This is a genomic window from Thalassospira sp. ER-Se-21-Dark, from assembly GCF_017922435.1.
In the GTDB taxonomy this organism is placed as follows: Bacteria; Pseudomonadota; Alphaproteobacteria; order Rhodospirillales; family Thalassospiraceae; genus Thalassospira.
In genome coordinates this window covers 230288-345630 of the sequence record NZ_VDEZ01000003.1, presented here as the reverse complement: position 1 = coordinate 345630, position 115343 = coordinate 230288, and the positions used below count along the sequence as shown (strand labels likewise).

The 115343-nt window shown below is 55.9% G+C and carries 101 protein-coding genes (2 of these 101 running past the window's edge); 42 read left to right on the top strand and 59 right to left on the bottom strand.

What is annotated here, in order from left to right; genetic code table 11:
- Positions 1-682, bottom strand: the beginning of a protein-coding gene (gene hutH, locus FHI25_RS14240) for a histidine ammonia-lyase (protein WP_210518831.1). 860 nt of this gene lie to the left of the window's left edge; the window shows 682 of its 1542 coding nt (coding positions 1-682); the start codon lies at positions 680-682; its stop codon lies off the left edge, out of view.
- A gap of 51 nt (positions 683-733) precedes the next feature.
- Entirely contained in the window at positions 734-1936 is a 1203-nt protein-coding gene (hutI, locus tag FHI25_RS14235) for an imidazolonepropionase (RefSeq protein WP_210518829.1), read from the bottom strand.
- A gap of 82 nt (positions 1937-2018) precedes the next feature.
- Here hutI and FHI25_RS14230 point away from each other — a divergent pair, with 82 nt between their 5' ends.
- Entirely contained in the window at positions 2019-3392 is a 1374-nt protein-coding gene (locus FHI25_RS14230) for a formimidoylglutamate deiminase (protein WP_210518827.1), read from the top strand.
- Positions 3389-4090: a GntR family transcriptional regulator gene (locus FHI25_RS14225; RefSeq protein ID WP_210518825.1), complete on the top strand. Its 702-nt coding sequence runs from the start codon at positions 3389-3391 to the stop codon at positions 4088-4090. The genes FHI25_RS14230 and FHI25_RS14225 overlap by 4 nt, the downstream gene beginning before the upstream one ends.
- 11 nt (positions 4091-4101) lie before the next feature.
- Here the strand turns inward: FHI25_RS14225 and FHI25_RS14220 are convergent, their stop codons facing one another.
- On the bottom strand, positions 4102-5019 hold the full coding sequence (locus FHI25_RS14220) for a LysR family transcriptional regulator (protein ID WP_210518823.1): 918 nt from the start codon (positions 5017-5019) through the stop codon (positions 4102-4104).
- Positions 5020-5150: 131 nt separating this feature from the next.
- Here FHI25_RS14220 and FHI25_RS14215 point away from each other — a divergent pair, with 131 nt between their 5' ends.
- Genes FHI25_RS14215 through atzF form a run of 5 tightly spaced genes read left to right on the top strand, consistent with a single transcriptional unit; the run spans position 5151 to position 12179 of the window.
- Positions 5151-6755 (top strand): ABC transporter substrate-binding protein, encoded by a 1605-nt coding sequence (locus FHI25_RS14215; RefSeq protein ID WP_210518822.1) that lies wholly within the window; start codon positions 5151-5153, stop codon positions 6753-6755.
- Positions 6756-6759: 4 nt separating this feature from the next.
- A complete protein-coding gene (locus tag FHI25_RS14210) occupies positions 6760-7785 on the top strand; it encodes an ABC transporter permease (RefSeq protein WP_210518820.1) in 1026 nt (341 codons plus the stop codon).
- Positions 7782-8705, top strand: a complete 924-nt coding sequence (locus FHI25_RS14205; protein WP_246879111.1) for an ABC transporter permease — start codon at positions 7782-7784, stop codon at positions 8703-8705. The genes FHI25_RS14210 and FHI25_RS14205 overlap by 4 nt, the downstream gene beginning before the upstream one ends.
- Positions 8706-8708: 3 nt before the next feature.
- Positions 8709-10337: an ABC transporter ATP-binding protein gene (locus FHI25_RS14200; RefSeq protein WP_210518818.1), complete on the top strand. Its 1629-nt coding sequence runs from the start codon at positions 8709-8711 to the stop codon at positions 10335-10337.
- 51 nt (positions 10338-10388) lie between these two features.
- A complete protein-coding gene (gene atzF / locus FHI25_RS14195) occupies positions 10389-12179 on the top strand; it encodes an allophanate hydrolase (RefSeq protein WP_246879110.1) in 1791 nt (596 codons plus the stop codon).
- Positions 12180-12235: 56 nt separating this feature from the next.
- Here the strand turns inward: atzF and FHI25_RS14190 are convergent, their stop codons facing one another.
- On the bottom strand, positions 12236-13192 hold the full coding sequence (locus FHI25_RS14190) for a D-2-hydroxyacid dehydrogenase family protein (protein WP_210518814.1): 957 nt from the start codon (positions 13190-13192) through the stop codon (positions 12236-12238).
- A 44-nt stretch (positions 13193-13236) separates the two neighbouring features.
- Entirely contained in the window at positions 13237-13899 is a 663-nt protein-coding gene (locus tag FHI25_RS14185) for a dienelactone hydrolase family protein (protein WP_210518812.1), read from the bottom strand.
- Between the two features lie 492 nt (positions 13900-14391).
- Here FHI25_RS14185 and FHI25_RS14180 point away from each other — a divergent pair, with 492 nt between their 5' ends.
- Positions 14392-15234, top strand: a complete 843-nt coding sequence (locus FHI25_RS14180) for a fumarylacetoacetate hydrolase family protein (RefSeq protein WP_210518810.1) — start codon at positions 14392-14394, stop codon at positions 15232-15234.
- Between the two features lie 337 nt (positions 15235-15571).
- Positions 15572-15979 (top strand): DUF2218 domain-containing protein, encoded by a 408-nt coding sequence (locus tag FHI25_RS14175; protein ID WP_210518808.1) that lies wholly within the window; start codon positions 15572-15574, stop codon positions 15977-15979.
- Between the two features lie 140 nt (positions 15980-16119).
- Here the strand turns inward: FHI25_RS14175 and FHI25_RS14170 are convergent, their stop codons facing one another.
- On the bottom strand, positions 16120-17007 hold the full coding sequence (locus FHI25_RS14170) for a LysR family transcriptional regulator (protein WP_210518806.1): 888 nt from the start codon (positions 17005-17007) through the stop codon (positions 16120-16122).
- A 170-nt stretch (positions 17008-17177) separates the two neighbouring features.
- Between FHI25_RS14170 and FHI25_RS14165 the strand changes: the two genes are divergently transcribed.
- Positions 17178-18677, top strand: a complete 1500-nt coding sequence (locus tag FHI25_RS14165; RefSeq protein WP_210518804.1) for a CoA-acylating methylmalonate-semialdehyde dehydrogenase — start codon at positions 17178-17180, stop codon at positions 18675-18677.
- A gap of 82 nt (positions 18678-18759) precedes the next feature.
- Here FHI25_RS14165 and FHI25_RS14160 read toward each other — a convergent pair whose 3' ends face one another.
- From FHI25_RS14160 to FHI25_RS14145, 4 genes are all read right to left on the bottom strand, one after another.
- Positions 18760-21525: a sensor histidine kinase gene (locus FHI25_RS14160; protein ID WP_064790731.1), complete on the bottom strand. Its 2766-nt coding sequence runs from the start codon at positions 21523-21525 to the stop codon at positions 18760-18762.
- A 3-nt stretch (positions 21526-21528) separates the two neighbouring features.
- Entirely contained in the window at positions 21529-21708 is a 180-nt protein-coding gene (locus tag FHI25_RS14155) for a hypothetical protein (RefSeq protein ID WP_063089075.1), read from the bottom strand.
- Between the two features lie 83 nt (positions 21709-21791).
- Entirely contained in the window at positions 21792-22175 is a 384-nt protein-coding gene (locus FHI25_RS14150) for a response regulator (RefSeq protein WP_040823096.1), read from the bottom strand.
- Between the two features lie 118 nt (positions 22176-22293).
- Complete coding sequence (locus FHI25_RS14145; RefSeq protein ID WP_210518802.1) at positions 22294-23871, bottom strand: helix-turn-helix transcriptional regulator; 1578 nt, start codon at positions 23869-23871, stop codon at positions 22294-22296.
- 202 nt (positions 23872-24073) lie between these two features.
- Here FHI25_RS14145 and FHI25_RS14140 point away from each other — a divergent pair, with 202 nt between their 5' ends.
- The 5 genes from FHI25_RS14140 (at position 24074) to FHI25_RS14120 (ending at position 29265) form a co-directional block, all read left to right on the top strand.
- Entirely contained in the window at positions 24074-25435 is a 1362-nt protein-coding gene (locus tag FHI25_RS14140; protein ID WP_210518800.1) for an ABC transporter substrate-binding protein, read from the top strand.
- 118 nt (positions 25436-25553) lie between these two features.
- Positions 25554-26570: a branched-chain amino acid ABC transporter permease gene (locus FHI25_RS14135; protein ID WP_008889976.1), complete on the top strand. Its 1017-nt coding sequence runs from the start codon at positions 25554-25556 to the stop codon at positions 26568-26570.
- 2 nt (positions 26571-26572) lie between these two features.
- Positions 26573-27751 carry a branched-chain amino acid ABC transporter permease gene (locus FHI25_RS14130; protein WP_210518798.1) on the top strand — a complete coding sequence of 393 codons (1179 nt, stop codon included), beginning with the start codon at positions 26573-26575 and terminating at the stop codon, positions 27749-27751.
- A gap of 3 nt (positions 27752-27754) precedes the next feature.
- Positions 27755-28516 carry an ABC transporter ATP-binding protein gene (locus tag FHI25_RS14125; RefSeq protein WP_063089072.1) on the top strand — a complete coding sequence of 254 codons (762 nt, stop codon included), beginning with the start codon at positions 27755-27757 and terminating at the stop codon, positions 28514-28516.
- Positions 28513-29265, top strand: coding sequence for an ABC transporter ATP-binding protein (locus FHI25_RS14120; protein WP_008889979.1), 753 nt, complete (start codon positions 28513-28515; stop codon positions 29263-29265). The genes FHI25_RS14125 and FHI25_RS14120 overlap by 4 nt, the downstream gene beginning before the upstream one ends.
- 366 nt (positions 29266-29631) lie before the next feature.
- Here FHI25_RS14120 and FHI25_RS14115 read toward each other — a convergent pair whose 3' ends face one another.
- Positions 29632-30102, bottom strand: coding sequence for an Lrp/AsnC family transcriptional regulator (locus tag FHI25_RS14115; RefSeq protein WP_210518796.1), 471 nt, complete (start codon positions 30100-30102; stop codon positions 29632-29634).
- A 163-nt stretch (positions 30103-30265) separates the two neighbouring features.
- Between FHI25_RS14115 and hppD the strand changes: the two genes are divergently transcribed.
- Entirely contained in the window at positions 30266-31378 is a 1113-nt protein-coding gene (gene hppD / locus FHI25_RS14110; protein WP_210518794.1) for a 4-hydroxyphenylpyruvate dioxygenase, read from the top strand.
- 79 nt (positions 31379-31457) lie between these two features.
- Here hppD and FHI25_RS14105 read toward each other — a convergent pair whose 3' ends face one another.
- The 3 genes from FHI25_RS14105 to FHI25_RS14095 are packed head-to-tail and all read right to left on the bottom strand — an operon-like array spanning position 31458 to position 34362.
- The gene (locus FHI25_RS14105) at positions 31458-32771 is read right to left on the bottom strand and encodes a TRAP transporter large permease (protein ID WP_210518792.1); all 1314 of its coding nucleotides are present in this window, start codon (positions 32769-32771) and stop codon (positions 31458-31460) included.
- Positions 32771-33307 (bottom strand): TRAP transporter small permease, encoded by a 537-nt coding sequence (locus tag FHI25_RS14100; protein ID WP_008889984.1) that lies wholly within the window; start codon positions 33305-33307, stop codon positions 32771-32773. The genes FHI25_RS14105 and FHI25_RS14100 overlap by 1 nt, the downstream gene beginning before the upstream one ends.
- Entirely contained in the window at positions 33304-34362 is a 1059-nt protein-coding gene (locus FHI25_RS14095) for a TRAP transporter substrate-binding protein (protein WP_210518790.1), read from the bottom strand. Before FHI25_RS14095 ends, FHI25_RS14100 begins: the two co-directional genes overlap by 4 nt.
- A gap of 203 nt (positions 34363-34565) precedes the next feature.
- On the opposite strand from FHI25_RS14095, the gene FHI25_RS14090 reads away from it, so the two are divergent.
- Entirely contained in the window at positions 34566-35408 is an 843-nt protein-coding gene (locus tag FHI25_RS14090; RefSeq protein WP_210518788.1) for an IclR family transcriptional regulator, read from the top strand.
- Between the two features lie 11 nt (positions 35409-35419).
- On the opposite strand, the gene FHI25_RS14085 is transcribed toward FHI25_RS14090, so the two are convergent.
- Positions 35420-35848, bottom strand: coding sequence for a MarR family winged helix-turn-helix transcriptional regulator (locus FHI25_RS14085; protein WP_210518786.1), 429 nt, complete (start codon positions 35846-35848; stop codon positions 35420-35422).
- An 80-nt stretch (positions 35849-35928) separates the two neighbouring features.
- Between FHI25_RS14085 and hmgA the strand changes: the two genes are divergently transcribed.
- From hmgA to maiA, 3 genes are all read left to right on the top strand, one after another.
- On the top strand, positions 35929-37299 hold the full coding sequence (hmgA, locus tag FHI25_RS14080; protein ID WP_210518784.1) for a homogentisate 1,2-dioxygenase: 1371 nt from the start codon (positions 35929-35931) through the stop codon (positions 37297-37299).
- Between the two features lie 66 nt (positions 37300-37365).
- The gene (locus tag FHI25_RS14075; protein ID WP_210518782.1) at positions 37366-38385 is read left to right on the top strand and encodes a fumarylacetoacetate hydrolase family protein; all 1020 of its coding nucleotides are present in this window, start codon (positions 37366-37368) and stop codon (positions 38383-38385) included.
- Between the two features lie 11 nt (positions 38386-38396).
- On the top strand, positions 38397-39056 hold the full coding sequence (gene maiA, locus FHI25_RS14070; protein WP_210518780.1) for a maleylacetoacetate isomerase: 660 nt from the start codon (positions 38397-38399) through the stop codon (positions 39054-39056).
- An 18-nt stretch (positions 39057-39074) separates the two neighbouring features.
- Here maiA and FHI25_RS14065 read toward each other — a convergent pair whose 3' ends face one another.
- On the bottom strand, positions 39075-40667 hold the full coding sequence (locus tag FHI25_RS14065; protein WP_210518778.1) for a gamma-glutamyltransferase: 1593 nt from the start codon (positions 40665-40667) through the stop codon (positions 39075-39077).
- A gap of 140 nt (positions 40668-40807) precedes the next feature.
- On the opposite strand from FHI25_RS14065, the gene FHI25_RS14060 reads away from it, so the two are divergent.
- Positions 40808-41521 carry a GntR family transcriptional regulator gene (locus FHI25_RS14060; protein ID WP_008889992.1) on the top strand — a complete coding sequence of 238 codons (714 nt, stop codon included), beginning with the start codon at positions 40808-40810 and terminating at the stop codon, positions 41519-41521.
- A gap of 107 nt (positions 41522-41628) precedes the next feature.
- Here the strand turns inward: FHI25_RS14060 and FHI25_RS14055 are convergent, their stop codons facing one another.
- Complete coding sequence (locus FHI25_RS14055; protein WP_210518776.1) at positions 41629-42054, bottom strand: nuclear transport factor 2 family protein; 426 nt, start codon at positions 42052-42054, stop codon at positions 41629-41631.
- A gap of 270 nt (positions 42055-42324) precedes the next feature.
- Between FHI25_RS14055 and FHI25_RS14050 the strand changes: the two genes are divergently transcribed.
- The 4 genes from FHI25_RS14050 (at position 42325) to FHI25_RS14035 (ending at position 48277) form a co-directional block, all read left to right on the top strand.
- Positions 42325-43512: an ABC transporter substrate-binding protein gene (locus FHI25_RS14050; RefSeq protein WP_210518774.1), complete on the top strand. Its 1188-nt coding sequence runs from the start codon at positions 42325-42327 to the stop codon at positions 43510-43512.
- A gap of 112 nt (positions 43513-43624) precedes the next feature.
- Positions 43625-44500 carry a branched-chain amino acid ABC transporter permease gene (locus tag FHI25_RS14045; protein ID WP_210518771.1) on the top strand — a complete coding sequence of 292 codons (876 nt, stop codon included), beginning with the start codon at positions 43625-43627 and terminating at the stop codon, positions 44498-44500.
- Entirely contained in the window at positions 44500-47064 is a 2565-nt protein-coding gene (locus FHI25_RS14040) for a branched-chain amino acid ABC transporter ATP-binding protein/permease (RefSeq protein ID WP_210518769.1), read from the top strand. The genes FHI25_RS14045 and FHI25_RS14040 overlap by 1 nt, the downstream gene beginning before the upstream one ends.
- Entirely contained in the window at positions 47057-48277 is a 1221-nt protein-coding gene (locus tag FHI25_RS14035) for an amidohydrolase family protein (protein WP_210518766.1), read from the top strand. Before FHI25_RS14040 ends, FHI25_RS14035 begins: the two co-directional genes overlap by 8 nt.
- Positions 48278-48341: 64 nt before the next feature.
- On the opposite strand, the gene FHI25_RS14030 is transcribed toward FHI25_RS14035, so the two are convergent.
- The 13 genes from FHI25_RS14030 to FHI25_RS13970 form a co-directional block, all read right to left on the bottom strand.
- On the bottom strand, positions 48342-49769 hold the full coding sequence (locus FHI25_RS14030; protein WP_210518764.1) for a gamma-aminobutyraldehyde dehydrogenase: 1428 nt from the start codon (positions 49767-49769) through the stop codon (positions 48342-48344).
- A 36-nt stretch (positions 49770-49805) separates the two neighbouring features.
- Positions 49806-50621, bottom strand: coding sequence for an ABC transporter permease (locus tag FHI25_RS14025; RefSeq protein ID WP_210518762.1), 816 nt, complete (start codon positions 50619-50621; stop codon positions 49806-49808).
- Positions 50611-51597: an ABC transporter permease gene (locus tag FHI25_RS14020; protein WP_210518759.1), complete on the bottom strand. Its 987-nt coding sequence runs from the start codon at positions 51595-51597 to the stop codon at positions 50611-50613. The genes FHI25_RS14025 and FHI25_RS14020 overlap by 11 nt, the downstream gene beginning before the upstream one ends.
- Positions 51594-52583: an ABC transporter ATP-binding protein gene (locus tag FHI25_RS14015; RefSeq protein WP_210518757.1), complete on the bottom strand. Its 990-nt coding sequence runs from the start codon at positions 52581-52583 to the stop codon at positions 51594-51596. The genes FHI25_RS14020 and FHI25_RS14015 overlap by 4 nt, the downstream gene beginning before the upstream one ends.
- Positions 52584-52838: 255 nt before the next feature.
- Complete coding sequence (locus FHI25_RS14010) at positions 52839-53999, bottom strand: ABC transporter substrate-binding protein (RefSeq protein ID WP_210518754.1); 1161 nt, start codon at positions 53997-53999, stop codon at positions 52839-52841.
- Between the two features lie 195 nt (positions 54000-54194).
- Positions 54195-55103 carry a LysR substrate-binding domain-containing protein gene (locus FHI25_RS14005; RefSeq protein ID WP_197146717.1) on the bottom strand — a complete coding sequence of 303 codons (909 nt, stop codon included), beginning with the start codon at positions 55101-55103 and terminating at the stop codon, positions 54195-54197.
- Positions 55104-55179: 76 nt separating this feature from the next.
- The gene (locus tag FHI25_RS14000) at positions 55180-56511 is read right to left on the bottom strand and encodes a HAMP domain-containing sensor histidine kinase (protein ID WP_210518752.1); all 1332 of its coding nucleotides are present in this window, start codon (positions 56509-56511) and stop codon (positions 55180-55182) included.
- A gap of 5 nt (positions 56512-56516) precedes the next feature.
- Positions 56517-57197, bottom strand: a complete 681-nt coding sequence (locus FHI25_RS13995) for a response regulator transcription factor (protein WP_210518750.1) — start codon at positions 57195-57197, stop codon at positions 56517-56519.
- Positions 57198-57290: 93 nt separating this feature from the next.
- Positions 57291-57893, bottom strand: a complete 603-nt coding sequence (locus FHI25_RS13990; protein WP_210518747.1) for a nucleotidyltransferase family protein — start codon at positions 57891-57893, stop codon at positions 57291-57293.
- 10 nt (positions 57894-57903) lie between these two features.
- Positions 57904-58899 (bottom strand): XdhC/CoxI family protein, encoded by a 996-nt coding sequence (locus tag FHI25_RS13985; RefSeq protein ID WP_210518745.1) that lies wholly within the window; start codon positions 58897-58899, stop codon positions 57904-57906.
- An 88-nt stretch (positions 58900-58987) separates the two neighbouring features.
- Entirely contained in the window at positions 58988-61162 is a 2175-nt protein-coding gene (locus FHI25_RS13980; RefSeq protein WP_210518743.1) for a xanthine dehydrogenase family protein molybdopterin-binding subunit, read from the bottom strand.
- Positions 61163-61165: 3 nt separating this feature from the next.
- A complete protein-coding gene (locus FHI25_RS13975) occupies positions 61166-61669 on the bottom strand; it encodes a (2Fe-2S)-binding protein (RefSeq protein ID WP_282597589.1) in 504 nt (167 codons plus the stop codon).
- Positions 61670-61917: 248 nt separating this feature from the next.
- Positions 61918-62151: a hypothetical protein gene (locus FHI25_RS13970; protein ID WP_064781061.1), complete on the bottom strand. Its 234-nt coding sequence runs from the start codon at positions 62149-62151 to the stop codon at positions 61918-61920.
- A gap of 212 nt (positions 62152-62363) precedes the next feature.
- Here FHI25_RS13970 and FHI25_RS13965 point away from each other — a divergent pair, with 212 nt between their 5' ends.
- A complete protein-coding gene (locus FHI25_RS13965; protein ID WP_246879108.1) occupies positions 62364-62801 on the top strand; it encodes an Lrp/AsnC family transcriptional regulator in 438 nt (145 codons plus the stop codon).
- Between the two features lie 177 nt (positions 62802-62978).
- Here FHI25_RS13965 and ugpC read toward each other — a convergent pair whose 3' ends face one another.
- From ugpC to FHI25_RS13935, 6 genes are all read right to left on the bottom strand, one after another.
- Positions 62979-64052, bottom strand: a complete 1074-nt coding sequence (gene ugpC / locus FHI25_RS13960; protein WP_210518734.1) for a sn-glycerol-3-phosphate ABC transporter ATP-binding protein UgpC — start codon at positions 64050-64052, stop codon at positions 62979-62981.
- A 1-nt stretch (position 64053) separates the two neighbouring features.
- The gene (locus tag FHI25_RS13955; RefSeq protein WP_246879107.1) at positions 64054-65424 is read right to left on the bottom strand and encodes a trehalase family glycosidase; all 1371 of its coding nucleotides are present in this window, start codon (positions 65422-65424) and stop codon (positions 64054-64056) included.
- 5 nt (positions 65425-65429) lie between these two features.
- Positions 65430-66659, bottom strand: a complete 1230-nt coding sequence (locus FHI25_RS13950) for a carbohydrate ABC transporter permease (RefSeq protein ID WP_210518730.1) — start codon at positions 66657-66659, stop codon at positions 65430-65432.
- Complete coding sequence (locus FHI25_RS13945) at positions 66659-67972, bottom strand: sugar ABC transporter permease (protein ID WP_210518728.1); 1314 nt, start codon at positions 67970-67972, stop codon at positions 66659-66661. The genes FHI25_RS13950 and FHI25_RS13945 overlap by 1 nt, the downstream gene beginning before the upstream one ends.
- A 71-nt stretch (positions 67973-68043) precedes the next feature.
- A complete protein-coding gene (locus tag FHI25_RS13940; protein ID WP_197146724.1) occupies positions 68044-69390 on the bottom strand; it encodes an extracellular solute-binding protein in 1347 nt (448 codons plus the stop codon).
- Positions 69387-70481, bottom strand: a complete 1095-nt coding sequence (locus FHI25_RS13935) for a substrate-binding domain-containing protein (protein ID WP_210518726.1) — start codon at positions 70479-70481, stop codon at positions 69387-69389. The genes FHI25_RS13940 and FHI25_RS13935 overlap by 4 nt, the downstream gene beginning before the upstream one ends.
- 467 nt (positions 70482-70948) lie before the next feature.
- Between FHI25_RS13935 and FHI25_RS13930 the strand changes: the two genes are divergently transcribed.
- Positions 70949-72112, top strand: a complete 1164-nt coding sequence (locus FHI25_RS13930) for an MFS transporter (protein ID WP_210518719.1) — start codon at positions 70949-70951, stop codon at positions 72110-72112.
- 159 nt (positions 72113-72271) lie between these two features.
- Here FHI25_RS13930 and FHI25_RS13925 read toward each other — a convergent pair whose 3' ends face one another.
- Positions 72272-73513: a saccharopine dehydrogenase family protein gene (locus FHI25_RS13925; protein ID WP_210518717.1), complete on the bottom strand. Its 1242-nt coding sequence runs from the start codon at positions 73511-73513 to the stop codon at positions 72272-72274.
- Between the two features lie 78 nt (positions 73514-73591).
- Positions 73592-74689, bottom strand: coding sequence for a carboxynorspermidine decarboxylase (gene nspC, locus FHI25_RS13920; RefSeq protein ID WP_210518715.1), 1098 nt, complete (start codon positions 74687-74689; stop codon positions 73592-73594).
- Between the two features lie 445 nt (positions 74690-75134).
- Between nspC and FHI25_RS13915 the strand changes: the two genes are divergently transcribed.
- Positions 75135-75623, top strand: coding sequence for a VOC family protein (locus tag FHI25_RS13915; protein WP_210518713.1), 489 nt, complete (start codon positions 75135-75137; stop codon positions 75621-75623).
- A 41-nt stretch (positions 75624-75664) separates the two neighbouring features.
- On the opposite strand, the gene FHI25_RS13910 is transcribed toward FHI25_RS13915, so the two are convergent.
- Positions 75665-76696: a LacI family DNA-binding transcriptional regulator gene (locus tag FHI25_RS13910; protein ID WP_210518712.1), complete on the bottom strand. Its 1032-nt coding sequence runs from the start codon at positions 76694-76696 to the stop codon at positions 75665-75667.
- A gap of 439 nt (positions 76697-77135) precedes the next feature.
- Between FHI25_RS13910 and FHI25_RS13905 the strand changes: the two genes are divergently transcribed.
- The 11 genes from FHI25_RS13905 (at position 77136) to FHI25_RS13855 (ending at position 89808) form a co-directional block, all read left to right on the top strand.
- Positions 77136-78689, top strand: coding sequence for a sugar ABC transporter ATP-binding protein (locus tag FHI25_RS13905; protein ID WP_210518710.1), 1554 nt, complete (start codon positions 77136-77138; stop codon positions 78687-78689).
- Entirely contained in the window at positions 78682-79695 is a 1014-nt protein-coding gene (locus FHI25_RS13900) for an ABC transporter permease (protein WP_008890019.1), read from the top strand. The genes FHI25_RS13905 and FHI25_RS13900 overlap by 8 nt, the downstream gene beginning before the upstream one ends.
- 64 nt (positions 79696-79759) lie before the next feature.
- Positions 79760-80716 (top strand): ABC transporter substrate-binding protein, encoded by a 957-nt coding sequence (locus tag FHI25_RS13895; protein ID WP_210518708.1) that lies wholly within the window; start codon positions 79760-79762, stop codon positions 80714-80716.
- Between the two features lie 102 nt (positions 80717-80818).
- Entirely contained in the window at positions 80819-81874 is a 1056-nt protein-coding gene (locus tag FHI25_RS13890) for a sugar phosphate isomerase/epimerase (protein ID WP_210518706.1), read from the top strand.
- Positions 81875-81919: 45 nt separating this feature from the next.
- On the top strand, positions 81920-83083 hold the full coding sequence (locus FHI25_RS13885) for a Gfo/Idh/MocA family oxidoreductase (RefSeq protein WP_210518704.1): 1164 nt from the start codon (positions 81920-81922) through the stop codon (positions 83081-83083).
- 681 nt (positions 83084-83764) lie between these two features.
- The gene (locus tag FHI25_RS13880; RefSeq protein ID WP_210518702.1) at positions 83765-84730 is read left to right on the top strand and encodes a D-glycerate dehydrogenase; all 966 of its coding nucleotides are present in this window, start codon (positions 83765-83767) and stop codon (positions 84728-84730) included.
- 206 nt (positions 84731-84936) lie between these two features.
- Positions 84937-86094 (top strand): TRAP transporter substrate-binding protein, encoded by a 1158-nt coding sequence (locus FHI25_RS13875; protein WP_246879106.1) that lies wholly within the window; start codon positions 84937-84939, stop codon positions 86092-86094.
- Positions 86095-86192: 98 nt separating this feature from the next.
- A complete protein-coding gene (locus tag FHI25_RS13870) occupies positions 86193-86765 on the top strand; it encodes a TRAP transporter small permease subunit (RefSeq protein WP_008890025.1) in 573 nt (190 codons plus the stop codon).
- 71 nt (positions 86766-86836) lie between these two features.
- Positions 86837-88258 (top strand): TRAP transporter large permease subunit, encoded by a 1422-nt coding sequence (locus tag FHI25_RS13865; protein WP_008890026.1) that lies wholly within the window; start codon positions 86837-86839, stop codon positions 88256-88258.
- Between the two features lie 12 nt (positions 88259-88270).
- A complete protein-coding gene (locus FHI25_RS13860) occupies positions 88271-89623 on the top strand; it encodes an amidase (protein WP_210518698.1) in 1353 nt (450 codons plus the stop codon).
- Positions 89623-89808, top strand: a complete 186-nt coding sequence (locus tag FHI25_RS13855; RefSeq protein WP_167722585.1) for a hypothetical protein — start codon at positions 89623-89625, stop codon at positions 89806-89808. Before FHI25_RS13860 ends, FHI25_RS13855 begins: the two co-directional genes overlap by 1 nt.
- Positions 89809-89918: 110 nt before the next feature.
- On the opposite strand, the gene FHI25_RS13850 is transcribed toward FHI25_RS13855, so the two are convergent.
- The 14 genes from FHI25_RS13850 to FHI25_RS13785 form a co-directional block, all read right to left on the bottom strand.
- Positions 89919-91058, bottom strand: a complete 1140-nt coding sequence (locus tag FHI25_RS13850) for a sulfotransferase (protein WP_210518696.1) — start codon at positions 91056-91058, stop codon at positions 89919-89921.
- Positions 91055-91795, bottom strand: a complete 741-nt coding sequence (locus tag FHI25_RS13845) for a hypothetical protein (RefSeq protein ID WP_210518694.1) — start codon at positions 91793-91795, stop codon at positions 91055-91057. Before FHI25_RS13845 ends, FHI25_RS13850 begins: the two co-directional genes overlap by 4 nt.
- Before the next feature lie 67 nt (positions 91796-91862).
- Positions 91863-92168 carry a hypothetical protein gene (locus tag FHI25_RS13840; protein ID WP_210518692.1) on the bottom strand — a complete coding sequence of 102 codons (306 nt, stop codon included), beginning with the start codon at positions 92166-92168 and terminating at the stop codon, positions 91863-91865.
- Positions 92165-93571: an arylsulfotransferase family protein gene (locus FHI25_RS13835; RefSeq protein ID WP_210518689.1), complete on the bottom strand. Its 1407-nt coding sequence runs from the start codon at positions 93569-93571 to the stop codon at positions 92165-92167. Before FHI25_RS13835 ends, FHI25_RS13840 begins: the two co-directional genes overlap by 4 nt.
- A gap of 156 nt (positions 93572-93727) precedes the next feature.
- Positions 93728-95179 carry a hypothetical protein gene (locus FHI25_RS13830; protein ID WP_210518687.1) on the bottom strand — a complete coding sequence of 484 codons (1452 nt, stop codon included), beginning with the start codon at positions 95177-95179 and terminating at the stop codon, positions 93728-93730.
- Positions 95180-95336: 157 nt separating this feature from the next.
- Complete coding sequence (locus tag FHI25_RS13825; protein ID WP_008890033.1) at positions 95337-95828, bottom strand: Lrp/AsnC family transcriptional regulator; 492 nt, start codon at positions 95826-95828, stop codon at positions 95337-95339.
- A gap of 2 nt (positions 95829-95830) precedes the next feature.
- Positions 95831-96829, bottom strand: a complete 999-nt coding sequence (gene doeB / locus FHI25_RS13820; RefSeq protein WP_210518685.1) for a N(2)-acetyl-L-2,4-diaminobutanoate deacetylase DoeB — start codon at positions 96827-96829, stop codon at positions 95831-95833.
- Positions 96830-96950: 121 nt separating this feature from the next.
- Positions 96951-98132, bottom strand: coding sequence for an ectoine hydrolase DoeA (gene doeA / locus FHI25_RS13815; RefSeq protein WP_008890035.1), 1182 nt, complete (start codon positions 98130-98132; stop codon positions 96951-96953).
- 319 nt (positions 98133-98451) lie between these two features.
- Positions 98452-99444 carry an ectoine utilization protein EutC gene (eutC, locus tag FHI25_RS13810; RefSeq protein ID WP_210518675.1) on the bottom strand — a complete coding sequence of 331 codons (993 nt, stop codon included), beginning with the start codon at positions 99442-99444 and terminating at the stop codon, positions 98452-98454.
- 6 nt (positions 99445-99450) lie between these two features.
- Entirely contained in the window at positions 99451-100440 is a 990-nt protein-coding gene (gene eutB, locus FHI25_RS13805; RefSeq protein WP_210518672.1) for a hydroxyectoine utilization dehydratase EutB, read from the bottom strand.
- The gene (locus tag FHI25_RS13800; RefSeq protein WP_210518670.1) at positions 100437-101240 is read right to left on the bottom strand and encodes an Asp/Glu racemase; all 804 of its coding nucleotides are present in this window, start codon (positions 101238-101240) and stop codon (positions 100437-100439) included. The genes eutB and FHI25_RS13800 overlap by 4 nt, the downstream gene beginning before the upstream one ends.
- A gap of 105 nt (positions 101241-101345) precedes the next feature.
- The gene (locus tag FHI25_RS13795) at positions 101346-102629 is read right to left on the bottom strand and encodes a TRAP transporter large permease (protein WP_210518668.1); all 1284 of its coding nucleotides are present in this window, start codon (positions 102627-102629) and stop codon (positions 101346-101348) included.
- A gap of 14 nt (positions 102630-102643) precedes the next feature.
- Positions 102644-103228 carry a TRAP transporter small permease gene (locus FHI25_RS13790; RefSeq protein WP_246879105.1) on the bottom strand — a complete coding sequence of 195 codons (585 nt, stop codon included), beginning with the start codon at positions 103226-103228 and terminating at the stop codon, positions 102644-102646.
- A 154-nt stretch (positions 103229-103382) separates the two neighbouring features.
- Positions 103383-104780, bottom strand: coding sequence for a PLP-dependent aminotransferase family protein (locus FHI25_RS13785; RefSeq protein WP_210518666.1), 1398 nt, complete (start codon positions 104778-104780; stop codon positions 103383-103385).
- A 228-nt stretch (positions 104781-105008) separates the two neighbouring features.
- Between FHI25_RS13785 and dctP the strand changes: the two genes are divergently transcribed.
- On the top strand, positions 105009-106028 hold the full coding sequence (dctP, locus tag FHI25_RS13780; protein ID WP_008890042.1) for a TRAP transporter substrate-binding protein DctP: 1020 nt from the start codon (positions 105009-105011) through the stop codon (positions 106026-106028).
- A gap of 86 nt (positions 106029-106114) precedes the next feature.
- On the opposite strand, the gene FHI25_RS13775 is transcribed toward dctP, so the two are convergent.
- Positions 106115-106495 carry a hypothetical protein gene (locus FHI25_RS13775; RefSeq protein WP_210518664.1) on the bottom strand — a complete coding sequence of 127 codons (381 nt, stop codon included), beginning with the start codon at positions 106493-106495 and terminating at the stop codon, positions 106115-106117.
- A 226-nt stretch (positions 106496-106721) separates the two neighbouring features.
- On the opposite strand from FHI25_RS13775, the gene FHI25_RS13770 reads away from it, so the two are divergent.
- Complete coding sequence (locus tag FHI25_RS13770) at positions 106722-107339, top strand: TetR/AcrR family transcriptional regulator (protein WP_210518662.1); 618 nt, start codon at positions 106722-106724, stop codon at positions 107337-107339.
- Between the two features lie 131 nt (positions 107340-107470).
- On the top strand, positions 107471-107857 hold the full coding sequence (locus FHI25_RS13765) for a hypothetical protein (RefSeq protein ID WP_210518660.1): 387 nt from the start codon (positions 107471-107473) through the stop codon (positions 107855-107857).
- 129 nt (positions 107858-107986) lie between these two features.
- On the opposite strand, the gene FHI25_RS13760 is transcribed toward FHI25_RS13765, so the two are convergent.
- The 5 genes from FHI25_RS13760 to FHI25_RS13740 form a co-directional block, all read right to left on the bottom strand.
- The gene (locus FHI25_RS13760) at positions 107987-109387 is read right to left on the bottom strand and encodes an aspartate aminotransferase family protein (protein ID WP_210518658.1); all 1401 of its coding nucleotides are present in this window, start codon (positions 109385-109387) and stop codon (positions 107987-107989) included.
- Positions 109388-109443: 56 nt separating this feature from the next.
- Complete coding sequence (locus FHI25_RS13755; protein ID WP_210518649.1) at positions 109444-110931, bottom strand: NAD-dependent succinate-semialdehyde dehydrogenase; 1488 nt, start codon at positions 110929-110931, stop codon at positions 109444-109446.
- 180 nt (positions 110932-111111) lie between these two features.
- The gene (locus tag FHI25_RS13750) at positions 111112-111357 is read right to left on the bottom strand and encodes a hypothetical protein (protein ID WP_210518647.1); all 246 of its coding nucleotides are present in this window, start codon (positions 111355-111357) and stop codon (positions 111112-111114) included.
- A gap of 78 nt (positions 111358-111435) precedes the next feature.
- Positions 111436-114627, bottom strand: a complete 3192-nt coding sequence (locus tag FHI25_RS13745; RefSeq protein ID WP_210518645.1) for an ABC transporter transmembrane domain-containing protein — start codon at positions 114625-114627, stop codon at positions 111436-111438.
- A 121-nt stretch (positions 114628-114748) separates the two neighbouring features.
- Positions 114749-115343 carry the 3' portion of an MBL fold metallo-hydrolase gene (locus FHI25_RS13740; RefSeq protein ID WP_064789008.1) on the bottom strand. The gene runs 185 nt beyond the window's last position, so the window shows 595 of its 780 coding nt (coding positions 186-780); the start codon falls outside the window, past its right edge; it ends in the stop codon at positions 114749-114751.

The following is a 115343-nucleotide window of genomic DNA, read 5'->3' as shown; positions in this document are numbered from 1 at the left end:
CATCGGTCGATAGCGACGATGTCACAATTGAACTCGCCGCATTGCGCCAGGCTGAAAACAGCCCGACCAGCGCGCAGGCGGTTGAAAACTGCGTACCATTAATCAGCGCCAAGCCCTCTTTCGGGCCCAGCACCACCGGTGTCAGACCCGCCTTGGCAAGTGCCTCGCCACCCGGAACGGTTTTACCTTCGTAGATGGCTTCGCCCGCACCAATCATGACCGCTGCCATATGGGCCAGCGGGGCCAGATCGCCCGAAGCGCCAACCGATCCCTGCGACGGGACGACGGGGGTAACACCCTTGGCCAGCATGCCTTCGATCAGCTCGATTAGATCCCAACGCACACCGGATGCACCGCGCCCAAGCGACAGCAATTTCAACGCCATCATCAAACGGGTGGTCGCGATATCAAGTGGCTCACCCACGCCGCAGCAATGGCTGAGGATCAGGTTGCGTTGCAGGGTTTCGGTATCTTCCGGGGCAATCTTGACCGAGGCCAGTTTGCCAAAGCCGGTATTCACGCCATAGACCGCGTCGCTGCCGTCTGCCGCCTTGCGCACCATTGCGTGCGCCGCTTCAACACCGTCGCGGGCTGCGGGGTCGAGTTTGACTGCGACCTGATCACGCCAGATGCGTTCAAGCTCTGCCAGTTTGACCGATGCGGGGATAAGGGTGACAGTCATAATCTATCCTTAAGGTCACATGTTGATGCGGTGGCGCGGTTATCTTTGGGCTCAGGCGGCGGTGCTTTCACCGCCAATAATGCGTTCGAACAGCGGGTTGAACCCGATGCGGTATGCAAGCTCGGCCGGGTGTTTGGCATTCCAGATGGCAAGATCCGCCCGCAGTCCCGGCTTGATCCGACCGGTATCCGACAGGCCAAGGGCGCGCGCCGCATGGGCAGTCGCGCCAACAAGCGCTTCTTCCGGCGTCAGGCGGAACAGCGTGCAGGACATGTTCATGGTCAAAAGGATCGATGCCAGCGGCGATGAGCCGGGGTTGCAATCGGTTGCAATTGCCATCGGCACGCCGTGCTTGCGGAATGCGTCAATCGGCGGCAACTGGGTTTCATGCAGGGTGTAAAACGCACCGGGCAGAAGTACCGCAACCGAGCCTGCCTTGGCCATCGCCATCGCGTCTTCTTCGGTAGCGTATTCAATATGATCGACCGAAATCGCCCCATATTCGGCGGCCAGTTTGGTGCCGCCGATATTCGATAGCTGTTCGGCATGCAGTTTGACCGGAATGCCAAGCTCGCGGGCAACGTCAAACACGCGTTTGATCTGATCGGTGTTAAAGGCAATGCCTTCGCAGAAACCATCAACCGCGTCGACCAGCTCTTCAGCGTCGGCGGCTTTCAGGGCCGGAATGCAGACATCATCAATATAGCCGTCCGGGTTGTCTTTATATTCAACCGGCACCGCATGGGCGCCAAGGAAGGTGGTTTTGATCCGCACATTGCGATGATCGGCAATTTTCCGGGCTGCGCGCAGCATATTAAGCTCGGTCTCGCGATCAAGGCCATAGCCCGACTTGACCTCGATCACCGACACGCCCTCTGCCAGCAACGCATCGACGCGCGGCAGGGCGGATGTCAGAAGCTCCTCAATTGATGCTTCGCGGGTCGCCTTCACGGTCGAAACAATGCCGCCGCCGGCACGCGCAACTTCTTCATAGCTTGCACCCTTCAGGCGCATCTCGAATTCAACTGCGCGGTCGCCGCCATGGACAACATGGGTGTGGCAATCAATCAGGGCCGGGGTGATCAGGCGACCTTCAAGGTCACGCACTGGACCGTCAAGATATTCGGCCGGGATGGCGTCATCGGCACCGACCCAATCAATCAGGCCGTCCTTGATGGCAATCGCGCCGCACTCGATCAGGCCATAGCTGTCCTGATCCTCAATCGTGACGATTTTTGCGTTTCGAAGCAGCATCGCGAAGCATCACCCCTTGATAAGTTTGTTATTAAAGATAATATGTACGTACATAATATTTCTGTCAAGACGGGTAGAGGCAATGAAGGTTCTTTGGGCAAATCAGGCACTTACGACAGCAGGCTGGCAAGGCAATGTCCGGATCGAGATTGATGAGAATGGCAGAATTGCTGCGATTCAGGCCGATTCTGCTGCGCCGTCGGATGCCTCAAGCAAAACCGATATTCTTCTTCCGGCGATTGCAAACCTGCACAGCCACGCGTTTCAGCGCTCCATGGCGGGCCTGACGGAAAGGCGCGGGCCCGATCCGCGCGATACCTTCTGGACCTGGCGGCAATTGATGTTCCGCTTCCTTGATCAGCTCACCCCGGACCATGTCGAAGCCATCGCTGCTTTCGTGCAGATGGAAATGCTGGAGGCCGGTTACGCCAACAACACCGAATTCCATTACCTGCATCATCGGCCCGGCGGGCATTTGTATGACAATATCGCCGAGATGGCCGAACGCATTGCTGCCGCAACCGAAATCACCGGCATCGGCCTGACCCTTTTGCCGGTGCATTATCAATATGGCGGCTGTGACAAGCGCCCGCTTGGCCCCGGCCAGATCCGGTTTGGCAACGATCCCGATCAGTTTGCTAAATTGTATGAGGAATCAGTTCGGGCGATTAAAAATCTGCCCGCCGATACGGTGATGGGGGTTGCGCCACATTCCCTGCGTGCCGTTGGCCGTGAAGACCTGCTTGCGACCAGTCTTCTTTCCAAGGACGGACCGATCCACATGCATCTGGCCGAACAACTGGCCGAGGTGGATGAAGTGCGCGAAAGCTGGGGCAAGCGCCCGACAGAATGGCTGCTTGAAAATGCCGATGTGAATGCGAACTGGTGTTTGATCCACTGCACCCAGATGGAAGAACACGAAACGCTTGAACTGGCTAAAACCGGCGCGGTGGCGGGCCTGTGCCCGATCACCGAAAGCAGTCTGGGCGATGGGATCTTTGATGGCGTGCGCTATCTCAATGCCGGTGGCGTGATTGGTGTGGGATCGGATTCCAATATCCGCATTTCGCTCTCGGAAGAATTGCGAACTCTGGAATACAGCCAGCGCCTGCGCGATAATTCCCGCGCGGCTTTGGCAACCGAACAAAAATCGACCGCACGTCGTATCTATGACGCAGCGGCCAAGGGCGGCGCACAGGCCGCCGGGCGTGATTCAGGCCGGATCGAGGTCGGTGCACTGGCCGATTTGATGGCGCTGGATGGTTCGGCGGTTGACCTGATCGGTCGGACAGGCGATACGATCCTCGATACATATATCTTTGCCGGAGATGATCGCATGGTGCGTGATGTCTGGTCGGCCGGTCGCCATGTCGTGACCGAGGGCCGCCACATCGCCCATGACGCGATCACCAACCGGTATCGCAAGGTGATGGAACAACTCAAGGAAGCAGTGTGAACAGCCTGGAACAGCAAAGCTGGCAATCCGTCCATGACGAGGTTTTGCGCCGCATTCATACCCGTGAGTGGAAACCCGGCGACCTGATCCCCAAGGAAGTCGAACTTGCCGAGCAACTTGGCTGTGCGCGTGCCACGGTAAACCGTGCGCTGCGTGAACTGGCATCTGAGGGCTTCCTCGATCGCAGGCGCAAGGCGGGCACGCGCGTGGCAGCTCACCCGGTGCGGCGCGCCAAGCTTGATATTCCGGTCATCCGACTTGAGATCGAAGGGCGCGGGCAGAAATATGCCTATGGCCTGCTGTTTAGCGAACGGCGCACACCGCCGCCTGAAATCTGCGCCAATCTGGGTGTCACGGCCGATAGCGATATGCTGCATATCACCTCGCTCCATCTGGCCGATGGCAAGCCGTTCATGTTCGAAGATCGCTGGGTGTCGATTGCCGCAACGCCGACGATCCTTGATGCCGATCTTGAGAAAATCAGTGCCAATGAATGGCTGGTTTTGCATGCGCCCTATACGCGCGGCGATATCTATTTTTCCGCCGTCAGCGCCAGCGCGGCCGAGGCCAAGGTGCTGCGCACCGATCCCGGCACATCGCTTTTCCTTATGGAACGTACCACTTGGGAAAATAACACCGGCATCACATCGGCCAGGCTTCTGTTTGCCCCAGGCTATCGCAAACATTCTGCGATCTGATTTTGGCAAGGTTAGCGCCATGCTTCGCGGCTGGTCTGATAGTCCTTAAGCGCATTGGCAAGCTGCATGGCGAAGCGTGCTGATGCAACAGGCAAAGTCCGCCCGCGCATCTGGCCCAGGATCAAGCTACCAGCCGGTACATCTCGCTCCGAAATCGGGCGGAATACAAGTTTTCCGTCATCTGGTTCGCGCAAGCCAATGGGAATTTGAAAGCCAACGGCATTCTCGTGAATGACGTAGTGGCGGATCAACTCGAAGCTTTCTGTTTCGACAACCGGTGAAACGTGGCGGGAGCCGCGACGCGCTGCAAAATCCAGCAAATGACGAACCCCGAAACGATGGGTCGGTGCGACATGTGGCACATCAAGGCAGTCGCGCAAGCGTATTTCATCGCGGATCGCCAACGGGTGATCAGCACGCATCACCACATCAACGGTCTGCGGAATGGTATGGATTACTTCGAAATCGACGAGATAGATCGGCTCGAATACCAGTGCCAGATCGCTCGAATATGTCGCCAGTTCCTGTTCGGCCTGTGCACGATCACGCACATTGACGCTAAAGGTCACCCCGGGGTGTTCTGCGCGATATTTTGCAATCTGTTCGGGCAGGAAATAGGGCAACAAAGCCTGTGAACAGGCAATGGAAACATGGCCGCGACGCTCGCCCGACAGATCGGCAACCTGCCCTTGGACCCGCTCAAGGTCGGATGCCATGGCACGATAGTGATGAAGCAGAAGTTCCCCGGCGGGGTTTAGACGCACACCACTGGGCAAACGTTCAAACAGCTCTGCGCCAAATTCTTCCTCAAACCCGTTGATACGGCGATTCAGGGCAGATGCCGTCAGGTTCATATCTTCGGCGGCCTTACGCATTGATCCCGCGCGCGCCACAGCTTCGATCAGGCGAAAAGTCTGCAAATACCTCATGAATCTCTCATTTCCATGGGTGGTGCATTTTTTGCACCGCATTGGTGAATTCATAGCAGTTTTCGCGAACGCAAAAAACTGCAAACTGAAATCAATGGATTCACAGAAGCTGTTAATGGGGGTTTTCGAAGATGCTTACGAGACGTAATTTCCTAAAGGGTAGTGCGCTGGTTGCGGGTACCCTTCCATTTGCCAAGACGTTTTCCGCAATGGCCGCAAGTAGCGATACCTTGGTCGCGGTATCTGCTCAGACGGTTAACAGCCTTGATCTGCATCGGACCGGCACGAACCGGGCCAGCTATCAGATCGCAGTAAACTGTTATGATCGTCTGGTGTCATTCGGCACCAAACCGGCAGAAGGCGGTGGATTGTCTTACGACTATTCGGAAATCGTACCGGAACTGGCCGAAAGCTGGACTTTCTCGGATGACGGCCTGACGATGACCTTCAAGCTGAAATCCGATGCAGTTTTCAACGATGGCAGCAAGGTCACCGCCGCCGACGTCAAATGGTCATTTGACCGCGCCGTCAGTGTTGGTGGTTTCCCGACAGTACAGATGAAGGCCGGTGGTTTTTCGCGCCCGGACCAGTTCGAAGCCGTTGACGACGAAACCTTTGTTATCAAGCTCGATCAGCCATCCAAACTGTCTCTGCCTGATCTTGCCGTCCCCGTTCCCTTTATCATCAATTCCAAAGTCGCTATGGAACATGCCACCACGGATGATCCCTGGGCGATGGAATACCTGCACCTCAATACGATCGGTTCAGGTGCCTACACGGTTTCGCGTTGGGATGCCGGCCAACAGGTTGTCTTTGAACGCAATGACAACTGGGTTGGTGGCCCGACCCCGCCGGTCCGTCGTGTGATCATGCGCGAAGTTCCATCAGCAGCAACCAGCCGTGCACTGATTGAACGCGGCGACGTTCAGGTTGCTTTCAACATTCCGGACAAGGATGCCGCCGAACTCGCCGATAAGGTCACGGTCTACTCGACCCCGATTGAAAACTGCATTCATGCGCTGTGCCTGAACACCAAGTTCGAGCCATTCCAGGACCCGGATGTGCGAAAGGCAATTGCCTACGTTGTCCCATATGAAGCGATCTTTAACGCTGCTGCTTATGGTCGTGGTGCGCCGCTTTGGGGAGGTGAGGAAAAGGCAACCGATATCGCTTGGCCCCGCAAATCGCCCTACGACACCAATATGGAAAAAGCCCAGGAGCATATGGCGAAGTCGGGCTTTGCCAATGGCTTCGAGACCAAGCTTTCCATCTCGACTGACCTTTCATCCTGGATGGAGCCAGCAGCTCTTTTGATCCAGGAAGCGGTTGGCAAACTTGGCATCAAGGTTGAGATCGAAAAAATCCCGGGGGCAAACTGGCGTACGGCCGCATTGGTTGAAAAGCGCCTTGATTTCCATCTGGAAAACTTTGGTGGCTGGCTCAATACACCGGATTACTATTTCTTCTGGGCCTATCAGGAAGGTCATCTGTTCAACTCGTCGAACTATTCCAACCCTGAAGTCGAACAGCTCACGAACGAAACCCTGCATATGGCGATGGATGATCCCGAATATGCGCCAAAAATCATGCGTATGATCGATATCGTTCACGAAGACCTGCCGCGTATCCCGCTTTGGCAGCCGGCCCTGAACGTCGCGCTGAACGGGGCAGGGGGCTACGAATTCTGGTTCCATCGTCAGCTCGATATTCGCGGCCTGACCACGGTTGAAAGCTAAGATCATGGCAGTCCGGGGAACCAGTATTCTGACACGTATCGCACAGGCCATACCCGTCCTGTTCGGGGTCATTGTCATCAGCTTTGTCCTCACACGTGCCTTGCCTGGTGACCCGGCTGTCCAGTTTGCCGGGATCATGGCAACGCCCGAAACCATCGAGGAAACACGGGCGAAGCTTGGTCTCGACAAACCCTTGCCTGAACAGTTTGTCATCTATCTGGGACAATTGTTTCAGGGTGATCTGGGCCAGTCTGTCTCTACCGGGCGACCGGTTCTGACCGAACTGGCCAGCCGCCTGCCGGCATCACTTGAACTGACATTGAGCGCATTGATCCTGTCCTGCCTTGTGGCCGTTCCCCTGGGGGTTCTGGCCGCAACCCGCCCAGGCAGCTGGATTGATCAGATTTGTCGTTTGCTGGTGACAATGGGTGTGTCACTGCCGACCTTCTTTACCGGCGTGATGCTGATTTACATCTTCTACTACCTGCTGGGCATTTCGCCTTCACCGCTGGGGCGGCTTGATTTCGTCTATCTTGATCCACCGCATGTAACGGGTTTCTTCCTGATTGATGCCGCACTGGTCGGCGATTGGGAAACCTGGTTTGGTGCGCTCAAACAGCTCATTCTGCCTGCCGTCACCCTTGCGTTATTTACCCTTGCTCCAATTGCGCGCATGACCCGTGCGGCAATGCTTTCGGCCCTGTCATCGGATTATATCCGTACCGCGCGTGCAGCCGGGCTCGGATCGGGGCGCATTCTTTATGGCTATGCCTTCCGCAACGCTCTTCTGCCCGTGGTGACAACGCTTGGCATGGTGTTTTCTTTCGTCCTTGGCGCGAATGTTCTTGTCGAAAAAGTCTTCGCCTGGCCGGGCATCGGCTCCTACGCAGTCGAAGCCCTGATCGTCTCCGACTACGCCGCTGTCCAGGGCTTTGTTCTGGCGATGGCGTTTCTTTTCGTCTTCCTCAACCTTGTGATCGATCTGGCCTACTCGCTGATTGATCCGCGTTTCGGGACTTCCGGGAAATGAACAAGATGGTGTCATCAGCGACCGATACAGCCATTGCGGCAACGAACGATCCGTCGGCCAGCACACAGCAATCAAAGTCCGGGTCATTGGCGCACATCATCTATGTGTTACGCGAAAACCCGGTAACCGCAGTTGCCTTTGCCATGTTTGGCCTTTTGATCTTCGCCGCAGTCTTCGGACCTTTGATCGTGCCTTACGATCCGTTGGCAACCGATGCGGCAAGCGTCTTGCAACCGCCGTCCCTGACGCACTGGTTCGGGACAGACAATCTTGGCCGTGATGTCTTTAGCCGTGTGGTTGTCGCTACCCGTCTTGATCTGGTGATCTCGGTCGCGGCTGTCGCACTGTCATTTGTGATCGGATCGTTTTTGGGCGCAATTGCCGGCTATCGCGGCGGATGGACGGATATCACGCTGAACCGCGTCCTTGATACGATCATGGCATTTCCGTTGTTTGTTCTGGCGATGGGGGTGGTTGCAGCCCTTGGCAATTCGGTTGCCAATATCATTTACGCAACGGCGATCATCAATATCCCGTTCTATGCCCGCCTTGTCCGGGCCGAGGTCAATATTCGCCGCAATGCAGGCTTTACCCTCGCTGCCAAACTGTCGGGCAATAGCGATGCACGTATCTTGGCCTTTCATATCTTTCCCAATGCCTTGCCGCCAATGATGGTTCAGGTATCGCTCAACCTTGGCTGGGCGATCCTGAATGCTGCGGGCCTTAGCTTCATTGGTCTGGGTGTAAGGCCACCGACCCCGGAATGGGGGATCATGGTGGCCGAGGGGGCGAACTTCATCGTGTCAGGTGAATGGTGGTTGGCACTGTTCCCGGGTCTTTCACTGATGATTGCGGTTTTGACGTTTAACCTGATGGGCGATGGTCTGCGCGATATCGTCGATCCGCGCCGGAGAACTTAAGCCATGCTTTCCATCAAGGGGCTCAGCGTTGCCTTCCGCACACGAAATGGCGAAGTCAATGCGGTAAAGGGGATCGATTTTGAACTGGCAAAAGGCGAACGCTTTGGGATTGTTGGTGAAAGTGGATCGGGCAAGTCGGTTACATCCTATGCGCTGATGCGTATTCTTGATGCAGGTGGACAGATCAAGGCTGGCGACGCGGTTTATAGCGGTGTTGATCTGCGCAACGCATCCGAACGCGACATGCGTGACATCCGCGGGCGCGAGATCAGCATGATTTTCCAGAACCCGCGTGCGGCCCTTAATCCGATCCGAAAAGTCGGCCATCAGATCGAAGATGTCTTGCGCCGCCATAGCCGCGCGACCCGCCACAATGCCAAAGCAAAGGCAATTGAAGCACTCGAAGCGGTTAAAATTCGTGACGCTGCCGCGCGCTATGAAGCCTACCCGTTCGAACTTTCCGGCGGCATGTGTCAGCGTGTTGTCATTGCCCTTGCACTTGCCTGTGATCCCAAACTGATCATCGCGGACGAGCCGACAACAGGGCTTGATATCACCACCCAGAAAGCTGTGATGGACCTCGTTGATGATTTGGTTCGCGCGCGCGGCATGTCATCCATCCTGATCACGCACGATCTGGGGCTGGCATCACAATATTGCGACCGGATTGTCGTGATGAAGGACGGTCTGATTGTTGAAGCAGGCGATCCGGTCAGGCTGTTTACCGATCCTCAGCATCCCTACACGCAAAAGCTGGTTCACGCGACGCCAAGACGGACGGGCAGCATTCGGTCCCTGTTGCCCGAGGGTGAGCGCCCCGAACTTGAACCCCATGTGATTGGTGAAAAGCCTCTGATCGATGTCGTCAATCTTTCAAAGACATACCAGGGCAAAAGCGGACCGGTTCATGCTGTAAAGAAACTCAGTTTTACCGTCCACGAAGGTGAAAGTGTCGGTCTGGTCGGCGAGTCCGGCTGCGGCAAATCAACCACGTCCTCGATGCTCGTACGCCTGCTTGATTCGACATCAGGCAGCATCTTTTATCGCGGCGAAGATATCGCTTCTCTCCCGGCAGCGACCTTTGCCAAGCACCCGTTGCGTTCGAAAATACAAATGGTATTCCAAGATGCAACGGACAGCTTGAACCCCCGCTTTACGGCGCGTCAGGCGATTGCCGACCCGCTACAAAGACTGATGGGGATGCGCGGTCTTGAAATGAACAAGCGCACAGAAGAACTGGCCGAAATGACAGGTTTTCCAAACCATCTTCTCGACCGGTTCCCCCATCAGCTTTCCGGTGGTCAAAAAGCGCGTGTCGGAGTTGCGCGGGCACTTGCAACCGACCCGGACTTTCTGATTCTGGATGAACCGACAGCTGCACTCGATGTTTCAATTCAGGCACTTGTTCTCAATCTGCTGGCGGATCTTCGTGCACGACTTGGCATCAGTTACCTGTTTGTCAGCCATGATCTGAACGTTGTCCGACTGCTGTGTGACCACGTGATTGTCATGCAGAACGGCAGCATCGTTGAGTCCGGCCCGGTTGCGACAGTCATGGAAAACCCGAGCCATCCTTATACCCGCGAACTGCTTTCGGCGGCACCTCAGGCCCCGGAACGTGAGATCGCCTGACCTCAGATTCACTCCGAAATTTTAAACAACGCCACACACGGAATGCCAAACATGATTGCTGATCTTCCCTTTACTCTTGCCGCCTTGCGGCAGGCATATGCATCCGGTTTGTCTCCTGTTGATGTCATCAAAGAAGCATTTCGCCGACTGGATGGGACCAATGACCCGGGCATCTTTATTCATGCGGCCCGTGATGCTGCCCTTGCCGCGGCAAAGGAACTGGGCAGCTATGACGGGCGCCCCTTGTGGGGAATTCCCTTTGTCGCCAAGGACAATATTGATGTGGCGGGAATGCCCACAACTGCGGCCTGCCCCGATTTCGCCTATGACGCGACCGAAGATGCATTTGTCATTGCCGAACTTAAGGCCGCCGGTGCAATTTGCCTGGGCAAGGCCAACCTCGACCAATTCGCCACAGGGCTGGTTGGTGTCAGAAGCCCGTATCCTGTTCCGAAAAATGCCATTGATCCGGCAATTGTACCAGGCGGATCATCATCGGGGTCGGCCGTCGCTGTTGCACAGGGTATTGCGACCTTTTCACTTGGAACCGATACCGCCGGGTCGGGCCGCGTGCCCGCAGCACTCAATAGCATTGTCGGCCTGAAACCAACCCTTGGCGCACTGTCTGCAACCGGTGTGGTCCCGGCCTGTAGAACGCTTGATACGATTTCCATCTTCGCCCTGACAGTGTCGGATGCCTGGAATGTGTTTGAGGTTGCCTCGAAATACGATCCAAAGGACGCCTATTCGAGAAAGATGCCTGACAGTGGCGGACTTCGGGCAGTTTCCCCTATGCGAATTGCGGTTCCCAATGCCAAAACGCTCGAGACATTTGGGGATGCCGTCCAGCGGGATCACTTCCATCAGGATGTCAGAAAGCTCTCAGAGCTGGGCTGTGAGGTCACCGAGATTGACTTCACGCCGTTCTATAATGTCGCGAAGATGCTTTATGAGGGGGCTTGGGTTGCTGAACGTGTTGCTGCTGTTGGCGCGCGGCTGATTGATGCGCCCGAAACCCTGCACGCGACCACGCTGGCTATTCTTGAACCGGGGTTGAAGCTATCTGCTGCTGATGCCTTTAACGGAATGTACCGGCTGAAGGATCTGGCACGCGAATGCGAATTTGCACTGGCCGGGATTGATGCGATCTGTGTCCCGACCATTCCGCACTTTGTTAGTGTCGAAGATATTGCAGCGGACCCGATTGGACCGAATTCAAGGCTTGGCACCTATACCAACTTCGTCAATTTGCTTGATATGTGCGGTATCGCCGTCCCGACTGGCGCGCGCAGTGATGGGCGACCAGGCAGCCTGACCATCCTCGCGCGCAAAGGTGAAGACGTGCTCGTCGCATCACTTGCATCTGCAATCGAAGATGGCGTTGTCGGGGCTACCGGATGGGAACGCACAAAAATCGCCTTGCCGGCCGACCAGGTCAGAAAAGACGAAATCGGCATGGTGGTCTGTGGCGCGCACATGTCCGGTTTACCGCTCAATAGCGAACTCACCAGTCGTGGGGCGCGCATGCTGCGCAAAACCAAAACAGCTGCGAAATATGGTTTCTACGCTCTTGCTGGTGGGCCACCGAAACGTCCGGGCATGGTCGCCTTGGCCGATGGTGGCGGCGGCGCTATCGAGGTGGAAGTCTGGGCATTACCAAAGTCCGAGGTTGGCAGCTTCCTTGCCGGAATTCCGTCTCCTCTATGTCTGGGCTCGGTGGAGCTTGAAGATGGGACCTTCGAAAAAGGTTTTCTGTGTGAAAGTGCCGGCCTTGCCGGGGCAACCGAAATCACCGGGCTTGGTAGCTGGCGGGCGTATATTGATCAGATAAACAATCAGTAGACCGAGGGCGGCTAGCAGGATCGGAACCCAATCCTTTTTGGGCAGACCAGTCGCAATCAGCTTGGATTGATCACCCGGACTGGTTTGCCGTTTTGCCAGGCCAAAATGGCCTCGACCGTCTGGCTGTAAAACACGTTCCAGGTATTGCGGGTGACATAGCCAAGATGCGGGCTTAGCAACAGGCCATCACAATGGCGCAGGGGATGCGACACAGGTAGCGGTTCGTGGTCATAGACATCGAGTGCAGCACCCGCAATCTCTCCGTTGTTGAGCGCGTCAATCAGGGCAGTATCATCAATGATCGGGCCGCGTGATGTGTTGATCAGATAGGCGGTTGGCTTCATCTGATTGAGCTCATTCGTACCAATCAGGCCATGGGTGCGATCAGACAGGCGTTGATGGATGGTGACGAAATCCGACGCGCGTAGCAAATCCTCCTTGGTTGTCATATGGGTCACGCCCAACTCGTCGCAGCGTTCCTGCGTCAGATTGGCGCTCCAGGCGCAGACATGCATGTCAAAGGCCTGCGCCATTTTCGTGACCTTTGCGCCCAACCGTCCAAGCCCGATAATCCCCAAGGTCGAACCTGCAAGATCCTGACCGATCCCGACCTGCCAGCCGCCAGCGCGCATCGATGCGTTTTCCGCGATGAGATTGCGGGCAAGTGCCAGCATCAGGGCAAAGGTCAGTTCCGGCGTTGCCGTGGATGGGGATTCTGTGCCGCAAACCGTGATGCCCAGTTCACTTGCGGTCGCGACATCAATTGCGTCATTGCGCTTGCCGGTGGTTACGATCAGCCGCAGGTTCGGAAGCGCGCGCAAAATGTCGCCCGCAAGAGCTGTGCGTTCACGCATGACACACAGAACGTCAAACGGCTCAAGGCGGCTGATCAGATCGCCTGTATTGCAAACATGATCGTCAAATACGGTAATCTCGCCGTGATTTTGGACCTCAGTCCAGTCGGCCGACTGCAGGGCGATGTTTTGATAGTCATCAAGAATGGCAATACGCATCAGGGCTGTGTTTCCAATGGGTCAGGGCTGGGGTTCTGGTCACGTCAGTCTGCGATATGAAGGGCAAGAAATTCGGCTGTGCGGGCATGCGCAACTTCGGCGGCCGCTTCGACATAGGCGGATGGACGTGCTTCGTTGGCAAAGGCATGACCGGCTTCATACATATGTACTTCCATGTCGGGTAGCGCCGCCTTGGCGTCTTCGATCATCTCCATCGGGACGTGCCCATCAGACAGGCCGAAATGTGCCAGAAATGGCGTGTGCAGGGGCTTGTCAAGGTATTGGTCGATACGTGTGCCATAGAATGAAACACCCGCCGCGATACCAAGACATTGGGCACCGCGCAGCGCCAACCCGCCGCCCCAGCAAAAGCCGATCACGCCAACCTTGCCACCCTTGGCAGACAGTGCGCGGGCGGCGGCATCGATGTCGGTCAGGGTGTTTGACAACTCGGACGCCATCATCAACGCACGCGCCCGATCAAAATCGTTGAAGTCCACAACCGCGCCACGCTCCACCCGGTCAAACAGGGCAGGGATGGCAACCTCGTAACCCAGGGCGGCATATTTGCGCGCAACCCCCTTGAGCTGTTCGGTGACGCCAAAGATTTCCTGCAGGATTACAATCGCGCCGCGTCTTGCACCAACGGGTGGCTCAAACCAACAATCAAGCTCGTGCCCGTCAGCTGCGGTAAGGGTCTCCATCATGTCCTGTCGTTTCCTTTCTCGGCGCAGAGGTCTTTTCGGTGATGATATCGAATTGCGGGCCGAGAACAATCATCATGGTCACTGCGGATAATGTATTCTCAATTGGCTTGCCCTTTGGGATCATGATGTGACATCACTAAGGTATGAGGAATAAATCGTTCTTTTTGTGGGACTTGGCTTGTGCAGGACCCAGAAAGAACCCTCGTGACGATATAGGGTCCAAACTCATTCAAATGACGGACCCGGCAATTGATATGAGAGAAATGACAAGGAAAAGCCCGCAGATCGGTGTGATCCCCGGTCAAGGGCTTTGACGCAGAGGCTTTCTCTCATATCAATTGTCCTTTGGATCACCCGGATTTGCACGGGCCACTTTGTCGCAAAACCTTGAAAGATACATATCTTCCTGCGGTTTTGCTTCGCGTATCCGCACAAATCCGGGTGACCGGGACGATTATTTGAATGAGTTTGGACCCTAAGGAGAGAGAATTCATGAAGCTTTTGCGCTATGGCCCGGTCTGGGCGGAGAAACCGGGGCTTTGTGATGCGGATGGCGTAATCCGCGATCTTTCCAGCGTGATTGATGATCTTGATCCGACCACGATTTCCGATGAAACCTTTGCACGTATTGCCGCACTTGACCCGGAAAGCCTGCCGGTCGTGTCGGGTGATCCGCGCATTGGCGCCTGTGTCGGGCGGCCCGGCAAATTTATCTGCATCGGTTTGAACTATTCTGACCATGCGCAAGAAGCAGGTATGGAACTGCCGCCAGAACCGATCATTTTCCTGAAGGCAACTTCGGCCGTTTGTGGTCCGAATGATACGATCGAAATTCCACGCGGTTCGACCAAAACCGATTGGGAAGTCGAACTGGGCGTGGTGATCGGCAAGCACACCAAATATGTCGACGAGGCCGATGCGCTTGATCATGTCGCAGGTTACTGCTTGATCAATGATGTTTCCGAGCGCGCGTTTCAGCTCGAACATTCCGGCCAGTGGGTGAAGGGCAAAAGTGCCGATACCTTCGGCCCGATTGGTCCGTGGCTTGTCACCCGCGATCAGATTGCCGATCCACAAAACCTCTCCATGTGGCTCGATGTGAATGGCAAGCGTTATCAGGACGGCAGCACCAAAACCATGGCCTATGGTGTCGCGTTCGTCGTCAGCTATCTGTCGCGTTTCATGAGTCTGCAACCCGGTGACATCATCTCGACCGGCACCCCGCCGGGTGTGGGTATGGGGCAAAACCCGCCGGTGTACCTCAAACCCGGTGACGTGATGGAACTGGGAATCGATGGTTTGGGCGCGCAGCGTCAGGAAGTCGTTCAGGGCTAGGTAACGCTGCCACGCAAATATCGGGATGCAGCAATCGAGATCACGTCACAGCAATGTGATCTCGAACGCATTCCTTTGTTAGATCACGGTTTTCTGCGATGATCTGCGTGATCTGGCGGATCATCGCGCAAATATTTCAGAAATTTTTGCCGACAGACTTGCGCTTTGCCCGATTCAGGACATTTTTGTCAGGACAAAGTGCATTGACGTTCTTCTGTGATGTGCGATAAATGACTAGTAGTCATTATTGTTCAGTGCTTAAGCAATGTGAAATGCGTGTCCAAGGGGTATGGGGATACCGTGCGCATAAAGCGCCCTTACAGGATTGGTGATGCACATGTCTAATCTGGCGATCAAAGTGAACGAGTCTTGGCCGGTTTCGGTCAATCCGATGGATGTTTCAGTTGATGAGGCTGGCCCTGTGTCTCGGACTTCAAAGGCACAGGATGGTGTCGGTAGCTTTGCGTTTGCAGATATCTATTTGCGCGGCGCGCCTTGCTTTCTCAAGGGGATGATGCTGCAAGCCCGTGGCGAAGACGTCAAGGGCACCCTGCGCAAACCCGATGCTGGTGTACTGGCATTTGAAAATGGTGCGTGCGAACTGACGGCGACGCCGCTGTTTCTGACAGTTGCGATGTCTGCGGCCGATGAACACAGCCTTGCAGATATGCAGGCTTATTTCGAAGACAAGCTGCGGACCCTGTCGCCGCAGACCAAAATCGAAATTGACTGGCGAAATAAATGACCAGACGTCACTTTTTGGTGATCAAAAAGCCCGTTCAGGATTGAGCGGGCTTTTGTTTTGTCTGCCTGGTCGCAACGGGTATGTGATCGCGATCCGCTGTGCGCATTCAGGCCGGTGCCGTTGACGGCAATTGTGTGTTCTCAGCTCATGATAAACCGATCACGAGCCCCACGTACTACGCGCGTTATATGATCGACAATGGCTGCGACACTGCGCGTATCCTTGGTGTCCGGGTGCTGGAGCATCCAGTAGTTGCGGGTGAAACGGATTTCAGGCAGCAGGCGGACGAGGTCGGGAATGCCTTCGGTGGCGTAGTCGTGCAGGATACCGATGCCGTATCCGTTCCGCACCGCCTCCATCTGGGCCACCACACTGCCGCATTCAAATCGGCGTTTCATCAGTTTGCCAAGGCGGGCGGCGTAATCCAGTGCGCGACTGTAAATCAGATCCTCGATATGGGTGACAAACAGGCGGTCTGTCAGATCGGCCTCGGTTTTGACCGGACCAAAACGTTCGATATAGGATTTGCTGGCATAGACACTGAGTGTGTAGTCGGTGAGTTTACTGATCACCAGGCACCCTTGCTTGGGGCGATCCAGCGTGATCGCGATATCGGCTTCGCGTTGGGATAGTGAGAATGTGCGTGGCAGCGGCACCAGTTGGATCACAAGATCCGGGTGGTTTGATGCAAAGTGAGCCAACTCACTTGCCAGAAAATAGTTGCCTAGTCCATCGGGGACGCCGACGCGGACCGTGCCGCTGATCAGCTCTGACTGGTTGGAAACGGCGGTGCCAGCACGCAAAAAAGCCGACTCTGCGGCCTCTGCTGCCTGCATCAATTCCCTTCCCGCCGGGGTCAGGTCCGATCCGGTGGTGCGCCGTTCAATCAGTTTGGTGCCAAGTTCCTGTTCAAGCGCGGTCAGCTGGCGGCCCACCGTCGCGTGGTTCAGGCCAAGCTGCCGGGCGGCGGCAAGGATCTGACCTTGGCGGGCAACAGCCAGAAAGATGCGGAAGCGATCCCAATCCATGATGGGTGTGATCCTGTCATGACTTTAATTTTTGCACATCAAATTTGCGGAAATGATAATTGATGTGCATCCCTGTGCATAGTCATAATGGGTACAGGTTATTAAGGGGGAAGACCCCCACTTATATTAAGATCGTCCCAGTGATCATCAGGTTTATCGGGAGAAACCCAATGGCAAACCAACTTACCCATTATATCAACGGCAAACGCGTTGCCGGTAACTCCGGCCGTTCGGCACCGGTTTTCAATCCGGCAACAGGCGCACAGAGTGCGACGGTTGATCTGGCATCCAAGGCCGAGGTCCGTGCCGCTGTTGAATCCGCGTCCGCCGTTGCCGCCGAATGGGCCGCAACCACGCCGCTGCGTCGTGCACGTATTCTGAACAAATTCCTCGGTATCCTCGAAGATCGCTCCGAAGAACTGGCCGCCGCCATCACGGCTGAGCATGGCAAGGTTCTGTCCGATGCGCTGGGTGAAGTCACCCGCGGGATCGAGGTTGTTGAGTTTGCCACCGGTGCGCCGCAGCTGCTGAAAGGTGAGTTCACCGAAAATGTCGGCACCAAGGTCGATAGTCATTCCATCCGTCAGCCGCTGGGCATCGTTGCCGGCATCACGCCGTTCAACTTCCCGGCCATGGTGCCGATGTGGATGTTCCCGGTCGCCCTTGCCTGCGGTAACTGCTTTATCCTCAAGCCATCAGAGCGTGATCCGTCTGCATCCCTTCTGCTGGCCGAATGGCTGACCGAAGCCGGTCTTCCCGATGGCGTGTTCAACGTTGTTCAGGGTGACAAGGAAGCGGTGGATGCGCTTTTGTTTGATCCGGATGTTTCGGCCATCAGCTTTGTCGGCTCCACCCCGATTGCCAAATACATCTATGAAACCGCGACCGCACAGGGCAAACGTTGCCAGGCCCTTGGTGGTGCGAAAAACCACATGATCATCATGCCCGATGCCGATATGGATCAGGCGGTCGATGCCCTGATGGGCGCTGCGTACGGATCGGCTGGCGAACGTTGCATGGCAATCTCGGTAGCGGTGCCGGTTGGCAAGAAAACCGCCGATACCCTGATCGAAAAGCTGGTTCCGCGCATCAATGAACTGCGCGTGGCACCGGGTATTGATCCGGCGGCCGAAATGGGCCCGCTTGTGACCGCCGCCCACCGCGACAAGGTTGTCGGCTATATCAACAAGGGTGTCGAAGAAGGTGCCAAGCTGGTGGTCGATGGCCGTGACATCAAACTGCAGGGCTATGAAGACGGTTACTTCGTCGGTGGTACCCTGTTTGATGACGTCACCCCGGATATGAGCATCTACAAGGAAGAGATCTTTGGCCCGGTTTTGTCGGTTGTGCGTACCGATGACTTCGAAACCGCTGCCAACCTTGTTGATGACCATGAATATGGCAATGGCACCGCGATCTTCACCCGCGATGGTGATACCGCCCGTGAATTTGCCGCACGCACCCAGACCGGCATGGTTGGCATCAACGTGCCGATCCCTGTCCCGATGGCTTTCCATTCGTTTGGTGGCTGGAAAGCATCGCTGTTTGGCGACCATCACATGCATGGCCCGGAAGGTGTACGGTTCTATACCAAGCTTAAAACCATCACCACGCGTTGGCCGACCGGCATTCGCAAGGGTGCTGAGTTCGTCATGCCGACCATGAAATAAGCGATGAAATAAGCATTGCACTCATTGCAGTATCAAAGGGCGCGCAAAGCCAAATTTGCGCGCCCTTATTTGTTCGGCGGTGTTAGCTGCCAAAGGATGCCGGTTTGGCGGGCTTGATGGCTTCCATGATGGTGCCGGGAATGAAAACGCGGAAGGTTGCCCCACGTCCCGCAGGGCTTTCAGCCCATATCTTGCCCTGACAATGTTCGACAACATGCTTGGCAATCGCAAGGCCAAGGCCTGAACCGGATGGTTTGGGTTTGTCATCGGCGTATTTGCCGCCGCGCGAAAACTTGTCAAAGATGATCTCAAGCTCGTTCGGGGCAACGCCCTTGCCGTTATCGGTGATCGAAACCAGATAGCCGCCATCCATGGCTTCCCCGCGCACCGATACTTCGGGGTGATCTGGGGCAGAGAACTTGGCAGCGTTCGATAGCAGATTGATGAAGACCTGCGTCAGGCGATCGCGGTCAACATGCAACAGCGCCGAATTACGCGAATATTCCTTGGTCAGAACAACACCCTTGGCATCAAACAGGCCTTTAACCGCATCGATACTTTCATCAAGTACCGTGCGCGGATCGACTTCGACCGCGCGCCAGTCAGAATGACCGGCTTCAAGACGGGCAAGGTCAAGATGATCATCAATCAGGCGGGTCAGGCGTTCGCTTTCGCGGACAATGATTTCAAGGAAGTGATCGGCTTGTTTCGGGTCCAGGTTCGGGGAGTCGACCAGAATTTCTGAAAACGACCGGATCGAGGTCAGCGGCGTTCTGAATTCGTGGCTGACCATGGTCAGGAATTCATCCTTAAGCCGGTCCAGTTCCTTGAGCCGTTCGTTGGCGGCACGCAGTTCGGCGGCGGCTTTTTCAAGTTCGCGCGACTTGGTTTCAAGGCGCTGGGAATATTCGATAACGTGAGAGGTTTCTTCCAAAATCTCAAGCACTTCATCAAGGCTGACCATTTCGCCCTTGGCAACAGATGACACCATCACACGGGCCGATGCCGCGCCGATGGAGCCCGCCAGAAGCCGTTCGGTAAAGGCAATCATGTCGGCATCGGCTTCGCCCTTGCCGCGCCAGGATGGATCGATGCTTTGATCAAACTGGCGGAAAGACTGATAGGCGCGATCCCGGCCCAAAAACCGTTCGACCAGTTCATAAAGATCATTGGCCGAGGCTGAGGATCGCCAGATCACGGTGTCCTGCCCCTTGCGGGAAAAGGCATCAACAAACAGGGTAGCCTGAATACGTTCAAGCGCGCTTGGCTCGGTAAACAGACTGATCAGAACATAGGCGGCGGTATTGAGTGAAATCGACCAGATCAGCGCATGGGTCAGGGGGGCAAAATCCGTCAAACCAAACAGGCTTTCGGGGCGCAACCACGGATGGCCAAACGCGCCATTGAGAATAAGGGACGGATCCATCCAGCCGCTATCGGCAAGCGATGGCAGCAACAGGGTATAGCCCCAAACGGCAAAGCCGATGGTAAGGGCCACCTGCGCGCCGGTGCGCGTGCCACCCTTCCAGTAAAGCCCGCCAATCATGATCGGAATGAACTGGGCAATGGCGGCAAAGGAAATCAGCCCGATTTCGGCCAGCGCATCACTGGCCCCGGCAGACCGGTAATAGGCAAAGCCCATAAACACCACGACGACGATAGAGGCCCGCCGGATAAAGATCAAAAGCCCGGTCAGATCATCACGTTCGGTCAGACGCAGCGGGCGAATGCGCAAAAGTGCCGGCACAATCAGGTCGTTACATACCATGGTCGAAAGCGCGATGGTCGCAACAATCACCATGCTGGTGCTGGCCGACAGGCCGCCAACATAGGCGAGTAACGCCAGCATTGATTGATCTTCAAACAGCGGCACGGAAATCACAAAGAAGTCCGGGTCCGACCAGACCGGAAGGGCACCAAGCCCCGCCAGTGCAATCGGCAGAACAAACAGGTTCATCGCCAGCAGATAAAGCGGGAAGGCCCAGCTTGCGGTGGCAAGGTGACGCTCATCGACATTTTCAACAATGATCACCTGAAACTGGCGCGGCAGACAAAGGATGGCCGCCATCGAAAGCATCATCAGCGTCAGCCAGCGCGAACTGCCCCCTTCGGGCAGCATCAGAAGCTTTGCCGTATCGGCGTTTTCGGCTGATTGGGCAAACAGGTCGCCAAGCCCGTCATACATCACAAACGAGACAAAGAAGCCAACGGCCAGAAGAGCAAACAGCTTGACCAGACTTTCAAAGGCGATGGCGGCAACCATGCCTTCGTGATGTTCATCAGCATCAATGAAACGCGTGCCAAACAGAATGCCAAACAGGGTCAGGCCAACCGCGGCCCAAAACCCGCTATCGGAAAAGATGCTGACCGTTTCGCGGACCGGTTCGACCATGCCGAATTCCCAGCCGGTCAGCACGGTGTAACTGGTGGCAATCGCCTTGAGCTGAAGCGCGATATAGGGCGTGGTGCCGATCACCGCGATCAGGGTTACAAGGACTGAAAGCTGCGTGCTTTTGCCATAACGTGACGAGATAAAGTCAGCAATCGAGGTAATGCGATGGGCCTTGGAAATGCGCAACATCTTGCGCAGCAAAAACCACCAGCCGAGAAAGATCACGGTCGGGCCCAGATAGATCGTCAGATATTCAAGCCCGTTGCGCGCGGCTGTTCCGACCGCGCCATAAAACGTCCATGACGTGCAATATACCGCGATGGATAAGGTATAGACCGTCGGGTTGCGGACCCAGGAATGGCCATCGCGCGCACGCTTGTCGCCCCACCATGCAATCGCATACAGCAGGCCGACATAAATCAGCGACACAAGGATGACCAGTTCCGAGGATAGCATGGGCTATTTCCTCTCGATCTGGGCGGCACTGCGCAGCGCACGGGTCAGAACGGCGCACAGCGCAATCAGGATAGCCCATCCGGCAAAGAAATAGACAAACAGGATCGGCAGGCCAAGGATCGTGCCATCAAGCGAAAACATCCCCACAATCGGCGGCAGCCAGATGAACAGCGCCACCAGCATCAGAACAAGGGCGCGTTCGGTAAGTTTGCGTGGTGGTGTGATGGGGGCCTCCTGCGCATTGATGGGGAACGCAAATGTACGCGTCAGTTTTCCGCACGTTCCAGCAGGGCTTTGACCCGGGACACAACATCGCGTGTGGAAAACGGCTTGGTGACAAAGTCATCCACGCCAAGTTCAAGCCCCTTGCGGCGGTCCACTTCGCGGGTTTTGGCAGTCAGCATCATGATGGGCATTTGTCGGGTGTTGGGATCGTTACGCGCTGCGCGCACGACTTCAAACCCGTCGCAAACGGGCATCATGACATCAAGTAAAACCATGTCCGGAATATCGCGCGCAATCATCGAAATCGCCGTACGGCCATCCGTTGCGACACTGACGTCATAGCCTTCCTTTTCCATCAGAAAGCTGAGTGATTCGACAATGGTTTCCTCGTCTTCGGCAATCAAGACCTTTGGTCTCTCATTCAAGGACGTTCTCCCCGATTTTTTGGATTTTTATATTCCCAATCCTAACGACTTACGGGCTGAATGATAATGCTACTTTGGGGTGGTATACATAAGACGTTGCTTGAAAGCCCTCATCAGATCATTTTTTGGCGGTTTTCGGCGTGCCATCGGCCATTTCATAGGCTCGCTGTGCGCAATCGTCGCGCGGGCACTGGCGGCATGAAATCCCGACCGGCACCGCCGATTCAGGACGATCAAGCGACAATCGGTCGCCATAAACCACATCATTTGAAAAGGCCGTGTCGCAGCCGATCATCACCGAATGAACCGAGCGCGGAACGCCATATCCGCCGGCCCCGGACCGCAAGGCGCGCGCAACAAACAGAAATTCACTGCCATCGGGCAGGCGGACAAATTGCGGAATGACGCGTTCGGGCGCGGTATAGGCTTCATGCACGACCCAGCGCGGGCAGGCCCCACCATAACGCGGCAATTGCAGGCCCGATGCCGAGAACCGTTTGGAAATGTTTCCGGCGATGTCGGTGCGCACCAAGTGGAACGGAATGCCTTCGGCCCCCGGGCGACGAAGCGTCGTCAGGCGGTGGCAGATCTGTTCCCAACTCGCGGCGTAGCGTTGCTGTAAAAGTTCGATGTCATGGCGCATCCTGCGCGCATCATCCAAAAACAGGTCATAGGGGAACAGCAGTGCGGCGGCGGTATAGGATATCAATGCCTCGGATGCGCGAACCCGTCCGGCTTTGCTGCCAATCTGGGCGCGGTCCAATATCTCGTTGATCGGGTCTGCGGCCTCAAGCCGGCAAATGGTGCGTGCCGCCTGAAAGCGCGCCGAGGTGATCGGAAGGGCGCGGGAAATGCGCAGGGTATTATCCTTGGCATCCCACTGATAGCCGCTTGTCAGGAAGTCCTCGGACGGGCGGCGTTCGATCCGGGTGTTGTGGGTGTCTTCCAGATAATTGATCAGATCGGTCAGATAGAGCCCGCCATCGGGATCAATCACCGGGCGCATCTTGTTGGCGTGGTCTTCAAGGGCGGGGAAGTGGTTGGCATTGTCATACAGCAGATCATCAACTTCCTCGGCCGGGCTGGCAGCCGGGCGGCCGGCCTCGCCGCGTTCAAGGAAGTTGAAAATTTCGGTCGCGGATTCGGCAAGGCGCTGGGATTCGCGCACCAGTGTCGCGTTAAAGCGTGCGCGCTGGTCGCGTGACAGATCATCATAATCATCGAAAATCTCGGCCACTGTCCGGATCGAGGTAATCCGGGTCAGGATCGAATGGCTGGCCTCGGTCAGGAACGGGTCGTGGCTGAGCCGTTCGGACAGCGCGTCAATATCATCAAGACCGCTGCGATAGGCGCGATACAGCGACAAGAACGCAGTGATCATGCCCGGTGAGGCGGCAATCATCGCCGGGAATTCGCGGCTTTCGACCGGGGTGGTGCGAAAGACCGGGTCGGATGCAACTTCGGCCAGATCCGAAAGTAACCGGCTTTCCTCGGAGCCTGACAGGCTATGGGGATGAATTTCCAGTGCCTCGGCAATCCGCATCAACAATCCACCGCCGATCGAGCGGCGGTTATGTTCGATCAGATTAAGGTAGGACGCCGAGATACCCGCAGCCTTCGCCAGGGCATTCTGGGTCATCCCGATGTCTTTTCGCCGTCCGCGAATGCGGTGTCCGATGGGGGCCTGACGCGCCATACTAAAGTCTTACCTGTTGACAGAATTTACTAATTTTCACAAAGCTCATCTATATATTTACAAAAAAGTTCTTTTATATCAACTAGGTGTTGATTCATTTTCAGATGATCCTCATTGTTTTGTCAGGTCGATAAAAAAACGAACCAAAAAACAGGCCTCAGATTTCTCTGAAACAGATCCCAAGACATTGGGGAGGAAAACCATGTCGGAGACTAAGCTTATCGGAAATGTATCTCGTCGTACGATCCTGAAGGGATCCGCGGCAACCACGGGTGCAGCCCTCATCGGCGGCACTTTCCCGATGCATTTCATCAAGAACGCGCATGCCCAGACCTTCCGGGGTGATCCGGGCAGTGCTGCCAGCGTCAAACTCGGTTTCAACGTGCCGCAGACCGGCCCGTATGCCGATGAGGGTGCTGACGAATTGCGTGCCTATCAGCTTGCGGTCAAGCACATCAACGGCGAAGGCGACGGCGGTATGCTCAATACCATCAAGCCGCTTGAGCTCAAGGGTAACGGCATCCTCGGCAAGAAAGTCGAGTTCGTGACCGGTGATACCCAGACCAAGTCCGATGCTGCGCGTGCTTCTGCCAAGCGTATGATTGAAAAAGACAATGTGGCGATGGTCACCGGTGGTTCGTCCTCTGGTGTGGCAATTGCCGTGCAGGGTCTTTGCCAGGAAATGGGCGTCATCTTCATGGCGGGTCTGACCCACTCGAACGACACTACCGGCAAAGACAAAAAGCGTTATGGCTTCCGCCACTTCTTCAACGCTTACATGTCCGGTCAGGCGATCGCGCCGGTTCTGCTCGACGAGTATGGCGCAGAACGCCGCGCTTATCACCTGACGGCCGATTACACCTGGGGCTGGACCCAGGAAGAATCGATCAAGGCCGCAACCGAGAATATCGGTTGGGAAACCGTCAACACGGTACGTACCCCGGTTGGTGCGGGTGACTTCTCCCAGTACATCACCCCGGTTCTGAACTCTGGCGCAGATGTCCTGATCCTGAACCACTATGGTAAGGACATGGTCAACTCCCTGACCCAGGCCGTTCAGTTCGGTCTGCGTGACAAGCAGGTGAATGGCAAGAACTTCGAAATCGTTGTTCCGCTCTATTCCCGACTGATGGCACAGGGTGCTGGCGAAGCTGCAAAAGGTATCCTTGGGACCACCAACTGGCACTGGTCGCTTCAGGATGCCGGTTCGCAGGCCTTCGTGAAATCGTTCGGTCAGGAATACGGCTTCCCGCCGTCCCAGGCTGCACATACCTGCTACGTCCAGACGCTGCTTTATGCAAACGCCTGCGAACTGGCCGGTACCTTCGCACCTTGGGAAGTCATCAAGCAGCTCGAAGGTTTCGAGTTCGATGGCGCGGGCAATGGCCCGACCCTGTACCGTGCAGAAGACCATCAGTGCTTCAAGGATGTTCTGGTCGTGCGTGGTAAAGAAAACCCGCAGTCCAACTTCGACCTTCTTGAAGTCGTCAAGGAAGTGCCGCGGTCACAGGTCGAATATCCGGCCGACATGTTCGGCGGTGAACTGGGTCCGTATCAAGTCTGATGCACCCAAATTGATGCAAGCAGGGCCGGCCATCTCCCAATGGTCGGCCCGTTTGCCCTCTGGCCTCGGCCTGTACGACTTTTGACTAAGTCCCTTACGAATACGCGGCGGATATCTGATGGACGCTATATTTCTTCAAATCCTGAATGGTCTGGACAAGGGCGGTGCCTATGCACTGATTGCGCTTGGCCTGACCCTGGTGTTCGGCACGCTTGGCGTGGTGAACTTCGCGCATGGTGCCATCTTTATGATGGGCGCATTTTGCGCGGTAACTCTCGAAAAACTTTTGACCCTTTCGGTCAAGGTCAAGGATGAGTCGGTTACCTTCTTTGACGCCTACAAGGAAACGCCCTACCTCGAACTGTGGTTTGGCGATACCGGCACGGCGATCATTGATTGGTCGGTGCCGTTATCGATCATTCTGGCAATACCGGTGATGTTGCTCATCGGCATTGTCATGGAACGCTCCCTCATCCGGCATTTCTACAAGCGTCCTCACGCCGAACAGATTCTTGTGACCTTTGGTCTGGCCATCGTGCTTCAGGAACTGGTCAAGGCCGCCTTTGGCGCAAACCCGATCCCGCAGGGCGCACCGGATATCGTTTCCGGGTCTGCTGCCGTTGGTGCGATCTTTGGTCTGGGCGAAGCGGTGGTTTATCCGTGGTGGCGTCTGATTTATCTGGCGTTCTCGCTGATCACCATCGGTCTTGTGTTCTCCTTCCTGCATTTCACCACCTACGGGATGGTGGTGCGCGCCGGGATGGCCGACCGCGAAACGGTCGAACTTCTGGGCATCAATATTGAACGTCGCTTTACGATTGTGTTTGGCATCGCGGCCGTGGTCGCGGGTCTGGCAGGCGTGATGTACACGCCGGTTCTGCCCCCGGATTACCATCTGGGCATGGACTTCCTGGTGCTGTCATTTGTCGTGGTTGTTGTGGGTGGCATGGGCTCCTTGCCCGGTGCGGTGGCCGCTGGCTTCCTGCTGGGGATCTTGCAGTCCTTCTCGTCCATGACCGAGGTAAAAGACATCTTCCCGGGCATTGACCAGATCATCATCTACCTTGTTGCCGTCGTCATTCTGCTGACCCGTCCGCGCGGTCTGTTGGGACGCCGGGGCGTGATGGAGAGCTAATAATGTCAAATACAAAAATCGTCTCGCCCAAGAAGGATCTGATCTTCATGGCCATCCTGTCGGCCGTGGTCCTGACCATGCCGCTGTGGTTGCAGCCCTTCGGGGCGGCCTATCCCGACCTGATGCAGAAGTTCATGATCTTTGGCATCTTTGCCATCGGCTATAACATTCTGTTTGGTCTGACCGGTTATCTGTCCTTTGGCCACGCAGCCTTCCTGGGTGTGGGGTCCTACACCGCCGTCTGGTCGTTCAAGCTTTTGTCGATGAACGTTATTCCGGCCATGATCTTTGGTACGGTTCTCTCGGGGCTGTTTGCGCTCGCGATCGGCTTTGTGTCCTTGCGTCGTTCAGGGATTTACTTCTCGATCCTGACACTGGCCTTTGCGCAGATGTCCTATAACCTCGCCTATTCGGTTCTGACCCCGATCACCAATGGTGAAACCGGGCTTCAGCTTGAACAGGCCGACCCGCGTGTTCTGGATCGGATGTCGGGCATCGTCGATGACGGATCGCTTCCGACCCCGAACCTGTTCGGGATCGAAGGCATCGGCTATTCGGGCTTCTATATCTGTGCCGCCCTGATGCTGATTTCGTTCTTCATTTACTTGCGCATCTTCCGCTCGCCGTTCGGGCTTAAGCTGCGCGCGATCAAGTCGAACCAGAACCGCATGGGTTATACCGGGTTCAGCACTCGTCCATATCTGATGACCGCCTTTGTCATCTCGGGCATGTATGCCGGTCTTGCCGGTTCGCTTCTGGCGGTAACCGATCCGCTGGCCGGGGCCGAGCGCATGCAATGGACCGCGTCGGGCGAGGTCGTCCTGATCACGATCCTTGGTGGTGTTGGTACGTTGATTGGTCCGCTTCTGGGCGCTGGTATCATCAAGTATTTCGAGAACATCTTCTCGGCCTTTAACGATACCGTGTTGCTCAATGCGTTTTCCTTCCTGCCCGATTGGCTGGCCCATCCTGTGGCATCGGTGGTTGGCCTGTTTGTCGGCGAAGGTTGGCACCTGACCCTTGGTCTTGTCTTCATGCTGATCGTGATTTTCCTGCCCGGTGGCATCATGGAAGGTATCACGCGCCTGACGCGCCTGGTTACCAGACGTGACAAGGCCGAGCCGAAGTCCGAAGCCCACGAAACCAAAGAAAAAGAACAAACATCGGCGGGGGAGGTCTGATCCATGTCCGAATACATTCTTGACGTCACCGACGTCGACAAGAACTTTGGCGGTCTGCAGGCGCTTTCCGATATCAACCTTCGAGTCAAGGAAGGCACCGTGCACGCGATCATCGGGCCAAACGGGGCAGGCAAATCGACATTGCTGAACGTGATTGTCGGACGCTTGGCACCAAGCCGCGGTCGTGTGTTGCTTGGCGATCAGGTCCTGACCGGCAAGGAACCGCACGAGATCAACCAACTTGGTGTCGCGCGTGTTTTCCAGACGCCGGAAATCTTCCCGGAACTGTCGCTTTTGCAAAATGTGATGGTTCCGGCCTTTGCCAAGCGCGAAGGCATTTTCAAGATGAACTTCCTCAGCAGCCTGTTTGCGGAAAAAGAAGTCCGCGAACATGCTGAACACCTTCTTGAAGATGTCGGCTTGCTTCAGCACAAGGATCATCTTGCCGGTTCGATGTCGCGTGGTGACAAACGTCGTCTTGAACTTGCCATGTGCCTTGGCCAGCAGCCGAAACTGTTCCTGCTGGATGAACCGACTGCTGGCATGTCGCGTCATGACACCAACCGCACGATTGATCTGCTCAAACGGATCAAGGAACGCGGCATGACCAAGGTGATCATTGAACACGATATGCATGTTGTGTTCAGTCTTGCCGATCGCATCAGCGTCTTGGCCCAGGGTGCCATCATTTGTGAAGGCACGCCGGAAGAAGTACGTAACGACCCACGGGTCAAGGAAGCCTATCTCGGAGGGGAAACGGTATGAACGCTTTGCCAAAACAGGAACCCGTCCGTAAACAGGGTGGAGATCCGGCGTTTTTCTCGGTCTATGACATCCATGCCTATTACGGCGAAAGCTATATCGTTCAGGGGCTGTCCTTTGACGTCCGCGAGGGCGAAATTCTGGCCCTTCTCGGGCGTAACGGCGCGGGCAAGACATCAACGCTCCGCACGCTCGCCCGCATGGGCGACCCGGAACTCAAGCATGGTGAAATCTGGCTTGATCACCAGCCATTGCACGAAATGAAGGCCTGGCAGGCGGCCCGTCTGGGTCTGCAACTTGTGCCCGAAGATCGGCGCATCATTCCAGGCATGACGGTTCAGCAGAACCTTGAGCTGGCCCAGATTGCCGAGCCGCATGGCTGGTCGATCCAGCGCATCTATGAACTGTTCCCGCGTCTTGGTGAAAGGGCGGAACAGGAAGCCATCACCCTTTCCGGTGGCGAACAACAGATGCTGGCGATCGGGCGTGCCTTGGCCCGTGACATCAAGCTTTTGCTGCTTGATGAACCGTATGAAGGTCTGGCACCGGTCATTGTTCAGGAAATTGAAAAGACCCTGCAAAACGTCAAGAAGCTCGGCATTACGACGATTATTGTCGAGCAGAACGCAATTGCAGCCCTGAAACTGGCCGACCGCGCGATTATCATGGATAGCGGCGAGATCGTCTTTGACGGGACCGCGCAGGCTGTTCTGGATAACGAGGAACTGCGCGATCAGTACCTTGCCATCTAGTGATTAGGGTCAGGACCCATCAATTTGGTTTTAATGGTTGACCGGATTTGTGCGGATACGCGGAGCAAAGCCGCCGAAAGATATTTATCTTTCAAGGTTTTACGACAAAGTAGCCCGTGCAAATCCGGTTAATCCGAAGGACAGACGTTATATTTGCAAACTCCGGCGTCAAATCCCTTGTGCGGGATACCGACCCGCCCTGCGGGCTTTTCCTTGGATTTCACAAATATAACGTCTGCCATTTAAATCAAATTGATGGGTCCTGACCCTCAATACAGGGGGGCGTCACCGAAACTTTTTTGTAAGGGGAGTTTCGGGACAGGTAAGGCCGTGCCTTACGGGCGCGGCCTTTTCCCTTGTTATGGCTCAAAGATCCGGATCGACGGCAAGTCCCTCGAAATCCTTAAGCACATTCAGCACAATCGATGTCTTCACATGCTGGACCGAGTCATGGGGCAACAGCACCTCATTGACGAAATGCGAAAGTGCGGCCAGGTCCTTGGTCGCGACCTTAAGGTGGTAATCCATCTCCCCGGTCAGCGAAAACGCCTCCAACACTTCGGGCAAATCCGCCAACAGTCTGGCAAACCGTTTGGCATTGTCGCGGTTATGGGTGGCAAGTGTCACCGAAATCACCACCAGCAAGCCCATGCCCATCTTTTGCCGGTCAATATCGGCCCTGTACCCGCGAATGACCTTGTCGTCTTCAAGGCGGGCACGGCGGCGCGAACATTGTGACGCTGAAAGGCCGATGCGTTCGGACAAATCGTTGTTTGTCAGACGGCCGTCGCGTTGCAATTCCGCCAGTATCTTAAGGTCCAGTCGATCAAGTTGCATATTTCACGCGCCAAATGATTGTTTAATGCATGATGTATGCAAAGAATCCCGAAACGCAAGCGTAAATGCACGCACGTTGCACGCGGTTTGGCGCACGATTGGAACATAACAAGAATTCGAATAATTCCAATCATTCGAATGTGCCAATCAAAGGAGACTTCCGATGGGTCCGTTCCCGCATGATGCCCCGCGCGCAACCATTAGCGATGAAAACCCGGCCGGAACCGACGGGTTCGAGTTCGTTGAATTCGCCCATGAAGACGCCGACAAACTCGAAACCCTGTTTACTCGCATGGGATACAGCCCGGTTGCCAAACATAAAACCAAAAACATCACCGTCTGGCGTCAGGGCGATATCAACTACATCCTCAATGCCGAGCCATCCTCCCACGGCATGAAGTTCGTTGAGAAACATGGCCCCTGTGCGCCGTCGATGGCATGGCGCGTGGTCGATGCCAAGCATGCCTTTGATCATGCGGTGTCAAAGGGGGCGGAACCCTATACCGGGGATGACAAGACGCTTGATGTCCCGGCCATCGTCGGCATTGGCGGGTCGTTGCTGTACTTCGTCGATAAATATGGTGAAACCGGTTCGGCCTATGACGCGGAATTTGACTGGCTGGGCGAACGCGATCCGAAGCCAGAAGGTGTTGGTTTCTATTACCTCGATCACCTGACCCATAACGTCTATCGCGGCAATATGGATAAATGGTGGGACTTCTATCGCGATCTGTTTGGTTTCAAGCAAATCCACTTCTTTGACATTGCCGGTAAAATCACCGGTCTGGTCAGCCGCGCGATCACATCCCCCTGTGGCAAGATCCGCATTCCGCTTAATGAATCGACCGATGATAAAAGCCAGATCGAAGAATACCTGCGCAAATACAAGGGCGAAGGCATTCAGCATATCGCAGTCGGCACGGACGGCATCTATGACGCCACCGACAAGCTTGCCGCCAATGATCTGAAATTCATGCCCGGCCCGCCGGAAACCTATTACGAGAAATCGCATGAACGCGTGCACGGCCATGACGAGCCGATTGAACGCATGAAAACCCACGGCATCCTGATTGACGGCGAAGGTGTGGTTGATGGTGGCACGACCAAGATTTTGCTTCAGATCTTCTCGAAAACCGTGATCGGCCCGATCTTCTTTGAGTTTATTCAGCGCAAAGGCGACGAAGGCTTTGGCGAGGGGAACTTCCGCGCCCTGTTTGAAAGCATCGAAGAAGACCAGATCCGCCGTGGCGTGATCAAGGTGGATGCCGCCGAATAAACGGTCTTAACGTCTGAAAATCAAAAGCCCCGGAACAGGTTCTGTCTGTTCCGGGGCTTTGTTTAAAACGCTGTGCCAATCAATAGGCGCCAAATCCCAGCAAATGCGGCAACCACAGAACCAGACCCGGGATTGCAATCATCAGGATCACCCGCACAAAGTCAGCCGCCAGAAATGGCAGGATGCCGCGCGCAAGGGTGGTGATCTTCATGTCCGGTGAAACGCCCTGAATGATAAACAGGTTCATGCCAATCGGCGGGGTAATCAGGCCGATTTCAACAACCGATACCAGAACAACGCCAAACCAGATCGGGTTATATCCAACCCCGGTAATCACGCCATAGGCCGGAACAACGGTCAGAAGGATCATGGACAGGCTATCCATGAAGCACCCGAGAACGACATAAAACACCAGAAGGGCGATCAAAACGACAAGCGGTGAATAGCCCTGTGTGGTGATCCAGTCGACCAAGGTCTGGGTCAGTCCGCTGGTTTCAATGAAGAAATTAAAAAGTGCTGCCCCCACCAGAATAAGGAAAATCATCCCGGTCATGCCGGCTGTTTCGCGAATACCGGTGCGCAAAACGCTCCAGGTCAGGCGCTTGCGCATAAAGGCAAACAGCAACGCCGCCCCCGCACCAACGGCCGCGGCCTCGGTCGGGGAAAACAGGCCAGCATAAATGCCGCCAATCACCAAGGCGATCAAAAGGACCGCATCCCACATTTGCAACAACGCGCCCCATCGCTGCGGCCAGGGCACATAAGTGCTGACTGGCGCAAGCGATGGATCGTGCATCACCTGAATACGGATGGAGGCGATATAAAGAACCGTCGCCAAAAGACCGGGGATCATCGCACCGGCAAACAGCGCGCCAATCGATTGTTCGGTCATCAGCGCGTAAATCACCAGCAGGATCGATGGCGGAATGAGAACGCCAAGCGTGCCACCCGCCGCAATCGATGCCCCGGCAAGGCTCTTGGCATAGCCGCGCTGACGCATTTCAGGCAGTGCTACCCGCCCCATGGTCGCACAGGTCGCAAGCGACGATCCGCAAATTGCGCCAAACACCGCACTGGCCCCGATGCTCGATGCGGCAAGTCCGCCCGGACGATGTCCGGAGAACGCCGTGATGCCACGAAACAGGTTGCTTGAAAGGCCGGAGTGTGAGGCGAACACGCCCATAAAAATGAACAGTGGCACCACCGAAAGGCCATAGGGGAAAATCGCCTCAAACGGCAGGCTTGCCATCACATAGCTTGCCGACATCCAGTCGGTCAAAAGCAGCGTTCCGATAATACCAACCACCGCCATCGCGACAGCAACCGGTACGCGCAACAGGGCCAGTGCAAGTGCTGCAACAAACCCGATCAATCCCGCCCATTCCGTCGCCATCAGTTATTCTCGTTCGTTAAAAGCATTTTCAGAAAATGGACAAGACAGACCACGGTCGATATCGCCATGCCGCTGAGAAGGAAGCCCCAGAACAGGATCATCGGGATCTCAAGGTTCTGCGACACGTCGCCATAGCTCCATTGTTCCATCGCGCGTCCCCATGACAGATAAAACAGGAACGCCATCAACCCGGCACACAGAAGCGGTATCAGGGTGTCGATGATGCGAAACAGGAAGCGAAGATGGTTCTTGCCGACCAGATCGACCGTGACATGGGCATGGGCGCTAAACGCATAGGGGATCGCCCAGGATGCCGCCGCCATGACGCAAAACTGGGTCAGGTCAACCGCGCCCACCATCGATTGGCCGCCAATGCGGCGCCAGATGATATCGACAACCACAATGGCAATCGCACCGATCAGTGCGGCCATGCCGACAAAAGCCAGAATGTCGGTCAGTCTGTTCATAAAGCGGTCAGTGCGGTGAACCGCGGCATAAAGCCGCGATCCACCGAAGTTTTCAGTCGGCTGGGTCATTTGTCGCCAGCGTGATATTTGGCATCAAATTCCGCGATAAGTTCCTGCGCGCGCGCATAGATCGCCTCAGGATCTGAAACGCCTTTTTCCTTCAGGCTGGCAAGGTATTCCTTGATCATCGGCTGGGATGCTTCCTGCCATTCGGCACGGGTGGCGTCATCAATCGTGATGATTTCATTGCCGTGTTTTTCCGCATCAGCCCTGCCAACGGCTTCCCATTTGTCCCACCAGTCGCCGAATTTCCCGACAAGGACATCGCCGGAAATTTCGTCAATTGCGGCCCGCACGTCGTCGGGCAGGCTGTCATATTTTTTCTGATTCATGACGAAATAGAAGCCGGCGGTATAGGCCGCGGCATCGGTGTGATATTTCAAAAGTTCATTGGCCTTGACCGCATTGACCAGATCCCAGGTGGCAACCAGACCTTCGATATTGCCTTTTTCAAGGTTTTCGTAAATTGCCGAGGGCGGCAGTCCGACCGGGGATGCCCCAAAGGATTCCAGCATTGCTGAAATCGCCGGGCTTGGCGTGCGAAGACGCAGGCCCTTAAGGTCATCAAGCGATCTGACCGGTGTATCAAGGGTGTGGATCAGGCCACCCGGATGGGTAAACAGGCCAAGGACCTTGAAGTCCTGATAGTCACTGCCAAGAAGGCCTTCCTTGTAAAGCTGCCACAGGGTTTCCGACCCGGAATCGGCATATTTCACCAAAAACGGCAGTTCAATCACCGAGGCAGCCGGATAACGGTCACGCGGAATGCCATTCAGGCCCACGGCCATATCCATAACGCCCGCGCGGACCTGATCGGCCTGACGGTCGATTTTGCCAAAGGCCGACGTGGCGTCATAGATCTCGACTTCGACTTTGCCGCCGGTTTTTTCCGACAGTTGCTGTCCCCAGCTTTCAAGGAAGTCTTTCTGGAAGCCGTGGCTTGGCGGCAGATAGTGACTGACTTTAAGGGTGATGTCGGCCGCGTGCGCGATACCGGCACCGGCCAGAATGGTTGCGCCGGTCATAAGACCAAGCAGCGTTTTACGAAGATTAGGATGTTTCACGGATGTCTCCCTATTTTTTTAAGTCGTTCATTTGGTCTTGCGTCTGACCAGCTTCGGGCCAAGCGATTGCTGTGCAGTTGCCATCAGCCTGTGCATGTCTGGGATGGCAGTCTGGGATCGCGCCTGGAATGCTGTTTTTTCTTTGAATTGGAATTATGATATATATAATCAATTACGCAATATGAAATTTATGCAGGTAAATTTTGACCAAAGCCTCGCCCAAAAATATCCCGGATAGCGAAACCGAACATGACATCGCCGACGTGGTTGATGCCGCTGACAAGCGCAAAGGCATTCAGTCGGTCGAGGTCAGTGGCGTCATTATTGCCGCCTTGTGCGATTTCAAATTCCCGGTTCCGCTAAAGGACCTTGCAGACGCGGTTTCTATGCCCGCGGCAAAGGTGCATCGCTATCTTGCCAGTCTGGTGCGCATCGGCCTTGCCTGGCAGGATGATCAGACGGGGCTGTATGGCCTTGGCCCGATGGCGTTGCGCATGGGTGTTTCGGCGATTGAACGCAATGATGTGGTGATGCGCGCCGGTCGGCTGTTGCGCAATCTGGCGATTGAGTTGCGATCATCTGGGCATCTTGCGATCTGGGGGGAACGTGGCCCGGTTTTGATCCGCACCGAACATGGTGGCCCGCCGATCATATCGACCATGGGACTTGGCACCGTCATGCCGCTTTTGCGCTCTGCGACCGGGCAGGCCTTTTTGGCCAGTATGCCGCGCAGCGCAATCGAACATGTCATTTCGGCCGAACAGGAAATCCTGCATTGGGATGATGCCACTGTGGACCGGCTGATTGCCGACACCAAGCAACGCGGGGCGGCTGTGATCGAAGGCGATATCGTGCCCGGTTTATCGGCAATCAGTGCGCCGGTTTATAATCTCGACGGGGCGGTGGCCTGTTGCGTCACGCTGATGAACCCCAATGCCAATTACTTTCAGCCCGACCAGGCGGCCTTTGACGTGTTTACCCGTGCCATTGCCGATTTCACGCAAAGTTGGGGTGGCACGCCGCGCGCGGACTCTGATCAGGCTTAAGGGGGCTAAGGTCACAGGTCGTTAAACCGTTTCAGGAGGTCTGAAAGACGTTTGAATTCATCTTCGCCCAGAAAGTTGCGCACTTTCCGGTCATAGGCGACACCCGCCTCACACAGTGACGTGAAGGCCGATTTTCCCTGCGCTGTCAGGTCAAGGCGATGCACCCGGCGATCATTTTCATCCTGAAACCGTTTCAACCAACGCCGTTTCTCGATGGAAAAGACAGCCCGCGAAACCTTGGTTTTATGCAGTCCGGTATGGGTCACGATTTCGGTCGCGGTTAAGGCACCATACTGGCCGAGTGTCGCCAGAACCCGCCATTCGGACCGCGTCATCCGGTATCGGTCGCGATAGATATCGCGAAAGCCAAGGCTGAGCTTTTCGCTGGCGTGATGCATCAGAAATGGCAGGAAACTGTGAAGATCGAATTCGGATTTCATTGGCTTCAAAAGGCTGTTTGATAGTTACAAAAATTACAGTTACGAATGTAACTATATCAAAGATTGGGAGGAAAAAGGCAATGACGGATCACATTGAGCCGACCAAAAATGCCGAAAAAGGCGGTGCCAACGATCTGCGTTACATGCCCGGTTTCGGCAATGATTTTGAAACCGAAAGTCTTCCGGGTGCGTTGCCCCAAGGGCAAAACAGCCCGCAAAAATGCGCCTATGGCCTTTATGCCGAACAGCTTTCAGGATCGCCTTTCACCGCCCCGCGCGGCACCAATGAACGGTCCTGGCTGTATCGCATTCGCCCCAGTGTCAAACATAACGGGCGCTTTGCCGCCCTTGATCGGCCGTTCTGGAAAACCGCCCCGTGCCTGAATGATCACAGCCTTGCGCTGGGGCAGTTGCGCTGGGATCCGGTGCCGATGCCCAAGGACGCGGTTGATTTCATTTCGGGCATGCGCACCGTCACGACCGCGGGCGATGCCATGACCCAGACCGGCATGGCAAGCCATGTCTATGTCTGTAACACCGATATGGTCGATGACTATTTCTTCAATGCCGATGGTGAACTGCTGATCGTGCCGGAAAGTGGTACGCTTCGCATCTTCACCGAACTTGGCATGATGGATGTCGCCCCGCTTGAAATCGCACTTATTCCGCGCGGCATGCTGTTTAAGGTCAGCATCCTTGAGGCCGGGATTGATGGCGGCGCGCGCGGTTATGTCTGTGAAAACTATGGCGCCAAATTCACCCTGCCCGAACGCGGGCCGATCGGGGCCAACTGCCTTGCCAATCCGCGTGATTTCAAAACACCCGTGGCCGCTTACGAGGACAAGGAAACCCCATGCCGGGTGTTGGTCAAATGGTGTGGGCAGTTCCATGTCACTGAAATTGGCCATTCGCCGCTGGATGTCGTGGCATGGCACGGCAACTACACGCCGTTCAAATATGATCTTCGGACCTTCTCGCCAGTCGGCGCGATCCTGTTTGATCATCCCGATCCGTCGATCTTTACCGTGCTGACCGCGCCAACCGATGAGGCCGGCACCGCCAATGTTGATTTCGTGATCTTCCCGCCGCGCTGGATGGTGGCTGAAAATACCTTCCGCCCGCCCTGGTATCATCGCAACATCATGTCGGAATTCATGGGCCTGATTTGCGGCCAGTATGATGCCAAGGAGGAGGGCTTTGTCCCCGGCGGCATGAGCCTGCATAACATGATGCTGGCCCATGGGCCGGATGCCCACGGGTTTGACAAGGCATCGAACGCCAAGCTCGGGCCCCAGAAACTCGATGGCACCATGGCATTCATGTTTGAGACCCGCTATCCGCAGCAGCTGACGAAATTCGCCGCCGAACTGGAAACGCTTCAGGACGATTATCTTGATTGCTGGTCGGGGCTGGAACGCAAGTTCGATGGCACGCCAGAAGGTCGTCCGTAAGTCACCGCGACCCCAAAAAACAATCACTCAGGACTTAACGAAAAGAATGCCGGAGGCACAAAAACAATGAAACTCGCCACCCTTAAAAATGGTACCCGCGATGGCCAGCTTGTGCTGGTTTCCAAGGACCTGTCGGAATATGTCGATGCCAGCGCGATTGCACCAACCCTTCAGGCAGCCCTTGATAACTGGGCTGATATTGCCCCGCGCCTCAAGGATCTGGCAGGCGATGTCGAAGCCGGATCAGGTCCGGCCAAACGCGTTGCATTTGATCAGACCAGGGCGCATTCACCCTTGCCGCGCGCGTTCCAGTGGGCCGATGGATCGGCCTATGTCAATCACGTCGAACTGGTCCGAAAGGCCCGTGGTGCCGAAATGCCGCAAAGCTTCTGGACCGATCCGCTGATGTATCAGGGCGGGTCGGACAGCTTCCTTGGTCCGCGGGATGACATCCTGATGGGTGACACCGCCTGGGGCATCGACATGGAAGGCGAAATTGCCGTCATCACCGATGATGTCCCGATGGGCGCCAGCCTTGATCAGGCGCGCGATGCCATCCGCTTGATTATGCTGGTCAATGATGTTTCGCTGCGTGGTCTTATCCCCGGCGAACTGGCCAAGGGATTTGGTTTCTTCCAGTCCAAACCATCTTCGGCCTTCTCCCCGGTTGCAGTGACCCCGGATGAATTGGGCGATGCGTGGGACGGTGGCAAGCTTCACCTGCCGCTTTGTGTCGATCTCAATGGCAAGCCGTTCGGGCGCGCCAATGCCGGGATCGACATGACCTTTGATTTTGCCCAGCTTGTGGCCCACGCCGCACGCACCCGTCCGCTCTGTGCCGGGTCGATCATCGGGTCGGGCACGGTATCGAACAAGCTTGATGGTGGGCCGGGCAAACCGGTTGCCGCGGGCGGTGCGGGCTATTCCTGCATTGCTGAAATCCGCATGATCGAAACCATCGAAAATGGTTCGGCGGCAACGCCGTTCCTGCAATTTGGCGACAGCGTCAAAATCGAAATGCGCGATGCCAACGGCCAATCAATCTTTGGCGCGATTGAACAAACTGTGCGCGAATACAAACCATAAAGCCCCCCACTATGAGCGAGATCGTTTTATATGACTATTGGCGATCCTCGGCGAGTTATCGCGTGCGGATTGCGCTGGGGTTGCTCGACCTTCCGTACCGGACGGTGCCGGTTGATCTGCTGGCTGGCAGTCACAAAATCACAGAACATTTGACCCGCAATCCGCAAGGCCTTGTCCCCGCCCTTGAAATCGACGGGGTCATGATGACCCAGTCGGTGTCGATCATTGAATATCTTGATGAAACCCGGCCTGGGCAGGGGCTTTTGCCGACCGAAACGCTGGCGCGCCAACGGGTGCGTGCGCTGTCGCACGCCATTTCCATGGATACCCACCCGGTCTGTAATCTGGGGGTGGTGCGCCATGTCATGGATATCGCCGAGGCCCATGGTGATGACGCCGATGCCGCACGACAGGAATGGATGACGAAATATATCGGATCGGGCTTGGCTGGGTTTGAAGCCATGCTGGCCGGTGACGGGGACGGCACCAACGGCGATTTCTGCCACGGTGCCCGACCATCCATGGCCGATATCTGCCTGATCCCGCAGCTTTATAACGCGCGTCGCTGGAATGTGAGCTTTGCTCACCTTCCGCGAATTTGCGCGATAGAACAACGCTGTAACGCGATCGCGGCCTTTGCCAGCGCCCACCCGGACCAGTGCCCGCGCTAGGCCAAGCGAACGAAGATTCTAAACGCCAATCGCCCTGCCATCGCTGCGCGGATCATGCGCGCCATCGACAAAGCCGTCTTCGTCGATGCGAATGATCCCCGCCTGACCGGCAAGGGCACTTTGCGGTTCAATCGCACGCAGGACATGACCGCGTGCGGCCAGTTCGTCAAACACTTCATCCCCGGCATCGACTTCAAGTTTCAGGCTGTCATTGGTGTCTGAAAACGTCTTACCGAGCAGGAAGCGCGGTTTGGCGAGTGCGTCCGTCGGCGACAGGCCGAAATCAAGCAGTCGGGTCAATAGCATGGCAAGGGTTTGCGGCTGCCCATCGGCCCCTTGCGTGCCATACAGCAGATGCGGCTTGCCCCCCTTAAGCGCCATGCCGGGATTAAGCGTATAGAACGGACGCTTGCCCGCTGCGAAGGCATTCGGGTGGTTCGGATCGGTGCTGAATGCCGCCCCGCGGTTTTGCCAGACAATGCCGGTATCGCCCGCGACAACCCCGCTGCCCCAATCGAAATAGGTGCTTTGCAAAACGCTGGCGCAATTGCCATTGGCATCCTTGGCTGCCAGAAACACCGTATCGCCATGGCGGAACGGATGTGGCCAATCAAGCGCCTTGGTGGTCGAGATATCCTTGGCATCTGCGGCCAGACCGGCGTGATCCAGAAGGGCTGTAAAATCGGTGCTGGTGAAAGCAGGATCGGCGATCTGATCGCGCTTCAGGAATGCGCGTTTGATCGCCTCGACCACCAGATGGTAATGATCCGCCGTTCCGTCAGTCCAGTCCTTTTGACCCAGTTCGCGCAACACCCCCATGGTCATAAGCGTCGCCAATCCTTGCGTCGGCGCGGGCGGGGCAAACAGGGTGACGTCACCATAATCAAGGGACACGGCATCGACCGTGCGGGTGCGGGTTTTCACAAGGTCCGCCTTGGTGATCGGCGATCCGACGGCTGACAGGCCTTTGACAATCTGATCGGCAAGCCCGCCTTCATAGAAATCACGCGCGCCAAATTCGGCAATGCGTTTCAGGCTTTGCGCCAAGTGCGGCTGATGAAATTTCTCGCCAACATGGGGCATCCGCGCATTCGGGGTGAAGACATCCAAAAAGCCCGGCCAGTTGGCGATTTCCTCTTTACGGAAATCAAGCCAGAAACATTGCGACGGACTGATCGCAAAACCGTTTTCCGCAAGCGCAATTGCAGGCGCGATCAATTCCGACAGGCTTTTGGTCCCGCCCCAGTTCTTTGCCGAATGATCTAGCGCGTGTTGCCAGGAATCCACCGTGCACGCCGTGGTCAGGGTCGATCCCGGACCGCGCAGCGGAATTGGGGTGCCGGGCGTGATTGTATCGCCGCCTTTTTCAGCGGCCTGACCAATACCCAGGAAAGACTGCACCTTGCCCGTGTTGTCTGAAACCATCCAGACTGCATCGCCGCCAATGCCACAGAAATGCGGATATGTTACCGCCAACACTGCCGCGGTGGCGACGACGGCCTCAATCGCGGTGCCGCCATCGCGCAAGACTTGCGCACCGGCTTCGCTGGCCGCCGTGCTGGGACTTGTGACCATGGCGCGATGTTCAGGGGCAGTTTGATGGTCGGTCATGGGCTTGGTTCTTTCAGCCAAAAGGATTGATTTCAAACAGGTTAGCGTTATGCGTGCATCGGTTGTGGCGAAATTGCATGCAATCCTTTATACAGGCGCAGGCAATAAAGTGATCGAAACAAGAAACTTGGCGGTTCGGGATGAAAGCTGCGGACAAGGCAAAGCATCGCACAGACATGATCAGTTCGGCATTGCGCTCGGCAATTCTTGAACGCGTGTTGATGCCTGGCATGAAGCTGCCTGAAGATTCCCTTGGCGAACGGTTCGGCGTCAGCCGCACGCTTATTCGGCAGTCGCTTGAACGGCTTGCCGCCGAAGGTCTGGTCGAGCTTCGCCGCAACAAGGGTGCTGCGGTTGCCAAGCCCAGCCTTGAAGAGGCGCGTGATTTGTTTGAACTGCGCACCCAGATCGAAGACCTTGTCATCAGCCGGGTGATTAAGAATATGAGCCCGGAAATTCTCGGCGAACTTGAAGCCCATCTTGCCAAGGAAGTCGAAGCCGAGAACGCGTCCGAGCCGATTTCGATCCGGCTTGCCACCGAATTCCACATCCTGCTCGCCCGCCTTGCCGGAAGCCCGGTCTTGCTGCGCTATGTCGAGGAAATCGGATATCGCTGTGGCCTGACATTGTCGCTTTATGCCCGCCCGCATTCGACCGATTGTGGCATTCAGGAACACCGCCAGATTATCGAGGCCCTTGCCAAGGGCGACGAAGATGCGGCGCGCAAACTGATGCGCCATCATCTGACGGCGGTTGCCGACCGCGCCCTGTTTACGACCAAGGAAAGCGGGCCGCTTTTGTATCTTGATGCGCTGGAACCCTATGCCAAAAAGGTGCGTGACGGCACCAGCTAAGTCTGCTCGCACCACTGCCATATCAACAGCCGAATGCGGGACTTCGCGCGTGACGTGCGGATGGCAAATGGTTGGTGCGGGCTGCATCATTCGGGTTCCCGTCTGGCTCAGGCCTTGATGCCCTTGCGGATCAGGATGCGTTCCGCACTTTCATTCCAGACATCCATTTTGATGATCTTGCCGTTTTCAATCACGAAACGGTCGACATAACGGTTGCCTTCAAACGGGGTGCCGTCCGGCCATTCGCCGTAAAGCCAGCCGGTGCTGTAAACAACAGTCTGGCCGTTGGTATGGGCGACATCAAACTGACCGAACTTCTTTTTCACCCATTTATAACGCGCGGTGTTAAACGCCGTGGTGCCCGACGGATGATCGTACTTCTGACCATCGGTAAAGGTGATGACGACATCATCTGACATGAATGTCGCCGCCAGTTCCGGGTCGGGTTTCATGGATGCATCAAGAAAATCACGTACCGTCTGCGCCTCTGGTGGCAGGGTATCGAGCACATTTTCCGCGGTTTGGTCACTCATTTGGAAGGCCTCTGTTTTCGGGAATTGATCTGGCATCAGCATAAACGCTGTGCAGAAATTTTGCATGCACTAATTTTATGCAAAAATTGCATGCAATCTGCGTATACATGAGGCAATTCTGTTTTCTGCCCGGATCGAAAAACGCCTAAGTCACTGATTTTGAATGATTGTGATTCTTGGCATGTCGCTTGCTGCAGTGCGGTGACGATTTGGTGCGCATGCCGAATTTGCGACGCCGGACGACGCAGACACATAATCAGGGAGTCTCACATGCCTATTTCTTCGCCTTTCCGGAAAATAACGCGGCGTGCCGCCCTTCTCGGGGCTGCTGCTGCGCTGATGTTCGCCACTACCTTGCCTTCCCATGATGCCCGTGCAGAAGACACTGTGAAGCTTGGCCTTGTTGCCGCACTCAGTGGTCAGTCGGCCAAATCGGGTGAAGCCATTACGCGTGGCATCACCCTTGCGATTGACAAGATCAATGCCGAGGGCGGTGTTCTTGGCAAGCCGCTTGAACTTGTATCGCGTGATGATGAAAGCAACCCGGGCAAGGGTCTGGTTGCGGCCCGTGAACTGGCCCAGCGCGAAGGCGTTGCGGCGATCATTGGCGGTCTTGATACGCCGGTATCCTTTGCCATCGTGCCGTACGTTAACCAACAGAAAATCCCGTTCATCGGCCCGTGGGCTGCCGGAACCGGGATCACCAAAAACGGTGCGGATGAAAACTATGTCTTCCGCGTTTCGGCTGTTGATGAATATGTCGACGAAGCCATCACGGAATATCTGATCGCCAATTACGGTGCCAAGAAACCGGGCATGATCCTGATCAACAACCCGTGGGGGGAGTCGAATGAGAAGGGCTTGCTCAAGGCGCTTGAAAAGCGTGGCATGGATCATGCCGGGATCGAAAAGTTTGAGTCAAACGATGTCGATGTCGTCCCGCAGCTGACCCGTCTAAAGGAAAACGGCGCTGATTCCCTGTTTGTCGTTGCCAACGTTGCCCCGACCGCACAGGTGATCAAGTCGCTTGATCGCATGGGCTGGGATGTTCCGATTTCATCGCATTGGGGTCCGGCCGGTGGCCGCTTCACCGAACTGGCTGGCAAGTCGGGCGAGAAAGTCCACTTCATCCAGACCTATCTGTTCACCGATCCGGCTAATCCGATGTTCGTCAAACTTCAGGAAAAGTTCCCGGAAATCGAAACCCTTGCCGACGTGACCCCGGCGACCGGCATCGCCAACGCCTATGACGCGACCCTTCTGATCGCAGCCGCCATTGAAAAGGCAGGTTCGACCGAAGGGCCGGCCATCCGCGAAGCCATGTACGAAATCAGCAGTGTCGAAGGCATGATCAAAACCTATGACAAGCCGTTCACCCCGGACGATCAGGATGCGCTTGGTCCGGAAGACTACACCTTCGCGCATTTCGTCGAAGGCCAGATCATTCCGATCAAATAAGCAATAGGGTCCTGACCCTCAACCCTGTCGACGTGTTCCCAATGCGCGCCGACAGGGATTTATCCATTTTAAATGATGCACTTACGTGCACGGCATAGGCAGGCGGCTGGCAATGACACTTTTAATCGCAGCTCTGATAACCGGGATCGGTCTGGGCAGTATGTACGGGCTGATCGCACTTGGTTTCCAGATCACCTATTCGGTGTCCTCCAAGGTCAATTTCGCGCAAGGATCGATGGTGATGCTGGGCGCTGTTCTGGGCTTTGTGTTCTGCGAACGATACGGGTTTCCGGTCATTGTCGGTTATCCGTTGGCCATTTTGTGCTGCGGGCTTGCCGGTATTCTGGTTGAATTTTTCCTTGTCCGTCCGTTTGCCATTCGCAATTCCGAAGCATGGCTGATGGCCACCGTCGCAGGCGGTATTTTGCTTGATAACGCGGTACTGTTTACCTTTGGCAACGAACCCCGCACCCTGCCATCCGCCCTTGTCGGGGAAAGCTGGAACGTGTTTGGCACCGGCGTTTACCCGCAACAAATCCTGATCCCGGCGGCGGCCATTGGTGTCGCACTCGCACTGCATGCCCTGTTCCGCCATACCCGTCAGGGCCGGGCCCTTTTGGCCGTCGTGCAGAACCTTCAGGCAGCCAAGCTGATGGGGATCAACACCACTTTGATGGTGACCGGATCCTTTGCCATTTCATCGATGCTGGCCGGGTGTGCCGGGCTTCTGATTGCGCCGCTGTTTTCGGTGCATTCCGATATGGGCACGCTTTTTGGCCTCAAGGCCTTTGCGGTTGCCATTCTGGGCGGCATGACATCGGCCTATAGTGTGATGTTGGCTGGCTTTATCTATGGTCTGGTTGAGGCCGGTGTGACCACCTATCTCGGATCGTCCTACACCTTCATCGTCGTCTTCGCGCTTGTGATCGCGGTTCTGACCATCAAACCAAGCGGCCTGTTTGGCCGTGCTGCGATCAAGAAGGTCTGATGATGAAACGCGAAATCAAATTCAAAAATCCGATGCCCAAACTCAATAAACCCATCGCCCTTGATGCCACCATCCTGGCCGCCATCATTGCCGGTTTGATCGGTGTCACGATCACCGGCGGCTATACCCAGTTCGTCATTGGCCTTGTCGCCATCACCACGGTTTTGTGTGTGGGGCTGAATGTTTTGTATGGCCTGACCGGGCTGGTGTCGCTGGGGCAGGTCGGGTTTTTTGCCATCGGCGCCTATGCCAGTGCCATCCTGACTTTGGCGGGTCTTAACTTCTGGATGGCGCTGATTGCATCGACCCTGATTGCCGGGGTGGCGGGCTGTGTCCTGGCACTTTCGGCGGTGCGGATGGCGGGGCCGTTCCTTGCCATGGTGACGATTGCCTTTGCCTTTATTGTCGAACATGGCGCGATTGAATGGCGTGCGCTTACGGGTGGGCAAAACGGCCTGATGGGTTTCCCGATGCCCGAATTGTTTGGCTATATGTTTAGCGAACGCGACCTTGTGATGCTGTGTGTCGTTCTGGCCGGGGTTGCGCTTTTTGCCTTCCGTCGGTTGGCGACAAGTGGCTGGGGCATGGCGATGACCAGCATGCGCGATGCTGAAATCGCCGCAAGTTCGCTTGGCTATAACGCCTTTGCCGTCAAGGCATCGGGCTTTGCCATTGCGGCTGCCATGGCGGGGCTTGCCGGGGCGTTGTTTGCACCGCTTATGATGTTTATCGCACCGTCAAACTTCCCGCTTAGTCAGTCGATCCTGTATCTGTTTGCCGTCATTCTGGGCGGGGCGGGCACGGTTCTGGGGCCGCTGGTGGGGGCATCGGTTTCGGTGTTGTTGCCCGAACTGCTGGCCGACTTTGCCGAATATCGCCTGCTGATTTTTGGCGGCCTTTTGATTGTCGTGTTGCTGATTGCACCGCGCGGGATTGTTGGCGTGATCGAACGGTTCATTCCGCTGACCAAGCGCGGCGTCACCGCCACCCCGGCGCACGAGATCGAGGCAGGTCTTAAGGATTACGCCAAGTCCGATGGTCTGGTGGTGGAAAACCTGTCGATTGCCTTTGGCGGGGTGAAGGCGGTCAATGCCGTTTCCTTCACCGCCAAGCCGGGCGATGTCACATCGATCATCGGGCCGAACGGGGCGGGTAAAACCACGCTTTTGAACATCATCAGCGGGTTCTACAAACCGACCGAAGGGACCGTTCGCATCGGGGATCAGGACATCGCTGGCAAGCCCACCGATTTTGCTGCGCGTAATGGCATTGCGCGCACCTATCAGGCGACCCGTCTGTTTGAAAACATGTCGGTGATCGACAACGTCATTGCCGGTATCCCCGTCGGCCGATTTGGCAAACCGTTTAGTGCGATTGCGTCCGATGCCAACCGCAACCATGCCGCAGGGCTTCTGGCCTTTTGTGGCTATCATGGCGATATCGATGCGCGTGCCGGTGACCTGCCGCATGTAGATCGCAGGCTGGTTGAAATTGCCCGGTCGCTGGCGACCAAACCCGGTGTGTTGTTGCTCGATGAACCGGCTGCTGGCCTGATGCATGCCGATAAGGTGTCGCTGGCCAAATTGCTGCGCCAACTGGCCGATGCCGGAATTACGGTGGTGCTGGTCGAACATGACATGGAAATGGTCATGGGCATTTCCGATCAGATTTTGGCGGTTGATGCCGGAACCCCGATCATCTTTGACACCCCGCAGGCGGTGCAAAACGACCCGCAGGTTATCGCGGCCTATCTTGGCGACGGTGAAATGAAGGCCCGCCCGCGCCCGATCCCGTTTGAGGCCGGGGACTCTCCGGTGATTGAAACCCTGCGCCTAACAGCCGGGTATGGCGCCGCACCGGTTCTTCATTCTATCGATCTTAAGGTCCGGCAGGGCGAAATGGTTGCACTTCTGGGCGCAAACGGTGCGGGCAAGTCGACCTTCCTGACCGCACTGGCCGGGTTGCTGCGCCCCGTGGATGGCAAGATCGTTCTCAACAACGAATATATCCATGACCTTGCCCCGCATCAGATCGTGGAACAGGGCTTGGTTCTGGTGCCCGAAGGCCGTCAGGTTTTCCCGGAACTGACCGTGCGCGAAAACATCGAACTGGGGGCCTATAAGCAACCCAAACCTGTCAGTTCCGATGAACTTGAAGCCATCCTGAACCGCTTCCCGCGTCTGCGCGATCGCATCAACAGCCAGGCTGGGTTGTTGTCAGGTGGGGAACAGCAAATGATGGCAATTGCGCGCGGTCTGGTCGCCAAGCCAAAGGCGCTTTTGCTCGATGAACCATCGCTTGGTCTGGCCCCGGCCATGGTCGAGGAACTTTATGCCATTCTGGGCGAACTGCGCGACGAGGGCGTTACCATCCTTCTGGTTGATCAGATGGCAACCATGGCGCTTTCGGTCGCCGATTATGCCTATGTCCTCGAACAGGGGCAGGTGGTTGCCAAGGGCAAGGCATCTGAGCTGAGAAAAGATGAACGCCTGATTGCTGCCTATCTGGGTGGCTCGGAACAAGGCGATAAGAAACCAAAACAGGAAACACACGAGAATGCTTGATTATCTGGTGAGGAACGCCTGCCTGAATGGTGAGAATGCGCTTGTCGATCTTGCCGTGGCGGATGGAAAAATTGTTGAAATTGCCCAGTCGATTACGGGTGATGCGCCAAGTTTTGATGCAGCGGGCCAACTGATCAGTTGCGGCTTTGTTGAAAGCCACATCCACCTTGATAAGGCCTGCATTCTGGACCGGGCCAAAAACGAAACCGGCACGCTTCAGGGCGCGATCAGTGCCGTCGCCAACGCCAAAAGCTGCTTTACCGAGGATGACATTTACGCCCGCGGTGCCCGCGTGATTGAAAAGGCAATCACCGAGGGCACCAATGCGGTCCGCACCCATGTCGAGATTGATCCGGGCATCGGCTTGGCGGGCTTTAACGCCCTCAAGCGGCTCAAGGCCGACTATGCCTGGGCAATGGATATCGAGATTTGCGTTTTCCCCCAGGAAGGCCTGTTTAATTATCCCGGGACCGAGGAACTGTTGCGCGAAGCATTGGATAGTGGTGCCGATCTGCTGGGCGGTTGTCCCTATATGGATACCGATCCACATGGCCAGATCCTGCGTCTGTTTGAAATGGCGCGCGACTATGATGTTGATCTCGATTTCCATCTTGATTTTGATCTGGATGCTAGCTGGCGCCATCTTGATGAAGTTGCCAAGCAATCCATCGCCTTTGGCTGGCAGGGCCGCGTGATGATCGGACATGTGACCAAGCTATCGGTGCTGCCCAAACCCGAACTTGAAGACACCATTGCCATCATGCGCGATGCCGGGATTGGTTTGACCGTATTGCCCGCGACCGACCTGTTTCTGACCGGGCGCGATCATGATCATTCAGTCCCCTGCGGCGTGGCCCCGGCGCACAAGTTGGCCGGGCACGGCCTGTGCTGCACGATTGCGACCAACAATGTGCTGAACCCGTTTACGCCCTATGGTGATTGTTCGCTCTCACGCATGGCCAACCTCTATGCCAATGTCAGTCAGCTTGCGACCGAGGCCGAGCTTGAAAACTGCTTTGCCATGGTGTCAGACGCCCCGGCAAAACTTCTGGGCCGATCCAGCAAGATCGCGGTTGGCGAAGCTGCAAGCTTCATCGTCCTGCCCGCCCAAAGCCGCGCACAAGTGGTTTCCGAAATCAGTCGCCCGATCTGGGGCATGAAGGCTGGTCGGGTAACGTTCGAACACCCGGCGGCAAAGCTGTTTCGGCCATAAGCCAGACAAATAAAAAAGGGCAGCCCATGGGCTGCCCTTTCTGTCTGATGACTGGATTTTTGGGTTATCCGTGCGCGATCATGATGTGACGGGCGGCGGTGTAATCCTCTAGCGCGTAATGCGACATATCCTTGCCATAGCCGGACTGTTTCAGACCGCCATGGGGCATTTCATTGACCAGCATGAAGTGGGTATTGATCCAGGTGCAGCCATAACGAAGGCGGGCACTTGTTTGCATGGCGCGCGAGATATCCTTGGTCCAGATCGAAGACGCCAGACCGTAATCGGAATCATTGGCCCATGCGACGGCCTCATCCACATCTGTAAAGCGGGTGATCGACGCCACCGGACCAAACACTTCGCGCCGGACGATTTCATCAGATTGAAGCGCACCGGCAATCACGGTCGGCTGATAGAAGAAGCCAGGCCCATCATGCAGCTTGCCACCGGTGGTAATTTCCATGTGTTTCTGTTCGGATGCACGCGCAACAAAACTTGCCACACGGTCTCGCTGGCGTTCGGAAATCAGCGGGCCGATTTCGTTTTCGCTGTCGTCCGCACGGGCATAGGCGATGCTGGAAACCGCAGATGACAAATCTGCCACCAGCTTGTCATGGATTTTCGGGCCGGCGTAAATCCGGCATGCCGCCGTGCAGTCCTGACCGGCGTTATAGTAACTGAATGCCCGCAATCCTTCGACAACGGCATCGACATCGGCATCATCAAAGACAATCACCGGTGCCTTGCCACCCAGTTCGAGGTGCGTGCGTTTGACTGATTTGGCCGCAGCCTGAAGAACCTTCTTACCCGTCGCGACATCACCCGTGATCGACACCATGTCGACCTTTGGATGGTTGATCAGGGCATTGCCGACCGTGGCACCGCGACCAAGAACGATATTGACCACACCTTCGGGCAGGATATCTGCCAGAATGGTCGCCATCTTAAGCGCGGTCAGTGGCGTTTGTTCAGATGGCTTGAAAACGACCGTGTTGCCACCGGCAATCGCCGGGGCCAGTTTCCAGGCCATCATCATCATCGGATAGTTCCATGGCGCGATGGAACCGACCACCCCGATCGGATCGCGGCGGATCATCGAGGTATGGCCCGCCATATATTCCCGGGCAATCGACCCCTGCATGCAGCGCACGGCACCGGCAAAGAAGCGATAGCAATCGACAATGGCCGGAATTTCATCATCGCGCACCGCATTGATCGGTTTGCCGCAATTAAGCGATTCCAGTTTGACGAACTCTTCGGCCTCGGCTTCGATCCGATCAGCGATTTTCAGAAGGTAGTTTGACCGTTCTGCCGGGGTTGTGCGCGACCATGACTGGAAGGCGTGCTCGGCCGCGCTGACCGCACGGTCGATCTGTTCCATCGATGCTTCGGGCAGCATCATGATGGTTTCGCCGGTCTTGGGATTAATGATGTTCTCTTCGGCTTCAACGCCCATTTCAAGGCTGCTGCCGATCAGCATCTTGGTATCCATAATAAGCTCTCCCGTTGGTAGCGTTATCGCGTGCTGTTATTTTCCCGATCCGGCCACCTGATCGCCATCGCGTGTCAGGTAATAGGCAGCCAGGATCGGCAGGACCGTGACCAGAACCACCACCATCGCCACCACATTGGTGACCGGGCGCTGGCGAGGTCGGACAAGTTCTTCAAGCATCCAGATCGGCAGGGTCGACTGCTGTCCGGCGGTAAAGGTCGTGACGATCACCTCGTCAAAGGACAGGGCAAAGGCCAGCATGCCGCCGGCCAGAAGCGCCGTGCCAATATTGGGCAAAATGACATGCCGGAAAGTCTGGAAATTGTTGGCCCCCAGATCCATGGATGCCTCGACCAGCGACCCTGATGTCCGTCTGAACCGCGCAACCGCGTTGTTATAGACAACCACCACACAGAACGTCGCGTGACCCAGGATGATCGTCCAGATCGAAAACGGAATGTCGGCGATGCTAAATGCCGAACGAAGCGCAATACCGGTAATGATGCCCGGAAGTGCAATCGGCAGGATCACCAGAAGCGAGATGGTTTCACGACCAAAGAATTTGGTGCGTGATACCGCCGCCGCACACAGCGTTCCCAGAACCATCGCAATCAGGGTCGAAATGGTTGCAGTCTGCAGCGACAGTTTCAACGCCTCCCAGACATCCGGGCGGTTCCACGTCACCTCAAGCCATTTCAGGGTAAAGCCGGGCGGTGGCCACTGATAGGATTTGTCTTCTGTCGTGAAGGCATAGACAAAAATCAGCGCAATCGGCAAATGCATGAAGGCAAGGCCAAGGCCGGCGGCAAGTTTCAGGCCCCAAGGAGCGCGTTGTTTCCCATCAGAGCGCATCGAAAGCCCCCATCCGTTTGGCACCCCAAAGATAGAAGCCCATGATAACAATCGGCACGACGGTAAAGGCGGCTGCCAGCGGAATGTTGCCCGCCGTACCCTGCTGGGCATAGACCGCCTGACCGATAAACAGCCGGGATGAGCCGACAATCTGCGGAATAATGTAATCACCCAGCGTCAGCGAGAAGGTAAAGATCGAGCCGGCAACAATGCCCGGCAAGGCCAGCGGGAAAATCACGTGACGGAATGTTTGGCCCGGTGTCGCACCAAGATCGCCGGATGCCTCGATAAAGCTGCCGGGGACGCGTTCAAGTGCTGCTTGCACCGGTAAAACCATGAAAGGCAGCCAGACATAGAGGAAAACAAGGAAAGTCCCAGTATAGCTGACCGAAAGCGAATAGCCGCCAATAATGGGGATCGCCAGCCAGGCTTCAAGCAGCCAGGTCAGATGCAGCTTGGTGAAAATCCAGGTCAGGATGCCTTCCTTGGCTAGGATCAGTTTCCAAGCATAGACCTTGACCAGATAGCTTGACCAAAGCGGCAGCATCACGCCGATGTAAAACAGCGCCTTCCACTTGCCCCGTGCATAGCGCGCAGCGAAATAGCCAATCGGAAATGCAACACAGGCGGCGGCAAGTGTCACGATGGCTGCCATCGAAACCGTGCGGATGATGATGTCGAGATTGGCGGGGCGGAACAGTTCACCATAGGTTTTCAGCGTCAGTTCATATTGAACCATGCCGGAAAATTCATCGATCGAGAAAAAGCTTTGCGCGAGTAAGGCAAACAATGATCCGAGATAGATGATACCAAGCCAAAGGGCAGGCGGTGTCAGCATCAGGATCAGAAGAAGTTTCGGATTGCGCCAGAACTTGTCCGACAAGGCGCCGGTGATCCCGCCCTGTCCCGGCAGAACAGCACTTTCGTTTTGAACCGTCGTAGCATTGGAGGCGCTTGTGGCGGTGGTGGCGGTCATTGCGCCCCCTCCATCAGGTGCAGGTCATTTTCCTGCCAGCTGATTTGAACCGTGGTGCCGTTCTCTGGCACGGCCTGATCGGCCGGGATCAGCGCACCGATCCGCATATCGCCAAGTGCAAGGCTGATGCGGGTGGTGCCACCAAGATAACTGCTGCCGGTGACGGTCGCGCTATGTCCATCGGCGGAAACGATGCGGATCGCTTCGGGTCGCAGGCTGGCATAGCTTTCCTTCCCGGTCAGCTGTTTGACAAAACCCGGTTCAAGCACATTCGAGGAGCCAACGAAATCGGCGACAAAGCGGCTTTGCGGGCGTTGATAGATGTCTTGCGGGCTTCCGATCTGCTGGATTTTGCCGTCGTTGAAAACCGCGACCCGATCCGCCATCGAAAGGGCCTCACCCTGATCATGGGTGACGAAAACAAAGGTGATGCCAAGTTTGCGTTGCAGGATTTTGAGTTCTTCCTGCATCTGTTCGCGCAGTTTGAGGTCCAGCGCGCCAAGCGGCTCGTCAAGCAACAGCACCTTGGGTTTGTTGACGAGCGCGCGGGCAAGCGCCACGCGCTGGCGCTGACCACCGGAAAGTTGGCCCGGGCGGCGTTCGCCGTAACTCGGCAGGGCAACCAGTTCGAGTGCCTCGTTGGCAGCCGCATGACGATCGGTTTTGTTCATGCCGCGGATCATCAGGCCATAGGCGACATTGTCGATGATGTTCATGTGCGGGAACAGGGCATAGTCCTGAAACACCGTGTTCACGTTGCGGCGATAGGGCGGCACATGTTCGACGGTGGTGCCGAAAATCTCGATATGGCCGCTGGTGGGTTGTTCAAACCCGGCAATAAGGCGCAGACAGGTGGTTTTGCCTGATCCTGACGGGCCGAGCATGGCGAAAAATTCGCCCTCGGCAATCGACAGGTCGACATTATCCACAGCGCGGACCGCGCCGAAATGTCTTGAAACCTTTGCGAAGGAAACTGCAGTCGTCATGGGTCAACCAGTTGTTTGAAACCCGCACATAAGTCGGATTTCGTTTCGTAAGGAATGGTGGCGGGTGTGATGCATTTGGCTTGGCGGTTGATCAGCGGCAATGACACCTGCCGGGTCCCCCGGAGCCCGGAAGTACCGTGACATTGCCGCCGATCAGAATGGGGTGCGCATTTCGTGCCGGGTGTGACAACTCGCCATGCGCATCCCCTTGCCCGATCAGGTTCATAAGGGTGGGGAACCTGATCGCAGGATTGCTTAGCGGCCGCCAATCACGCCGATATAGTCGGAAACCCAACGATAATAAGGCACGCATTCACCCTGGCTTTCGCATTTCGAAACCGGGGTCTGCCAGAAGCTGACACGGTCGAAATCATCAAAGCCGTTGGTGGCGCAACCTTCATCGCCCAACAGGGCATTGCCGGTGCAGGCTGCCGGAACAGCCGGGTTGGAACCAAACCATGCCGCAAGGTCGCCTTGAACTTTCGGAGACAGGGAATGCTCCATCCAGAGATAGGCACAGGTCGGGTTTTCGGCCTCGGCATGGAGCATGGTGGTATCAGCCCAGCCGGTAACCCCTTCTTCGGGGATGGTCGATGCAATCGGAAGGCCTTCGGATTTCAGAAGGTTGACCTGGAACGGCCAGGAACCGGATGCAACCACGCCTTCGTTCTTGAAATCATCCATTTGGATGAAGGCATCATGCCAATAACGTGACACCAGTTCACGCTGCCCGCGCAGCAGATCAAGGGCGGCGGCATATTGATCGGCATTCAGCTCATACGGGCTTTTGATACCAAGTTCGGGGTTGTGCGCCATCAGATATTGCGCGGCGTCGGCGATGTGGATCGGTCCGTCATAGGCCTGAACGCGACCCTTGTTCGATTTGCCATCAGCAAGGGTCATTTCCTCGAACACGACGTTCCAGCTTTTCGGTACTTCGGCGAAGGCGTCGGTATTGTACATCAAAACGTTCGGACCCCACTGATAGGGTGTGCCGTAATGTACGCCGTCAACCGTGTGCCATGGCGCGCTTTTCAGACGGTCATCGACGGTGTTCCAGCTTGGGATCAGGTCGGTATTGATCGGCTGAACGCGTTTGCCGGCAATCATGCGCAGCGACGCATCGCCCGATGCGGTGACAAGATCAAAGCCGCCTTCGTTCATCAGGGCGACCATTTCATCGGATGTATTGGCGGTTTTGACATTTACCGCACAGCCGGTTTCCTTTTCAAAGGACGTCACCCAGTCAAAATTGGCATCCGTTTCGCCACGCTCGATATAGCCCGGCCAGGCAACGATATTTACAGCCCCTTCCGGTGTGCCAAGTTCGGTCATCATGTCAGCGGCAGCCGCCTGACTGGCGGCAAAGGCAAGCACGACCATTACGGACGTGCCCGATTTCAATAGTGATTTCATTGTGATGTCTCCCAGTTGCAGGACGTCAGTTCGCGTGACTTTTATTTCCCGACGGCAAGCCTACGCCGATCTGGAGCATTCACAATTTCATTTATCAGAAATACGTTATCGGATTTTCCGATATCTGTTGCGGCGCAGCGTAACGGCCTGTTACACGACGATTTTCTTATTTCGCTGGTGATGATATCTGCGTGTTTAACGCAGGCGGGTGGCGCGATGGGCCTGTGCGAGACCGATAAAATCACGCGCCGCCTGGGACAAGGGGGAGCCTTTTCGCCAGACAACGCCAACCTGAACCATTGGAAGCGTACCCGATACATCGCGGCTTTCAATCCGGTCGCCCTCAAGCGACCAGGGGCGATAGACCAGATCAGGCAAAAGCGACAATCCGGCCCCGGTGGCAACAAGGCTTCGTACCGCCTCAACCGACCTTGTGCGGAAGGCAACACGGGGGCGGGTACCAAGCGCGCCCAGCAACTTCCCTGTTGCTTCCTCGATCTCGTCGATGGTCAGCATGATCAGCGGCTCGGATGTGACATCATCAAGCGTGATGCTTTGTGCGGTGGCAAGTTTATGTCCCAGCGGCAGCCACAGCCGATAGGGTGAAACTTCAAGAATTTCAGATTGCAATGCAAGACGATCCCGAAGGTTGGAAATCACCATGACGGCAACATCAATCTCGCCACCGATCAGAAGGTGTTCAAGGTAGTCGCCATTATCCTCGGTCGCACTTACCGTGATCTGCGGATAGGCACGGCGATAGCGTGCCAGAATATCAGACAGCACATAACCCGCGACCAGCGATGTTACGCCCAGATGCAATTCGCCCTTTTGGGTTTGTGCGGTTTCCTCAAACGCCTGTTTGGCGTCTGAGACATTGGCAAGGATGGTCGTGGCATGGCGCAGGAACTGATGGCCGTTATGGGTGATGTTAAGCCCGCGCGAATGACGATCAAACAGCGCAACACCCAGATCGGCTTCAAGTTCCTTGATCGCCTCGGTCACGGCCGATTGCGAAATCGACAGAATATGCGCCGCCCCCGATACAGTTCCCTGTTCGGCCACGGCGACGAAATACTGAAGCTGTCGAATGGTGAATGCCATGATGGCATCACGATAGGTGATAGCAAAACGCTTGTCGCGGTTTTTTCGATAACAGATTTGGCAATAACCTGTTTGTTTAGACCAGTTCGGGTTCAGGTTTAACCAATGTTGCGGCGCCCGGATCGAGGCAAACCGACATGCCGCCATTGGGCAGATGCGTAAGCGTGCAGGTCCAGTCAAGACGTTCACAAATACGCCGGACGAGTTGCAGGCCAATGCCTTCGCCCTGTGGCATCGCGCATTGACCATTGCAGGTCAGGATGGCGTTTTCAACGCAGATCTGTGTGCCGGAAAGCGTGATCTTGACCTCGCCCTTTGGCGTGTGCTGGAACGCATTTCGGATCAAGTTGGACACCACAATCATCAGTGCCGCGCGCGAGGTCGCGATCTCGGTTTCGCGGCTGTCAGGTTCAAATGTGCAGGTAACGTGCTTGCCTTCCATCAGATAGGAAAGATCACTGATTTCCTGTTCGATGAAGGCGCTGATGTTAATCGTTTCGGTTTGGCCAAGCGGTGCATTGTCACGGCCCAGCCACAACAGCGTTTCAAGCAATTGCTGCATGTTGCGGTTGGCGCGTTTGATGCGGGCCATGACGCGTGCCTGCGTTGCGTTAAGCGGGCTTTTTTCCAGAAGTTCGACATTGCCCGAAACAATGGTAACGGGCGTGCGCAGCTCGTGGCTGGCCTGACGGAGGAATTCACGTTCACGGGCAACAAATTTGTCGATCTGATCAACCGATCGATGCAGTTCGTGGGCAACGTCATTAAGCTCTTCAAACCCGAAATCCGGGATCGGTTCGCGCAGGTTATCTGCCGTCAGATTGTTGGCCCAGTTCTGAAGGTTCTCGGATGGCTTGGTCAGACGTTTGCCAATCACCCACAGGAACCAGGCAAAGATGCCGACCACCGCCATGGCAAACGGGATCGACAGCAGGGCCAGCTTGTGCAGGCGCACGAAATAGATGCTGTCTTCATCCCCGGCGTGATAGGTCTGCAGGATCAGGATGTCATCCCCATTGCGCAGCTGATAGGGGAAGACCAGAAAGACCGGGTTTTCGGGGTTTTCTTCGGCGGCATATTTGTCGGTGTTGATATAGAAAAGCTCGCCAATCTCAAGATCGTCTGGCGTTGCATGCGCGCGCAATTCTGCCGGCAGCTGATCAAACCCGGTGAAGGTTTCAATATTGAAACCCTTGGGCAAGGCGGCTTCGGGGTTTTCGGCCAGTTCATTGTCATATTGTTCGGCAATGACCTGAAGCTGGAAGGACGCCACCATCCACTTGCCATACAGCATGTAAAAATTGACGACCACCGTATAAAGCACGAGCGTAATCACCAGACCCAGCAGCACGTAATTGCGCACAAAGCGGGAAAAGGATCGGGTCTTGGGTGCGCAACATGTGCTCATAGCGGCTACTCGCGAAGGGCCACGCCCTGGCCCGGAATGGTGTGAATCAGATTTTGCTCAAACGGTTTGTCGATCCGATGACGCAATTTGTAAAGATGTGTCTTCAGCGCATTGGTATCAGGTGGATCGCCTTGCCAGAGTGCCATCGACAAACGAGAACGGGTTACAACCTGCGGACTGTTTTGCGCCAGAACTTCCAAAATGGTCCAACCCGTTGGCGATACACTGATATTCTGGCCAGCCCGCACCACGGAACGGTTTTCAAAATCAATAAGCAGGTCACCAAGCGAGAAACGCCTGACCTCGCCACTGCGTCGACGCGATAGAACGCGCGTGCGCAAAAGAAGCTCTTCAAGCTCAAACGGTTTGACCAGATAATCATCCGCCCCGGCCTGGAAACCTTCGATCTTGTCATCAAGTGTATCGCGCGCGGTCAACATAAGAACCGGGGTGTCCACCCCTTCGTCGCGCAGTGCCTTGCAGATGCTGATGCCATCACGGAATGGCAACATCAGATCAAGCAGGATGACGTCATATTCGCCGGTCAGCGCCATCTGATAGGCGGTTTCACCATCATAGGCATGGTCGCATTCAACGCCTTCAATCGTCAGATAGTCACTGACGGTGGCGGCGATATCCATATTGTCCTCGACCAAAAGGACCATGATGTGGGCGGTTGCTTTCATTCACGTCATCTCGTTTTTCAAGACATGCAAGCATGCCGCAATTCAGCTGACGGGTCAGCAGGAAACACCCCGTTGCCCTGTTTGGCACATAAGTTAGTCTGTCACTTGCTTCAGATCATCTTGGGTATCGATATCAAGTGCGGCATTTACAATTGATACGGCCATCACCTTATCGGCATGTCTGTCGATGATTTTGCGCGCGCCAATCGGCCCGGCAAGGCTTTGCAAATCATCAAAGACAGATTTTGGGAAAATGGCAGGCACGCCCAGCCCATCTTGGTGTCGGGTTGCGACAATCTGTTTGCCGTCAAAGGCTGTGATCAATCGGGTGTAATCCTCGCTGGTCAGATTGACCTGATCACACAGGGCTATCAAAACGCCATCATATCCGCCGTTGGTCGCGATTTTCGTCATGCCGCACGCAATCGAGCTTCCCATCCCCGTGGCCCAGTGTTCATTGCTGATAATCGTTACGCCACTTTTAAGACGCGGCGCGATTTCATCGCCATAGGCACCAAGAACCACAAAGGTGTCCGACTTCGGCATCCCTGACAGGGCATCAAGCGCATGTTCGATCATGGGTTTGCCATTGATATCGGCAAGCTGCTTACGCCCGCCAAAGCGCGCACTTTCCCCGGCTGCCAGAAGAAGCGTGGCCAGTTTCGGTTTCGGGATGGCTGTGCATGGCGTCATCATCAAGGTCGCATTATTCGGCGGCTTGTGCCAAAGCCGGGGCCGCTGATTGCTTGAACAGGGCGGCATGAATGCCTGACAACATCGAAAGAGCAATGCTTTCAGGAAGTTGTCCGCCGATGTCGAGACCCGCCGGACTTGAAATATCAAATGCCAGATCATTCCGCGAAATGCCAGCTTCGTTCAAAACATCGCGAAACCGATGGGGTGGACCAAGGGCGGACAGATGTTTGATCGGTGCATCACAAAGCACCGCAAGGGCCGCGGCATCAATGCTAACACTATGGGCCATCAGAATAACCGCATCGACTTTGTGATCGGTCACATAGGTCGCCAAATCACCATCAATCTTGCGCAGGATTGTGCCCGCCGTCGGGAAATGCTCAGCCCGGGCATTTGCCGGGCGTGGATCGACCAGCGTTGTTTGCCAGCCCATCTGATGGGCAATGCCAATCACCGGGCGGGCATCAAGGCCACCCCCCACCACAAGAACATGGGGTTCAGGCTGGATCGGTGTCACCAGCCAATTGCCGTCTTCACGGTTTTCGATATGGGCCGGGCATTGCCCATAAAGCACGCCAGCCTCGAAATAGCCTTCGACCGCGTCAATTTTCTGGAAATAGAGGCCGCTTTGACGTTTTTGCAGGGCTTCATACAGATCGCCCAGGCCCAGATCATTCGCGGAGCCAAGTGGCTGGAGCATGATATAGACCGTGCCGCCGCATCCCACGCCAAGTTTGAATGACAGATCATCTTCGTCAGTGCCGTCATAGGTCAACATGACAGGTTTTCCGGTCACCATGGCCCGGCGCGCATTGCGGATAATGTCGGCCTCAAGGCAGCCGCCACTTATCAGTCCAAACTGTTGCCCGTGACCGTTGATCAGCATCATGGCACCGGCCTTGCGATAAGCAGATCCCTCGGTGCGATAAACCGTTCCCAGCACCCATTCAGTGCTGTCGCGGTTTTCCTGCCAGGTGCCAAGCATTGCAGAAAGTTGATTGGTCATATTCCTCGCCCTTTCAGCAAAAGGGTAACTGCCCGGGAAACCACGGGGTGGGGGATGGGGGAAAAATGATCCCCCGAGCAGTTATCTCTTACACGAAGTCGAAACCAGCCTTGGTCATGGGAAGATCCAGGATCCGCTTGCCGGTTTGCGCAAAGATCGCATTGGCAACGGCCGGCCCGGTTGGGGGCAGACCCGGTTCGCCAACACCGGTCGGTGCACCGTTTGATGGAACGATGGCGACCTCGACTTCGGGCATTTCGGGATTACGAAGCAATTCGTAATCCGGGAAGTTGTACTGATCGACTTCACCGTCGGTCAGGGTGATCTGATTGCGCAAGATCGCTGTCAGGCCGTAGCCTGCGCCGCCTTCCATCTGTGCGCGAATGACATCGGGGTTTACAGCCACACCGCATTCAACCGCCATGAACAGCTTGTTTACATGTACGCTGGTGTCATCGACCGAGACATCCGCCACAACCGCGACACAGGTATTGAACGAGAAGTGGCAGGCAAAGCCGCGCTTGTCGCCTTCTTTCCATCCGGAAATTTCACGCACATGCTTGATGGCTTCAATCATGCGGGCCTGGTTCGGCTGTGTTGCGTCCAGCATGGCCAGACGCAGTTCGATCGGGTCCTGACCGCTTTCGGCTGCGACCATATCCATCAGGGTTTCCATGGCATAGGCGGTGTGGGTATGTCCCACCGAACGCCACCAAAGAACCGGCACCGGGTTATGGAAATCCGTCAGGCCGATGGCCTGGTTCGGGATGGCATAAAGGCTTTCGGAAACGCCTTCGACAGAGGTCGCATCAACCCCGTCACGGACCATCATGCCCTCAAAGCTTGTGCCTTTCATGATCGACTTGATCGCAAGGCGATGGTCCCATCCGACGATCTTGCCATCCGCATCCAGACCAATCTTTGCCCGGTGTGCTGACATGGCGCGGTAATAGCCGCCTTTCATGTCGTCTTCGCGGCTCCAGACCAGTTTGACCGGGACTTTCTTGCCCGACACGGCAAAGGCCATAGCGGCCTCGGCATTGTAATCCGCAGTTGGGTTGGCACGACGGCCAAACGAACCACCGGCATAAAGCGTCTTGATTTCGACCTGTTCGGGCTTAAGCCCAAGGATCGCCGCAACCGTCGGACGGGTGATGGTCGGGAACTGACAACCGTCATGGACACGCACACCAAAATCGGTTGGCTCAATCGTGCAGTTAAGCGATTCCATTGACGCATGCGCCAGATACGGGAAGGTGAAGTCAGCCTCGATGGTTTTTGACGCACCTTCGATCAAGGGTGCGACATTCTCGGTCGTGATTTCGTGGCCGATTTCGAATTCCGGCTTTTCATCAAGCAGGGCCTGATGGGCCGCGATCAGGGCATCGGTGCTGCGGGTTTCTGCAACGCTGAAGTCCCATTCAACCGAAAGCGCATCACGCGCCTGGAATGCCGACCAGGTGTTTTTGCCAAAGGCAACCACACCCGCCTTGTTTGGCAGGACCTGTGCGGCGATGAAACCACCGACATCCTTTGCCGCGCTGTCATCGAAGGAAACAACAGTGCCACCGAATTTCGGGCTGTGCATGATCGCGGCATAGATCATGCCGGGCAGATTGACATCCATGGCAAAGATCGCGGTCCCCGTGGTCTTGCCGTGATTGTCCTTGCGGTGGAGTTTTTCGTTGCCGATCAGCTTGAACTGATCCGGGGTTTTGATCGTCGGCTTTTCAACGGCGTCAAGGGTTGCTGCGATCGCAACGAATTCGCCAAAGTGACCGGAATTGTCCCCCGATGAAATGACGCCGTTCTCAACAGAGATGGCCGATGCATCTACACCCCAGCTTTGGGCTGCGGCACGGACAAGCAGATCGCGCGCGGCAGCACCAGCTTCGCGGTACTGCATGAATGAATTGGCAATCGAGGTCGAACCACCGGTCCCCTGCGCGCCAAAGAACAGGTTCTTGTAGCGGACATCATCGGCCGGTGCGAAATCGGTTTTGACATTGTCCCAGTTGGCATCGATTTCTTCGGCGACGAGGGTGGTCAGGCCGGTGGTCGTTCCCTGACCCATTTCGAAATGTTTGATGATGACCGTGACAACGCCATCGGCATCAATTTTGACAAACGGGTTCAGGTCGGTATTGGCAGTGACCGAGCTTCCGGCGGCCAGAACACCCTTGGCATTCACACCGACGAAAAGGGCTGTGGCGCCAGCGGCCGATCCCTTAAGGAAGCCGCGACGGGATACGTTGATGTTCATGGCTTAGGCCTCCAGCTTTTCAGATGCGAGCTTGATGGCTTCGTTGATGCGGACATAGGTCACACAGCGGCAGGCATTGCCGTACATGTAATCCTTGATTTCCTCATCGGTCGGATTGGGGTTTTCGGTCAGAAGGCCGATGGCCGACATGATCTGACCGGACTGGCACCAGCCGCACTGCACGACATCTTTTTCCTGCCATGCGGCCTGAACCGCCTTGGCGACCTTGTCGGTTGCACCTTCGATGGTGGTGATTTCGCTATCGACCGCATCCTCGACAAAGGTCTGGCAGGAACGGGTCGGGTAACCGTCGACATGCACGGTGCAGGCACCGCAATAGGCAACGCCGCAACCAAACTTGGTGCCGGTAAGTTGCAGTTCGTCGCGCAGAACCCAAAGCAGCGGTGTGCCCGGTTCGACATCAACGGTACGGGATTCTCCATTGATCTTAAGCTGATATTGCATGACCGCCTCATCTCTCTCTTTTGGCTTGTTATGCCTGATCATCGCGTGGGGGCAGGTAACCAAGCGGTAAACGCCCGGAATACGTTATTTGGTGCAGATGTGATGGCGATCTCCCGGCTGGCTGCGGGGCTATACAGGCAGTCTGCCAAGGGATTTAAGGACGATGGCGCGGGACGTCGGAGAGGAAAAAGTGATCAAAACAAAAAGCCTGCCAGTGCATGGGACACCGACAGGCTTTTCTAGCTGGTCCGTCAGGTGAGGCGCCTGATGACCGTTAATGAGAGAGGTCGTTATCTCGGCAGGTGGCCATGTTCGCAGACGAACGCGACGTCTTTGCGGGCAATGCCGATGTCTTCAAGCACTTCGCGCGGGGCGTTGCGAAGCATTTCCGCATCACGGGCGACCTTGTAGGCCTGTGCCCATTTGCGCGGGAAAAGGACGAGCCAGCGCCAGATGGTTACGCCTGATACCGGCGCGACATTGGTGGTGGCGACGAGGGATCCATTTGTAAACTGTGCTGGCATGATGCTGGCTCGCTAGTTTGTTTGCTAATAAGGGGACAAAGTTTCCTTCGGACCCACAAACAATTTACGTCTGGCTTATGTGAAACGGCGCGCAAACTTCGCAAATCCGTGCGAGATTTTCGCAAAGAATCTGTAAAAACGATTTTCTTTCGCGGGCTGCTTCGGTCATGTTTATCCGAAGGTTGTTACAGCGTCGTTTGGGATATTGGACCTTGGCGGAACTCGATAAATTTGACTATCGCCTGCTGGAATTGTTGCAGGAAAACAGTCGCTTAACAGGTAATGAGCTGTCCGCGAAAGTTGGTCTTTCATCGGCGGCCTGTTTGCGCCGGGTGCAGCGCCTGCGTGAAACCGGGGTGATTGAGCGCGACGTTGCGATCGTGTCGCCCAAGGTGTTTGGCAAGAAGATGATGGTGATCGTGCTTCTGACCATGGAGCGTGATCGCCCGGATCGGTATATGCTGATGCGCGAGGAATTCGGCAGAATGCCTGAGGTTGTGCAGTGTCATCATGTCACCGGAGCGCATGATTTTGTGCTGCGCATCCAGGTCAGCGACATGGAAGAATACAGCGCATTTGTCGAGCGGGTTTTTCATGAACCCTATATCAAACGCTATGAAAGTCTGGCGGTTCTGGGGTCGCTGAAATAGCGTCAAAAGCGGCTTTTGGGTTATTCGATTAAAATGAATAATCAGGCCGATTATTCAATATTAATGAAAAATCAGACAGCAGGCCAAAACCCGATATCGGGCGTCATTTTATCGTCATTTTAATTGTATGAGGATTTAAAGTGACGCCCAAATCCGAAAAACCGGCATGGCGTATTGTCATGCCGGGATGGTTTTTTCCGATGCGTCGAAAAGATGCACATCGCCGGATGCGAAATGCAGGCCGACCATGTCGCCTTCCTTGGCGTCGGAATGACCGACGATGCGCACGGTGAACAGGCCAACATCGGGGACATTGACATAGGCGAAGCTGTCGGAGCCGAGATGTTCCATGACATCGATCTGGCCGGTCAGGATGGCCTTGGTGGTATCACCCGCGTCACCGGCATTACAAAGCGCCATATGTTCGGGGCGAATGCCCATCTTGGTGGCACCTTCTGCATTGCGGGCGATATCGGATGTGTTGCCATTGCCAAAGGTGAGTTGTGTACCCGACCCGGTGCAGTCGACCACATTCATTTTCGGTGAGCCGATGAATTGCGCGACAAACAGGTTACCGGGATGGCGATACAGTTCCAGCGGCGTTCCGATCTGTTCGATCTGGCCGGCCTGCAAGACAACGATCTTGTCGGCAAGTGTCATGGCCTCGACCTGGTCGTGGGTGACATAGACCATGGTGGCGCCGAGTTTTTGATGCAGGCGGGCGATTTCAAGACGCATTTCAACGCGCAGTGCCGCATCAAGGTTGGAGAGCGGTTCGTCAAACAGGAAGGCGCGCGGTTCGCGAACAATCGCCCGGCCAATCGCCACACGCTGGCGCTGGCCACCAGACAGCGCCTTGGGTTTGCGATCAAGATAGTCTTCGAGTTTGAGCGTTGCGGCGGCTTCATCGACCTTTTGGGTGATTTCGGCCTTTGGCATGCCCGCAACGGTCAGGGCAAAGCCCATATTTTCACGCACGGATTTGTGCGGATAGAGCGCATAGGACTGAAACACCATCGAAAGTTCGCGCTCCGCCGGCGGTTTGCCGGTGACGTCATCGCCATCAATCAGGATCTGGCCATCGGATGCTTCGACAAGACCGGAAATCAGGCGCAGCAATGTCGATTTGCCACAGCCGGAGGGCCCGACGAAAATCACCAGTTCACCTTCATCGATCTGAAGATCAATACCCTTGATGACATCAATCCCGCCAAATGATTTGCGGATGCCTTTAAGTTCGATCTGGCCCATTTTATGTGTTCTCCTGATCTGCGGTGCCGGTTGGTGCGGTTGATTGGGAAAGGTGTGCGGGGATGGGCAACGTTTCGGGACGGGCCGCCCAGTAAAGCGACATCGATGCCGTCCACGAAAAATCCGTGCCCCCGCCACCACGGCCGGTCACCGGGCAGAAATATTCACGAAAATCGGATTGGTCGATAAGCGCCTGCGTGTCACGCCGGATGCGATCGGCAAGATCGGTTTCGCCATGTTCGATCAATCCGGTGGCGATCATCCAGTTGATCATGGCCCAAACCGGGCCGCGCCAATAACGGATGGAATCAAACAGTTCATGAGCGGGATCAAAACTTGGAACCCCGTGTTTGACCTGTGATAGCCAGTGGGTCAGGGTTGCCGCCATCTTGGTCGTACGCGCCGGTTCGACAGGCCCGGCAAACATTGCAAGCCAGCTTCCTGATGTCAGGCCGGTTGCACGTTCATCGCGCCTAAGATCAAGCGTGACATAGCCGCCAACCGTTTCGGACCAAAGCAACTCAAACCCGGCATCAAGACGGGCAAGGCGGGCGGTGGCGCGGGCGGCAATGTCGTCCTGCCCCAGAAGCCTTGCCATATTGATCAGGTCGCGTTCAGCCCGGCGCAGGATGGCATTCATGCCCGGTTCAGCGACCCAGAACGGGCAGGATCGCGCGATGTGGTCGGTGTTCCAGTTGCAATCGCGTCCGAATTTGACCAGCGCCATATAGTGATCATAGTCGTTGTTTTTCGGACGTTCGTCTTCGTTGACGATATCGGTATCACGGCGGTGATAGGTGCCAACCCCCGCCGTATCGATGAACGACAGCGGGCGATCCCAATCGGGCAGATTATCGCGGCCACTTTCCCACGGATGCATGATGGCAACCACACCGCGGCCATCCGGGTCACGGGCATCGAGAAACCATTGATGCCAGCGATCAAGTTTGGGCAGAAGTTTTGCCGCCCGGTCGCGATGGGCATCGATATCTTCGGCCAGAAGCCGTTCGATGACGGTTGCCGCAACGGGTGGTTGGGTAATGCCCGAGGTTGGCGGGCTTTTGGCGATGTCGGTCGTGCCCCACTGTTCCGGACCGGGGAAGTAGCTTTTTTCCTCTTTCCAGAAAATGATGTGCGGCACCATGCCGTTGTCCCATTGCGCGGAAAGCAGGCTTTCGACTTCCTGCCAGGCACGATCGGGATCAAAGACGGAAAAGCCAAGGGCAACCAACGCACTATCCCAGTTCCACTGGAACGGATAGAGCTTGGCACTTGGCACAGTATAGCCGCCGCGATCATTGCCAAGCAGGATGTCGGCCGCACGTCTGTTGGTACCCGTAAGCTGATCGAGTGAAAGGCTTGCTTGGCTCATCTGACTCATCCTTTGACACTCCCGGCGGTCAGGCCCTGCACAAGGAAGCGTTCAAACCACAGGAAGATGACCAGGATCGGCACTGTTGCGATCACCGCACCGGCCATCAGATGTTGGCGTGGGACTTCGGATGAATTGAGCGACACCACGCCGCGCGACAGGGTGAAGATGTCGGGATCATCGAGGAACATGAAGGCAAACAGGAACTCGTTCCAGGCGATCATGAAGACATAAAGCGACACCGATGCGAGGGCTGGCAAGGCGAGTGGCAGGGTGATTTTCCAGATCACGCCAAAGCGCGACAAACCATCCATCAAACCGGCTTCTTCCAGTTCGGCCGGAAGGCCGCGGAAGTATCCCTGAAGCATATAAAGGGCCACCGGGACCGTGGTGGCCGGATAGACGATCAGAAGGCCAACCACCGTATTGCGCAGGCCAAGTTGACTGAACACTGCATAAAGCGGGATGACCAGAACGATCATCGGCACGAGATAGATCAGCAGGATCGAGCTTGAAAGCACCGTCTGTCCGGGGAATTTCAAACGCGCCACCGCATAGGCCCCGGGGATCGAAAAGGCCAGCGTGATCAGAACGGTGCAAACCGACACGATGGTCGAAATCAAAAGGAAGCGGCCAAAATTGAACTTGGTGAACAGTTCGACATAGCTGTCAAACAGGCTGGCGGCACCCTGTGTCAGGTCAATCGACAGATCCAGCGGGTTCAGGAACAGATCCTGCTGGTTCTTAAGACTGGTCATCACCATCACATAGAAGGGCAGGATGACGATCACGCTAAAGAATACAAAGCCAAAGCCCTTAAGGGTTCGGACAATCACCAGATCAATCGCATACCGTTTGAGCATGCCCGACTGAATGTCGATCAGGACCGCGCGGTTGGCAAAGGTCACGGCAAGCGCGATCAGCCCGACGCCGAAGGCCTGAATAAGCGAACTTTCAGAGAAGGCCAGGCTGAACGGTGCGCCAAAGGAGACCAGCATCATGGTTATGATCACGGCAGCAAAGGCGACCAGATAAAGCCCCGGTGTGCGATCTGCGGGCGGGCGCAGCAGGATGATGGCGGCATTGACTGCCCCGCCAAGCGCACCTGCCGAAATGATCGGCGTTGCCGGAAGGCCGGTGATCAGGGTCAATGAAATGCCGGTGAGGGCAACGGCAATCGTGCCCCAAAGCAAGCCGGTCAGCAGACCGAGAAGAAGACCCGTACCGATACGCATTACGAATCCTCCCGGTGGACGAATTTGAAATAGAACACGGCAAACACCAGAAGCAGGATGAAGATGGCCACCGCCACCGCCGCCCCGGCGCCGAGGTTGGACAGGGCAAAGCCCTGTTCATAGACATCGACCGTGAGTGTGCGCGTACCTGCCGCCCCGCCGGTCAGCAGGAAGATGTCGTCGAACTTGTTAAACGTCCAAATGAAGCGCAGCAGGAAAAGGGTCGACAAAATCCCCAGAAGTTGCGGCAGGGATATGTGCCAGAACTGTTGCAAGGGCGTGGCGCCATCGACCTCGGCGGCCTCGTACATATCAGATGAAATCGACTGCATCCGGGCCAGAATGAACAGGAAGGACAGCGGGAAATAACGCCAGGCTTCAAAGGCAATCACGGTTGCCAAGGCCAGCGGGAAATCGATGGTGAGCCCGAAAACATCAATGGGAATGTCGCGTTGACCAAAGAAGTTTATGCCTTCGTCGGCAAGGTTCATGCGCTGCAAGATGGCATTGAAGGTGCCGTTGAAGGGATCAAGCAGGATGACCCAGGTGAAGGCGACCGCGATCACGGGTGCGACATAGGGAAACAGGAAAAGCCCACGAATGATCGAGCGGCCAGCAAAGGGTTTGTTGAGCATTTGTGCGGCAAACAGGCCCAAAACCAGTGCGCCCAAAGTGCCAAAGACCGTATAGGCAATCGTCACCCACAGCACCGACCAGAATTCGTGGGAATCAAATATCCGCGCGAAGTTATCGAGCGTGAATTCACTGTTGGTCAGGATGTTGTCCGACGTGCCGGTAACGGTGGGTTCGCTATCGCGCGGGGAAACCGGATTGGCGGCAAAGCTTTCATCCGACACAGCCGTCATTTTAAGACGGGTACGTTCGCCAGCCGGAAGGCCTTCAAGGGCGCAGCGGACCTCGGCCCCCGCGACCGTACAGACATCCCCCGGATCAATGACTGTAATGCCCGCGGGCAAAGTATCGGTCAGGACGACGTCGGTGATATTGCCGTCGCGCGATGAATTGCGCAGACGGTACTGGATTTCAAATTCCTGCCCGGCGATGTCAAAATCGCCCCGGACCCGTTCGGACACCACCGGAGTTGGCGGGCGCAAATCCGATAGTGTGACCGGCTTGACCGAAATCCAGAAATTGGCCAGCAACGGAAACAGGACAATGCCCATGACAATGAGAAATGTCGGGGCCAGCATCCAAAGGGCAAGCCGTGCTTCGCGCCGGGCCATCGGGCCCAGTTTGCCTTTGCGCGGCGTGGTGGTTGCCGGGGATTGAGCGGTTGAGTTGGAAGGGGCCATCGTCTTGAAATCCGTTGTGAAAATCGGAAATCCGGGGCGCGGTGATAATCTGCGCCCCGGATCAAGATCGCTTATTCGATGTTGCTGACTTCTTCGTTGATCAGATCAGCAGTTGCATCGGCATCACGTTCGCCATCGATGAATTCGCGCACACGGCGATTGATGACCTGACTGTTGATGATGCGCGATGCCTTTGCCAGCTGACCTTCGGCAACACCCCAACGGTTTGCGGTTTCAAGACCGGATACGATATCGGTGATGACGGCCGGGTCATAAAGTTCGGACAGCGGCTTTTTGCGATCCACACCAACCGGAAGCGTAGCCCATGCCTTGACAAATTCATCGGGATTGTCGGCGGTGCCATGACGGACAGGGAATTTGCCTTCGGGTGCGATGGAAAGCGTGCTGGTGTAACCTTCACCGAGCGAGAATTTGACAAATTCCTCGGCCGGGTCGGTATCGGCATCGTTGGTAATGCCGAAATAGCGAATGTCACCCCAGGCGGCCCCATTCGGGTTGGACGGGCCCATCAGGCGGGTGACAACACCGGTTTTCGAGGCGAGCTCGCCCGAGGTCGGGTCATTATTGATGGTGGGCGGGGCGCTGTCGCGAAGGCCTGCCAGTTCATCAAGGATGAAGGGCGACCAGATGATCATCGCTGCTTTGCCCGCGAAGTAAACCTCGCGCGACTGTTTCCAGTACAGATCACCGGGGGGCGATGCATCGGCGAGTTTTTTATAAAACTCAAGCGCCTCGATCAGTTTTGCCTTGTCAAAGCCGACCGAGCCATCGGCGGCCACCGGGGTTGCGCCGTTTGCCAGGAAGACGTGTTCGAGCACCTGGCTCATGAAGTTTTCGTCGATCTTGGTCGCGGCGACAAAGCCATACATTTCAGGCGGATTGTGCAGGGCTTCGATGGCCTTGACGATATTGGCGTAGGTGTTGGGGGCCTCAAGGCCGGCCTCGTCAAACAGGTCCTTGCGATAAAGCACCATCTGGGTCCAGCCATCAGAGGGGACTGCTGCAACTTCGCCGTCGAAATCAGCCATGCTGAGTGCGGCTGGGGCGAAGGTATCCTTGCCCAGCTGGTTGACGACTTCGTTGTTGGCTTCGGTATCGAGGATGCCGGCCTCGGACCAGGGCAGGACATATTGCAGGGTCAGGTAAATGACGTCTGGCAAGTCACCGGCGGCGTAGGCGGCGGTGGCACGCGTGCCAAGTTCGGTTTCAGTGACCGGAATGACTTCCACAGAGGTGCCGGTTTTGGCTTCGAATTCCTTGGCCATTTCTTCTTGCTTGGCCAGGCGTTCGGGTTGTTCTTCGGTGGTCCAGAACCGCAGTTGCGCACTGGCGATGCTGGTGGAAACCAGCAGACCAGCGGCAGCAAGCGTTAAAGCACGCGTAAACCTTGTTTTCATGAGATGCCTCCCTTGGCATTGGCGGCCAGCTTCAGTGCTGGCGGGTTGGCTGACCCACGGACGGTCAGCGATGCTTCCCACAGAATTTGGGAAAATTCGGATGCAGGCGAATTTGCCTTGTTTGACTTATTTGCCTGGGCAACAACGATCCGGCCGACTTCACGGCCGATATGATAGCTGGCCTGGCTCATGGTGGTCAGGCCGGGATGGATGGCCTCGCCCATCGGCAGGCCATCAAAACCAATCACGGACATTTCCGATCCGACATCTATACCGGCATGGGCCAGCGCATGGATGGCGCCGATGGCAACCGCATCGGTGACACACAGAATGGCGGTCGGATGATCGGGGAGTTTGAGAATTTCCAAAACGGCTTCGCGGGCGGCAAGTTCGTTGGTGATGCCGTCATGCATGTAGCCCGGCGCGATATCGCAGCCCTTGGCCTTGGTCGCGGCAAGATAGCCCGCGCGCCGTTGCCAGGCGTAATTAAGCTCGGGATCGCCGCCGAGATAGGCGATCTTGCGATGGCCGAGGCCGACCAGATAATTCACCGCATCGACAAAGGCCTTTTCATTGTCGATATCAAGCCATGCGTAATCGTCGCAGTTTTCGGTGCGACCTTGGGCGACAAACGGGATGTGGGATGTGCGCAGGAAATCGATGCGCGGATCATGGCGTTTAGTGCGGGCAACAACAAAGCCGCTGACCTTGCCCGATTGGATCAGGCGGTCCATGACTTCGACCTCGTCATGACCATCAGGGACGGCGGAAACCAGCAAATCCCAGTCAGACAGGGCCAGTTCGGTGGCAAGCCCGTCGAGAATTTCGGCCAGAAACGGATCAATCTGATGACCGTCGCGGGCGGGCAGGACAAAGCCGATGGTTTCCACCACGCCACGGGCAAGACGCCGTGCGGTGGTCGAGGGGCGATAGCCCAGCTCATCGGCGGCCTTGCGGACACGGGCGACGGTTTTTTCGGCGATGTCGGGGTAATTGTTGAGCGCGCGCGAAACAGTTCCCTCGGACAAACCAAGATGTTTGGCCAGCCGGGCAATCGACATGGTTTCGTTTTGCTTCCGAACGCGCGGCACGGAACCTCCCTGAGTCTTGTGCTTTTCACCGCCTTTTTGACGGTGTTTGGTGCTCCGAAACCGCTTTCGGAACAGGGAAACGCTATCCGAAACCGCTTTCGGTTGTCAAATAGTTGATTTTGAACGATTTATTTTGCAACGCGGCAGCGGGTTGACGCTACCCGCAAGGGTGGGGTGAAATCGCGTGTAATTCATGCACGCCAAGCCTTCTGCGCAAATTCATCAACCAAAGGTATAGAATTCGGCGCGCGCCGGATTTTGCGGCGCAAACCTTTATTTTGCCGCGCGTGGTGTGGTGTGTTTTGGCGTTTTGGGAAGTGACTCGCGCCGTTGCTTTATCCAAGACGGTGCGTGATGCCATCATCGGCGATCTGGTCAGGGACGGTTCCGTTACTGAGCGGAGCTCGATTTTATCTGCTAAGTATTGAATTTCCTTGCCTAAAACAGGGCAAATCATATCACATGGCATGATGACAGACCAAAATGCCGAGATTAATCCGAATGCCATTGCGCAAGTGAAGGTTCTGGCCCTGCTTGGGGCGGTGTTGCTTGTCGGGGCCAATTCATTTGTTTTAAGCCCGATCCTGTCAGAAGTGGCAGGCGGGCTTTCGACGCAGCCCTATCATGTGGCCTGGGCGATTTCGGCGTTCGGGGCGGCGACGGCGGTGTCGGCGCTGACCCTGGCCGGGATGATTGACCGGATGTCGGTCGGGCGTGTGTTGGGATGTGCGGCACTTCTTTTGGCGGTGGCGCAAGTTTCAAGCGGGCTCAGTCAGCATTGGGTTTGGCTGTGTCTGTCGCAGGCGCTGGCCGGGGTGGCCGTTGGTGTGTTGTTGCCGGGATCCTATGCCACGGTCACCGCCACGGCCCCCAAGGGGCGCGAGGCCGCGCGGCTTGGTGTGGTGCTGACCGGGTGGGCGTTGTCCCTGGTGGTGGCGGTGCCCGCCGCGGCGTTTGTCACCGAGCATCTGGGCTGGCGGATGGTTTATTTCCTGATGGCCGGTTTGTCGGTGCTGGTGGCTGGTATTCTGGTGATGTTGCTGTCGGATGTGCGCGGCGGGATGAGCACGCGGACATCGCCCTTGCGGGCATTCCGGCTGCCCGGTGTGTGGCAATTGCTGGCGGTGATGCTGGTTTATATGACCGCGTTTTACGGCTGTTTTGCATTTTTCGGGGTGGGTGTACGCACGGCCTTTGACCTGTCAGCACAGGGCAGCGGTATGTTTGTTATGGCCTATGGCGTGGGGTTTGGCGTCATGGGATTTGTTTTGGGTGTGATATCGCCCAAAATTACCCGTGGGTATTTGTGTCTGGTGTTGATCGCGATTGCGACAAGCTACGCCACCTGGGGATTGACCCTGCAAAGTCAGGTCGTTGCGATGGCCGGAACCGCTGTTTGGGGGATGCTTAATCAGCTTGGCCTTAACGGGCTGGTTGTTTCGTTAAACCAACAGGCCGCTGAGGCGCGCGGGGCGGTGATGGGGCTTAATAGTGCGGTGACCTATTCGGCGGTGTTTGCCGGACCGATGATCATGGGCCCGATTTATGCCGGGTTCGGCTTTGCCGCCGTGGCCGGGCTTGGATCGGTGCTGGTGATGTGCGGGGTGATCGTGCGGTGGCGAAGTGCGTGAGGCGCGGGTGTTGCGCATCGTCATTCGCGGCTGAGATCTGGAATCCATAGCGGTTCGAATGCGGGGGATTCCCGCCTTCGCGGGAATGACGACGTTATCAAAAACGCAAAATGGCGGGCAATGTGCGCCCGCCATTTCGTTTGTATTTGTGAGGTGCGCTTAGGAGAAGTCGAGCGCACGGTCGCCATTGGCGTCCTTGATGCGGGTCGGGAGACCCATGCCGTTGAGCAAATTCAGGAACGGTTTGGATGGCAGTTCTTCGACGTTTGCCATCTTTTTCACATCCCACTCACCCGTTGCGATCAGCATCGCAGCCGCGACGGGCGGAACACCAGCGGTGTAGGAAATGCCCTGACTTCCGACTTCATTGTAGGCGTCCTTATGGTCCGCCACGTTATAGATCAGGACTTCGGTTTCCTTGCCGTCCTTCGTACCCTTGACCAGATCGCCGATGCAGGTCTTGCCGGTATAGTCCGGTGCCAAGGAGCTTGGATCTGGCAGGCAGGCCTTGACGACCTTGAGCGGCACGACTTCGAGGCCCTCGGCGGTGGTGACCGGTTTTTCGGACAGAAGGCCGATGTTATTGAGGACCGTGAAGACATTGACGTAGTGATCGCCAAAGCCCATCCAGAAGCGGACGTTCGGCACGTCAAGGTTCTGGGACAGGGAATGGACCTCGTCATGGCCGGTCATGAAGGTCTGGCTTTCGCCGACAACCGGCATGTCCCAGATCTTTTTGATCTCGAACATCTTGTTGGACTGCCATTTGCTGTCCTGCCAGGAATAGACCGTGCCGGTGAATTCGCGGAAGTTGATTTCCGGGTCGAAGTTGGTGGCAAAGTATTTGCCGTGGCTGCCGGCATTGATGTCGATGATGTCGATCGAGTCAATTTTATCGAAGTAATCTTCGACCGCCAGTTTGGCATAGGCGTTCACAACACCCGGATCGAAGCCGACGCCAAGAATGGCGGTAACGCCAGCCGCCTCGCACTCGGCACGGCGTTTCCATTCATAGTTGGCATACCATGGCGGGGTTTCGCAGATTTTGTCCTGCTCTTCATGGATGGCGGTATCGAGATAGGCGACACCGGTTTTGATGCAGGCCGACATGACCGGCATGTTGATAAAGGCAGAGCCGACATTAATGACGATTTTAACGCCGGTTTTTTCGATCAGGGCCGCAGTGGCATCAACGTCGGTCGCATCCAGGGCGTGACCTTCAAGAACGCCTGGGTTCTTAAGGTTTTTCTTTTCGTGGATGCTGTCGATGATGGACTGGCACTTTGATGCCGTGCGCGATGCGATATGAATATCGCCAAGCACGTCATTATGCTGTGCGCATTTATGTGCAACGACCTGGGCGACGCCACCTGCGCCGATAATCAGAACATTCTTTTTCATGTCGGGCCAAAAACTCCCCTGTTTTGAGAGGTGGGGAAATACTTCCCCGGTTCGCTATGAAAACTGCGCTTTCGTGTTTTACGAAAGGCTCGAAACGTAGTCGTCAAAACTGAACTCACGCACAACGCGCTCTGTTCCGTCGAGTTCCCGGATCACGATGGACGGCATGCCGACCCCGTTAAACCAGTTCTTTTTCACCATGGTGTAGCCGGCCGCATCCTGAATGGAGATACGGTCGCCGACCTTGATCTCGTTTTCGAAATCAAATTCGCCAAATACGTCGCCGGCAAGGCAGGACTTGCCGCAAATCATGTAGGAATGATCGCCCGTGTTCGGCAGGACCTTGGCATTTTCGCGATAGATCAGAAGATCAAGCATGTGCGCCTCGATCGAGCTATCGACGATGGCAAGGTTTTTGCCGTTAAACAGCGTATCAAGCACGGTGACCTCAAGGGTGGTGCTTTTGGTGATCGATGCTTCGCCGGGTTCAAGATAGACCTGCACACCGAATTTCTCGGAGAATGCCTTGAGCCGGGCACAGAATTTATCAAGCGGGTAGTTATCACCGGTGAAGTGGATGCCGCCGCCGAGGCTGACCCATTCAACGCGCGCGAGAAGCGAGCCAAACTTTTCCTCGATATTGCCCAGCATCTGATCAAACAGATCAAAGTCGGCATTTTCGCAGTTATTGTGGATCATGAAGCCGGAAATGCGGTCCATCACCGCTTCGACCTTGGCGACGTCCCATTCGCCCAGACGCGAGAACGGACGCGCCGGATCGGCCAGATCGAAGCTTGAGGTCGAGACCTGCGGGTTCAGGCGCAAACCACGCACAATGCCCGATGCCTGATCGGCAAAGCGGGTCAGCTGGCTGATGGAATTGAAGATGATCTTGTCGGCATTCTCGATGACTTCGCCGATTTCATCGTCGGAATAGGCGACACTATAGGCGTGGGTTTCCTTGCCAAATTTCTGGCGGCCCAGCTTGACTTCATAGAGCGACGAAGACGTGGTGCCGTCCATATAGTCCGACATGAAGTCAAACACCGACCAGGTCGCAAAGCATTTAAGGGCAAGCAACGCCTTGGCACCGGAATGTTCGCGCACATAGGCGATCTTTTCCATGTTGCTTTTAAGCTTGGACTTGTCGATCAGATAATAGGGCGTTGCGGGCATGGACGGCTCTCTACAACTATGTCACGGGGAATGCGGGTGAACTCGGAACGCGCGATCACGCTGTCAGGTTCCGGGTTTGGGCAAAATCACCAAATTGGTGGGGGCAACCGGCTTTTCTAGTGGTCAGCCTGACGGTGCGTCATCCAATAGACGGAGACAGATAAACTGTATTCATTCATCAGATGCCTCCATCCTTCGGGTTTGCCAAATGCGTTTTGCTGCGTCCCAATAGCAGCGGGGGCAGGGGCGGTCAATACTGCAATGTCGCCTTTATTAGGCGATTTCGCGCCTCTGTGCATGTTGTGGTTTCATGACGGTTTGATCAAGGGGCAATCGCATTGATTTCGAAGGGCCATTGCCCCATCTGTTGATCATGGGGCGCATTCATGATTACCATCATGTTGTCGCGCCCGTAACACGGATACATTCAGACGGAGGAGGCCCCATGTCACCTGCACCTGTAAGTGTCGACCATCTTGCGTTCCCGACCCGCGATCTTGAGGCGACCGACCATTTTTATTCCAAAGTGGTGGGCGCAACACTGGTTCACGCGGAAAGTGGCTATAGCCCGTCGTGGAAATCCGATTATTTGCTGATTACCTATGCGCTGCCCGATGGCACGCGCCTGTCCTTCTTTGACTGGCCGGCCGATACCGGGCCTTATCCGGATGATCCAAACATGCCCGATGATGTGTTTCATATCGGGTTGCGCTGTGCTGCCCCGCGCGATGTGATTTCCTGGCAAAACCACCTGTTCCAGCACAAGGTGGTCTATCATAGCGAAGATGACGGCAAGTCGCGCCGGTTATTTATGCGCGATCCCAATGGTATCCGGTTTGAAATTTTTGCCTCTGAAATCGCCAAATCCGGCGAGGATCATGAAGGAAACGCGCGTTCCGTCATGGGCGAGTGGCAAAAGATTGCCAGTGCCTGAGATTGAAGATGCCTAAGATTAGAGTTGCCTAAGAGGGGCCGCTAACCGGGGCAGGGGCCGGTACTTTGGCGAACGATCAGTTCGGTCGGGATGATCACCGGTCCGGTTTCGCCGTGCGATGGCGGTGTTTTTGATCCCAGCCGATCGAGAAGCAGGGCAATCGCCTGTTCGCCCAGACGGCGGCGGGGCTGGCGCACGGTGGTGATCGGCGGGTCATAGGCCGCGGCATGCGGAATATCGTCAAAACCGACAACCGAGAGGTCGTGCGGGATACGAAGCCCGACTTCCTTGGCAGCCACAATCACCCCGATCGCCATGCCATCACTGGCGCAGCATACCGCCGTTGGTCGGGTCTTTGGATCGGCCAAAAGGGCACGGCCGGCGGCAATGCCGGAATCGATGGAAAAATCGCCGCGATAAATCAGGCCTGGCTCGTTGGTGATGCCGGCTGATTTCAGGGCGCGGCGATATCCGGTCACCCGGTCCGTGGTCAGGATATTGCCCGTCGGGCCACTGACATGGGCGATGCGGGTATGGCCGAGATCAATCAGATGGTTGGTCGCAACAAAGGATGCCTCGTCATTATCAATGATGACGGTTGGCAAGGCACATCCCGGAATGCGTTCGCAGGCAATCACCACCGGCGGTGTGGCGTTTGCCGGGGCCTTGGCAAGCGGTGCCGGAAGCCTGCCATTGAGCAGGATCATCGCATCGGCCTGATTGCTGCGCAGATAGGCGGCATAGGTTGCTTCGCGTTCGGGATCGTTTTGGGTGTCGCCAATCAGGACGTTATAGCCCGCCTGACTGGCACCCTTTTCAATGCCCGACAGAATCGCCGAAAAGAAAGGGTTTCCGATATCGGGCACCAGCAAAAGAATCATCCCCGAACGGTTCAGACGCAGGTTCCGGGCCATGACATTGGCGGTGTAACCGGTCGCGGCGATGGCTGTTTGCACTCTTTCGCGTGTGGTTTCGGAAACCACATTGGGTTTGTGCAAGGCCCGGCTTACGGTGGCAATAGACACCCCTGCCTGGCGGGCAACATCTTCAATCGTCGCGATTTTTTCAGTCATTCTTCTTCCTACTCCGCCGGTTGCAGGCTGTCCAGCGGCATTCGACGCCCGGATTGGCAGGTGATTTTGATCACTCCGAGCAAAATGTAAAGGTTTACATCGAAAATGAAAACGTTTACATAGAGCTAGGGTCAGGGCCCACTAATTTGGTTTAGATGGTTGACCGGATTTGTGCGGATACGCGGAGGAAAACCGCAGGAAGATATGCATCTTTCAAGGTTTTTCGACAAAGTAGGCCGTGCAAATCCGGTCAATCCGAAGGACAGACGTTATATCTGCGAACTCCGGCGTCATATCCCTTGGTCGGGATGGCGACCCGACCGGCGGGCTGTTCCTTGGATTTCACAGATATAACGTCTGCCATCCAAATCAAATTAGCGGGTCCTGACCCTAATCAAGAGTTGATCGCAAAAAATGCGACGCTAGGGAGGATATATTCATGACGGATGCGGCTGTTCACGCCGTTAATCCCGATCAGCAGGCGCGCGTGCGGCTGTCCGGTCGGGAGATTTGCAAGTCATTTGGTCCGGCACAGGTGCTTTTCGATGTTTCCATCGATCTGCATGCGGGGGAAGTGCATGCGCTTTTGGGCGAAAATGGTGCGGGCAAATCGACGTTAGTGAAAATCCTGTCTGGCTATCATCAGCCGACCAGTGGCGCGCTTAGTCTTGATCAGACTGCGGTCACCTTTGAAGACAGTGAAGTTGCCGAAAATCATGGTGTCATCCTGATCCATCAGGAACTGAACCTGGCCGAGCAACTGACCGTCGAAGAGAACATTTTCCTTGGCCGCGAGATCAAGCGGGGCTGGTTCCTTGACAAGGCGGCGATGCGCGCGGAAGCCAAAAAGCTTCTGGATCAATTGCAATGCGATGTCGATCCGCGCACACGCATCAAGGATCTTGCGGTTTCGGACCGTCAGATGGTCGAAATTGCCAAGGCGCTTTCGAAAAATGCCGATATTCTGATCCTTGATGAGCCAACCGCCGTTCTGACCGGGCGCGAGGTTGATATCCTGTTTGATCAGATCCGACGCCTGCGTGAACAGGGTGTCGCGATCCTTTACATTTCCCACAAGCTGGACGAGATCAAGGCGATTGCCGACCGGGTGACGGTTCTGCGCGACGGGCGCCTGATCACGACCGAGCCGGTGGCCGAGGTTGAAAAAGACGACATGGCGCGCCTGATGGTCGGGCGGGACATCAAACAGATGTTCCCCGACCGCGCGCCGGTTGAGGCCCATGATGTTGCCATGTCTGTCCGCAATGTATCGGTTGACGGGCAGGTGCGTGATGCCAGTTTTGATTTGCGGCGCGGTGAAGTTCTGGGCTTTGCAGGGATTGTCGGGGCCGGGCGGACAGCCTTGATGGAGGCCATCATTGGTCTGCGAGACCGGACATCTGGCGATATAGCGCGCAATGGCAAGATTGTCCCAATCAACAGTCTGCAGGATGCCAAGAAATGCGGCATTGCCTATCTGACCAAGGATCGCAAGGGCAGCGGGTTGTTGCTGAATATGGATATGCGGCCCAACCTGACTTTGCTGGCGCTTGAAAAATTCGGGACCTTCATTATCGACCGCAAGGCCGAAGAAGCCGCCCTTGAAAGCGCAATTGAGGCCTTTGACATTCGCGCGGCCGATCCGAAAACCAAGGTCGGTGATTTTTCCGGCGGCAATCAGCAAAAGCTTCTGCTGGCGAAGGTCATGGAAACCGACCCGGAAGTCGTGATCATCGACGAGCCGACACGCGGCATCGATATCGGCACCAAAAGCCAGATTTATCATTTCATCGGCGATCTTACCAAACGCGGTAAATCCGTCATTCTCCTGTCGTCTGAAATGCCGGAAATGCTTGGCCTGTCTGATCGCATCGCGGTCATGGCGGCGGGCCGTATCACCGGCATTCTCGAAGGAAACGACCGCAACGAGCATGAAATCATGCGGCACGCGACAGGAATTTCAGGCAAGCAGGGAGTGTCTGTTCATGAGTAGCCTTGAGCGCTCTGAAGCTTCGACTTCGAGTGGTTTCAATATCGATTTCAAAGCCTTGGGTCCGTTTTTGGCCCTCGTTGGCCTGTTTGTTCTGGGAACGGGTATTAATGACGCGTTCCTGAGCGGCGGCAACCTTTCGAACATTTTCACCCGTGCGGCCTTTATCGGCATCATCGCGGTGGGTGCGACCTTTGTGATCACCGCGGGCGGCATTGATCTTTCGGTGGGCTCCATGGCGGCGTTTATTTCGGGTGCCATGATTGTTGTGATGAACACGCTTGTTGCAACGCTGGGTGCCGGGATTGAGACGGTTTTGATCGGTGTGGTGTTGTCAGTCTTGCTGGGGATTGCGGCGGGTGCCGTTAATGGCCTGGTCAGCACCAAGGGCAAGATCGAAGCGTTTATTGTCACACTGGGCACCATGGGGATTTACCGGTCGCTTGTGACCTATATGGCCGATGGCGGGACCCTGTCGCTTGATTTTGATGTGCGCGGTGTTTATCGCCCGGTCTATTACGGCGACATTCTGGGCATTCCAGTGCCGGTGCTTGTGTTCTTTGCCGTGGCGGTTGCGGGCTATGTACTGCTTAACATGACGCCGTTCGGGCGGAAATGCTTTGCGATTGGCTCAAACGAGCAGGTTGCGCGGTATTCGGCAATCCATGTCGACCGTGTGAAGACCCTGACCTATGTCATTCAGGGGCTGTGCGTATCGGTTGCGACCATCATTTATGTGCCGCGTCTTGGGTCTGCCTCAAGCTCGACCGGGGTGCTTTGGGAACTTGAAGCGATTGCTGCCGTGATCATTGGTGGCACGATGCTTAAGGGTGGCTATGGCCGGATCTGGGGCACGGTGATCGGCGCGATCATGCTGACCACGATTGGCAATATTCTGAATTTGACGGATGCGATCAGCAACTATCTGAACGGAGCAGTTCAGGGTCTGATCATCATCGTTGCGGTATTCCTGCAGCGCGGGGACTGGCGACGCAAAAAGAGCAAATAACCGGCGATCAACGTCCGGGAAGAATGTGAAAACGCATCATTTTTTTGATCAGGAGGAAACGTTGATGAAAACGTTTACAAAATATCTGGGGGCCGCCTGTGTTCTGGGCCTTGGTTTGGCATCGAGCGGTGCAATCGCACAGGAAAAGATCAAGATCGGGGTTTCGATCCCGGCAGCGACCCATGGTTGGGCAGGTGGCCTGAACTGGCATGCCGAACAGGCTGAAAAGCGTATTGAGGCAACCCATCCCAATATCGATGTCATTGTGGTCAGCGCGAATGGTGCAACCGAACAGGCCAACGACCTTGAAGATCTGGTGTCGGTTCAGAATATCGATGCCCTGGTCGTCTTGCCGTTTGAATCTGATCCGCTGACCGTTCCGGTCCAGCAGGTCAAACAGGCGGGCAAGTTTGTCACCGTGGTTGACCGTGGTCTTTCGCTTCCGGGCATCGAAGACGTCTATGTTGCGGGCAACAACCCGGAACTTGGCCGTGTTTCGGGCGAATACATCCGTGAACGCCTTAATGACGAAGGCAAGATCGTTGTTCTGCGCGGCATTCCGACCACGATCGATACCGAGCGTGTGGACGCGTTTGTCGAGGCGCTTGAGGGTTCGAATATCGAAATTCTTGATATGAAACATGCCAACTGGAACCGTGATGACGGCTATGAAGTGATGCAGGACTTCCTGTCACGCTTCCCGGAAATCAACGCGGTCTGGGCACAGGATGACGACATCGCGCTTGGCGTGATCGAAGCCGTCAAACAGGCCGATCGTACGGACGAGATGTTCATCGTTGGCGGTGCTGGCATGAAAGACATCATCAAACGCGTGATGGATGGTGATGAACTGACCCCGATTGATGTTCTGTATCCGCCGGCAATGATCGCAACTGCGATGGACGTGACCGTTATGAAGTTCACGTCGAATGCGCCGGTTGAAGGTCGCTATATCCTGGGTGCGACCGTTGTTACCCAGGAAAATGCCGAGAACTTCTATTTCCCGGACAGCCCGTTCTAAACGAACTTTGGTTGGGACATGCACTCTTGCGTCGGGCGGTCGCCGCCCGCCGCAGCCCGATTTCCACTGATTTCCACCAGAACGCAGTTAAAGAGGTCTGAGATGAAAACGCTTAAGGGACCGGCGATCTTTCTGGCGCAATTTGCCGGCGACGAAGCCCCGTTCGACAGTCTTGACGCGATTGGTCGCTGGGCGGCGTCACTCGGCTATAAAGGTGTTCAGATTCCAAGCTGGGACAAGCGCCTGTTCGATGTCGAAAAGGCCGCCGAAAGCAAGGATTACTGTGATGAAGTGATCGGCAAACTTGCCGGGCACGGCGTGCAGGTGACCGAACTTTCAACCCATCTTCAGGGCCAGCTTGTGGCGGTTCATCCCGCCTATGACGAGATGTTTGACGGTTTTGCCGTCCCCGAAGTCCGCGGCAATCCAAAAGCGCGTCAGGAATGGGCCGTCAAACAGGTCAAGGCCGCGATCAAGGCTTCGCAACATATGGGAATCAACGCCCATGCAACATTTTCCGGCGCACTGGCCTGGCCGTTTGTTTATCCGTGGCCGCAACGCCCGGCCGGATTGATCGAAACCGCGTTTGAGGAACTTGCCAAGCGCTGGACACCGATCCTCAATGCCGCCGACGAGGCGGGTGTTGATGTTTGCTATGAAATCCATCCCGGCGAGGACCTGTTTGACGGGGCGACGTTCGAGATGTTTTTGGAACGGGTGAAAAATCATCCGCGCGCCAACATCCTGTATGATCCGAGCCACTTCGTGCTGCAGCAGCTTGATTACCTAGATTTCATCGATATTTACGCTGATCGCATCCGCATGTTCCACGTCAAGGATGCCGAGTTCAATCCAACCGGCCGACAGGGTGTCTATTCCGGATATCAGGGCTGGGTTAATCGGGCGGGCCGGTTCAGATCGCTTGGCGACGGGCAGGTTGACTTTGGTGCGATCTTCTCGAAGCTTGCGGCGATTGATTTTGATGGGTGGGCTGTGCTCGAATGGGAATGCGCGCTCAAACATCCCGAAGACGGTGCCCGTGAAGGGGCCGAATTCATAAAAAACCACATCATTCGTGTGACAGAGAAAGCCTTTGATGACTTTGCCGACGGTGGCACGGACGAGGCGGCAAATCGCCGCATCCTTGGCATCGACTAGCAGCATCACGGGCAATACTCGTCCATTTCGACTTTGGAGGCAGATATGAGCAAACAAACATCGCTTGGCCGTCGGTTGCGCCTGGGCATGGTTGGCGGCGGGCAGGGGGCCTTCATCGGGGCCGTTCATCGCATCGCGGCACGACTGGATGATCGCTATGAACTGGTGGCAGGTGCGCTTTCATCCAAGCCCGATGTCGCGGCGGCCTCGGCGGCAGAACTGTTTATCGATAGTGACCGCAGCTATGCCAGTTTTGAAGACATGGCCAAACAGGAAGCCGCGCGCGAAGACGGCATTGATGTCTGCGCGATTGTCACACCCAACCACCTGCATTTCCCGGCCGCGATGGCGATGCTGGATGCCGGTATTCACGTGATTTGTGACAAGCCGCTTTGCATGACCGTTGATGAGGCCGAAAAGATCGCGGCCAAGGTCAAGGAAACCGGCCTTCTGTTTGCCTTGACCCACAACTACACCGCCTATCCGATGGTGCGCGAGGCGCGCCAGATGGTGGCGGATGGCAAGCTTGGCAATATCCGGCTGGTGCAGGTCGAATATCCGCAAGGCTGGATGGCAACCAAGGTCGAAGATACCGATAACAAGCAGGCCAACTGGCGCGCAGATCCGGGCAAGGCCGGGATGGGCGGCGCACTTGGCGATATCGGCACCCATGCGCATAACCTTGCGAACTTTGTGTCTGGCATGACGCCGAGTGAACTTTGTGCCGATGTCGATGCCATCGTTCCGGGTCGCAAGCTTGATGACAATGTGCAGATCCTGATGCGCTATGAAAATGGTGCGCGCGGCATGCTGTGGGCAAGCCAGGTGGCAATTGGCCATGAAAACGGCCTTCGCCTGCGAATTTATGGTGACAAGGGCGGCCTTGAATGGGCGCAGGAACATCCAAACCACATGCATTTCCGCCCGCTTGACGGGCGTCCGGAATTGCTGACCCGCGGCGGGGCTGGCATCGGAGCCGAAGGTCTTCATGGTGTGCGCGTGCCGCCGGGGCATCCGGAAGGGTATCTTGAGGGCTTTGCAAACCTTTATACCGATTTCGCCGATCAGTTGGTTGCGCATCTGACCAATGGAAAGGCTGATGCCGCCGCCATGTTGGTGCCTGGCGTCAAGGAAGGTCTTGAGGGCATGAAATTTGTCGAAGCCGTCGTGCGCTCCGGCCGGGACGGGGCCGTTTGGGTCAAAATGTGATCATTTTGCGCAATCGGGAAATCTGGGGATTTCCGTGTGCGCGAATTCACCATTGAAACGTGTTCTTCCCGTCCGGCGCTCTGTCGGCATTGAGCCGCAGCCTTATTGGTTGCGGCTCTTTTTTTGTTTTGGTGGAGATTTTGCGGCCGGTGAAACGGAAGATGTGAACTGCTTTACATTGTTTGTTTCTGGGTCAACTCAAAAATAACGGGCTGTTCTGAATTTTAGGGTTTGAAATCAATGGCTTGAATATCCAATGGCGTGAATATTATGGCTTTCGCGCACCTTGTGGTTTTCCACGAAGTGAAAAAGACTTGCCTCTTGGTTGATCCCCTATTGCTGGATTTTCCGTAAAGGTGTTTCCTTAGGGTCAGTGCCCATTAATTTGATTCGAATGGCAGACGTTATATTTGTGAAATACAAGGAAAAGCCCGCCGGGCGGCTGGCATGCCGGTCAAGGGGTTTGACGTCGGAGTTTGCAAATATAACGTCTGTCCTTCGGATTCACCGGATTTGCACGGGCTACTTTGTCGTAAAACCTTGAAAGATGTATATCTTCCTGCGGTTTTGCTCCGCGTATCCGCACAAATCCGGTGAACCATTCGACCCAAATTAGTGGGTACTGACCCTAAGATCATAAAAAATAAGACTACTTTCAGGGAAATCACCGGGAGCGTCCGCATGCCCGAGAAGCCAAAGCTTCTGATAACGCGACGATTGCGTGATGCCGTACAGGCACGCGCCGCGCGGGACTATCAGGTTCTGACCAATGCCGAAGATCGCGTGTTCACGCGTGAGGAGCTCATTGAAAAGTGCCAGCAGGTCGATGCTGTCCTGCCGTGCCATTCCGAGCATTTTTCTGCTGATGTCATTGCCGAACTGCCCAAAAGCCTCAAGATTATTGCCAATCATTCGGTCGGGGTGGATCACGTTGATCTGGCTGCGGCCAAGGATGCCGGGATTGTCGTGACCAACACGCCCGATGTGCTGTCGGATGCCACGGCCGAGATTGCCATGCTGTGCATGCTGGGTGCTGCGCGGCGCGGGGCCGAGGGCGATGCGATGGTGCGGGCCGGCAAGTGGGATTTCTGGTCGCCGGCCTTCATGGTCGGGCGTCAGGTCACCGGCAAGCGGTTTGGTGTTCTGGGCATGGGCCGGGTTGGTCAGGTCGCGGCCGAACGGGCACGCGGATTTGGCATGGAAGTCCATTACCACAACCGCAAGCCACTGCCCGATCATCTGGCCAAGGGCGCAATTTTCCACGAGACGGTCGAAGACCTGTTTGCCCATTCCGACGTGCTGTCACTGCATTGCCCGTCAACGCCAGAAACAAAGGGCATCATCAACAGCAAGACAATTGCGGTGCTGCCTGACCGCGCGATCCTTGTGAATACAGCGCGCGGCAATCTGGTGGATGAGGACGCGCTTGTGGCCGCCCTTCAAAGCGGAAAGCTGTTTGCAGCAGGCCTTGATGTGTTTTGCACCGAACCCGGTGGAAATCAACGGATTAGCGCGTTGAATAACGTCTTTCTGTTACCACATATAGGATCTGCTACCGAAGAAACGCGTGATGCCATGGGGTTTCGCGCACTTGATAACCTTGATGCTTATTTTCAGGGGAAAGAACCCGGCGACCGGGTGGCGTAGGAGGCGGGAAGACCGTCTGCGTCCAGTTTGTTGAAGTCTTTAACAATAACAAAATGCGTGCCGTTTTTGCGGTCCCGGAACGGACCAAGCGCATCAAAAAGGATCTTGGATATCAAGATCAGGGGCTTTTGAAGGCTGACAGTTACCGAGTGTTTCCCGCCAATGGTGGACGGGAAACAACGGTATATCTGGGAGGAAAAATGGAAATGAAAACCAAATCTGAAGACGTGAAGTCCAAGGAAGTATCCCGTCGTTCGTTCCTGACCAAAGGGGCGACCGGGGTTGTGGCGGGTGGTGCTGCGGCAACGGGGATGTTTGCCGCACCTGCTGTCCACGCGCAGCCGGCACCGATGGTTCTGAAGATGCAGACTTCCTGGCCGTCATCCGACATCTGGATGACCTTTGCCCAGCAGTATGTTGACCGCGTTGAAGCCATGTCGGGTGGTCGTCTGAAAATCGACCTTCTGCCGGCGGGTGCTGTTGTTGCTGCCTTCCAGGTTCTTGATGGCGTCAATGACGGCGTGATTGATATCGCCCATTCCGTACCGGTTTACTGGTACGGCAAAAACAAGGCGGCATCGCTGTTTGGGACCGGTCCGGTGTTTGGTGGTTCCGCAACCACCATGCTGAGCTGGTTCTATGCTGGCGGTGGTGAAGAGTTCTATCGCGAACTGACCCAGGACGTGATGGGTCTGGATGTTGTTGGTCTTCTTGGCTTCCCGATGCCAGCACAGCCGTTCGGCTGGTTCAAGGAGCAGGTCAACACCGTTGCCGATATCGAAGGCTTCAAATACCGCACGGTGGGTCTGGCAGCAGACCTTCTGCAGTCGATGGGCATGTCGGTCGCACAGCTTCCGGGGGGCGAGATTGTCCCGGCGATGGAACGTGGCGTGATTGACGCGTTCGAATTCAACAACCCGTCGTCTGACATGCGCTTTGGCGCACAGGATGTTGCGAAGAACTACTATCTGTCTTCGTACCATCAGGCATCGGAAAGCTTCGAGTTCCTGTTCAACAAATCCCTGATGGAAGACCTTGAGCCGGATCTGCAGGCGATCCTGCGTCACGCGGTCGAGGCGGCGTCGACGTCGAACACGGCGCTTGCGATGGACAACTATTCCTCGGATCTGCAGAAATTGCAGGATGAGGGCGTAGAAGTTCACCGGACCTCGAAAGAGATCCTGGCCGCACAGCTTGAAGCCTGGGACAAACTGATCCCGACACTTGAAGAAGATCCGTTCATGAAACGGGTTCTCGACAGCCAGCGTGCCTGGGTCGAACGTGTGACCTTCTATGAACTGATGAACTCGCCTGATTATCAGCTCGCATATGATCACTACTTCCCGGGCAAACTGAAACTCTGATCCCTGTTTCGGATTTCAGTGTTTTGATGATCCTGACTGCTCCGTTGGCCTGATCTTTTGGCTGGCGGAGCAGTCAATACGCGAACGGACAGGATTTCATGATTGGATTTATTGAATTCGCGGACAAGCTTTCGGCCTGGTTTGGCAAGGCCTTTGGCTGGTTGATTATCCTCATGACGCTTGGCATGAGCTATGAGGTGGCATCGCGATACCTATTTAATGCGCCAACCACATGGTCGCTTGATGTGTCATTTATCATGTATGGCACATTGTTCATGATGGGTGGGGCCTATACCCTGTCTCGTGGCGGGCATGTCCGCGGCGATTTCCTTTATCGTCTGTGGAAACCCACAACCCAGGCCAAGGTTGATCTGGTTCTTTATATCTTCTTCTTCTTCCCGGGTGTTACCGCGCTCATCCTGTCGGGCTGGAAATATGCCGCCCGTTCTTGGGGCTATGGGGAAGTAAGCGTGAACAGCCCGGCGGGTGTTCCGATCTTTCAATTCAAGGCAGTGATTGTCGCAGCCGGCATTCTTCTGTTCATCCAGGGCATCGCACAGGTGATGCGCTGCATTTTGTGTATCCGTGAAGGGTACTGGCGCAATGCCGATGATGATGTTCAGGAAACCGAAGAATTGCTGATGAAGCAAAAAGTGGCCAAGGAAGACTGATCCCATGACGATCAAGATCAACCAGAACGCTGAGCCATACGCGATACACGCCCCCGAACGGAGCAGCCAACGTGATTGACGCACATGTCGCCCTGATGATGCTGGGCATCTTTATTATACTGGTATTCCTCGGTTTCCCGGTTGCCTTTACCCTGATGGCGCTTGGCATCGGGTTTGGATATTACGCTTATTTCGATGCAGGCCGCATGTGGCGGGCCTTTAACCGGCTGGCCGAGGACAGCGAAACCCTGACCTCGGTGATAACGTGGTTCGAAGGGGCGTTTAACAACCGAATATTCGATTTGTTCATCAACCAGACATACACGGTGATGTCGAACGAAGTTCTGACCGCCGTGCCGTTGTTCCTGTTCATGGGCTATATCGTTGAACGCGCCAATATCGTGAACCGGCTGTTTTCCACCCTGAATATTGCGGCGCGTAACATTCCCGGATCGCTTGGCGTTGCGGCGCTGATTACCTGTGCGCTGTTTGCAACCGCAACCGGGATTGTCGGCGCGGTGGTAACCCTTATGGGGATGCTGGCGCTGCCAGCGATGCTTAAGGCGCGGTACGACAAAAGCTTTGCATCGGGCATCATTTGCGCTGGCGGGACGCTGGGCATTCTGATCCCGCCGTCGATCATGCTGATTGTTTATGCCGCGGCGTCGGGTGTGTCGATCGTGCGGCTTTATGCCGGGGCGCTGTTGCCGGGCCTGACCCTTGTTGGCTTGTATCTTTTGTACGTCATGGGGCGTGCAATGTTGCAGCCAAAGGCAGCCCCGCGTCCGACCAGCGATGAAATTCCGGAAGTGCCGTTGCCGAAAGTCCTTTGGATGTTGGCAACCTCGTTCTTCCCGCTGGCCTTCCTGATTTTGGCGGTTCTGGGATCGATCCTGTTTGGTCTTGCTACCCCGACCGAGGCGGCGTCCATCGGTGCGCTTGGCGGGATGTTGCTGGCGGCGGCCTATCGGGCGCTGACCTTTGATCGCCTGCGTGAATCGGTTTATCTGACGGTGCGGACCTCGGCGATGGTGTGCTGGTTGTTTGTCGGTTCCTATACGTTCTCGTCAGTGTTCTCTTATCTTGGTGGTGAACATGTGATTGCCGAGTTTGTCGGTGGTCTGGACCTGACACCGCTTCAGTTCCTTCTGCTGGCACAGTTGATCATCTTCCTGCTGGGCTGGCCGCTGGAATGGTCGGAGATTATCATTATCTTCGTTCCGATCTTCCTGCCGCTTTTGCCGCTGTTTGATATCGATCCGCTGTTCTTTGGTATCCTTGTGGCGCTGAACCTTCAGACCTCGTTCCTGACGCCGCCCATGGCGATGTCGGCCTATTACCTAAAAGGGGTGGCGCCCAGCGGGATATTGTTGACCGATATCTTCAAGGGGATCATGCCGTTCCTGTTCATGGTGATCGTCAGCATGGTTCTGATGTACGCCTTCCCGCAAATCGTGTTCCATTTGCCCGATCTGTTCTATGGCGCACGTTAAGGGAGGGATGAGATGAGTAATATCAACCCGCTACTGACACTTGACGTTGTCGAACTGCGCGACCGCCTTGCCAGCGGGGCGGTGCGCGCAGTTGAATATGTCGAAGCCTGCCTGGCGCGTATTGCCGAGATCGAGCCACAGGTTCAGGCATGGGCATGGCTTGATAGCGATCATGCGATTGCCCAGGCCCGCGCCCTTGATGCCAGACGGCAATCCGGTGCACCGATTGGCCCGTTGCACGGATTGCCTGTGGGGCTGAAAGACGTCATTGATACCGCAAAGATCCCGACCGAAAACGGTACGGTCCTGGACAAGGGTCGCGTACCGCAAGAAGACGCGGTTCTGGTATCGCGTCTGAAGGCGGCCGGTGCGATCATTATGGGCAAGACGGTGTCGACCGAACTTGCCTTCATGCATCCGTCCAAAACGCGCAATCCGCATAACCCGGATCATACACCCGGTGGATCATCGGCCGGGTCGGCAGCGGCGGTGGCAGCCGCCATGGTGCCGCTTGCCGTAGGAACGCAGACCGGTGGATCGGTTATTCGACCGGCATCGTTTTGCGGGGTTGTCGGGTTCAAGCCGACCTTTGGCGCGATTGCCCGTACCGGCGTTCTTAGCCAAAGCCCGAGCCTTGATACAATTGGTGTTTTCGCCAATTCGATCACCGGGGCGGCGATGGTGGCCGAAAGCCTGTTTGGATATGACGCAGGGGACCCGGCAACAGAACCAAGCCCGACGCCAAGGTTGGTCGATGTCGCCAAAAGCGATCCCTTGGTGACCCCGATGTTTGCCTTTGTCCGGCCGCCGCAATTTGACGAGGTCGCGGACAAGGAAACCATCATGGCGTTTCGTGAAATTACCGAAATGCTGGGCGATCAATGCTTCGAGGCCCCGTTGCCCAAGGCGTTTGAAGATGCCAGTGCCCTGCGGGCCCGGATCAACTTTGCCGAAATGGCCAAGGATTATTACGGTTATGAAAAGCGTGGCCGTGATCAATTGTCGCCGGAAATCCTTGAGGCCATCGACAAGGGCAACGACGTCAAGGCACGTGATTATCTGGCGGCCCTTGACTGGCGCAAGGTCCTGAATGCCGGGTTGGAGGAAGTGTTCAATCGCTGTGATGCGATCATCACACCAGCAGCCACCGGCCCGGCCCCGGCCAACCATCAGACCACCGGCAATCCGATCTTTAACGGGTTGTGGACGTTCTGCGGAACACCCGCCGTGACCATCCCGCTTTTGTGGTCAGAAGGCGGGATGCCGATGGGCGTGCAGCTTGTTGGTCGAATTGGCGATGATGCGCGTTTGATGCGGACCGCCAACTGGTTGAAATCACATCTCAGCAGTCAGGAGAACGCATAATGGAAAACAGTCTTTTGAACCGTGCCATGGCACTTCTGGCCTTTGCTGTGCTTGTCGGATTTGTCGGCATTCTTGTCGGCTATGTCACCCGCTTTGACCTTGCGGTGATGGTGGCGCTGACGGTGGGGCTTGCCGGGTGGGATATGTGGCATGTCGCCATGGGCCACAAGGAAGACAAACACTGATCTGACGGGGAGAACCCCTGAAGATGCAAGCAAACTTGCGGGACAGGATGATGATGATCCTGTCCCGCTTTTTTATTTGGCGGTGTTCGCGTGGGTCCGATCAGGCGGTATCAGACAGATACCGCGTCATAGCCAAAGCGTTTGGCGGCGATCTTTGTGATATCGCGGATCAGGGCAATTTCATCATCATCGAATTTCGGCCTGTAATAATCCGGTGCATGAATGGTCGGCGCGACGCTATCAATCAGGGGCTGGGCATCATCAAGTTCGACATGGTCAAACAGGGATGCGAGTTGTTTGGCTGGATCGGCGACCAGATCTTCGTAGCGCACGACCAGTGTTGCCTTTGCCAGATCCTTGTTCACGATCATCCGGTCGGCCAGATAATGATGCAGGTTGGACCAATACCGCGCCCAGCCTTCAATCTCATCGCCATTGGTCCAGAGCTTCATGATCGCGAAGGTTTCGTGCAAATCGCCGGTATTGATTGGGCGGCGGTCCAGCCCGAATTCATAATGTCCGACGCGCTGCATATGGGCGATGGCGCGCGGGTTGTCGGCTTCGCCCGCGCAGAACAGTTTATGCTGCTTGATCAGGGATGCGATATGCCAGACCGGATCGCGCACCGGTAAGACAAACCGGGCATCGGGGAAAATCGACAGCAGATATTCCATCCGCGTGACCAGGTAATTGGCCTTGGAAACATAGCGTTGGCCGCCGCGAACATGGATCAGTTTGCGAATGTGATCGCGGTAAAACTGTTCAAAGGCCGGGTTGCTGATATGGCCATCAAGAACGTTGCTTTTGCCGATTTCATGCAGATTGTTGAAAAAGGCCATCCAGATCATTTCCTCGAAGGCTTCGGGGCTTTCGGGGGTGACATTGATGCCATCTGCATGGGTGCGTTCGACCGCAACATTTTTCTTGCCAGGCGCCAGATCGACAAAGCGGTTCCACAGCCAGGGCGTGAAAACAGGCGGGTAATCGCGATAGCGATGGGTTGCCGCATCCGCGTGCCCGGCCAGTGTTTCGAGCAAAATGGTGCTGCCTGATCGGGCAAGGCCGGCGATGAAGATCGGCTTTTCGATCCGGATATCTTCAATGGCGTCGGCGGCCAGTCTGGTTTCGAAATTGCCCAGCCGGATCCAGTGTTGCGGGTGGCGCGATACCAGCCCGCTTAGCCAGTGATCCCAGCCAGCGACATGAAACGCATTGCTGTTTGATGCCTGTTTCGCGGTCGCATTGGTCATTCGATCCGAAACCCTTTCTTGATGGCAAGTGACCCCAGCAACAGGCTTATGAAGAATGTCAGCTCCCACCCGCGGGCCCAGTCCGGACCGGCAGAGAGGATTTCCTGACTTTGCAGGGCAAAGCGAAGCTGCGTGACCGGGGTGTCATCAGGCAAATAACCCGCCGGATTGCCGATCAGGCTGTTCCACCAGACTTTATGATGCATGACCGGGATGGGGGCTGCTGCCTCGACGATATGGCTGTGTCCTTCGATATGTCCGGGGATCTGGACGATCGGGCAGGCGCCGGTGACCGCATCAGGATTGCCGCCGATCTGTTCGATCTCGGTATCCTTGGGTTCTACGTCGATCTGAACCGGTTCGCCGGGCGGCGGGCAGCTATATCCGTATTGCCCGTCCAGCCAGACAATCAGGGCAAGGGCAGGCAAGGATGCCACAACCGCCGGGCCAATGACAAAGCCGACCAGTTTGAAGGATTTGGCAAGCTGCGCCTTGGCAAGTTGCATGCCCTGCCCGAAATCCTCGCCATCGTCATCGGACATGGCGCGCTGGGCAGCCTTGACTTCGGCCTTTACCTGCTTGATGCGGGTTTGCGGCGAGATCAGGCGATATAAAACCATGGAAAAGCCAGCACAGATCAACGCCCAAATCAGCACCCGGCCAAATGGACCAATGGCGGTGGCCATCAGGTCATCAAGGGCGGCAAATGCCGGGGCGGGCCAATCAAATAATCCCATGGCAAATAGTCCCGTGGCAAACATTCCCGTGGCGGATCATCCGGTTTGAATTCATCGGCCTGCCCATTCAGGAATTTTGATGTTCTGATGCGTTTGCGGTCGTCGGCTTTGCCGCGCGGTTGGCCTTGCGTTTGCGCATCATCTTGCGAAGCGGCCACATCAAAACAAAACCGACCGCAACGACGATTGCCGCCAAAACCGCCCACAAGGCGGATAGCAGGCTAAGACCAGCACCTGGCCCGACATAGGCCTGGGCGGGAAAGGCAATCAGCATCATCGCGCCCGCAAGCGTTACAGTGCCAATGGTCAGAAACGTCTGGGATTGTTTGGCATTAGATGCCGGAATTATCGAGCTGTTCATTTGCGGTTTCATTGTGCTTCTCCTGCGTTGGAGGTGCCTGTATTCGAGGCGGGGGCGGTAGTGCGAAACAGGTCGGCACGCGCATCGCTGATGCGTTCGGCCTGTGAGACGACGGGGACGAGTTTCTTGCCGGGATTGTCGGGATCATCGCGGCGGATCGGGTTGTGGAATTCCCAAACGATTTCGCCGCTGTCGGTGACTTCAAGCAGACGACCGCCACTTGATTCCGTAATCAGGGTATTGCCATTGGCCAGACGTTGCTGATCAGCACGAATGTTGCTGTCAAACTTCTGATCGGCGTTGCCCTTGTATTGCCAGGTGATGGCGTTTGTTTGCGGATCAATTTGCAAAATGCGCGAGAACCCGGCATCGGGATCGGCAAACTGTCCCTGGTTATCGAACAAAAGGATTTCGCCATTGGGCAGAACATCCGGGTCATGTTGGCCGAGCCACGGCCCACGGGTCGCCCAGGTGATCTTTTCTGCATCCATATCCAGCACGGCAATGATGCCAAGATCGCGGAAGGACAGAACGACGTCACCCGCCTTGCCATAGGCAAAGTTCGCCGCTGTTTCATCGTCGATCAACTGGATCGTGTTGGTATGAAGGATGTCTTCATTGGCGAAATAGGGGGCGAAATCAACCATGTTGGCGTAGTTGGAATTGATCAGCGCATCAAGGATCGAGACGCGTTTGATTTCCTTGCCATCGGGCGACAGGATCACGGCAAAATCATCAAGGCGCGGCGGCCTGAGTTGTTTGCGATTGGGATAGGTGTTGAAGCGGAATTCCTGTGTCAGCGCATAGACGCGCCCGTCATCGGCGATGGAAAAATCATGATGCGCAGTGCCAAGATATTTCCAGATCGGTTTTGAATTACGGTCAATCTTGGCCATGCCATAGCCATAAGGCGTATCGCCAGCCGCGGTATACTGGACAATCAGATTGCCATCCGGCGCCATCTTGGCCGTATGCCAATGCATGAATTCATCTTTTTGCGGATTGGGGATCGGCGATGTTTCATCGTGAATGGCGCTGAACGGCATCCGCCATTCATGGACGATGTTACCATCCATATCGATCAGCACCGCATGGGGACCATCGCCCGATGAATAAAGTGTCAGGCCATCCTGTACCTTGTCCTGGTCGTGGATGGTGACACCGGTTTGATCGGTGCGGGCCGGTGACCAGAAATCAAGCCGTTCGACATCAGTATATTTGGTCCGTTGTTCCCAAAGTGCAGTTCCGGCACGCCAGGCATTTTTCAGAGACTGGTACGGCGGGACTTCCGCCAGCACCACAAACGCGCCAAGCCCAAAGCTGATCGCGGCAATTCCGATCACAGAAGCTGTGAGAAACAGGCGATCACCGGTATTGGTGGTGTTGGACTCTTCGTAGTGACCAGTATCAGGCACGCATAACCTCCGTGTATTTTTACAGAAAGGTTACGCAGACGTGCGGGCAAATTTACGGCCAAAATCAACGTGATTGCGGCTTTTTGGCCGCCTTTTGCCATTTTTTCGCCCCAGAGTTTAATAGTTTTACTACTGTTCAAGCAGGCTGGAGGCCGGTTATTTGCGGTACTCGACACCGTCAAAAACTAAAAGATCGTTGTTGAAACGGCAAGATACAGTGCCCGAGGGTATGCTTGTTTGTTGAAGGATTTGGCCGGTTGCGGCGTTGCTATAGGTTCCGGCACCGTCATAGGTAACGGCAATGCTGTCAGGGGTGGTGGTATAGGAAAAATCAATTTCAAACCGGTATTTTTCAGCGCCACCAAAGGTGTAGCTGACGAAATTTCCACGGCCCTGGCCGGGGGCGCTAAGCGTTAATGTCGAGTTGCCGGTTGTATCGCGAAATGTTCCGCTGGCCTGTCGGCAACCACCTTCGGCAGTAGGTTGTCTGGTTTCTTCAGCGGCCGCTTGCGCAGCAGCTGCAAGCGCAATTTGGCGGTCCTGTTCGATCAACGCGGCTAGTTCTTTTGCCGAAGCCAGTTTTTTGCCAGCATGGTAATAGCATTCACCGGTCGGAACGGTTTCACCACCACAGGAAAATGTCCCGGTTTGATAGGGGAAGTCTTCGCCCGATGGTAAATCGATCCAGCCATCGGTTGCGAAAACGATACGCCCCGCCCCAAAAGGACGTTCGTTGCGCAGGGCGCCTTGCCACGAGGTTCCATCGGCCATGCGTAGCAGGCCGTTTCCGGGTGTAAAGACAGTATAGCTGCCGGTAAATTCCCGACCGTCAGGCCAAATGGTGCGCGTTTTGGGGGCCAGTTGATAGACACCGTTCAAACGGACGATTGTGCCATCTGTCGTACGATTGTCGGCAAACTGCAGGGTGCCTGATATGCCGGTATCTTCGAGGGTCGCATTGCGAATGGTGGCAAATTCATTGGCGGCGTGCGAAATCGTGACGGTTCCGGTGCCGACATGTTTGCCATAATATTGCGGACCACGATATTCAAAGCGATAGCCATCCGCATCCTGAAGGATTTCGGGGCTGTATGTCGATGATACCGGGGTCAGCAATACGGGAATGTTTTTTGACTGCTGATAGATTCCAAGGGTGGCAATATTGTTGATTTTCACGTCGTCAAACAACAAGCCGAAATCGGCATAGACGACGGTGACCTGCGCGGGGTGGACGTCGATCCAGCCACTATATTGCAGGTTTCCCAGACGAAAGACATTGATTGCATACTGATCGGGCCAGACTTCAAAGCGTTGCATTTGGCCCGATGACAATTGGTTCGATATAAGCGGCGTGAACCCCGCGTTGTTGGCCGCGCGGGCGATCTGAAGTTGCCAGCCGTAATATCCACCAACACCGGAAGTGTTCAGCTCAAAGCTGATGACGCCGGTTTCGGACATGTTCGCAACTGGTTTGGCGGCGGAAACAAATGTTTTTTGCTGCACTGACGATGTGGTGGGCGTCACGGGATCAATTGTCTGGCATCCGGCCTGTAAGGCAAGGCACAGGCCCATCAACAGGGCTTTTGCCCCCCAATTGCCAGCGATCATCTCCGCCCCCCCTTGTGCGGTAAAACCCGAACGCTGATTTCGCCACAGTTTTCAAGAAAAGAAAAGAACTATAGCGCGGGTGATATTTCTATCCGTTCCAAGCGATTAATGTGGCGACGCAGGCAATAATGATACTCCGATGCAGGGGCAGAAGTGGCTATTTGCGTTCGGGGGGCTCGACCAGATTTTCAATCGGGGTGATTGAGGTGGTTTTGACCTTTTTGGTGACGATATAGGTGAAATAGCGATCGATCCCGATATTGGACACCAAAAGCCGGTCGATCAGACGTTGATAGGCATCAACGTCATGACACAGCACCTTGAGCATGTAATCGACCCCGCCGCCAAGCGCATAGCATTCGACGATTTCGGGGATGTCTTGCACGGCGCGTTCGAAAATCTGAAAGTCGTCATGCTGGTGATGACGCAGGGTTACTTCGGTCAGGACCAGTGTCGGTTTGACCAGCTTTTCCAGATTGATATGGGCGTGATACCCCGAAATAACGCCAAGATCCTCAAGGCGTTTGAGCCGTTCCCAGCACGGGCTTGGCGAAAGGTTCACCGCCTCGGCCAGTTTGACCTTGGTGATGCGCCCTTCGCGTTGCAGGGTTTTGAGGATTTTCAGATCGAGCTCATCAAGCCGGACCATGGTCAGAGCACCTCGGCAATCACAATCAAACAGTCACCCGTTTTGATCAGGCCCTGGAAATGGCGGCACGAAACGATACCTTCGCGCGGGGCATAATATTCGCGCGGCGGGGTGCCTGTGCGTTCAACATCATAAATACGCGCGATCAGATCGCCTTCCTTGACCATGTCGCCCAGATCAACGCACGGCTCATACAGGCCGGATGCCTCGGATGCGACAAAGCAACGGTCATCGGGCATATCAAGCATGGTTGTTCCGGTCGGGCTGGGGTCAATTTCACCCTTGAGGATACCGGCATGAATAAGGATGTTGCGCACACCACGGTCCGCAATCGCGACACGTTCGGCCGTGGTTGAACCGCCGCCACCCAGTTCGGTGGTGACAAAGGTTTTGCCAGCTTCCTCGACCACGGTATCAAACATGCCAACCGCATCAAGTTCGAGCATCATCATCGAATAGGGCGCACCGAATGCCTTCATGGCGGCAACGCAGCGTGCTTCCTGTTCCTTGTCGGGCAGGACGTGGGCCGCTGCGAACGGGACGAAATCAAGCGTCTTGCCGCCGGAATGGATATCAAGAACGATATCGGCCTCGGGCACGAGATAGCGGAAAATATAATCGGCGATCTTTTGCGTGACCGTGCCATCCGGCTTGCCCGGGAAGGACCGGTTCAAGTTGCCCGCATCAATCGGGGATGTTCGCGATGCATTGCGAAATGCCGGATAGTTCATGGCGGGCAGAATGATCACACGACCGGTGATTTCACCTGCGGACAGGGATTCTGCCAGTTTGAACAGCGATACCAGGCCTTCATATTCGTCGCCATGGTTGCCGCCGGTCAGAAGGGCGGTGGGGCCATTGCCATTGCGGACCACGGTGATCGGGATCATCACGGCACCCCACGCGGAATCATCACGCGAATAGGGAAGCTTCAGAAAGCCGTGGTGAATGCCATCCTGATCAAGCGGGATCGTCGGGCTGATGGGCGATGGTTTTGTCATGGTCGTATCCTTAAAAAGCCTGACTTCGCGACCGTCGTCGTCAGGCTGTGGCGTCGGGTAACGCACACCATGACCCGCGTAAAAGGCGCGATGTCATGGCGTGCGGAACGGTTTTTCAGGGTCAGTTTTTGACAAACAGCTGTCGTGGATAGCTGGTCAGGGTTTTCGACCCGGTTTCGGTGATCATCATGCTTTCAGTGATCTCGATCCCCCAGTCATCGAACCACAGGCCCGGCATGAAGTGGAAGGTCATGCCCGGTTCAAGAACGGTGCGGTCACCGGGGCGCAAACTCATGGTGCGTTCGCCCCAGTCCGGCGGATAGGAAAGCCCGATCGGATAGCCACAGCGGCTGTCTTTTTCGATGCCGAATTTCTGCAAGACCCCAAAGAAGGCAATGGCGATATCTTCGCAGACATTGCCCGGTTTGGCGGCTTCAAGCCCGGCCTGAAGGCCTTCGATCAGGGCACTTTCGGCATCAAGGAAACGTTGATCGGGTTCACCAAGGAAAATCGTGCGCGACAGCGGCGCATGATAGCGGCGGTAACAGCCGGCAATTTCAAAGAAGGTGCCGGCATTGCCCGGAACGGGTTTTTCATCCCAGGTCAGATGCGGTGCACCAGCATCCGGGCCCGATGGCAGAAGCGGCACAATCGCCGGATAGTCGCCACCAATGCCGTCAACACCGGCGATCCCGGTACGGAAGATTTCCGCAACCAGTTCGTTCTTTTTCATACCCGGTTCGACGATTTCGAAAATGCGTTCATGCATGTTTTCAACAATGCGGGCGGCTTGCCGCATATAGAAAATCTCGGTCTCGGATTTGACCGCGCGCTGCCAGTTCACAAGGGCCGTAGCATCGGAAAACTTGGCGTTTGGCAGATGGGTCTGGAGTTGCAGGAAAGCCTTGGCGGAGAAATAGTAGTTGTCCATTTCCACACCGATACGGCGCGATGCCCAGCCGCGATATTCAATCACCTCGGCAAGGTAGTCCATCGGGTGATGGGTGGTCGATTGCACATAGTAATCCGCATAGGGAATGATGCGGTCATGCGGCATATAGACCGTGCGTTTTGCCCCGTTGGCATCCTGCGAACGCCCGAACCAGATCGGGTCGTCTTCGATTGGAACCAGTACGCATTGATGGACATAGAACGACCAGCCGTCATAGCCGGTCAGCCAGGCCATATTTGACGGATCGGTCACGATCAAAAGATCGAGCCCCTTTTCCACCATGGCTTTTTTGGTTTTCTCCAGGCGCTCGGCATATTCCTCACGCGTGAAATTCAATTCTACCTGGCTCATCGCAGGCCTCCAGATAAAGGCGGGGGTTGAGGACCTAGGCCCACTAATATGACGACAATGGTTGGTCGAATTTGTGCGGATAGGCGAAGCAAAGCAGCAGGAAGATCATTATCTTTCAAAGCTTTGCGACAAACTAGCCCGTGCAAATTCGACCAATCCGGAGGACAACCGTTAGGGTTGCGAACTCCAGCGTTAAACTCCTTGTTCGGGTAGCCTACCCGCACTGCGGAGTTTTCCTCGTATTTCGCAACCCTAACGGTTGCCATTATCATCATATTAGTGGGTCTAGGTCCTCCGCTGACCCATTTTCCTTTTGTTGTTACGAGATGACCTCGGTTCCGGCAGATGCTGCTTCGCAGCGGCTGCGGGCGAGGGTGGCGATTGCGGTGTCTTGCACACCGGTTCCGGTCAAATCACAGACCGTAGTCTGACCCGCACTTGTCCTGCCGGTCAAGGATTGGGCAATGATTTGGCCGAGTTCGGGGAATGTTGCGTCAGAGGACACCACACCGGCATCAATGGCGTGATGCAGTTCGCCAAGGATGCGTGTCTGTGCCTGACTGTCGCTGACATAAAGGTCGGTCTGCCCGATCAGGGCAGGATCAATTTCGTTTTTGTGTTCGGCATCGGACCCCATCGCGGTCACATGCGTTCCGGGTTTGACCCAATCGGCCATCAGAACCGGTTCGCGCGCAGGCGTCGTGGTGACGATGATGTCCGCGTTGCGTGCGGCGTCCTTGCCATCCGTTGTGGCGGTCACCGGAATGCCCAGTTCAAGCGATGCCTTTTTCGCGCAGGCTTCGGCCTTGCCAAGATCGCGCGCCCAAATGGTGGCCGAGGTGATGTCGCGCACCAGTGTAAGTGCCTTCAGCTGCAACTGTGCCTGCACGCCGGCGCCAAAGATGGCGGCATGTTTGGCATCTTCGCGGGCCAGATGTTTGGCCGCCACACCACCGGCGGCGGCGGTGCGGACATCGGTCAGATAGCCGTTATCGAGCAAGACGGCCTCCAGCAGGCCGGTTTTCGATGAAAACAGGTTCATCAGGCCATTGACCGATGGCAGGCCGAGTTTTGGATTGTCAAAGAAGCCCGGGCTGATTTTGATGGCAAAGCTGTCAATGCCCGGCACATAGGCGGTTTTGACATCGACCTCGCCATTAAACTCGTCAATATCCAGACGCAGGATCGGCGGCATGCGGACATCCTGTGTCGCAAGCGCCTTGAACGCGCCTTCGACACAGTTGATGGCATCCATATCGAGATCAATGACCTTGCGCAGGTCGGTTTCGGTCAGAATTCTGATTGTCGGCATGGTTTGTTACTCCGCCATCAGGTCGACGTCTTCGCCGCCAACAATGCGTTTGTGCAGGTCCATGTCGATATTGCAGCCCGTCGTCAGCACGACCGTGCGGCCGGGATTATCGACCAGACCGGCACGCAGGGCGGCAATGCCCACGGCACCGGCACCTTCGACGACCTGTTGGTCATCATGGTAGGCAGCGCGGATGCCATCGGCGATCTGGGCTTCGTTGACCAGCACGAAGTCGTCGGTCAGATCGCCGCACATATCAAACGTGTACTGGTTGTTTTCACCAATGCCGCCGCCGAGGCTGTCGGCCAGTGTCGGCAATTCCTTGACCGACGTCGGTTTGCCTTCCTGAAGGCTTGTGATCATCGCGCAGCCCCGTTCCATGGTGATGCCAACAACCCGGATCATCGGATTGACAGATTTGGCGACCAGCGCCACACCGGCAAGCAACCCGCCGCCCGACAGCGGGACCAGCAAGGTATCCACGTCGGGAAGGGCTTCGACGATTTCAAGGCCAAGGGTGCCTTGGCCGGCAATGACATCGGCATGGTCAAAGGGCGGCAACATGATCATGCCATCCTGTTCGACCAGCCGGTCGACTTCGTGTTGGGCTTCGTCCTGTGACTGGCCGATGATGCGGACTTCGGCACCGAGTGCCCGGATGCCATCAACCTTGTTTTGCGGCACCAGTTCGGACATGCAAATGATTGATTTCACCCCGGCATTGCGTGCGGCAAAGGCCAGTGCCCGGCCATAGTTGCCTGTTGATACGCCAACGACACCCTTGGCCTTTTCCTCGTCACGGAGGCGCAGCACCGCGTTGGCGGCACCGCGCAGCTTGAAGCTGCCGGTATATTGTTGTTGTTCGCATTTCAGCCAGACCGGGCTTCCGATACGATCAGACAGGGCGGCAGACGGGCGCAAGGGTGTGTGGATCACATGACCCGCAATGGTTTTGCGGGCAGAAAGAACATCAGCAAATGTGATGGGGTCTTTCATGGGGCCTCGACTTGGTTCGTTGGTTGCGGGGCATGATCAAACAGGGTTCCGAACCCTGTGATCGGATTTTTGTACCCAATCAGGTTCAAGGCGTGCCAGATCAGGGCCTGATTGCTGGTGATGACCGGCTTTTTGAGCTGACGTTCGGCCTCAGCAATGATTTCAGCCGACCGGATCGCGGTGCAGGAAATAAACACCGCATCGGCATCAGGCGTATCGACCTTAAGCGCACCTTCGAGCAGCGCCTTGGGCGGCAGGGCGGTCATGTCAAAGTCGTTATCAAGACCAAAGCCCATCACACGGGTAACATCAAACCCGCGCTGGTGAAAACCGTCGGCAACCGACTGGGTTACATCGGCAAGATACGGGGTCAGGATGGCAATTTTTTGCGCACCGATCGCACGCAGGGCAAGTTCACTGGCCAGAAGCGGATTGGTGACCTTGGTGCCGGGCATGCCTTGATTGATCAGTTCGGCGATTTTGTCCGACCCGGTCACGGCGGTGCCCGATGTGCAGCCGAAAATGGCAACATCAACGCCGTACCCCGGCAACAGCGTTTTGGCTGCGCGTGGCAGATCGGCCGCCATCGATTGCAGGTTTGCGACCGTGACCGGGTTGGCGTTTTCAATGCGGGTGGTGAACAGGCGTACGTCGTCTGGCAGGATGGCGCGCAGGTCATCCTCGCTATTAAAGTCGGTTGCCAGCGTGATCAGGCCAATCCGCCCCGCCGGTCCGACCGGATCAGGGGAATAGGGCACGTCTGCCGGCTCTGGCGTAACCGCACGGGATACGGAAATCATCCTGAACTCCAGAAGCGGGCCGTCCTGAGTGATATCAGGACGACCCAGTTTCAAATTTTCAAATATGCTTCCGGTCGCAGCCGGAATTTACGGGCCAGAACTTGATCAGCGGAAGGCAAGTTCTGGCAGGAACAGGGCGATCTGCGGAACAAAGATCAAGATCACGGCCGCAAGCAGCAGCATGATGATGAAGGGCGGTGTTCCACTGATCACCTCGGCATAGGGTCGCCTGAAGATTGCGATGGCTGTAAAGATGTCACACCCGAACGGTGGCGTGGCAGAGCCAATGGCAACCTGAAGTGTGACCAGCGTACCGACAAGCACCGGGTCGAGCCCCGCCGCATTGACAAGCGGCATGAAGATCGGGGTCAGGACCAGAATGACAACAATCGGGTCAACGAACATGCAGCCAATGAAGAAGGCAATGCAGATCGCGGCCAGAATGACATAGGAGTTCGCCCCTTCAAGGCCCAATGCGCCAATCACGTGTTGCGGGATCTGGGCAAAGGAAATCACGAACGAGAATGTCGTGCCCGCGCCGACCAGAATGAACACGACCGCCGTGATCAGACCGGTTGAACGGGCAATCGCCAGCAACTCGGACCATTTCACCGACTTGAAGATCAGCACTTCAAGGATGATGGCATAGACCACGGCAACAGCCGCAACCTCGGTCGGGCTGACCCACCCCAGATAGATGCCGCCGACGATCAGAACCGGGAACATGATGGCCGGACCGGCATTGATTACGGCCTTGCCGCGTTCAGCCCAGGTCATGCGTGGGATGGTCGGAATGTCGTTCTTTTTGGCGTAGTACATGCAGTAGGCCGAGAACATGATCAGAATGAGAATGCCCGGGCCGATACCGGCCAGAAACAGTTCGCCGATCGAGACTTTGCCCACCACGCCAAACACAATCATGCCGATTGATGGCGGGATCAGAAACGCGATGTCACTGGCATTGATGATCAGCGCCATGGCGAATTTGTCTTCGTAGCCGGCCTTGAGCATCTTGGGGCGCAGCGGGCCGCCCATGGCCACCACAGTCGCCTGGGTCGAGCCCGATACCGCGCCAAACATGGTGCAACCAAGGGCTGTGGTAACCGCAAGGCCGCCGCGCACATGGCCGACAAAGGTCATGGCAAGGTCAATCAGCCGGTTGGCCGTATGTCCCTTTGTCACGATATCGGCGGCAAAGATAAACATCGGCACCGCGATCAGGGCGACCGGCGAGATGCCCGTGACCATCTGCTGAATCAGGATGCGTTCGGGAATGGGCATGTAAAACATGAAGGCGACCACGCTGGCGGTTGCCAGCGGCACCATCATCGGGAAGCCCAGCACCAGAAGCCCCAGCATCACCAGAAGGATTGTTGTTCCTAAATCCATTTTTCCATTCCCCCTTACAGATGATGCTCGTCGGCGTCGTCAAACGTATCCTCGACCTGATAGGACAGGTGCGTCCCCGGTTTGAGGATGTTGGTCAACGCTGCCAGAACAAACTGGATGCCGGTTACGCACAGGCCAAACGGCACGATCAGAACGGTCAGGTAATAGGGGATACGCAAGGCCGGGGTCAGCCGGTTCGAAGTGATCAGCGACGAAACATAATCAATCGAATACCAGGCCAGAAGGAACAACAGGCAGGCGGTTCCAAGCGTGATGATGATCATCATGACCTTGCTGGCGCGCGGGCCCAACATATCGGTAAAGGCCGACATGCGGATATGGCGCCCCATGCGAGCGGCCTCGCTGATGCCGACAAATGTCACAAGAATGATCAGAAACTGATTGAGCTCTTCGGAAAAGAAGATGCTCGAACTGAACCCCAGGCGCATGATCACATTGGCGACGGTGTTCACCGCCATGATGATGATGCTCCATCCGAGGAGCTGTCGTTCGACGACGGACAAGCCGTGGTCGAGTTTTCTTAAAATCCCCAACGCCCCGCCACTTGGAGCGGGGGCCTCCCCGTTTGCACCTGACATAGAACCTCCTTGATGCGTGTGCGAGACATTTTTGTGGAACGCTGTGTGCGGATGTTGGTTCCCTCCCACACGGATTGTCGTTCGCTTCACGCCGGTTCAGTCAGAATAAAAACGCTTTGTGATGGTTCAATCAGATTTTTGTCATGACACAAAATCAATACATCACATCGAAGGCGTGAACGCCGGGCATTTGATCCATGGTATGGCGAATTTGGATCAGGGCATGCTGAACCGTTGGCGTATCCGGGGCACCGCCAAGACAGATCCGCATGGCGTTTGGCCGGGGCACCTTAACGGTCATGAACGGGTCGGAAATCGTGACAGCTACGCCGTTTTTGCGCAGTTCGGAGGCAAACCATTCTTCCTGCCAATGTTCGGGAATGCGCACCCAGGCCGACAGCGATGTCGGGTGATGACGCACAACCGCATCGCCGAGAATATCGGCAACAAGTGCCTGGCGTTCACGCATCAGCGCACGTTGCACCGTTACGGCCTGATCGACCGTGCCATCGGCAATCCAGCGCGCGCCGATCTCTGCCATCAATGGAGTCCCCATCCATCCGGTGACGCGCAAAACACTGCTGGCACGAATCGACAAATGCGCGGGAACAGCCAGAAAGCCGGTTCGAAGGCCCGGCATAACCGCCTTGGTCAGGCTTGAGACATGAAAGCCAAGCTTGGGCAAAAAGCTTGTGATTGGCGGCAGGTTTTCTTCGAGCAGCGGGCGATAGACATCGTCCTCGATGACGTAGACGCCGTAATGTTCGGCAATTTCGGCGATGCGTTTGCGCCGTTCCAACCCCATCAGGCAGTTGGTCGGATTGGTAAAGATCGGGGTGACGACAAGGGCCCGGATTTGGCGCGTGCGGCATTGTTGCTCAAAGGCGTCGGGCAGGATGCCTTCATCATCGGTGGGCAGCGCGCCCAGCTTGAACCGCAGGATGCTGGCCGAGCCGATCACGCCATGATCGGTCAGGCTTTCGGTCAGGACGACGTCATCGGGCTGAATGACGGTGGAAAGGGCGGTAAAGACGCCTTGTGCCGCGCCATTGGTGATCAGAAGGTTGGGGATTTCAACATCGACCCCCATGCCGGAAAGCCAGTTGCGCCCGATGTCGCGGTGATAATCAAACCCGGCAACCGGCCGGCAGCTTTCCATCCAGCCGTGGTGGGGTTCTTCGGCCAGTTTGGCGTGCATCTGGCGCGACAGATCATTGTGAAAATCGGTATAGGCCGCGCGCACGATTGAAAGATCAACCAGATCGGGTTGGCGACTATCGAGGATAAAGGACGATGCCCGGTCGGTCAGGCGGGCCTGTACAAAGGTGCCGCGCCGCCGTTCGGAGCGCAGATAGCCTTGGCGTTCGACTTCCTTGTAGGCCGCACTGACGGTCTGGACGCTGACTTTCAGGCGATAGGCCAGTTCACGATGTGTTGGCATCCGGACATCGTGGCGCAATCGCCCTGACTCGATGTCGGTGATGATCGCCTCGACCAGTTTCTTGTATTTCGGACCTGTTTCGCCGCTGAGGTCGATTTCAGGTAACCACATGATTGTATTTCCATCCCTGCCGTTTTCGCGACCCTAACATGACAGGCGGGTTCTGTGTAGGTGTTCGGACTAATTTGTCATGAGACAAAACTAACATTGACCTGATGCAGGAACATTTCAAAACTTTGGGCGTTCATCACAATGATGTTGAAATCAAGCGTTCCGATCCGAGTGCCTTCATAAGCGTTGGCGCCGATCGTTGAGCGCGATAACACGGGAGACTTCGATATGAGTCTGAACAAACTCCTTAAAGCGACCCTATCGGCGGCGGCACTGTTTGCCGTCGCAGGGACCGCTGCCCACGCCGAGGAATGGAAATTCGCCCACGAAGAAAGCCCGGGTGATGTTCAGGACCTTTATGCTCAGGAATTCAAGCGTCTGGTCGAAGAAAAGACCGATGGCGACGTAAATGTGACCATTTACACCTATGGCCAGCTTGGCACCGAGAACGACATTACCGAGCTGACCGCAGCCGGTGCTGTTCAGTTCTCGAACGCATCGCCAGGTCACCTGGGGACTTTCGTTCCGGAAATTCAGGTCTTTGGTGTTCCCTACCTGCTGTCGCAGGATAACGAGGTGAACAAGAAGGTTCTGTCTTCGAGCCCGACCATTTACGAAGGTCTGTCCAAGGACTTCGAGTCCAAGGGGCTGAAGCTTTATACCATGTACCCGGAAGGCGAAATGGTCTGGACCACCAAGAAACCGGTCGAAAAGCCGGCTGATTTCGATGGTGTGAAATTCCGTGTCATGACCTCGCCGATCCTGATCGAAACTTATGAATCTTTCGGTGCTGATCCGGTCGCGCTGCCGTGGGGTGAAGTTTATTCCGGTCTTCAGACCAGCGTGATTGACGCACAGGTCAACCCGATCTTCTTCGTTGAAAGTGCCAAATTCTACGAAGTGACCGACCATCTGATTTATGCCGGTCAGCAGCAATACACCACCACCGTGGTTTCAAACGCGGCCTTCTATGACGGCCTGTCGGATGAACGCAAAGAGATGCTGGCGGAAGTAAAGGCCGAACTGGATGACTTCATCTATGAAGCCCAGAAAAAGGCCAATGACGAAGCCCTGGCACGCATCAAGGAAGCCAAGCCGGAAATCGAAGTGATCCGTCTGAATGACGAACAACGTTCGGTCTTCAAGGAAGCTTCCAAAGGCGTTGGCGCAAGCCTTGTTGAGGAAGTCGGTGGTGACACCGAAGAAGTACTGAACTCGCTTCGTGAAGAGTTTGGTACCGACATGTAATCGGGACTTCCCGATCTCATAAGATATCGCAAACCCCCGCAAGCACTGCTTGCGGGGGTTTTTGTTTGTCCTGGGGGGGGGGGCGATCAGGCGGCGTTGTCGATCCGCAGTGGTCGAGCAAAGGTAACTGCCATAAACAAGGCAGCGGACAGAATGACAAGCACCGAGCCGATCTTTGCCATTTCCTCTGCGCCGGTATTGTGAGCCACGGCGATGCCGGCTGCCATGATGATTGAGCCGCTTATGGCCAACAACACCTGTAGGCGGGCAAGGTTCAGGCGGGTAATGCCGGCAAGATGATAATAGGTGCCGTACAGCGCAAGGCTGATCCATCCCAGCAAATTCAGATGGCCATGAGCAGCAAGATTTGTATGGTCTCCTGTGATGGCCATTTGCAAACCCCAGAGCATCCCGGCAAGCCCGATTATTGCCGAGGATGTCCAGCAAATGCGTGGCAGGTTGTTCATGTCGATTTCCTCAATGTTGTTGGTTTTTCACTCTAATAATGAAACGATACCGTTTAGTTTCATTTTTTGCAAATCAATTCTTGTCGTCTGTCGGATCGAGGCTCTAAAAGGGATAAATCTAAAATCGAAACCAAACGGTTTCGTGTTTTGGCCCCAATGGGGCTCCCTTGTCAGACGCTCTGATCTTGGGGGGTAATGCAGCTAAAGAAGGCCAGAAATCTTGCGCGTGCCAACTACTGCGAAACAACAGGACCGCTTCAACCGCATTCTTGCTGCAGCAGCACAGGAATTGCTTGATATGCGTGATGACAGCACGGCTGTTGACCGTATCGCGCTGCGTTCGGGCACGTCAAAGGCAACCATATATCGGTATTTTGGAGATAAGGTCGGATTGGAACGGGCGATGGTGGGATGGCTGTGCGAGCGCGCACGCGACCCGCTTGAAGGTGTTGTCGCCAAACCAAGTGACGCACGTTCCACGATGATTGCCATTGGTGATGCCTTTGCTAGTGGCGTTTTGAACCGCCATGTAATGGATCTTCATCGCTATGTGGTTGCACGCGCATCGACGCATCCCGAACTCGGCGAGATTTTTTGGGATGCAGGGCCAAAACGTACATACGAAGCTGCAGCCAATCTGATCAGCAATCTGCAACTGCCTGATCATCTGAAAGCTGTCCCGGCGCGACAGGTGGCAGAGTTTTTCCTTAATATGCTGACCGGCACGACCCAGCTTTCCTATTTCTGTCTGGGTGATGACGTACTTCACTCAGATGAGATGGCCGAGCGTGTACGTAACGCGGTTACAATGCTTGGCATCCGTGATCATCAAGATCAGGCTTAAGATTATCATCACATCACATCAGTTCGTTTCGTCATCAATGGCCCGCCCATAAGCCTGATGTAACCCTTAAACCGGGGCCAGGCTTCAGGCGATGTTGCGAGTTTGATGACACATGAAAGGAAATGCTTGTGATGATCCTTAATCTTTTGCAGTCGGCGCGTGGATTTCTGTTCCCGGCTGTGATGCTGGCAGCGGTCCTTCTGAGCGCGCTGGTTTCACCGGCGCAGTCGGAGGTTTATTCACCCGACGGCGTGGAACTCAGCCCCGCACAGTGGTCAGAGGCATCAACCGATGGCAAGAATGTCACCGTCAAGGATGCCCTGACCAATTCGGAAAATTCAAAGATCACCAACGGCGTGAAGGGTGTGAATGGCTACACCCTGACCGTGATGTCGTTCTGGGATGGAGCACCAAGCGGCGATTATCTGACCATTGAGGTTCGCCAGAATGGCAGCGTAGCAGCCAATTGTCGCGTCAGTTCGGCGAAGGATGGCTCGACTTACGATACCACTTGCTGATTGCAGGTACCATGGCATCCAGATACGAAAACAGGGGCCGGTCATGTGCCCGGCCCCTGTGCACCGCCGCGTCGGGAAGAAGGTTGGACGCGGGGGGTATTTCTGATGTCGCAGTGATATCCGTCTGGCTTATTTGCCAGCAGCAACTTCGTCTGCGACCGCATCAACAGCCTGTTTGGCGATGTCGATGACCTTGTCGACCTCGGCCTTGGTGATGCAAAGCGGCGGGGCAAAGCCAAGGATGTCACCGTGCGGCATGGCGCGCGCAATCATGCCACGTTCCAGGCAGGCGGCTGATACGCGCGGACCGATTTTCGCATTCGGGTCGAAGCGTTCCTTTTTGGTTTTGTCGGCGACAAACTCAAGAGCGGCCATCAGACCAACGCCACGGGCTTCGCCAACCAGCGGGTGGTTGTCAAAGGTTTCATGCAGGCGTTTCTGGAAGTAGCCACCGGTTTCCGCCGAATTGCCCGTCAGGTTTTCACCATCAACGATATCAAGGTTAGCGTTGGCAGCAGCCGCGCAGACCGGATGGGCGGAATAGGTCCAACCATGGCCGATCGGGCCCATCTGATCGGAACCCTGTTCCAGCACTTTCCAGACGCGTTCGCCAATGATGACGCCCGACAGCGGCAGGTAACCCGATGAGACACCCTTGGCGATCGTGATCAGGTCCGGCTTGATGCCATAGTGCAAGGAGCCGAAATAGGACCCGGTACGGCCAAAGGCGGTCACGACTTCGTCGGCAACCAGCAGAACATCATACTTGTTCAGAACAGCCTGGATGGCTTCCCAGTAGCCTTCTGGCGGGGTGATGATGCCGCCGGTGCCCATGACCGGCTCGCCGATGAAGGCAGCAACGGTTTCCGGACCTTCGCGCAGGATCATTTTTTCCAGATCATTGGCACAGCGTTTGGCAAATTCTGCTTCGGTTTCGCCGGCCTCTGCATTCCAGTAATGGTGCGGGCAGGTGGTGTGCAGAATGGGCGCACGCGGCAGATCAAATGCGTTGTGGAAGGCAGCCAGGCCGGTCAGGCTGCCGGTCATGATGCCCGAGCCGTGATAGCCACGCCAACGCGAGATGATTTTCTTTTTCTGCGGCAGGCCGCGGATGTTGTTGTAGTACCAGATCAGCTTGATGTTGGTTTCGTTCGCATCCGATCCGGACATGCCGTAATAGACGCGCTGCATGCCTTCGGGCGCGCTTTTGATAATGCGGTCTGACAGACGGATGACCGGCTCGTTCCCGTGCCCGACATAGGTGTGGTAATAGGCCAGTTCCTTTGCCTGTGCATAGATCGCATCGGCAATTTCGGTGCGGCCATAACCGACGTTTACACAATACAGACCGGCGAAGGCATCAAGGCTTTCGCGGCCTTCGGTGTCGTGGATATAGATGCCCTTGCCGCCATTGATAATGCGGTTGGGGGTTTCACCGGCTGCGTGCTGACGCATGTGGGTCGAGGGGTGCATGAAATGCGCCCGATCCATTTCCTGCAGGTCAGCAGTGGTGTTTTTGATGACATTCATTTGAATTCTCCCATGTGAATGCGGTTGATGTCTTTTGCGCGCTCCAAGGTCAAAACCTAGGCTTTGTAAGCAGCGCAGACGTATTTCAGTTCGGTAAATTCTTCGAGGCCATGGCGCGATCCTTCGCGGCCGAGGCCAGATTGCTTGACGCCGCCAAACGGGACCGGTGCGCCGGTGATTTTCACGCAGTTCAGCGCAACCATGCCGTATTCAAGGGCGTTTGAGACGCGTGCCGCGCGGTCGTTGTCCTTGGTCAGCAGATAGGCGGCAAGGCCATATTCGCTGTCATTGGCCTTGGCGACGACTTCGTCCTCGGTATCGAAGGCCATGACCGGGGCAACCGGACCAAAGGTTTCTTCGGAAAAGATCTTCATGTCATCGGTGACATCGGCAAGGAGGGTCGGGGCAAAGAACAGCCCGCCCATTTTCTTGCCACCGGTGACAACACGGGCACCCTTGGCGCGCGCATCGGCAACATGTTCTTCGCATTTGGCAACCGCACGGTCATGCATCAGCGGACCGATTTCGACATATTCCTCGATGCCGTTGCCAACCCGCAGATCGGCGATGGCCTTGGCGTATTTATCAAGGAAGTCGTCATAGATGTCGCGTTGAACAAAGATGCGGTTGGCGGCCAGGCAGTCCTGACCACTGGTGGCGAATTTGGCGTTCACCGCGTGGGCAACGGCCTCGTCCAGATCGACATCATCAAAGACGATGAACGGCGCATGACCACCGAGTTCCATCGACATTTTCTTGATCGTCTGGGCACCTTGCGACAGCAGAAGACGGCCAACCTCGGTCGATCCGGTAAAGGACAGCGCACGGACATCGTGATGGCCGCAAAGTTCGCCCACGACCGGGTTCGGATCACCGGTGACGATGTTAAATACGCCCGCCGGGATGCCCGCACGTTCGGCCAGTTCGGCCAGTGCGGTTGCCGAAAACGGCGTTTCGGTGGCCGGACGGACGATCATGGTGCAACCAGCTGCCAGGGCAGCCGCGGCCTTACGCGTGATCATCGCACACGGAAAGTTCCATGGGGTAACGGCGGCAGTGACGCCAATCGGTTCACGCTTTACCGTCATGTTGCGACCCGGAAGGTGGGATGTGATGTTTTCGACATTCACCCGTTTGGCTTCTTCGGCGTAAAATTCGATGAAGCTGGCGGCGTAATCAATCTCGCCGCGGGCTTCGTTGATCGGCTTGCCCTGTTCAAGGGTCATCAGAAGGGCCAGGTCTTCCTTGTTTTCAATCAGAAGATCATGCCAGCGACGCAAAGCGGCACTGCGTTCCTGTGGCAGAAGGGCGGCCCATGCCGGGAAGGCTTCCCGGGCAGCCGCGATGGCCTTGCGGGTTTCGTGAACGCCCATGTTCGGAACGGTGCCGATGAAGCTGCCATCGAACGGGTTGGTGACTTCGATCACCTGAAGGTTGTCAGCCGAACACCAGCGACCATCAATATAGGCATGTTCGCGCAGCAAACGCAGATCGGAAAGCTGGCTGAGCGATACGCAACGCTGTTCCTTTGATTGTGCCGTCATGGTGGCCTCCTTCCTTGAGCTTGGCGCGGTTTGCGCGAAGCATGTCATTGAACTGGGAGGAAGGTATCAACAGGCGATCAGAGGAGGTGACCGAACTCGGCGCCATTTGATGCGTTTTTTTTGGCGCGGAGTGGCAAAAAGCGAATGTTTTTTCTGCTGAGCGCCAAAACGCGCAGAAAATCAGTCTTCTGAGCGATCGAGATATTTGCGCATTTCGCGTTTCTGGCGGCGCTTTTCAATAAGGGTTCGGATGATGATGGCGGCAAAAAACAAGATCACGACGCTTGTCGTCATCGGGAAGGCGACCGGGATGCCAATGACAAAGGCCAGTGCGCCGATAACACTGCCGCCAACAAGGGCGATAAAGCCGCCCAGCATGAGGGCGCCAAGCAATACGGCAAGAAGTATGGAGGCGATTTTGTTCATAAGGCGCAGTTCATAAGGTCAGGCAAAAGAAGGATGGACGGAGCCCCGCTTGGCGGGAAGCTCCGTCCGTTCGCTTTGTCAGTTCTTGTCGTTGTTGCGGTTGGTCAGCTGTTTGGTGGTTTGATCAAGCCGCTGGGCCAGAACCCGGATCAACTGATTGGAAACAGCCTGGTCCTGTCGAACAAGGCCGAGGAATTCGGTCTTGTCGAGTTTCAGAACCGTCATGTCTTCGACCGCACGGATGGTTGCCGAGCGCGGTGCATCGACAAGCAGGGCGATTTCGCCAATGACTTCCTTGGCGTGGACGTCACGCAGTTTGAGCGTCTGGTGTTCATCGGTGGTCAACCAGATTTCACCGCGCCCGGAAATGACGATAAAGGCGGCATCGCCCGGATCGCCCTGTTTGACGAGAACCTCGCCATGTTTGAAGGTCAGGCGCGGGCTGGTAAAGGCCAGCAGCTTGACGACACTGGGGTCGAGGCCGGCGAAAAGCGGGATCGTGCGCAGCAACCGGACTTCCTGATCGATGTCGCCTGCGGCCAGTGCCGCTGCGGCTTCGTCTTCGGTTTCCTCGGTTGTTGTTTCACTGTCATCGGCAACGCTTTTGCGTTTGACCAGTTTTCCGTTCGACATATAGAGCAAGGTATCGAACTTTTCACCGGCATGATCATCATCATCGACCCAAACCAGACTGGTATGATCGCTTTCGCCCGTCAGGTAGTTGATGATGCTTTCGCGGGTTTCGCGATCCAGCGCCGAAAGACCTTCGTCGACGACCAGAAGATCCGGGTTCTTGATCAGCGCACGGACAAGGGCGATTTTCTGCCGCAATGTCTGGGACATGCGGCTGCCGCCAACACCGACCTGGCTTTCAAGGCCAAGGGACACCAATCCTTCGTAGAGGCCGCCTTCATGGGCGATTTCAAACAGGACCTCGCCGACGCGTTCCTCGGAATTTGCACGGCCATAGGCAAAGCGACCAAACAGCAAGTTATCAAGGATCGGTGCTGCTGATGCGTAGCCATCAGCCTCGAAGAAGTCGATATAGCCTGCCAGATCGTCGGGCATGTTTTCGCGGAACTTGGGGCGGGCCTGAAGAACAAGTTCGCGGAAATCATCATCAATCACGCGCAGGCGATGGCGGGCCGGGGTCAGTTGCATGGCAACGTCAAGAAGACGCAACTGGTCCTCTTTGCGCATGTCATCGACACGCACACCGTCGGTGCGTTTCAGGATGTTCTTGACCTCGGGCATTTCATCGGCCGAGACAAAGCTGTAACGGTCAAAGAATTCATGCCCCGGCGGCAGGCCGGTAAACAGTTCGATCATCAGATCAAGCGTTTCACGCCCCATCCTGATCATCTTTTCATACAGGCCGCTTTCACGCAGGCTTTTCTGGATATAGGGATGCGACAGGAAGTCCATCCGCTTGAATTCGGTGCGTGATGGCGTCCCGAACAGGATGTTGACGCCGACCGGCGCGTTGTCGTTGTATTTGTCGAAATCATAAGGTTCGACAAGGTCGGACAGCTGACGTTCGGCCAGGATTTCCTTAAGACGCGGACGGACGTCGAGTACCGATTGAACAAGGTTCGGGCGTTCTTCTGGGCTGATGCGGCGCAACAGGCCAATGCGATAAATATCACGATCAAGGCCGACCACCTCAAGCAGGCGCATCAGTTCCTTTTGCATGTCTTCGCGCGATTCAAATCCCGGTCCGATATAATCAATCCACTCGGCAGACGGATCATAGGGGATGTTGCCCGACATCTGGATCTCGTCATACATCTCGCGCGTCAGCTTCCAGGGCAGGTCGGCTGGATCGGCAAGTTCAACGACATCGACAAATTTGGGATCGGGATAGGCTTTGGCGTCCGCATCGCTGTCAGGTGCGGGATTATCGTTATCCTGTTCCAGAAGGACGGGGCGGTGTTTCAGGCCATAGAACAGGTTATCGGAAATACTGCCATTAAACAGATACGCATCCGCCCCGACATAGGCCAGACGTTGCCCGACCACCGCAGCCGGAAGGGTGGTGGCATCAAAATCGGCAAACTGAATACGCCCGCCCGTCGGGGTCATGATGTGGGCAATCAGACGGGCAAGTTGCGATTTGCCACTGTCTGATGCGCCGGTCAAAAGGGCCTTGCCCGGCAATCCCATGTTAAACGAAACATTTTCGACAACACGCGTGCCGTCCTCGTCCGTCCATGACAGGGCACTGACATCCAGCGGGCCGGCCAGTTTTGGCGAAACCGGTGCAATCAGTTCGTGTTCCGGCGCAAGATCAGGCAGCTCGAACTGTTCGTGCAGCTGTTCGTATTTGATGTTGGCATCGGCAAGGCGCTGATAATAGGCGAGAAGCTCTTTCCACGGTGCCGACATGTCCTTGTAGGCGGCAAGGGCCGCGACCAGCGCACCGAAGCTCAGATCACCGGTGATCACCAGATAGCCACCGATGGAATAGAAGAAGAACGGGGTGATCTGGGCGATGAAGTTATTGAGGAACTTGATGAAGAACTTACGGAAATAGATTTCCTTGCGGATCTCGAAAATCCGGCCAAGCCGCTGGGTGAAGTGGGTCAGTTCGAACCCTTGCGTTTCGTTGGCACGGATATCGGTCGCACCACCAACCGTCTCGCCGATATGTTCGGACATGCGGCGCACGTTCTGAACGCGCTGTTTGCCAAGCAGGTTCACGCGGCGTTGCAGTTTCGGGATCAGATAGCCCTGCAACGGATAAAACGCGATCGCTGCCAGCCCCATCAATGGGTCCTGAATAAAGATAAAGGCCGAAATCGTGATCAGAATGCCGCCCTGATAAAGCGGCAGGGCATAGGCCTCGCCAAAGAAGCCGCCCAACGGTTCGGCCTCGGCCGTGATCATGGAAACGATTTCGCCCTGGCTGGTCTTGCGGAAATGCGGCAGTGGAAAACGCAGAACACGATCAAAAAGCTCGTAGCGCATGCGACGCAGCATGCGTTCTGCCATCACGCCCTGATAGACGTTGATGAAGTATTTGAAGCCGCCATTCACGAAGACGAGGGCCAGAAAAATGCCCGAGAGGGCGAACAGATACTCGATCTGGGTCAAATCGACGCCAAGGATGTCATAGGGCGCACCGGCACCACCAATGGCCTCGTTGACGATCTGCTTGGGCAGATCAAGCGAGTAATAAAGAAACGGGAAAGAGGCCAGCGTGACCAATGTCAGCATGATCTGCTGGAGGCGGCTATGACGCCATATATAGGCAAAAACCGATTTGGGCATTCGCACGTCCCGTTTTGTGGTTGTGGAACATTTTTGTTCCGTTTGCTCGTTTTTATATTTGGGCAGGGTCAGGGCCCATAGATCCTGATCCCAGTGTGCAGGTTATGCGCCGGTTGTCTGATCAACCAAGATCAAAACTTTGTTCCGGTTCAATGAACCCGCAGAAACCGTCCGCCACGGCGTCGGGTTTATCATAAGCCTGATAGTGATAAAGCCACATCTTCGCCTTGATCTCGGCAGGCAGGGTCACAAGTTGGTCGTAATGGGCATGGACCCCGGAATGACGGGGGCCGAGTTCGCAATCCTGAAAGATGATGTCGGCCTTTTTGTAGAACGGCATATGATCTTCGGGATTGAATATCGCATCTGTTGTCAGGAAGAAGGACTTGTTCTGGCCGTGACCGAACAGGGCATAGGAATACATCGTGCTTTCCGGTGTCACGACATGGGCAACCGGGATGACATCGAAATGCATGCCATGCCAGTCAAATCCGTTCTTGGTGGAAAGTGGGACCACATCGAAATAGGACGACAGTTTGCTGTTGCCGTGATCGCTGATTTCAAGGCCGCCGCGCAACGAGTGTTCCCACAGCGGTTCCAGCAGTTCGTCGACCGCATACAGTTCCGCCCGGTGCCCTTCGAAGACGAAATAATTGGCAAGCGCCATCCATTCGAGCCCACCGATATGGTCCGAATGCAGATGGCTGACATAGACA

Bases quoted from the DNA above. Each gene is read 5' to 3' on its own strand.
- hutI (WP_210518829.1), bottom strand. From the start codon at position 1,936: ATGCTGCTTCGAAACGCAAAAATCGTCACGATTGAGGATCAGGACAGC.
- FHI25_RS14230 (WP_210518827.1), top strand. From the start codon at position 2,019: ATGAAGGTTCTTTGGGCAAATCAGGCACTTACGACAGCAGGCTGGCAA.
- FHI25_RS14220 (WP_210518823.1), bottom strand. From the start codon at position 5,019: ATGAGGTATTTGCAGACTTTTCGCCTGATCGAAGCTGTGGCGCGCGCG.
- FHI25_RS14215 (WP_210518822.1), top strand. From the start codon at position 5,151: ATGCTTACGAGACGTAATTTCCTAAAGGGTAGTGCGCTGGTTGCGGGT.
- FHI25_RS14210 (WP_210518820.1), top strand. From the start codon at position 6,760: ATGGCAGTCCGGGGAACCAGTATTCTGACACGTATCGCACAGGCCATA.
- FHI25_RS14205 (WP_246879111.1), top strand. From the start codon at position 7,782: ATGAACAAGATGGTGTCATCAGCGACCGATACAGCCATTGCGGCAACG.
- FHI25_RS14200 (WP_210518818.1), top strand. From the start codon at position 8,709: ATGCTTTCCATCAAGGGGCTCAGCGTTGCCTTCCGCACACGAAATGGC.
- atzF (WP_246879110.1), top strand. From the start codon at position 10,389: ATGATTGCTGATCTTCCCTTTACTCTTGCCGCCTTGCGGCAGGCATAT.
- FHI25_RS14190 (WP_210518814.1), bottom strand. From the start codon at position 13,192: ATGCGTATTGCCATTCTTGATGACTATCAAAACATCGCCCTGCAGTCG.
- FHI25_RS14185 (WP_210518812.1), bottom strand. From the start codon at position 13,899: ATGATGGAGACCCTTACCGCAGCTGACGGGCACGAGCTTGATTGTTGG.
- FHI25_RS14180 (WP_210518810.1), top strand. From the start codon at position 14,392: ATGAAGCTTTTGCGCTATGGCCCGGTCTGGGCGGAGAAACCGGGGCTT.
- FHI25_RS14175 (WP_210518808.1), top strand. From the start codon at position 15,572: ATGTCTAATCTGGCGATCAAAGTGAACGAGTCTTGGCCGGTTTCGGTC.
- FHI25_RS14170 (WP_210518806.1), bottom strand. From the start codon at position 17,007: ATGGATTGGGATCGCTTCCGCATCTTTCTGGCTGTTGCCCGCCAAGGT.
- FHI25_RS14165 (WP_210518804.1), top strand. From the start codon at position 17,178: ATGGCAAACCAACTTACCCATTATATCAACGGCAAACGCGTTGCCGGT.
- FHI25_RS14160 (WP_064790731.1), bottom strand. From the start codon at position 21,525: ATGCTATCCTCGGAACTGGTCATCCTTGTGTCGCTGATTTATGTCGGC.
- FHI25_RS14155 (WP_063089075.1), bottom strand. From the start codon at position 21,708: ATGCTGGTGGCGCTGTTCATCTGGCTGCCGCCGATTGTGGGGATGTTT.
- FHI25_RS14145 (WP_210518802.1), bottom strand. From the start codon at position 23,871: ATGGCGCGTCAGGCCCCCATCGGACACCGCATTCGCGGACGGCGAAAA.
- FHI25_RS14140 (WP_210518800.1), top strand. From the start codon at position 24,074: ATGTCGGAGACTAAGCTTATCGGAAATGTATCTCGTCGTACGATCCTG.
- FHI25_RS14135 (WP_008889976.1), top strand. From the start codon at position 25,554: ATGGACGCTATATTTCTTCAAATCCTGAATGGTCTGGACAAGGGCGGT.
- FHI25_RS14130 (WP_210518798.1), top strand. From the start codon at position 26,573: ATGTCAAATACAAAAATCGTCTCGCCCAAGAAGGATCTGATCTTCATG.
- FHI25_RS14125 (WP_063089072.1), top strand. From the start codon at position 27,755: ATGTCCGAATACATTCTTGACGTCACCGACGTCGACAAGAACTTTGGC.
- FHI25_RS14120 (WP_008889979.1), top strand. From the start codon at position 28,513: ATGAACGCTTTGCCAAAACAGGAACCCGTCCGTAAACAGGGTGGAGAT.
- FHI25_RS14115 (WP_210518796.1), bottom strand. From the start codon at position 30,102: ATGCAACTTGATCGACTGGACCTTAAGATACTGGCGGAATTGCAACGC.
- hppD (WP_210518794.1), top strand. From the start codon at position 30,266: ATGGGTCCGTTCCCGCATGATGCCCCGCGCGCAACCATTAGCGATGAA.
- FHI25_RS14105 (WP_210518792.1), bottom strand. From the start codon at position 32,771: ATGGCGACGGAATGGGCGGGATTGATCGGGTTTGTTGCAGCACTTGCA.
- FHI25_RS14100 (WP_008889984.1), bottom strand. From the start codon at position 33,307: ATGACCCAGCCGACTGAAAACTTCGGTGGATCGCGGCTTTATGCCGCG.
- FHI25_RS14085 (WP_210518786.1), bottom strand. From the start codon at position 35,848: ATGAAATCCGAATTCGATCTTCACAGTTTCCTGCCATTTCTGATGCAT.
- hmgA (WP_210518784.1), top strand. From the start codon at position 35,929: ATGACGGATCACATTGAGCCGACCAAAAATGCCGAAAAAGGCGGTGCC.
- FHI25_RS14075 (WP_210518782.1), top strand. From the start codon at position 37,366: ATGAAACTCGCCACCCTTAAAAATGGTACCCGCGATGGCCAGCTTGTG.
- maiA (WP_210518780.1), top strand. From the start codon at position 38,397: ATGAGCGAGATCGTTTTATATGACTATTGGCGATCCTCGGCGAGTTAT.
- FHI25_RS14065 (WP_210518778.1), bottom strand. From the start codon at position 40,667: ATGACCGACCATCAAACTGCCCCTGAACATCGCGCCATGGTCACAAGT.
- FHI25_RS14060 (WP_008889992.1), top strand. From the start codon at position 40,808: ATGAAAGCTGCGGACAAGGCAAAGCATCGCACAGACATGATCAGTTCG.
- FHI25_RS14055 (WP_210518776.1), bottom strand. From the start codon at position 42,054: ATGAGTGACCAAACCGCGGAAAATGTGCTCGATACCCTGCCACCAGAG.
- FHI25_RS14050 (WP_210518774.1), top strand. From the start codon at position 42,325: ATGCCTATTTCTTCGCCTTTCCGGAAAATAACGCGGCGTGCCGCCCTT.
- FHI25_RS14045 (WP_210518771.1), top strand. From the start codon at position 43,625: ATGACACTTTTAATCGCAGCTCTGATAACCGGGATCGGTCTGGGCAGT.
- FHI25_RS14040 (WP_210518769.1), top strand. From the start codon at position 44,500: ATGATGAAACGCGAAATCAAATTCAAAAATCCGATGCCCAAACTCAAT.
- FHI25_RS14035 (WP_210518766.1), top strand. From the start codon at position 47,057: ATGCTTGATTATCTGGTGAGGAACGCCTGCCTGAATGGTGAGAATGCG.
- FHI25_RS14030 (WP_210518764.1), bottom strand. From the start codon at position 49,769: ATGGATACCAAGATGCTGATCGGCAGCAGCCTTGAAATGGGCGTTGAA.
- FHI25_RS14025 (WP_210518762.1), bottom strand. From the start codon at position 50,621: ATGCGCTCTGATGGGAAACAACGCGCTCCTTGGGGCCTGAAACTTGCC.
- FHI25_RS14020 (WP_210518759.1), bottom strand. From the start codon at position 51,597: ATGACCGCCACCACCGCCACAAGCGCCTCCAATGCTACGACGGTTCAA.
- FHI25_RS14015 (WP_210518757.1), bottom strand. From the start codon at position 52,583: ATGACGACTGCAGTTTCCTTCGCAAAGGTTTCAAGACATTTCGGCGCG.
- FHI25_RS14010 (WP_210518754.1), bottom strand. From the start codon at position 53,999: ATGAAATCACTATTGAAATCGGGCACGTCCGTAATGGTCGTGCTTGCC.
- FHI25_RS14005 (WP_197146717.1), bottom strand. From the start codon at position 55,103: ATGGCATTCACCATTCGACAGCTTCAGTATTTCGTCGCCGTGGCCGAA.
- FHI25_RS14000 (WP_210518752.1), bottom strand. From the start codon at position 56,511: ATGAGCACATGTTGCGCACCCAAGACCCGATCCTTTTCCCGCTTTGTG.
- FHI25_RS13995 (WP_210518750.1), bottom strand. From the start codon at position 57,197: ATGAAAGCAACCGCCCACATCATGGTCCTTTTGGTCGAGGACAATATG.
- FHI25_RS13990 (WP_210518747.1), bottom strand. From the start codon at position 57,893: ATGATGACGCCATGCACAGCCATCCCGAAACCGAAACTGGCCACGCTT.
- FHI25_RS13985 (WP_210518745.1), bottom strand. From the start codon at position 58,899: ATGACCAATCAACTTTCTGCAATGCTTGGCACCTGGCAGGAAAACCGC.
- FHI25_RS13980 (WP_210518743.1), bottom strand. From the start codon at position 61,162: ATGAACATCAACGTATCCCGTCGCGGCTTCCTTAAGGGATCGGCCGCT.
- FHI25_RS13975 (WP_282597589.1), bottom strand. From the start codon at position 61,669: ATGATCAGGCATAACAAGCCAAAAGAGAGAGATGAGGCGGTCATGCAA.
- FHI25_RS13970 (WP_064781061.1), bottom strand. From the start codon at position 62,151: ATGCCAGCACAGTTTACAAATGGATCCCTCGTCGCCACCACCAATGTC.
- ugpC (WP_210518734.1), bottom strand. From the start codon at position 64,052: ATGGGCCAGATCGAACTTAAAGGCATCCGCAAATCATTTGGCGGGATT.
- FHI25_RS13955 (WP_246879107.1), bottom strand. From the start codon at position 65,424: ATGAGCCAAGCAAGCCTTTCACTCGATCAGCTTACGGGTACCAACAGA.
- FHI25_RS13950 (WP_210518730.1), bottom strand. From the start codon at position 66,659: ATGCGTATCGGTACGGGTCTTCTTCTCGGTCTGCTGACCGGCTTGCTT.
- FHI25_RS13945 (WP_210518728.1), bottom strand. From the start codon at position 67,972: ATGGCCCCTTCCAACTCAACCGCTCAATCCCCGGCAACCACCACGCCG.
- FHI25_RS13940 (WP_197146724.1), bottom strand. From the start codon at position 69,390: ATGAAAACAAGGTTTACGCGTGCTTTAACGCTTGCTGCCGCTGGTCTG.
- FHI25_RS13930 (WP_210518719.1), top strand. From the start codon at position 70,949: ATGATGACAGACCAAAATGCCGAGATTAATCCGAATGCCATTGCGCAA.
- FHI25_RS13925 (WP_210518717.1), bottom strand. From the start codon at position 73,513: ATGAAAAAGAATGTTCTGATTATCGGCGCAGGTGGCGTCGCCCAGGTC.
- nspC (WP_210518715.1), bottom strand. From the start codon at position 74,689: ATGCCCGCAACGCCCTATTATCTGATCGACAAGTCCAAGCTTAAAAGC.
- FHI25_RS13915 (WP_210518713.1), top strand. From the start codon at position 75,135: ATGTCACCTGCACCTGTAAGTGTCGACCATCTTGCGTTCCCGACCCGC.
- FHI25_RS13910 (WP_210518712.1), bottom strand. From the start codon at position 76,696: ATGACTGAAAAAATCGCGACGATTGAAGATGTTGCCCGCCAGGCAGGG.
- FHI25_RS13905 (WP_210518710.1), top strand. From the start codon at position 77,136: ATGACGGATGCGGCTGTTCACGCCGTTAATCCCGATCAGCAGGCGCGC.
- FHI25_RS13900 (WP_008890019.1), top strand. From the start codon at position 78,682: ATGAGTAGCCTTGAGCGCTCTGAAGCTTCGACTTCGAGTGGTTTCAAT.
- FHI25_RS13895 (WP_210518708.1), top strand. From the start codon at position 79,760: ATGAAAACGTTTACAAAATATCTGGGGGCCGCCTGTGTTCTGGGCCTT.
- FHI25_RS13890 (WP_210518706.1), top strand. From the start codon at position 80,819: ATGAAAACGCTTAAGGGACCGGCGATCTTTCTGGCGCAATTTGCCGGC.
- FHI25_RS13885 (WP_210518704.1), top strand. From the start codon at position 81,920: ATGAGCAAACAAACATCGCTTGGCCGTCGGTTGCGCCTGGGCATGGTT.
- FHI25_RS13880 (WP_210518702.1), top strand. From the start codon at position 83,765: ATGCCCGAGAAGCCAAAGCTTCTGATAACGCGACGATTGCGTGATGCC.
- FHI25_RS13875 (WP_246879106.1), top strand. From the start codon at position 84,937: ATGAAAACCAAATCTGAAGACGTGAAGTCCAAGGAAGTATCCCGTCGT.
- FHI25_RS13870 (WP_008890025.1), top strand. From the start codon at position 86,193: ATGATTGGATTTATTGAATTCGCGGACAAGCTTTCGGCCTGGTTTGGC.
- FHI25_RS13860 (WP_210518698.1), top strand. From the start codon at position 88,271: ATGAGTAATATCAACCCGCTACTGACACTTGACGTTGTCGAACTGCGC.
- FHI25_RS13855 (WP_167722585.1), top strand. From the start codon at position 89,623: ATGGAAAACAGTCTTTTGAACCGTGCCATGGCACTTCTGGCCTTTGCT.
- FHI25_RS13850 (WP_210518696.1), bottom strand. From the start codon at position 91,058: ATGACCAATGCGACCGCGAAACAGGCATCAAACAGCAATGCGTTTCAT.
- FHI25_RS13845 (WP_210518694.1), bottom strand. From the start codon at position 91,795: ATGGGATTATTTGATTGGCCCGCCCCGGCATTTGCCGCCCTTGATGAC.
- FHI25_RS13840 (WP_210518692.1), bottom strand. From the start codon at position 92,168: ATGAAACCGCAAATGAACAGCTCGATAATTCCGGCATCTAATGCCAAA.
- FHI25_RS13830 (WP_210518687.1), bottom strand. From the start codon at position 95,179: ATGATCGCTGGCAATTGGGGGGCAAAAGCCCTGTTGATGGGCCTGTGC.
- FHI25_RS13825 (WP_008890033.1), bottom strand. From the start codon at position 95,828: ATGGTCCGGCTTGATGAGCTCGATCTGAAAATCCTCAAAACCCTGCAA.
- doeB (WP_210518685.1), bottom strand. From the start codon at position 96,829: ATGACAAAACCATCGCCCATCAGCCCGACGATCCCGCTTGATCAGGAT.
- doeA (WP_008890035.1), bottom strand. From the start codon at position 98,132: ATGAGCCAGGTAGAATTGAATTTCACGCGTGAGGAATATGCCGAGCGC.
- eutC (WP_210518675.1), bottom strand. From the start codon at position 99,444: ATGCCGACAATCAGAATTCTGACCGAAACCGACCTGCGCAAGGTCATT.
- eutB (WP_210518672.1), bottom strand. From the start codon at position 100,440: ATGAAAGACCCCATCACATTTGCTGATGTTCTTTCTGCCCGCAAAACC.
- FHI25_RS13800 (WP_210518670.1), bottom strand. From the start codon at position 101,240: ATGATTTCCGTATCCCGTGCGGTTACGCCAGAGCCGGCAGACGTGCCC.
- FHI25_RS13795 (WP_210518668.1), bottom strand. From the start codon at position 102,629: ATGGATTTAGGAACAACAATCCTTCTGGTGATGCTGGGGCTTCTGGTG.
- FHI25_RS13790 (WP_246879105.1), bottom strand. From the start codon at position 103,228: ATGTCAGGTGCAAACGGGGAGGCCCCCGCTCCAAGTGGCGGGGCGTTG.
- FHI25_RS13785 (WP_210518666.1), bottom strand. From the start codon at position 104,780: ATGTGGTTACCTGAAATCGACCTCAGCGGCGAAACAGGTCCGAAATAC.
- dctP (WP_008890042.1), top strand. From the start codon at position 105,009: ATGAGTCTGAACAAACTCCTTAAAGCGACCCTATCGGCGGCGGCACTG.
- FHI25_RS13775 (WP_210518664.1), bottom strand. From the start codon at position 106,495: ATGAACAACCTGCCACGCATTTGCTGGACATCCTCGGCAATAATCGGG.
- FHI25_RS13765 (WP_210518660.1), top strand. From the start codon at position 107,471: ATGATCCTTAATCTTTTGCAGTCGGCGCGTGGATTTCTGTTCCCGGCT.
- FHI25_RS13760 (WP_210518658.1), bottom strand. From the start codon at position 109,387: ATGAATGTCATCAAAAACACCACTGCTGACCTGCAGGAAATGGATCGG.
- FHI25_RS13755 (WP_210518649.1), bottom strand. From the start codon at position 110,931: ATGACGGCACAATCAAAGGAACAGCGTTGCGTATCGCTCAGCCAGCTT.
- FHI25_RS13750 (WP_210518647.1), bottom strand. From the start codon at position 111,357: ATGAACAAAATCGCCTCCATACTTCTTGCCGTATTGCTTGGCGCCCTC.
- FHI25_RS13745 (WP_210518645.1), bottom strand. From the start codon at position 114,627: ATGCCCAAATCGGTTTTTGCCTATATATGGCGTCATAGCCGCCTCCAG.